The 115,343-nt window shown below is 40.4% G+C and carries 84 protein-coding genes and 1 pseudogene (1 of these 85 running past the window's edge); 42 read left to right on the forward strand and 43 right to left on the reverse strand.

Going from position 1 to position 115,343, the window contains the following annotated elements; translation table 11 throughout:
- Positions 1 to 75 precede the first annotated feature (75 nt).
- The 3 genes from H6G28_RS36985 to mnmE form a co-directional block, all read right to left on the reverse strand.
- Positions 76 to 306: an AraC family transcriptional regulator gene (locus tag H6G28_RS36985; RefSeq protein ID WP_242054641.1), complete on the reverse strand. Its 231-nt coding sequence runs from the start codon at positions 304 to 306 to the stop codon at positions 76 to 78.
- Positions 281 to 547, reverse strand: a complete 267-nt coding sequence (locus H6G28_RS36990) for an AraC family transcriptional regulator (RefSeq protein WP_313949987.1) — start codon at positions 545 to 547, stop codon at positions 281 to 283. Before H6G28_RS36990 ends, H6G28_RS36985 begins: the two co-directional genes overlap by 26 nt.
- 279 nt (positions 548 to 826) lie before the next feature.
- On the reverse strand, positions 827 to 2,221 hold the full coding sequence (gene mnmE, locus H6G28_RS25025; protein ID WP_190675108.1) for a tRNA uridine-5-carboxymethylaminomethyl(34) synthesis GTPase MnmE: 1,395 nt from the start codon (positions 2,219 to 2,221) through the stop codon (positions 827 to 829).
- A 301-nt stretch (positions 2,222 to 2,522) separates the two neighbouring features.
- On the opposite strand from mnmE, the gene H6G28_RS25030 reads away from it, so the two are divergent.
- The 3 genes from H6G28_RS25030 to H6G28_RS25040 all read left to right on the forward strand — a co-directional run bounded on the left by H6G28_RS25030 (position 2,523) and on the right by H6G28_RS25040 (position 6,049).
- A complete protein-coding gene (locus H6G28_RS25030; protein ID WP_190675111.1) occupies positions 2,523 to 4,997 on the forward strand; it encodes a hypothetical protein in 2,475 nt (824 codons plus the stop codon).
- 4 nt (positions 4,998 to 5,001) lie between these two features.
- A complete protein-coding gene (locus tag H6G28_RS25035; protein ID WP_190675114.1) occupies positions 5,002 to 5,265 on the forward strand; it encodes a hypothetical protein in 264 nt (87 codons plus the stop codon).
- A gap of 286 nt (positions 5,266 to 5,551) precedes the next feature.
- Entirely contained in the window at positions 5,552 to 6,049 is a 498-nt protein-coding gene (locus H6G28_RS25040; RefSeq protein ID WP_190675117.1) for a hypothetical protein, read from the forward strand.
- A 31-nt stretch (positions 6,050 to 6,080) separates the two neighbouring features.
- Here the strand turns inward: H6G28_RS25040 and H6G28_RS25045 are convergent, their stop codons facing one another.
- A complete protein-coding gene (locus H6G28_RS25045; RefSeq protein WP_190675119.1) occupies positions 6,081 to 7,457 on the reverse strand; it encodes a CHAT domain-containing protein in 1,377 nt (458 codons plus the stop codon).
- 110 nt (positions 7,458 to 7,567) lie between these two features.
- Complete coding sequence (locus H6G28_RS25050; protein ID WP_190675121.1) at positions 7,568 to 8,479, reverse strand: hypothetical protein; 912 nt, start codon at positions 8,477 to 8,479, stop codon at positions 7,568 to 7,570.
- 185 nt (positions 8,480 to 8,664) lie between these two features.
- Between H6G28_RS25050 and H6G28_RS25055 the strand changes: the two genes are divergently transcribed.
- The gene (locus H6G28_RS25055) at positions 8,665 to 9,129 is read left to right on the forward strand and encodes a hypothetical protein (protein WP_190675123.1); all 465 of its coding nucleotides are present in this window, start codon (positions 8,665 to 8,667) and stop codon (positions 9,127 to 9,129) included.
- A 214-nt stretch (positions 9,130 to 9,343) separates the two neighbouring features.
- Here H6G28_RS25055 and H6G28_RS25060 read toward each other — a convergent pair whose 3' ends face one another.
- On the reverse strand, positions 9,344 to 10,006 hold the full coding sequence (locus H6G28_RS25060) for a class I SAM-dependent methyltransferase (protein WP_190675126.1): 663 nt from the start codon (positions 10,004 to 10,006) through the stop codon (positions 9,344 to 9,346).
- Positions 10,007 to 10,511: 505 nt separating this feature from the next.
- Here H6G28_RS25060 and H6G28_RS25065 point away from each other — a divergent pair.
- On the forward strand, positions 10,512 to 11,378 hold the full coding sequence (locus tag H6G28_RS25065) for an SDR family oxidoreductase (protein WP_190593521.1): 867 nt from the start codon (positions 10,512 to 10,514) through the stop codon (positions 11,376 to 11,378).
- A gap of 249 nt (positions 11,379 to 11,627) precedes the next feature.
- Here the strand turns inward: H6G28_RS25065 and glmM are convergent, their stop codons facing one another.
- Entirely contained in the window at positions 11,628 to 13,097 is a 1,470-nt protein-coding gene (gene glmM / locus H6G28_RS25070; RefSeq protein ID WP_190675128.1) for a phosphoglucosamine mutase, read from the reverse strand.
- A gap of 539 nt (positions 13,098 to 13,636) precedes the next feature.
- Here glmM and H6G28_RS25075 point away from each other — a divergent pair.
- Entirely contained in the window at positions 13,637 to 14,353 is a 717-nt protein-coding gene (locus H6G28_RS25075) for a biliverdin-producing heme oxygenase (protein ID WP_190593517.1), read from the forward strand.
- A 309-nt stretch (positions 14,354 to 14,662) separates the two neighbouring features.
- Here H6G28_RS25075 and H6G28_RS25080 read toward each other — a convergent pair whose 3' ends face one another.
- The gene (locus H6G28_RS25080) at positions 14,663 to 17,986 is read right to left on the reverse strand and encodes a leucine-rich repeat domain-containing protein (protein WP_190675130.1); all 3,324 of its coding nucleotides are present in this window, start codon (positions 17,984 to 17,986) and stop codon (positions 14,663 to 14,665) included.
- A 192-nt stretch (positions 17,987 to 18,178) separates the two neighbouring features.
- Entirely contained in the window at positions 18,179 to 19,486 is a 1,308-nt protein-coding gene (locus H6G28_RS25085) for a serine hydrolase (RefSeq protein WP_190675132.1), read from the reverse strand.
- A gap of 378 nt (positions 19,487 to 19,864) precedes the next feature.
- Between H6G28_RS25085 and H6G28_RS25090 the strand changes: the two genes are divergently transcribed.
- Complete coding sequence (locus tag H6G28_RS25090) at positions 19,865 to 20,050, forward strand: hypothetical protein (protein WP_190593513.1); 186 nt, start codon at positions 19,865 to 19,867, stop codon at positions 20,048 to 20,050.
- Positions 20,051 to 20,057: 7 nt separating this feature from the next.
- Here the strand turns inward: H6G28_RS25090 and H6G28_RS25095 are convergent, their stop codons facing one another.
- The gene (locus tag H6G28_RS25095) at positions 20,058 to 20,645 is read right to left on the reverse strand and encodes a pyridoxamine 5'-phosphate oxidase family protein (RefSeq protein ID WP_190593512.1); all 588 of its coding nucleotides are present in this window, start codon (positions 20,643 to 20,645) and stop codon (positions 20,058 to 20,060) included.
- A gap of 552 nt (positions 20,646 to 21,197) precedes the next feature.
- Between H6G28_RS25095 and H6G28_RS25100 the strand changes: the two genes are divergently transcribed.
- Positions 21,198 to 21,845: a MotA/TolQ/ExbB proton channel family protein gene (locus H6G28_RS25100; RefSeq protein ID WP_396019820.1), complete on the forward strand. Its 648-nt coding sequence runs from the start codon at positions 21,198 to 21,200 to the stop codon at positions 21,843 to 21,845.
- On the forward strand, positions 21,829 to 22,233 hold the full coding sequence (locus tag H6G28_RS25105) for an ExbD/TolR family protein (RefSeq protein WP_190593510.1): 405 nt from the start codon (positions 21,829 to 21,831) through the stop codon (positions 22,231 to 22,233). The genes H6G28_RS25100 and H6G28_RS25105 overlap by 17 nt, the downstream gene beginning before the upstream one ends.
- 64 nt (positions 22,234 to 22,297) lie before the next feature.
- Here the strand turns inward: H6G28_RS25105 and H6G28_RS25110 are convergent, their stop codons facing one another.
- Positions 22,298 to 23,890: an MHYT domain-containing protein gene (locus H6G28_RS25110; protein WP_190675135.1), complete on the reverse strand. Its 1,593-nt coding sequence runs from the start codon at positions 23,888 to 23,890 to the stop codon at positions 22,298 to 22,300.
- Positions 23,891 to 24,458: 568 nt separating this feature from the next.
- On the opposite strand from H6G28_RS25110, the gene H6G28_RS25115 reads away from it, so the two are divergent.
- Positions 24,459 to 26,504, forward strand: a complete 2,046-nt coding sequence (locus H6G28_RS25115; RefSeq protein WP_190675137.1) for a WD40 repeat domain-containing serine/threonine-protein kinase — start codon at positions 24,459 to 24,461, stop codon at positions 26,502 to 26,504.
- A gap of 145 nt (positions 26,505 to 26,649) precedes the next feature.
- On the opposite strand, the gene H6G28_RS25120 is transcribed toward H6G28_RS25115, so the two are convergent.
- Complete coding sequence (locus tag H6G28_RS25120; protein ID WP_190675139.1) at positions 26,650 to 27,213, reverse strand: Uma2 family endonuclease; 564 nt, start codon at positions 27,211 to 27,213, stop codon at positions 26,650 to 26,652.
- A 208-nt stretch (positions 27,214 to 27,421) separates the two neighbouring features.
- Between H6G28_RS25120 and H6G28_RS25125 the strand changes: the two genes are divergently transcribed.
- Entirely contained in the window at positions 27,422 to 28,621 is a 1,200-nt protein-coding gene (locus tag H6G28_RS25125; RefSeq protein ID WP_190593506.1) for an argininosuccinate synthase, read from the forward strand.
- A 283-nt stretch (positions 28,622 to 28,904) separates the two neighbouring features.
- Here the strand turns inward: H6G28_RS25125 and H6G28_RS25130 are convergent, their stop codons facing one another.
- Positions 28,905 to 29,513: a YwqG family protein gene (locus H6G28_RS25130; protein ID WP_190675141.1), complete on the reverse strand. Its 609-nt coding sequence runs from the start codon at positions 29,511 to 29,513 to the stop codon at positions 28,905 to 28,907.
- A 407-nt stretch (positions 29,514 to 29,920) separates the two neighbouring features.
- On the opposite strand from H6G28_RS25130, the gene H6G28_RS25135 reads away from it, so the two are divergent.
- Positions 29,921 to 31,639, forward strand: a complete 1,719-nt coding sequence (locus tag H6G28_RS25135) for a diflavin flavoprotein (RefSeq protein ID WP_190675143.1) — start codon at positions 29,921 to 29,923, stop codon at positions 31,637 to 31,639.
- A gap of 245 nt (positions 31,640 to 31,884) precedes the next feature.
- A complete protein-coding gene (locus H6G28_RS25140; protein ID WP_190675145.1) occupies positions 31,885 to 33,597 on the forward strand; it encodes a diflavin flavoprotein in 1,713 nt (570 codons plus the stop codon).
- 196 nt (positions 33,598 to 33,793) lie between these two features.
- Here H6G28_RS25140 and H6G28_RS25145 read toward each other — a convergent pair whose 3' ends face one another.
- Together H6G28_RS25145 and H6G28_RS25150 are read right to left on the reverse strand one after the other, a co-directional pair.
- Positions 33,794 to 36,169, reverse strand: coding sequence for a WD40 repeat domain-containing protein (locus H6G28_RS25145; RefSeq protein ID WP_190675147.1), 2,376 nt, complete (start codon positions 36,167 to 36,169; stop codon positions 33,794 to 33,796).
- A 406-nt stretch (positions 36,170 to 36,575) separates the two neighbouring features.
- Positions 36,576 to 36,965, reverse strand: a complete 390-nt coding sequence (locus H6G28_RS25150) for a hypothetical protein (protein ID WP_190592835.1) — start codon at positions 36,963 to 36,965, stop codon at positions 36,576 to 36,578.
- Between the two features lie 1,025 nt (positions 36,966 to 37,990).
- Here H6G28_RS25150 and H6G28_RS25155 point away from each other — a divergent pair.
- Both H6G28_RS25155 and cobJ read left to right on the forward strand, forming a co-directional pair.
- The gene (locus H6G28_RS25155) at positions 37,991 to 41,551 is read left to right on the forward strand and encodes a Calx-beta domain-containing protein (protein WP_242054642.1); all 3,561 of its coding nucleotides are present in this window, start codon (positions 37,991 to 37,993) and stop codon (positions 41,549 to 41,551) included.
- A 282-nt stretch (positions 41,552 to 41,833) separates the two neighbouring features.
- Positions 41,834 to 43,528 carry a precorrin-3B C(17)-methyltransferase gene (gene cobJ, locus H6G28_RS25160; RefSeq protein ID WP_190675149.1) on the forward strand — a complete coding sequence of 565 codons (1,695 nt, stop codon included), beginning with the start codon at positions 41,834 to 41,836 and terminating at the stop codon, positions 43,526 to 43,528.
- Between the two features lie 223 nt (positions 43,529 to 43,751).
- Here the strand turns inward: cobJ and H6G28_RS25165 are convergent, their stop codons facing one another.
- Both H6G28_RS25165 and H6G28_RS25170 read right to left on the reverse strand, forming a co-directional pair.
- Entirely contained in the window at positions 43,752 to 44,138 is a 387-nt protein-coding gene (locus H6G28_RS25165; RefSeq protein ID WP_190675151.1) for a hypothetical protein, read from the reverse strand.
- A gap of 13 nt (positions 44,139 to 44,151) precedes the next feature.
- A complete protein-coding gene (locus H6G28_RS25170; protein ID WP_190675153.1) occupies positions 44,152 to 44,838 on the reverse strand; it encodes an FUSC family membrane protein in 687 nt (228 codons plus the stop codon).
- 353 nt (positions 44,839 to 45,191) lie between these two features.
- Here H6G28_RS25170 and tatC point away from each other — a divergent pair, with 353 nt between their 5' ends.
- Entirely contained in the window at positions 45,192 to 45,986 is a 795-nt protein-coding gene (tatC, locus tag H6G28_RS25175) for a twin-arginine translocase subunit TatC (RefSeq protein WP_190592838.1), read from the forward strand.
- Positions 45,987 to 46,151: 165 nt separating this feature from the next.
- On the opposite strand, the gene H6G28_RS25180 is transcribed toward tatC, so the two are convergent.
- A complete protein-coding gene (locus H6G28_RS25180) occupies positions 46,152 to 46,460 on the reverse strand; it encodes a DUF3067 family protein (RefSeq protein ID WP_062290766.1) in 309 nt (102 codons plus the stop codon).
- A gap of 229 nt (positions 46,461 to 46,689) precedes the next feature.
- Here H6G28_RS25180 and petC point away from each other — a divergent pair, with 229 nt between their 5' ends.
- The 3 genes from petC to H6G28_RS25195 all read left to right on the forward strand — a co-directional run bounded on the left by petC (position 46,690) and on the right by H6G28_RS25195 (position 49,410).
- Positions 46,690 to 47,229 (forward strand): cytochrome b6-f complex iron-sulfur subunit, encoded by a 540-nt coding sequence (gene petC, locus H6G28_RS25185; protein WP_015111832.1) that lies wholly within the window; start codon positions 46,690 to 46,692, stop codon positions 47,227 to 47,229.
- A 105-nt stretch (positions 47,230 to 47,334) separates the two neighbouring features.
- Positions 47,335 to 48,336: a cytochrome f gene (petA, locus tag H6G28_RS25190; RefSeq protein ID WP_190675155.1), complete on the forward strand. Its 1,002-nt coding sequence runs from the start codon at positions 47,335 to 47,337 to the stop codon at positions 48,334 to 48,336.
- Positions 48,337 to 48,465: 129 nt separating this feature from the next.
- Positions 48,466 to 49,410: a WD40 repeat domain-containing protein gene (locus H6G28_RS25195; RefSeq protein ID WP_190675157.1), complete on the forward strand. Its 945-nt coding sequence runs from the start codon at positions 48,466 to 48,468 to the stop codon at positions 49,408 to 49,410.
- Positions 49,411 to 49,646: 236 nt separating this feature from the next.
- On the opposite strand, the gene trxA is transcribed toward H6G28_RS25195, so the two are convergent.
- The 4 genes from trxA to H6G28_RS25215 form a co-directional block, all read right to left on the reverse strand.
- Positions 49,647 to 49,994, reverse strand: a complete 348-nt coding sequence (gene trxA, locus H6G28_RS25200; protein WP_277877322.1) for a thioredoxin — start codon at positions 49,992 to 49,994, stop codon at positions 49,647 to 49,649.
- Positions 49,995 to 50,304: 310 nt separating this feature from the next.
- Positions 50,305 to 51,468 carry a GuaB3 family IMP dehydrogenase-related protein gene (locus tag H6G28_RS25205; protein ID WP_190592842.1) on the reverse strand — a complete coding sequence of 388 codons (1,164 nt, stop codon included), beginning with the start codon at positions 51,466 to 51,468 and terminating at the stop codon, positions 50,305 to 50,307.
- A 333-nt stretch (positions 51,469 to 51,801) separates the two neighbouring features.
- Positions 51,802 to 53,412, reverse strand: a complete 1,611-nt coding sequence (locus H6G28_RS25210; protein ID WP_190675159.1) for a M48 family metallopeptidase — start codon at positions 53,410 to 53,412, stop codon at positions 51,802 to 51,804.
- Positions 53,413 to 53,800: 388 nt separating this feature from the next.
- Positions 53,801 to 56,194: an endonuclease MutS2 gene (locus tag H6G28_RS25215; RefSeq protein WP_190675161.1), complete on the reverse strand. Its 2,394-nt coding sequence runs from the start codon at positions 56,192 to 56,194 to the stop codon at positions 53,801 to 53,803.
- Positions 56,195 to 56,863: 669 nt separating this feature from the next.
- Between H6G28_RS25215 and H6G28_RS25220 the strand changes: the two genes are divergently transcribed.
- A complete protein-coding gene (locus tag H6G28_RS25220) occupies positions 56,864 to 57,274 on the forward strand; it encodes a slr1601 family putative cell division protein (RefSeq protein WP_190592845.1) in 411 nt (136 codons plus the stop codon).
- 527 nt (positions 57,275 to 57,801) lie between these two features.
- On the opposite strand, the gene H6G28_RS25225 is transcribed toward H6G28_RS25220, so the two are convergent.
- Entirely contained in the window at positions 57,802 to 59,718 is a 1,917-nt protein-coding gene (locus H6G28_RS25225; RefSeq protein ID WP_190675200.1) for an ArnT family glycosyltransferase, read from the reverse strand.
- A gap of 171 nt (positions 59,719 to 59,889) precedes the next feature.
- The gene (locus H6G28_RS25230; protein ID WP_190592846.1) at positions 59,890 to 60,516 is read right to left on the reverse strand and encodes a hypothetical protein; all 627 of its coding nucleotides are present in this window, start codon (positions 60,514 to 60,516) and stop codon (positions 59,890 to 59,892) included.
- A gap of 613 nt (positions 60,517 to 61,129) precedes the next feature.
- Here H6G28_RS25230 and H6G28_RS25235 point away from each other — a divergent pair.
- A complete protein-coding gene (locus H6G28_RS25235) occupies positions 61,130 to 61,462 on the forward strand; it encodes a DUF565 domain-containing protein (RefSeq protein WP_190592847.1) in 333 nt (110 codons plus the stop codon).
- A gap of 37 nt (positions 61,463 to 61,499) precedes the next feature.
- Complete coding sequence (locus H6G28_RS25240; RefSeq protein WP_190675163.1) at positions 61,500 to 62,543, forward strand: glycerate kinase; 1,044 nt, start codon at positions 61,500 to 61,502, stop codon at positions 62,541 to 62,543.
- A gap of 123 nt (positions 62,544 to 62,666) precedes the next feature.
- On the opposite strand, the gene H6G28_RS25245 is transcribed toward H6G28_RS25240, so the two are convergent.
- The 4 genes from H6G28_RS25245 to H6G28_RS25260 all read right to left on the reverse strand — a co-directional run bounded on the left by H6G28_RS25245 (position 62,667) and on the right by H6G28_RS25260 (position 71,891).
- The gene (locus tag H6G28_RS25245; protein WP_190675165.1) at positions 62,667 to 63,650 is read right to left on the reverse strand and encodes a diguanylate cyclase domain-containing protein; all 984 of its coding nucleotides are present in this window, start codon (positions 63,648 to 63,650) and stop codon (positions 62,667 to 62,669) included.
- The gene (locus tag H6G28_RS25250) at positions 63,647 to 68,344 is read right to left on the reverse strand and encodes a PAS domain S-box protein (RefSeq protein ID WP_190675167.1); all 4,698 of its coding nucleotides are present in this window, start codon (positions 68,342 to 68,344) and stop codon (positions 63,647 to 63,649) included. Before H6G28_RS25250 ends, H6G28_RS25245 begins: the two co-directional genes overlap by 4 nt.
- Positions 68,345 to 69,355: 1,011 nt before the next feature.
- Positions 69,356 to 70,813: a protein adenylyltransferase SelO gene (locus tag H6G28_RS25255; RefSeq protein WP_190675201.1), complete on the reverse strand. Its 1,458-nt coding sequence runs from the start codon at positions 70,811 to 70,813 to the stop codon at positions 69,356 to 69,358.
- A gap of 208 nt (positions 70,814 to 71,021) precedes the next feature.
- The gene (locus tag H6G28_RS25260) at positions 71,022 to 71,891 is read right to left on the reverse strand and encodes an endonuclease/exonuclease/phosphatase family protein (protein ID WP_190675169.1); all 870 of its coding nucleotides are present in this window, start codon (positions 71,889 to 71,891) and stop codon (positions 71,022 to 71,024) included.
- A 548-nt stretch (positions 71,892 to 72,439) separates the two neighbouring features.
- Here H6G28_RS25260 and H6G28_RS25265 point away from each other — a divergent pair.
- From H6G28_RS25265 to H6G28_RS25285, 5 genes are all read left to right on the forward strand, one after another.
- Entirely contained in the window at positions 72,440 to 73,819 is a 1,380-nt protein-coding gene (locus H6G28_RS25265; RefSeq protein WP_190592852.1) for a CmpA/NrtA family ABC transporter substrate-binding protein, read from the forward strand.
- A gap of 95 nt (positions 73,820 to 73,914) precedes the next feature.
- On the forward strand, positions 73,915 to 74,754 hold the full coding sequence (ntrB, locus tag H6G28_RS25270; protein ID WP_190592853.1) for a nitrate ABC transporter permease: 840 nt from the start codon (positions 73,915 to 73,917) through the stop codon (positions 74,752 to 74,754).
- 112 nt (positions 74,755 to 74,866) lie between these two features.
- Entirely contained in the window at positions 74,867 to 76,870 is a 2,004-nt protein-coding gene (locus H6G28_RS25275; protein WP_190675171.1) for an ABC transporter ATP-binding/substrate-binding protein, read from the forward strand.
- Between the two features lie 21 nt (positions 76,871 to 76,891).
- Entirely contained in the window at positions 76,892 to 77,212 is a 321-nt protein-coding gene (locus H6G28_RS25280) for a hypothetical protein (protein ID WP_190675173.1), read from the forward strand.
- A 98-nt stretch (positions 77,213 to 77,310) separates the two neighbouring features.
- Complete coding sequence (locus H6G28_RS25285) at positions 77,311 to 78,171, forward strand: nitrate ABC transporter ATP-binding protein (RefSeq protein WP_190592856.1); 861 nt, start codon at positions 77,311 to 77,313, stop codon at positions 78,169 to 78,171.
- A 177-nt stretch (positions 78,172 to 78,348) separates the two neighbouring features.
- Here the strand turns inward: H6G28_RS25285 and H6G28_RS25290 are convergent, their stop codons facing one another.
- The gene (locus H6G28_RS25290) at positions 78,349 to 78,591 is read right to left on the reverse strand and encodes an EF-hand domain-containing protein (RefSeq protein WP_190592857.1); all 243 of its coding nucleotides are present in this window, start codon (positions 78,589 to 78,591) and stop codon (positions 78,349 to 78,351) included.
- A gap of 553 nt (positions 78,592 to 79,144) precedes the next feature.
- Here H6G28_RS25290 and H6G28_RS25295 point away from each other — a divergent pair.
- Together H6G28_RS25295 and H6G28_RS25300 are read left to right on the forward strand one after the other, a co-directional pair.
- Positions 79,145 to 80,284: a hypothetical protein gene (locus tag H6G28_RS25295; RefSeq protein ID WP_190592858.1), complete on the forward strand. Its 1,140-nt coding sequence runs from the start codon at positions 79,145 to 79,147 to the stop codon at positions 80,282 to 80,284.
- A 735-nt stretch (positions 80,285 to 81,019) separates the two neighbouring features.
- Positions 81,020 to 81,934 carry an ion channel gene (locus tag H6G28_RS25300; RefSeq protein WP_190675175.1) on the forward strand — a complete coding sequence of 305 codons (915 nt, stop codon included), beginning with the start codon at positions 81,020 to 81,022 and terminating at the stop codon, positions 81,932 to 81,934.
- 73 nt (positions 81,935 to 82,007) lie between these two features.
- Here H6G28_RS25300 and H6G28_RS25305 read toward each other — a convergent pair whose 3' ends face one another.
- The gene (locus H6G28_RS25305; protein WP_190592860.1) at positions 82,008 to 82,286 is read right to left on the reverse strand and encodes a DUF7219 family protein; all 279 of its coding nucleotides are present in this window, start codon (positions 82,284 to 82,286) and stop codon (positions 82,008 to 82,010) included.
- Positions 82,287 to 82,996: 710 nt separating this feature from the next.
- Between H6G28_RS25305 and H6G28_RS25310 the strand changes: the two genes are divergently transcribed.
- Complete coding sequence (locus tag H6G28_RS25310) at positions 82,997 to 88,795, forward strand: ATP-binding sensor histidine kinase (RefSeq protein WP_190675177.1); 5,799 nt, start codon at positions 82,997 to 82,999, stop codon at positions 88,793 to 88,795.
- 102 nt (positions 88,796 to 88,897) lie between these two features.
- Here H6G28_RS25310 and H6G28_RS25315 read toward each other — a convergent pair whose 3' ends face one another.
- The 3 genes from H6G28_RS25315 to H6G28_RS25325 are packed head-to-tail and all read right to left on the reverse strand — an operon-like array spanning position 88,898 to position 90,437.
- Entirely contained in the window at positions 88,898 to 89,575 is a 678-nt protein-coding gene (locus H6G28_RS25315) for a rhomboid family intramembrane serine protease (protein WP_190675179.1), read from the reverse strand.
- An 11-nt stretch (positions 89,576 to 89,586) separates the two neighbouring features.
- The gene (locus tag H6G28_RS25320) at positions 89,587 to 89,730 is read right to left on the reverse strand and encodes a hypothetical protein (protein WP_190675181.1); all 144 of its coding nucleotides are present in this window, start codon (positions 89,728 to 89,730) and stop codon (positions 89,587 to 89,589) included.
- The gene (locus tag H6G28_RS25325) at positions 89,724 to 90,437 is read right to left on the reverse strand and encodes a rhomboid family intramembrane serine protease (protein ID WP_190675182.1); all 714 of its coding nucleotides are present in this window, start codon (positions 90,435 to 90,437) and stop codon (positions 89,724 to 89,726) included. The genes H6G28_RS25320 and H6G28_RS25325 overlap by 7 nt, the downstream gene beginning before the upstream one ends.
- Positions 90,438 to 90,831: 394 nt before the next feature.
- On the opposite strand from H6G28_RS25325, the gene H6G28_RS25330 reads away from it, so the two are divergent.
- From H6G28_RS25330 to H6G28_RS25340, 3 genes are all read left to right on the forward strand, one after another.
- The gene (locus tag H6G28_RS25330; RefSeq protein WP_190592864.1) at positions 90,832 to 91,452 is read left to right on the forward strand and encodes a tetratricopeptide repeat protein; all 621 of its coding nucleotides are present in this window, start codon (positions 90,832 to 90,834) and stop codon (positions 91,450 to 91,452) included.
- Between the two features lie 521 nt (positions 91,453 to 91,973).
- On the forward strand, positions 91,974 to 92,774 hold the full coding sequence (locus tag H6G28_RS25335) for an SDR family oxidoreductase (RefSeq protein ID WP_190592865.1): 801 nt from the start codon (positions 91,974 to 91,976) through the stop codon (positions 92,772 to 92,774).
- 85 nt (positions 92,775 to 92,859) lie between these two features.
- The gene (locus tag H6G28_RS25340; protein ID WP_190675184.1) at positions 92,860 to 93,774 is read left to right on the forward strand and encodes a TauD/TfdA dioxygenase family protein; all 915 of its coding nucleotides are present in this window, start codon (positions 92,860 to 92,862) and stop codon (positions 93,772 to 93,774) included.
- A 232-nt stretch (positions 93,775 to 94,006) separates the two neighbouring features.
- Here H6G28_RS25340 and H6G28_RS25345 read toward each other — a convergent pair whose 3' ends face one another.
- Positions 94,007 to 94,423 carry a GFA family protein gene (locus H6G28_RS25345; protein WP_190675186.1) on the reverse strand — a complete coding sequence of 139 codons (417 nt, stop codon included), beginning with the start codon at positions 94,421 to 94,423 and terminating at the stop codon, positions 94,007 to 94,009.
- 249 nt (positions 94,424 to 94,672) lie between these two features.
- On the opposite strand from H6G28_RS25345, the gene H6G28_RS25350 reads away from it, so the two are divergent.
- Complete coding sequence (locus tag H6G28_RS25350; protein WP_190592868.1) at positions 94,673 to 96,031, forward strand: AAA-like domain-containing protein; 1,359 nt, start codon at positions 94,673 to 94,675, stop codon at positions 96,029 to 96,031.
- 24 nt (positions 96,032 to 96,055) lie between these two features.
- Entirely contained in the window at positions 96,056 to 98,110 is a 2,055-nt protein-coding gene (locus H6G28_RS25355; protein WP_190675189.1) for a carotenoid oxygenase family protein, read from the forward strand.
- 240 nt (positions 98,111 to 98,350) lie between these two features.
- Here the strand turns inward: H6G28_RS25355 and H6G28_RS25360 are convergent, their stop codons facing one another.
- The 5 genes and pseudogenes from H6G28_RS25360 to H6G28_RS25380 all read right to left on the reverse strand — a co-directional run bounded on the left by H6G28_RS25360 (position 98,351) and on the right by H6G28_RS25380 (position 102,992).
- Entirely contained in the window at positions 98,351 to 98,797 is a 447-nt protein-coding gene (locus H6G28_RS25360; RefSeq protein WP_190675191.1) for an acyl-CoA thioesterase, read from the reverse strand.
- 58 nt (positions 98,798 to 98,855) lie between these two features.
- Entirely contained in the window at positions 98,856 to 99,947 is a 1,092-nt protein-coding gene (locus H6G28_RS25365) for a T3SS effector HopA1 family protein (RefSeq protein WP_190675193.1), read from the reverse strand.
- Positions 99,948 to 100,011: 64 nt separating this feature from the next.
- A complete protein-coding gene (locus H6G28_RS25370; protein ID WP_190675194.1) occupies positions 100,012 to 101,250 on the reverse strand; it encodes a phosphotransferase family protein in 1,239 nt (412 codons plus the stop codon).
- 994 nt (positions 101,251 to 102,244) lie between these two features.
- A pseudogene (locus tag H6G28_RS25375) lies at positions 102,245 to 102,565 on the reverse strand (DUF4351 domain-containing protein); the annotation flags it as partial.
- Positions 102,566 to 102,674: 109 nt separating this feature from the next.
- Positions 102,675 to 102,992 carry a TMEM14 family protein gene (locus H6G28_RS25380; RefSeq protein ID WP_190592874.1) on the reverse strand — a complete coding sequence of 106 codons (318 nt, stop codon included), beginning with the start codon at positions 102,990 to 102,992 and terminating at the stop codon, positions 102,675 to 102,677.
- Between the two features lie 87 nt (positions 102,993 to 103,079).
- Here H6G28_RS25380 and H6G28_RS25385 point away from each other — a divergent pair, with 87 nt between their 5' ends.
- From H6G28_RS25385 to H6G28_RS25395, 3 genes are all read left to right on the forward strand, one after another.
- Positions 103,080 to 104,444 (forward strand): ATP-binding protein, encoded by a 1,365-nt coding sequence (locus tag H6G28_RS25385; RefSeq protein ID WP_190592875.1) that lies wholly within the window; start codon positions 103,080 to 103,082, stop codon positions 104,442 to 104,444.
- Positions 104,445 to 104,598: 154 nt separating this feature from the next.
- Entirely contained in the window at positions 104,599 to 105,870 is a 1,272-nt protein-coding gene (locus H6G28_RS25390; RefSeq protein ID WP_190592876.1) for a tellurite resistance TerB C-terminal domain-containing protein, read from the forward strand.
- Between the two features lie 55 nt (positions 105,871 to 105,925).
- Entirely contained in the window at positions 105,926 to 107,254 is a 1,329-nt protein-coding gene (locus tag H6G28_RS25395; RefSeq protein ID WP_190675195.1) for an ATP-binding protein, read from the forward strand.
- A gap of 24 nt (positions 107,255 to 107,278) precedes the next feature.
- Here the strand turns inward: H6G28_RS25395 and H6G28_RS25400 are convergent, their stop codons facing one another.
- Together H6G28_RS25400 and H6G28_RS25405 are read right to left on the reverse strand one after the other, a co-directional pair.
- Positions 107,279 to 108,328: a WD40 repeat domain-containing protein gene (locus H6G28_RS25400; protein ID WP_190675196.1), complete on the reverse strand. Its 1,050-nt coding sequence runs from the start codon at positions 108,326 to 108,328 to the stop codon at positions 107,279 to 107,281.
- A gap of 55 nt (positions 108,329 to 108,383) precedes the next feature.
- Positions 108,384 to 109,610, reverse strand: coding sequence for an L-lactate MFS transporter (locus tag H6G28_RS25405; RefSeq protein ID WP_242054643.1), 1,227 nt, complete (start codon positions 109,608 to 109,610; stop codon positions 108,384 to 108,386).
- A gap of 204 nt (positions 109,611 to 109,814) precedes the next feature.
- Between H6G28_RS25405 and H6G28_RS25410 the strand changes: the two genes are divergently transcribed.
- Both H6G28_RS25410 and H6G28_RS25415 read left to right on the forward strand, forming a co-directional pair.
- Positions 109,815 to 110,726, forward strand: coding sequence for a cation diffusion facilitator family transporter (locus H6G28_RS25410; protein WP_190592880.1), 912 nt, complete (start codon positions 109,815 to 109,817; stop codon positions 110,724 to 110,726).
- A 302-nt stretch (positions 110,727 to 111,028) separates the two neighbouring features.
- Entirely contained in the window at positions 111,029 to 111,262 is a 234-nt protein-coding gene (locus H6G28_RS25415; protein WP_190592881.1) for a Nif11-like leader peptide family natural product precursor, read from the forward strand.
- A 71-nt stretch (positions 111,263 to 111,333) separates the two neighbouring features.
- Here H6G28_RS25415 and H6G28_RS25420 read toward each other — a convergent pair whose 3' ends face one another.
- Complete coding sequence (locus H6G28_RS25420; protein ID WP_190592882.1) at positions 111,334 to 111,567, reverse strand: hypothetical protein; 234 nt, start codon at positions 111,565 to 111,567, stop codon at positions 111,334 to 111,336.
- A gap of 475 nt (positions 111,568 to 112,042) precedes the next feature.
- Between H6G28_RS25420 and H6G28_RS25425 the strand changes: the two genes are divergently transcribed.
- On the forward strand, positions 112,043 to 113,176 hold the full coding sequence (locus H6G28_RS25425; protein ID WP_190675197.1) for a saccharopine dehydrogenase family protein: 1,134 nt from the start codon (positions 112,043 to 112,045) through the stop codon (positions 113,174 to 113,176).
- A 437-nt stretch (positions 113,177 to 113,613) separates the two neighbouring features.
- Here H6G28_RS25425 and H6G28_RS25430 read toward each other — a convergent pair whose 3' ends face one another.
- On the reverse strand, positions 113,614 to 114,912 hold the full coding sequence (locus H6G28_RS25430; protein ID WP_190595314.1) for a cation:proton antiporter: 1,299 nt from the start codon (positions 114,910 to 114,912) through the stop codon (positions 113,614 to 113,616).
- Positions 114,913 to 115,063: 151 nt separating this feature from the next.
- Here H6G28_RS25430 and H6G28_RS25435 point away from each other — a divergent pair, with 151 nt between their 5' ends.
- Positions 115,064 to 115,343 carry the start of a cytochrome P450 gene (locus tag H6G28_RS25435; protein ID WP_190675198.1) on the forward strand. The gene runs 1,088 nt beyond the window's last position, so only the first 280 of its 1,368 coding nucleotides appear in the window; it begins with the start codon at positions 115,064 to 115,066; the stop codon falls past the right edge of the window.

The following is a 115,343-nucleotide window of genomic DNA, read 5'->3' on the forward strand; positions in this document are numbered from 1 at the left end:
GTATCAACTATTTTTTGGCGAAAGTCGAGGGAATATGGTTTCATTTTTACCCTTGAGTAGATACACTGATTTATTTTAATTAGTGTACTTCATTAGACTGGTAAACGCTATAATTACCTCAGCAATGCGCTGCATATTACTACCAGATGTGGCTATTTGGCGTACAGCTTCTCCTTGTTCACCCATTAATAGCCTGTAATAAATTTCTCGCATCATCATGGGTGCGAGGATGGGAATATCTTGGGGTGTATCTAAAAGCTTTGTGAGTCTGATGGCGCAATCAAGTAAAGATAGATGCTGAAGCATTACTGATGAACAAACCTCTGACAGAGTGTTCTTTTTTCGTGGTATTTGGTTTAGTTTGGGTAATAATTTCACAGAGTTGAACTGGGTCTAAATTCAGCTTGAATCCTAAATAGGGTTTATCTGGTGTTGCTTCTACAACAAATCCATTAATAGGCAAATCAACGGAGACAACCAGATATTGACCTTCGCCATAAAAATAGCTTTCTTCACCCAGCAGCGCCTTTTTTTTACCTTGAAGCACGATCGCTAAAATTGGTTGATAAACAGTGCAGATTGCTGTATTGGGTGACGACAGGAATCAAATAATATCCGCGTCACGACAATTTCTCCTGGTGTAGTTGAGACTGAACTTGGTTCTGATATTACCCAAGAGTCAGGCAAAGATGCGTTAAAAGCATTCCGCAGAATTTCACTGCAACCAGATGCGATCGCTCAAGCAGTATTGTATGCCGTGTCTCAACCAGATTATGTGGATATTAATGAAGTAATTGTCCGACCAACAGCCAGCCCTGTGTAAAGTTTATTTCCCAATACAAAAGCGGCTAAAAATGCGATCTAAAACCGACTCGGTAACTTCTTCGCCAGTAATTTCTCCTAATGCTTGAATTGCACCACGCAAATCAATTGTCCAAAAGTCGAGGGGTAATTGTTGAGCAATTGTAGCTTGTACTTGTTCTAAAGAAATTTTAGCTTGGGTTAAAGCCGCCGCTTGTCTTTGATTAATAGCTAAATCCATATCAGCCGCTTGCAGTTTACCGAGTTGGACTTTTTCTAAAATCGCTGTTTCTAAATCATCAATTCCGCGATTTTGCGAAGCGGCTGTGAGAATTTTGGATTTTGGATTTTGGATTTTAGATTGTAGAAGTTGGCTTGTAGTTTCATCCACCAAATCAACTTTATTAATGACTAAAATTAGGGGACGGTCTTGTACTTGGGCGTAAATTTCTTGGTCGCCTTCTGTCCAACCGGTACTCGCATCAATGGTGAATAATACTAAATCGGCAGCACTAGCAGCACGGCGCGATCGCTCTACGCCGATTTTTTCCACTTCGTCGGCGGTTTCTCGAATGCCTGCGGTGTCTAGGACTTGTACGGGAATACCACCCACCACTAATTGGGATTCCACTACATCGCGGGTTGTGCCAGGTAAATCGGTGACAATGGCGCGATCGCTCCGACTCCAAGCATTCAACAAGCTGGATTTGCCCACATTCGGACGACCGACAATTGCCACTTTTAACCCTGTACGCAACAATTCCCCTTTATCTCTAGTTGTTAATAAATGAGTAATTTCTGCCGCAATTTTTTCTATTGCTGATATGATGCCTTTATCATCCAACGGGGGTAAATCTTCCTCAAAATCAATTCGCGCTTCAATTTCTGCCAAAATATCCAAACAGTTGGCGCGTAACTGGCGGATAGGATGAGCTAATTTTCCTTGTAAACCAGCTAAGGCAGTTTGGGCGGCTTGGGGAGATTTCGCCCCGACTAAATCCGCAATACTTTCGGCTTGGGTTAAATCGAGTCTGCCATTTAAAAATGCCCGTAAGGTAAATTCTCCCGGCTGTGCTAATCTCGCGCCATTTTCCAGACATAATTGCAAAACCTGTTGGACAGCAATAATTCCACCATGACAATGAAATTCCACCACATCTTCGCGGGTGTAGGAACGTGGTGCTTTCATTACTAGTAGTAAAGCTTCATCTACAAGTTTTTGCGTCTGGGGATGACGAATGTAACCGTAGAGAATGCGATGACTTTCCCAAACTTGCTTTCCTGGGGCGTGAAATAATGTTTGGGCAATGGCCATTGCTTGGGAACCAGATACGCGCACAATACTAACGCTACCTTGTTGAGGGACAACAGCAGTAGCGATCGCGGCGATGGTTCCAGTGGTGGCAAATATTTCGGACATGAAAGCACTTTTTGGCAAGACACTCCATATATTATGGATAGCGTAGCAAAAGTGCAATCAGCCAATATCTAAAATGATAATTTTGGCGTTGTATGCAGACTTCGTTACCGAAGATTAGATGGTACACACTCAATACTACCCAATATTTATACCTACTAGAGAAAAATAGCAAGAGCAGGAAGCAGGCTTATACCGGCGTAAAAAGAACTGTTCCTGTGAACTGATTTAAAAAATACCTGCCAAGCTCAAAAAATCTACTATAATTTCTCGGATGATACTCAAGACAATACGATAAAAGCTTGTGAATGCAGTTAAAAATCCAGTGATAAAAGTTCTATTTGATGAATTTCATGGGCAGTTGCCCTGCTCACAGGGAGATAATACTTCCAAAGAAGCATGGAGAATTCTGTGTGATCAGGTAAATCAGTTATTTGGAGATGATGCAATCTCCTTTAAAAATGAACCACTGACTCGTCAGCTACTCGAAGACTTTCAATTGCTAATTCTAGCTGCTCCTAAATCTAAATCTTCTTTAAGTGCGGATGAAGTCAAAGCAATAGTAAATTTTGTTAAGCAAGGAAACTCGCTTTTGATTACTAGTGATCAAGAATCCCTTGTTTTTAATAAATGTGACAGCATAAATGTACTATTAGAATCTTTAGGACTGCGTTTTGAAGAGTTATTAAATCATCCTCCAGAGCAAGTGTTCAACTTATTACCACACTATATTAGTTCTGAAGTATCTCAGTTAAAAATTAAAGAACCTGTTTATATTAAAACACTGCCTAATTCTCCTTATCCGAATGTTGATATAGTAGCCACTTTACCTGATACTGGCAAAACTTTCTTAACTGCTCTAGAAATTCCTAATGACAATAAATCAGGTCGAGTAGTAGTTTTAGGAAACGATTTAATCTTTAGTGATAAATATATTAATACTGGTGATAACAACAAATTAGCATCTAATATTCTTTGTTGGTTGGCTGGTAAAAATTCTTTGGACTGTCGTAATGCTGTGATTTTACCAGAAGTAATTTATAAACAAAGCACAGATTTTTCAATTGTGATCGCTAACCCAAAATCACAACGTTTAGAAAATATCACTTGTACTTTAGAGTCAGATACCAATGTTCTAATTCAAGAACCAATCAAAAAAATTCGTTTTCTGCCTAGAAATGGCAAGACTCAACTCCAATGGACTGTGATTCCTCAGCAATTAGGACAGCAATCTCTCAGATTAACTATAGATATTCCCACATCTGATAACTCAGAAAATAATAAACACTCATCTTTATTTTTCGCTCCAGTTGCTCAATTCCAGTGTGTACCAGATGCAGAATTTGACCTTGTATTTCTCAATCTCCAAGGGAAAACTCAAGAAATTATAGAAACAGGAGTTACTTTTGAAGTCAAAGCGATCGCTCGTTGGCAAAATCATACGAAAGCTGTTCCTTTAAAAATGCAGCTAGAGTGTTCCCTAACTCACATTAAACTAGAACAAATATCAACAGAACGATGGTATTTGACAGTTTTAGATCCAGGAGATTGGTTGATTACGTTGCATATTAGCGACATCAACCAAAAAATTACCCGTTTGGTTCATGCTTATCCATCTGCAAAGACCCAAATTGAAAAAATACAACGCAACGTAGTGACACCCCTAGCAGCAGAAATTCATTATCAGGTATCTCAAATACGCCAAGAGTTTGATAGTGAAGAAATCCGACAAATTCCCTTTGAATTGTTGACTCCTGAAGAACAAGTCAATCGCCTTTATAACTATAGTCTCAAAGAGCAACTTTTAGAAGCTCTACAAGCAGCTAGAAGTGAAAATAAACGTTTTTCACCCTTGGTCGAAAAATTACTACAGTGGATTGCACCCACTTATTCGCCCATACATGGATGTTTGATTCCCTACGACCCCAAATTAGCAGCCCATCTCGTCAAAGAACATCCATTCTTTGAGCAACAATTAGCATACAATTTTCAGAGTATAGAGGGAGATGAGCGTTACGGTCAAACATGGCTAGAAGGTAATATTGCAGCTTTACTTTTACATGAAAAGTATGGTCATGGATTTTTCTACAAGCATACAAGAGTAGGACAGCAACTAGCCATCTTATACCGTCATGGATTGCTCCGCAAAGTTGATCGAGAAGGCTTAAAATCCCCTTATCAGCAAATTTTTCTTCAGGATGAATACAGGTCAGCAATTGAAACTCTACATCACAGTAGTATCATCCTAAATGAAGGATTTGCTACATGGATGGAGTTCACTATATTACGCCGTCTCAAGGGTAGTGTCAGTCAAACAGTGTATCGACGTAAAGAATTCTTATTTAGCTACGACGAAAGTTTAACATTTCTTCAAAAAACTAGCGAATACTTTCAAAAGTTTGATCCTTTTTACCCTTCCAGATATCAGGAAGGATACGAATATTTAGAGGAAATCCAAAGCATCTTCGGTACAGAATGCGGCTCTAAGTGCGTAGTTCAGGCTGTTATTAAAGCAGCAGATGTAGATTTTGGTATTATTGAACACGATGGTAGGGTAGAATTTCTTCTATCTCCTGGTAAGATTAAGGAAGATTTGTTGAACGAAGATAACGATAATAATGTTACCTCACCTACCGAACGCCTAAAAAGTATTCTGGCGTTACTGAGGAAACAAGTTGATGAGATTCAGGCTGAACAACAACGCTTGCAATGCCATCGTCATTGTTTAGATCCTGAGTGTCCAGTCAATTTTGTGATTAACAAAGACTTGGAGTGTTAAAAATATGGATAATTATGATTATTTATTACGAGATAAGATAAAAAATTACGATAAAATACCTTCAGGCACAAGAAAAAATCTTAAACAATGTATAGAGCAAATCGAACGTGGCAATTACAGATATATGTCAGATAATCATGAGGCATACAGTGCTGCCATAAGTGAAGGAATTTGCAAAGACTGTCTAAATGACGAACACATTAACAATAAAATAAAAAAAGAAATAGCTAAATTTATTAGAGAATATATTGCTGAGAACCGAAGATAAGATTATTGCTTGTAGAGTGCGTTAATCAAAGAAAAACTTGCAGGTATAGCAAACTATTTTTACTGACGCAATCTAATGACTGACAATATAAGGGAATTTATTTTTTGCTAATCCATAATATTTGATTGAACATACCCCTAGTACAGGTCGGCGTAAATAAACAGACCACAAGAAATTGCTACAAGGCTTGTGGTATCGTTATTATTTCTTTTTACTTTTGCCTTGTTGTACTAGTTTGAATGCTGTAATTGATACATTATATTTGTAATTAATAGGTGCTGCAATTTTGAGTAGTAACCAAGAGTTTCTTATTAAAATTAACGATATTATTGGTAAAGCGTGGTTCGTAAGTTTAGACGACTCTGAAGCTGAGGTACTGCGTTTCAAGCTTATTGAACAGAATAGTTCATCATCTGTACTACTGGAAAAAGAAGAAGAAGCAAAATCCGCAGTTACAGAAAATCCAAATAAGGATAAAAAGCCGCGCAGAGATATTAATTCAGCAATATTAAGACAATTACGTCATGATTTAACAAGCTATTTTAAAGGAAAGCATCAGCAATTTCGTGATTTTGTAAAAGAAGTAAATACTTTTATTGAAAATAAAAAACTTGGTATAAAAGTCATAGAATATTTAGAATTGAGTGAAGAACATTCTAAAACAGGCAATAAAAGCGAAGTAATAGAGTATAAGATTGAAGCTCTAATTATGAAATTTGAGCATGAAACAAAACTCCCTTATTTGCAAGAGGTTTTCGATGACTTCAAGAAATCTTTTTTATGATGTTTATAAATTAATTAAACTAATACTTTAATTATCTATAGTCAGTAAAAGATTCAGGTTGACATTCTTTAATCTCTTCAACTAAGCTTTCAATGTCATTTTCTTTTATTAACTGATCAATTAATGATTTAACTTTTTCCTGTTGTGTTTCACCATTAATATCCTTGTAACTCAGCCTCAAACCAAATACAATATTGGCTAACTCTTCTGAATTAAAAAGAATATTAATAGCTTTCTCTAATTCGTCAGGCGAATTTCTTAAAACCTCAGCATCAAATTTGATAGCTTTAGGTCGTGGCATAATATAGCCATTTCTAGCACTCATGTACAAAACAGGAGTTCCAAAATCTCTGTTAGTATAAAATTCTGGGTTCCAGGGGTGATTACGTACTATTTTCATACGACTTTGCTGCATAGCAGTATCAACTGACTCACCCTTCGCTAATGCTAGATAAAATGATTCACTAAAAAATGAAGCTACTGCGTTGCATATTGGATATTGCATGGCAATAACAGCTGGAATTTCACGTCGAGTTAATTGGGGAGCTAAACCAGCATAGTTTGCAGTAAAATCGACTTCACCACCCTGACACGCTTGAAGTATAACTAGACGGGGCTGAAAATCCCTAAAAAAGTCTCCAAAAGTTCTATCAGAAACCCAATCAGCCTTTTTGGCACTATTAACAAGAGCAATTTCTCCTACTTGCTTTTGCGAATCAAATCTTCCATGTCCAATATAGTGCAAAATATGAGGTTTGGTATTATCTATTGTTTCCTGAAGTTCTTGTCTTTTTGGATTTTCTAATATTGTTAAATCAATTAAATAATTATTTTTCAGATTATTAATTACTTCTATAATCCGGTTTGGTAATACTTTACCCATACCTTCTTCTTCAGGCTGAGAGGCAACAACTAAAAATTTTAATAACTCTCCTCTGACATTAAGAGTATCTCTTCCTGAATCACTAGGAATGTAGCGGGATATAGCTAAATATGGTTCATCAACCAGGAAAAAACCATTTGTAGTGTGAGTATCAGGGTAATAAAGAAATTCCCAAGGTATACTAGCTAAATCATCTACTTCTTGACGGAAAGTTAGTTGAAGTCTGTACCATTTGTTATTTCCAGTTCTTTTAGATTCTCGAATTTCTTTAAGAAGTTCCCTAAAGGCATTATCAACGGCTCCATTGAATAAACATTGATATAAAAGTTTTCCAAATTCTTCAAAAGCTTCACGGCTTTTTAGTTGCTTTGCACGCAGTAAATTTTCAAATCTAGCAATTTTTCTACAAATAGGAGCTAGGTTTAAATGTCCTGAAGATTGAGCATCTGTCTTTCTGTTGCGAAAACGAACAATATCATAACTTTCTACTATTAGTTCATACTCAATATCTTTACCACTGCTCATTTTTAATCAATCCTATCAATTTTTGAAATTGCGTTATTTCTTATATTTTGAAGGTGGCTTATATCGTTTATCCTCAATAATCATAATTAGTTATTTAAAATAATAAGTCATCATAAACTATGACTAATATCCCATGTTTCAGAATGTTTAATAGGAGCGCCTTTTTCAAAGAAACTTCTAGCTTTATTAGAAAAAATACGCATTAAATCGTCTAAGTTCTCTATTTCAGCAGTCCAGAAATTTGCTCGATGGTAAGCTTGGAGTACAGCATCAATCTTAATTTGCTGAACTGATTTTGGTATCTGTAAAACTACTATTAAAGTCGGGTGGTTTTCTTGAAAGAATTCTGCACCATCTATACGCCATATCACTTGAGAATCCCCAGGATCATTATGCGTTATTTGGGCTGTCTTTAATGAATAAGTAAACGGCTCTAATGTTAGCCCAAAACTACTTTTAAGATTTGCGTTAGCACCAGCATTGATATCAATTTGTGCTTCCCCGGCTTGTAAGTTTAATTGTCCAGTTGTAGGTTCAAATTCTAGATTTTGTCCTATACATATTTCTACATTGCCATTAATTTTAAGTTGTTGTTGGAATTTACGATCAGGTAAGATCATGCGTGCTTTGGGTTGCAAGTGCGCTTCTGAAAATTCTGAATAAAATTCCAAAGCACACTCTAGTTTTTTGAAATACCAATTAGAAGGTAGAGATAAAGTAACAGGAAAGTGAATCCAATAAAATTTGTAATCTTGACTGAGTTCTTGGAATTTTGTGGGTACAGTTCTGCCAGAATTTGTAAAGTTGCTTTCGGAAAGCCTGTCAACTTCAGGATACTTAGCGAATTTCGCTACTTCTTGATTGAGTTGTGCGAAAAGACGTGAAGCTGGATTACTATCTGGAATTTGACTTTGACTGTCATCACCTAACTCGGAATATAAAGCATTCAGTTCCTTCAAAAACTGTGATCGCTCTATGCCATCAAAGTCAAAATCGAAGTCTATACTATTAGGAGTAGTCATAAAAATTTTCCTTTTAAGAAAAAAAATATTAAAAGTTACTAATATGGTAAAATATACAAAAATAATCTTAATTATTTTGTATATTTTATTTTTATTTAAGAAAGTTCCTAATAAAAGTTAAAATAAAGTAGAACCCACACCAATAGGTAGTTACTCAATAACTAAATGTAGGGGGAATATCAATTATGAGCATTGAAAACGGTGATAAAGTCATAACTCCGAACGGACAAGGCGAAGTAATTGACAATCAAATTTATAATGGAATATTTTCAATCTTCTTCGCTCCGCAAATTAGAGTCAAGTTAGATCCCTCTGGACAAGAAAAAGATTTTTGTCAAGAAGATTTAAAATTAGTGGCTAAAAAACCAAGCTCGCAAGAAGCGATTGAAGCAGTAAATAAAATAAAAGAACAACTTAAGACAATTCCTAACTTGCCAACTAGAGAAAAGGGGGAATTACCCAATCATCTAGAATATTTTAAAGAAGATATGTTAACCAAAAATGAGCTAAGAAAGCAGTTAGGTCTAACAAATTTAAACTATGTAGATAAAACACTTATCGCAATCAAAAATATAGACTCTACAGCCGATTATTGGCAAGAAATAGAATCTAACTTGAAGGTATTACACTGGTGGGTGAGAACGAAATAACTATATTTAACACGATGTGCGACTTATTCTTGAAACCCCTCTCCAAACCTCTCACGCCAGTCGCTACAACGGAGGGAACCTCCGCAACGCGCTGGCTCCCCGAAGCGGAGAGAGGCTTTGAGTCTTGCTCCCCTTCCCTCGTAGGGAAGGGGTTGGGGGTTAGGTTTGAGAGAAAGTTGCACACGGCGTTATTTATGCACCGCCAATGTTAAATTCAATTCTTAAGTGCCAAGGTTAAACCGTCGGCGATGGGAATTAAACTAAGGGTGATGCGGGAATCTTGGTGGAGTTTTTGATTGAAAGCGCGGATTTTTTTAGTGCGATTGTCTTGAACTTCGGGATCTGCAACTCTACCCGACCATAAAACATTATCAATGGCAATTAATCCACCCGGACGGACTAGTTGTAGCGATCGCTCATAATAATTATCATAGTTACTTTTATCGGCATCAATAAAAGCAAAATCAAAAGTTTCCGCTTCAGCATCGGCTAACAAACGATCTAAAGTTTCCAGTGCTGGGGCGAGATGTAAGTCTATTTTCTCGGCGACTCCGGCTTGTTGCCAATAACGACGAGCGATCGCGGTAGACTCTTCACTAATATCACAAGCTACGACTTTGCCTGTTTTTGGTAGTGCTAACGCCACAACCAAAGTACTATAGCCCGTAAACACGCCAATTTCTAAAGTTTTCCGCGCTCCCATTAACTTTACCAGCAAAGACATTAACTGCCCTTGTTCTGGTGCAATTTGCATTCTTCCCATTGGATGTTGGGCGGTTTCTTGGCGTAATTGCGTTAATACTTCTGGTTCCTGCACAGAAACAGATAGCAAATATTCATATAAATTTTCTGCTAAACCCAATGTTTTAGTAGTCATCAAGATAAAAGGTGTTGTACTTGAGAATACATAGCAATTTTAAATCACTGAGGAATAAGCTCCAAGATTGTCAGTTGAAACTGAATATAACTATCCTAAATCATTTACAAACATCTCTCCCTTGTCTCCCTTATCTCAAATATAACTGCGATCATTTCACTCTTCAGATTGAGTTAGCAGATAATCGCTTTCCATCTAGAGATTGATTAATACTCCTAACTTAATAGATACCTTAAAAACAGATAAAGAGACTTTAATTCTTTATCGATAAGTAGAGTTGTGTACTTTGTTTTCCGTGGTCAGAATAAGAGCATTTTTAGGGTGTGGGGAGAATTAATGTCAGTTGAATATATTTGGCTAATATCCGGGGTAAAAATGCACCAACTTACTATATGTAAGTGAAAGCAAAATCTATCAGTAAACCTTGGCTTGAGTTATCGACCCAAGGTTTATTCATAGGCATTTTTGATCGCAGAAACACAACAATAATATCAGGAAAAATTTCATGCCAGCATCAACACAAAAAGAAAAATTACAACCACCACAGCAGCAACAACCACCAGGTAAAGAATCTGAGATGCAGCCAAGACCGAAAGCTGAAGATGAACAGTATCGCGGTAGTGGGAAATTAAAAAATAAAGTTGCATTAATTACAGGTGGAGATAGTGGTATTGGTCGGGCTGTAGCGATCGCATTTGCTAAAGAAGGTGCAGATGTAGCGATTGTTTACCTGAATGAACATGGGGATGCGACAGAAACAAAAAACTTGGTAGAAAAACAAGGTAGACGCGCCTTAGCTATAGCGGGTGACATTACCGATGAAACTGTTTGCCAAAACGCTATTAAACAAACATTAGGTGAATTTGGTAAACTAGATATTTTGGTAAATAACGCTGCTGAACAACACCCGCAAAAAAGCATTGAAGATATTACCAAAGAACAGTTAGAAAGAACTTTTCGCACGAATATTTTTTCAATGTTTTACCTGATAAAAGCAGCATTAAAACATTTGAAACAAGGCAGTGTCATTATCAACACTACCTCAGTAACTGCTTATAAAGGTAGTCCCCAACTATTAGATTACTCTGCTACCAAAGGTGCGATCGTTGCTTTTACTCGTTCGTTATCTCAAAATTTGGTCGAGAAGAAAATTCGAGTCAATGCAGTAGCACCCGGCCCCATTTGGACACCATTAATTCCCTCAACTTTTCCTGAAGAAAAGGTCGAGACTTTTGGTAAACAAGTCCCCATGCAAAGACCAGGACAACCAGAAGAAGTTGCACCCAGTTATGTATTTTTAGCTTCTGATGATGCTTCTTACATATCTGGTCAAGTCATTCATGTAAATGGCGGAGAAGTGATTAATGGTTAATTTCAGTAGAACTTACGCATAAAAACGAAAAATCAAGGGTTTTGGGAAGGTTGTAGGGGTACACTGACAGGTGTAGGTTTTTTACGTTCTGCCCCAAAAACCTTGGTTCAGGGTGTCAGGGTTTTGAATACTTACACCCTTACACCTTCATACCCCTGTACCCTGTTCTAAAACCTTATTTTTTCGTTTTTTTGCATAAGTCCTACCGTAGATTCTTCACAGATAATCTTTTTCTGAACTCAGAATTACTTAGGCCAAGTGTTGTTGGACTTTGGCGACTAATTCATTTGTCCAATGTTGGGCGAGTTCCGCATCAGCCGCTTCCACCATGACTCTAATGACTGGTTCTGTACCGGAGGCGCGGACTAAGATTCTACCAGTATTACCCATTGCGGTTTCGGCGAGAGCGATCGCATCTTGAACAGGTTGACATTCTTGCCAAGCCAAACGGCGATCGCGGTCTACAACTCTGACATTCTTTAATAATTGGGGATAAGTCTGGAAGCTTTGGTCAACTAATTCACCCAAGGAAACACCAGTTTGTTTAACTAAGTTGGCTATATGCAAGGCGGTTAATAAACCATCGCCAGTCAAGCCATAGTGTCTACACAAAATATGACCAGATTGTTCGCCGCCTAGCATTCCACCAGTCCGCAACATTTCGGCTTGCACATATTGATCACCAACGGCGGTACGAATCAATTTACCACCTTGTTGTTGCCAAGCGCGTTCAAACCCTAAGTTCGCCATGACGGTGGAAACTATCAGGTTATCGGGGAGTTGTTGCTGTTGTTGCAAATGACGACCCCACAAATAAAGAATATAGTCGCCATTGACTTGTCTACCTGTATTATCTACAGCTAACACGCGATCGGCATCACCATCAAAGGCAAAACCTACATCAGCTTGATGTTCTTTGACTGCGGCTTGCAAAATATCCAGGTGAGTAGAACCACAATCAACGTTGATGCGATCGCCATCTGCGGCATTATGTAAGCAGATAATTTCTGCGCCCATTTCCCTAAATACTTGTGGTGCTAAACCAACGGCTGCACCCCAAGCCAAGTCTAAAACAATCTTCATTCCTTGCAGATTTCCCTCATGCTGCAATGGTTGTTTTAAAGCTTGGCTATAATCACTCACTAACTGCTGCCGAGAATAATGTCTACCGCAATTCATCCCGCCTGTAACTGGCAATTTACCACGCAATCCAGCTTCAATTTCTGCTTGTAATGCTTGTGGTAACTTCCCTCCATCAGCACCAAAAACTTTAATCCCGTTGTCTTCCGGTGGGTTGTGACTGGCAGAAATCATCACGCCGCCGATCGCTTCACTCATGCTGGTAAGATAGGAAACGCAAGGAGTAGGACATAAGCCCAAATACCAAACTTCAATGCCTGCGGCTGTTAACCCCGCACTCAAAGCCATTGCCAACATATCGCTAGAGTTGCGCGAATCTTGTCCCAGAATTACTGGTCTTGTTTCACCTGCATAATTCCGTAAAACTACACCTGTCCAGAAACCTATTTGTAAAGCCAAAGGCGCATTCAGTAATTCTCCTACCTTACCCCGAATCCCATCTGTCCCAAACAGGGGAGTCGCTGGTAATGGTATCAAACTAAACGCCAAATTTTTGTTCAGTTCCGTTTCTCCATGATTAGATTCTACAACCGCAAGACCTTGGATGTTGCCTTGAGTTCGAGTTATTGATGACACCATAATATTTAAACACCCCACACCATAACACTGGAAAATTTTACTTTACTTTTTAATTGAACAAGTTTAGGGAGAAGCTAGAGGTTAGTATTTTTACTCCAAACTCATTACTCAGCACTCAGCACTCATTACTCAGCACTCAGCACTCATTACTCAGCACTCAGCACTCAGCACTCAGCACTCATTACTCAGCACTCCAAACTCAGCACTTTAAATATATACTTGTTTTTCTTTTGAGAAATCTATTACCACTAGACCTATTTAAGTGAAAATCTCTAAAATTTTTCTGAGCTTTGTAAAGTTTTTATACAGAAATTTTAGCGATCGCCATACCTGATCATAGATTTTAACCTTGATGATGAATAGAGTGGTTACTATTTTGCGGTCTGGCAGAGTGTTACAAAAGTATACAATCTGTTTGCTTAAAAATTTTTAATATAAATTCTCATCAAATAGTTTTAATGTAACTTTTTAATGACCTTTCTTAGCCGTTCGTAAATCGGAACCTCGGTACATCCTTTTTCAAGGTGAGAAATTTTAATATGAGCAGCAATTTAGCCAGCAAGTTACGTGTCGGCACAAAAAAAGCCCACACGATGGCAGAAAATGTAGGTTTTGTCAAGTGCTTTTTAAAAGGAGTGGTAGAAAAAAGTTCCTACCGGAAATTAGTGGCTAACTTTTACTTCGTCTACTCGGCAATGGAAGAGGAGATGGAAAAGCATCGCCAACACCCCATCGTTTCTAAAATTAATTTCCCCCAACTGCACCGCAAGCGGACTTTAGAGCAAGACTTAAGCTACTATTACGGTGCCAACTGGCGCGAACAAATCAAACTATCGCCAGCCGGTGAAGCTTATGTGCAACGCATCCGCGAAATTTCCGCAACCGAACCAGAATTATTAATTGCTCATTCTTACACTCGTTACTTGGGTGACTTATCCGGGGGACAGATTCTCAAGAACATTGCCGTGACAGCAATGAACTTGAGTGATGGACAAGGAACCGCCTTTTATGAATTTGCTGAAATTCCTGATGAAAAGGGATTTAAAGCAAAGTATCGTCAAACATTAGACGAACTACCCATTGATGATGCCACAGGCGATCGCATCGTGGATGAAGCCAATGCAGCCTTTGGGACGAACATGAAAATGTTCCAAGAATTAGAAGGCAACTTAATCAAAGCGATCGGTATGATGTTGTACAACAGCCTCACCCGCCGCAAGACACGCGGTAGCACTGAACTAGCTACGGCTGAGTAAATTAGAGAGGCTAGTATTTTCCTCAGCACTCCAGACTCAGTAATCAAATTAAAAATAGGGACAATGTTCCTATGATTGCTTTCTAGATGAAAGTAACCACAGGAAGATTGTCCCTAAATTTTGTTTATTTGATACCAATAGACAATTAAGGTTCTCAAGAAAGGTGTATGTGTTTAAAACCCTTACACGCCTATACCCTTGGTTCCCTTGGTTACTATGGGAATCATATTTGATTTCTGCGAAGCTAGGTAAACCTTGTAGCGATCGCATTTTGTAAGATAATCGAGAAAGCGATCGCACTTCCTCTTATTAGCGTTTATATTCGGCTGCGTGGTGTTCGCACAGCCAAAGGTAATGTCCTTCTGGTGTTAATACTTTCTTGAGGCCGCCCCAATGTTGTTGGGGATCTTTTTCTTCTAACAATTGGCGCAAAGCACGCAAGGCTGCACCGTCGGCGCGTTCGGGATCTAAATCTTCACCTCTGGCAATTCTATCTGCTAATTCTAAATCTGCGGCATCTTGAATTTCTGGTAATTTCTCGGCTAGTTCTTTAAATAATTCCAAATCATTTTTATAAATTGCTTCGTATTCTTTGGGGTCTACCACACCCAGCCAAGGGCCAATTATGGGTGCGGCAAATCTCAAAACTTTAAATAATTTACCAATATAAGGTGCAGTTGCTCTCAGCCATTTGGCAGGTTCATCTATTTCATATAAACCACCTGTTTGGGTAGGATGCCAACAGCCAGGGGCTTGGCAATAAAGTTGTAAATCTATTTTTTGTCCGGCTAGGGCTTTTTGCCAAGATTTACCACCACGGGGACGCAGAACAAAAATATTTGGACAATGCGAATCGATTTTTGCTTGTTCGCGGCGGAATATATTAGTAAATTCTCGTTGAGAAAGTTCGCGCAGATTTTTGAGTTCATTGAGAATAGTTGCTTGTTTATCAATGACTTTTGTTTCTAATTCATCAATACGTTCTAAAACCGCATTTTGGGTATGAAAATTTAAGCCATACAAAAGTTCGGCAACTGATACATCTTCTATGGCTTCGGGACATTCAATGGTTGATTTCTTTTTTTCCCAACGTTTGGATAATTGGTGATAGTCAAATTCGTGGGTGCAGGGTTCGCCATCATGGCCAAGACAGGGGATAGTGCGTTGAATATCTAAGCCGGGAAATCTGGAGAGAGTTACTTCAATGCCATCTCGTAATAGCACGAAGAAATTTAACGGGTTAGCACCGCGTACTGTTAGTTTAATATAGCGATCGCCTTTCGCAGCTTCCACCAAAGCTAAATGTTCTTGTTCATAAGCCAACAATGCCCCGTTGCGCCAATGGGTATTAGTTGTAAAGCGGTGTTGACGCGCAATAAACCAAGTCGGAATCCCCGCCGGAATAGTATTGAGTTTGAATTTCATCGAAATTTCATGGCAATTTGCTTTAGCTTTGATTTGCTGCCATTGCTGTTCATAATTCGGCGGGTCAAAAGGCAACCGTTCCACAATTAAACTAATATCTCGGTTTTCTAAAGTGCGGTAGGAAAGGTCAAACCGTTCCATCAGGCGCAGAAAATGGTCACGCATTGATGGGGCTAAATCTTGCCAGAGTTTATCCATTTCCTGGCGGGTGAAGATGCCAAATTTGTTAATTACTTCTTCGCTTTCCAAAACTTTGCTGATATATTCTGTCACCCACTGCGGTTTGAGGATAACTGTATCGTTGAGTTCTTCATTGTCTTGGAAATAGAGAATTTCGCCTAATTCATGCAGCCATCGCGCCAGCACTTCTTGACTAATGTCCGCAACTCCAGACTCAGCCATGATTTTCCCCAATTGCTGCGGCGTGATGTATTTTTCTGGCTGGGAACGAATAGCGTTGGCAGCATTTAACCAAGTCGTAGGCCAGATTTCACCCATTAAGGGCAGTTTAGCAGATGTATCGGCAATTGCTTGGCGGAGTTCTTCAAGACCCAGGCTGATTTTAGAACTAATTTTGCAATGTTCAACAATTTGCGGGTATTTGTCGCGTAACTCTTTGAGGGGAAGGTCAGCGTCGCGTTCGTCGATGTGAGTGGCGACAAGTAAAATGGGTGATTCTGGGGCTAAGGCTTTGATAGTATCTAGCCAATAGTAAAGTTTACCTTGCTCAAATCCTAGTCGCGCATTCCAGGCGAGTAAGAACAGGGAACGGTTGGTGAGGAAGAATTGATGAGTAGCGTGATAAATTTCTTGTCCGCCAAAATCCCAGGTGTTCAGCTGCATGGTGACATCTGGTTTTGCAGGATGGGTTAATGGGAGAGATTTAATTTCAATACCGTGGGTGGTTGATTCTTGGGTGTCGAATTCTTCACCGCGTAACGCTCTTAATAAGGATGTTTTGCCTACACCACCTTCACCAACTACTAACAGTTTAGAAACCCATTGGCGTTGGCTATCTTCTAACTTTTCTTGCAGATAAGTCAAAATTGCCTGGGTTCCTTGTTCGATAATTTCGGGTGGTGGCGAAGTTATAGGGTTGTTACCGAGATATAACATTGTCAAGTTGGCAAGTTGGCCAATTTCTGGTGGTAGACTCCTGAGTTGATTGTGATCAAGGTATAACCGCGTTAAGTTGGAAAGTTGGCTAATTTCTGGTGGCAGACTCCTGAGTTGATTGTGATCAAGGTATAACCGCGTCAAGTTGGAGAGTTGGCAGATTTCTGACGGTAAAGTGCTGAGGTTATTGTCATGAACGTATAGCGTTATTAAGTTGGAAAGTTGGTAAACTTCTGACGGTAAAGTGCTGAGTTTATTGCCACCGAGGTATAGCGTTGTTAAGTTGAAAAGTTGGCAAACCTCTGACGGTAAAGTGCTGAGTTTATTGTCATTAAGGTATAGCGTTATTAAGTTGGAAAGTTTGCAGATTTCTGGCGGTAAAGTACTGAGTTGATTGTCACCGAGGTATAGCCTTGTTAAGTTGGAAATTTGGCAAACTTCTGACGGCAGGCTTTCCAGTTGATTGTTATCGAGGGATAACTCTGTTAAGTTGAGGAGTTGGCAGATTTCTGGTGGCAGGCTCCCCAGTTGATTGTTATGGAGGGATAGCTCTGTCAAATTGGCAAGTTGTCCAAATTCTGGTGGCAGGTTCCCCAGTTGATTGTTATGGAGGGATAGCTCTGTCAAATTGGCAAGTTGTCCGATTTCTGGTGGCAGGTTGCTCAGTTGATTGTTATGGAGGGATAGCTCTGTCAAATTGGCAAGTTGTCCAAATTCTGGTGGCAGGTTCCCCAGTTGATTGTTACCGAGGTATAGCCACGTCAAATTGGCGAGTTGTCCGATTTCTGGTGGCAGGCTCCCCAGTTGATTATTATCGAGGTATAGCCTTGTCAAATTAGCGAGTTGGCCGATTTCTGGCGGTAGGCTCTCCAGTTGATTGTTGTGGAGGGATAGCTCTGTCAAATTGGCGAGTTGTCCGATTTCTGGCGGTAGACTCCTCAGTTGATTGTTACCGAGGTATAGCCTTGTCAAATTAGCGAGTTGGCCGATTTCTAGTGGCAGGCTGCTGAGTTGTTTGTTAGATAGGTCTAGCTCTGTTACCTTTTCCTTCGCAGCTTTTTCAATAATTTGCAACAGTTCTTCGTTTGTCACCTGCAAACCTCACCAACTCTGTAGCGATATTTACCAGAATAGTTTACGGCAAGTTCACTTGTAAGCCTGTGTATATTAATCCTTAATTCGTAGTTCGTAATCAGGCTCATTCATAAACCAAAAGATCCCCGACTTCTTCAAGAAGTCGGGGATCTGAGCCTCTCGATTTTCACCAATCAAATACGATTGATATCACAATGATTCCGGCTTGTCGGTGGTGGCTACTCTGGGTTGGTCTAAATAGCCATAAACCATCCGAGAAACTTGATTGATAAAATCTCTCGCTTTCAAATCATTAAAAGGTCTTCTGACAAAAATTCCGGCTAAGTAACGCTTACCAGAGGGCATTTGAATAATTCCCGCATCACCTAGTACAATGCCTAAAGTTCCGGTTTTATGAGCAATCACCGCACCTTTCCCTAGACCAGCCGGTAATAATTTGGTGTTATGAACACGCTGCATAATATTTAAGACACGGCCACGACTCGAATCACTCAACAAGCGATTATTCGCAACCAACGCTGACAGCCTAACTAAATCTTTGGCGCTGGTTGTATTCGTACCCTTGAAGTCACCAAGTAAATTCCGTACAACAGTGTTTTGCAGTCCCCAACTCCGAAAACGCGGATTTAACTTAGCCTTACCACCCAAGCGGTCAATAATCATGTTGGTAGCAGTATTATCACTGATGGTAATCATCTTAGTTGCTGTTTCTAACAGACTAAAACGAGTTCCAGCACGCTTGTATTGAAATTCTCCTGAACCACCAGTGATTAAGTCACGCCGCATTACCAAGGTTTCATTTAGTTTGATTCTACCTGCATCAATTTCTTGAAATAAGGCAATCAAAATTGGAAACTTAATAGTACTAGCGGCGGGAAAAACTTTCTCACCATTGAAATCGAGATAGTTACCTGTATCTAAATCTAAAAAAAACAATCCTGGGTCAAGGGAACGATACCGAGATGCTAATGCTTGTACCCGCGATCGCAATTGTGGTATTTCCTTACCTAAAGGTACAACTCCTGCAAACAAAGAAACATCACTAACAGCAACAGGAATTTGTTCTTCGCTGCTAGAAGCAGAAACATTATCATCATTGGGATTTTGAACCCGTTCCACTGAGGGGAATTTTACTATCCAATGAGTTGAAGAATCACCTTGAACCAATAACTTAGCAGGGTCTACGGTGTATCCTGGTGCTAGTTCAACTACTAGTCTAGTTGTGTTATCGTCAACCTTACCAACACGGATTTCCCGGACTGTCGCACCATAGTTTTTCCGAATTGTATTTGTATTCAGTTTTGTACCCGGAAGATCAATAACTAACCTTGTGGGATTTTGTATTAAAAATGCTCTAGGCTTCACACCAGAGACAGTAGTAATGTTAAGTTGATTTTGGGCTGTATCAAAACTCCAAGATTCTAAGCGAGAGGCTTTTGCTGGAGAAGAAAGCAGGAAAATACTGACAACGCCAAGTAGAAATAAGCGTAATCTCATGCGTGTGATTATTTAGAGCGACAGTTGAATTTACTTGCACTAATTTTCGAGACCGTACCGGTTGATCCGGAATAAACTCGAATCATAATTCGTAGCAAATCATTACGTCAAGACACGCACACCATATAATAGTTCCTTCACCATAAATTTAATCATGAATATCAGCCAAAAAGGCAACTAATAGATAGAGATTTTTGCCGATATTTGGGATAAATCACCGCATTAGCTAACCCAAAATCATAAATTCTCTGGATAAAGGTTATTTTTGACAAAAGTCCACAGTAAATAGTTAAAAATCTAGCCTTTTAGACTCTGGATAATTGACAATAAATTTCTGATTGTGGATTTTTGGGCGCGGTTTAAATAGAAATCGATGCAATGCTAATTTTGCCTAAACATACAACAGATTCCCCGCGATTGGAATACAGCATTTATAAAGTCAAAACTCAGTATCTAGCACAACAAGGCAAAAGTAAAAAGGCAAAAGTAAAAGGAAATAATAACGATACCACAAGCCTTTTAGCAATTCCAGATAGTCGGTTTATTTACGCCGACCTGTACTAGCTTGTTTTTAGTCTGTATTCTGACTGCTGACTCCTGCATTCTGCTGTAATTGACTCAAAGGTGTGGGTAAACCATCAATGCTGATGCTGTTTTTTTGTTGTTGATATTCTCTCACTCCCTGTTCCCCTTTTTTAATTGCCCAATTAACTAGTGTTTGGCGTTGACCTTGATATTCATAAAGAGGAACACCAAAACCACAAGAACTTTGCACAATCTCAATATCAGCGACGATAATTTGTCTAGCCCCTGGTATCTGAGGAAACACCGAAGATAACGAGTCCCATTCAGCATAATTCGGTAAAACTACGTATCCTTTACCATAAAGTCGTAAAATTCTTGGTGGTTCGACAAAAGCGCAAAACATAAAGGTAATGCGACCATTTTCTTGCAGATGGGCGGAAGTTTCGTTACCGCTACCTGTCAGGTCGAGGTATGCTACTCGGTGAGGTGACAAGATTCGCAAGCAATCAAGACCTTTGGGGGATAAATTAACGTGACCCATAGAACTCAGAGGTGCAGTCCCTACAAAAAACAGGTTTTGGGCTGCAATGAACTCTTGCAGTTCTTCGGTTATCGAGTCAAATAGTTTAGCCATAGATGCACAAGAATAAACAGTACGTCAACAAATTTGATTTATAAACCACTTGTAGAAGTAGGTCATGAGGAGTGAGGAAGAGATTTATGGGTCAATACGGTTCAGTTAAGAGAATAGTAGGTTGGGTGTAGCGATAGCGTAACCCAACAAAGCCTTGAAAATGTTGGGTTCCGTTCCTCCACCCAACCTACACCAGTCTAAGTTGTTGCCTTAACTGAACTGTATTGATTTATGGGTAATCTCAGAATTTGTTGCAAGTTCTTATTAGTTATTGATCCCAGTTAAAACTAGCTGTCGTCAAAGTCAAGCAATTCATTACCAAAAAGCCTGAGTCCACTGTCATCTACAGCGTCCTTGAAAAATCCTTGATTTATAAGGTTTTTAGCTAATTCGCCTTGGCGGCGAGATGAATGATTATGTCAGCAAAAGAAAATTTAACTTGATGGAGCTTTTGATTTTTTTAGTTACTTATTGATAAGATATATCATTTATTGCTGTAAACTATTAATCTAACTGTAACGTTGTCCATTTAGTTCTTTAGAGATATTGCCCATGTATGAATTGTTTGTAGCAGGTGGCGTAGTGATGTGGCCACTGCTGGCGTTTAGTGTGGTGGGAATCGCATTAATTATCGAGCGAGTGCGCTTTTGGTATCGGGTTAATACTCGGCAAAATCGTGTAGTCCGCGAAGTTTTGAATCTCTACCGCCTGGATAATGTGGTTGGTGCGTTGGATAAGTTGCAAAAGAATGCAGACTTGCCAGTAGCCCGCATTTTTTTAGCTGCACTGCAACTAGAAGAACCCACCCCGGAAGAATTTCGTCTGGCTTTAGAAAGTGAAGCCCAAGCCGAAATTCCGGTTCTCAAACGCTTTCAAAATATGTTTGATACAATTATTGGATTAGCGCCACTTTTAGGTTTATTAGGTACTGTATTGGGTTTGATTGTGTCTTTTGCATCTTTAAACTTGGGTGATGTGGGGGGTACAAAAACCACTGGAGTGACCGCAGGTATTAGTGAGGCGCTGGTTTCCACAGCTTCAGGATTAATTGTAGCTATTTTTACACTCTTATTTGCTAACACCTTTCGGGGTTTATATCAACGCCAAATTGCCGCTATGCAAGAATATGGTGGACAATTAGAACTGCTCTATCGCCGCCGCTATGAACGAGGAGACAGAACCTATGCGTCTACAAGATGAGCCAGATTTACCACCGCAAATCAACATCGTACCGATGATTGATGTGATATTTGCGATTTTGACATTTTTTATTATGTCAACTTTATTTTTAACTCGCTCAGAAGGTTTGCCAGTTAACTTACCCAAAGCAGCAACAGCCAAACAGCAGCAAGTTCCTGCCAAAATTACTGTGACAGTTGATAAAGATGGAGTGGTGAGTGTCAACCGTCAACCCACCACCGTTGATGCTTTAGCCGGACAATTGCGGACTTTAGTTGGCGATAACCAAGAAGCATTAGTGGTTGTGAATGCGGATGAAACAGTCACACATGGTAAGGTGGTGGCGGTGATGGATCAAGTCAGACAAGTCCAAGGGGCAAAATTAGCGATCGCCACCCAAAAACCTTAGCCCACAAAACATTGATTATGCTTGTTAGGACTTACGCTGGATTTTTCATCTTATGGCGTAAGTCCTATTGTTGTTGAATTGGAATTTGAATGACAAATTCTGTGCCTTTACCGGGTGTGGAAAAACACTCTAGCTTACCGTGATGTTTTTCAGTCACAATTTGATGGCTAATTGACATTCCCAAGCCTGTACCTTTACTTACGGGTTTTGTGGTAAAAAATGGCTCAAAAATTTGTTTGAGAACATTGTCAGGAATCCCGGTACCATTATCAGCGATCGCAATTTGTACCCATTCAGAATTGATGACTGAAGTGCGAATGGTGATTTGGTAAAAACGCTCTGCAAAACTTTGCTCAGTTTGCTGAAGATTGAGTTCTTCAATGGCATCTATGGCGTTTGCCAAGATATTCATAAACATCTGATTCAGTTGTCCAGCGTAGCACTCCACCAAAGGTAATTGCTGATAATCTTTGACTATGTTAATGGCTGGACGTTCTGATGAAGCCTTTAAACGATGTTGCAAAATCAACAATGTACTATCAATCCCATCATGAATATCGACCAGGGAATATTCAGCTTGATCCACGCGGGAGAAATTACGCAGCGACAGTACAATTTCCATAATGCGACTAGTACCGATTTTCATCGATTCCATTATCTTGGGTAAATCTTCTTGTAAAAACGCCAAATCGATTTCCGGGTTTTGCTTGGGAATTTGCGCCCCGGAATTTTGGTAAAGCTGTACAACTTTCAGCAAATTGTGGCTATGTTCTTCTAAATATTGGAGGTTGCCATAAATAAAGTTAATGGGATTATTGATTTCGTGGGCGACTCCAGCCACCAGTTGACCGAGACTGGACATTTTCTCTGTTTGAATCAGTTGCAATTGTGATTCCTGGAGTTGCTTCAAAGCTAAAGAAAGCTCTCTAGTGCGGTCAATAACTTTTGTTTCCGAAGAAGTTACCAGTGCCAAACCTAAAATCGAAAAGATGACAGCACTAATCAACGAGGAAAGCCAAGTGGTGTTGAGTACTGGAAAATCCCCAGATAATGGTCTAATGCTATGAACATCGATCGCCGCCATACTTGTATAGTGCATCATCGGTACAGCTATGCCCATTAATGCTGCTGCGATGAGTTTCTGCCACCAGATAACGACTTCTTGATTATGCAAATAATGGGTTAACCACAAGGCAATGAGTGATACTGTGACTGCAATGATGATGGAAAGTACCACTAATCCGAGATTATAGTGAGCGATCGCAGGCGATCGCATTGCCGCCATCCCGGTATAGTGCATCATCGTAATACCCATCCCCATAATAAAACTCGCACCTAACAAGCTGGGAAGCGCCAGTATTTTGCGGCTAGAAATCCACAGGGCAAACCCTGATGAGAAAATTGCAGGCAAGACAGAAACTAAAACAATCAAAAAGTTATAACTGATAGGTACAGTTAGATTAAATGCCAACATCCCAACAAAGTGCATCGACCAAATGCCCAGTCCAAAGGAACTCGCACCACCAATTAACCAAGCAATCCAAGCACACCCTTTAGCCTTTGCAATTCTTTCTGTTAAATCTAGAGATGTATAAGCTGAGATAATCGCAATGATTATTGAGAGAACTACTAGATTTAAATCATAAGAAACAAGCATAGTTAGTTGATCAATCCTAAAATCTAAATTTGTGGGCAAGAGTTGGGAAATATAGCAGTTGCGGCATAGATGAGGACTATGTTAATGGCTGAAAATCCTGAAAATACTACGTTTATACTCAGTAATCAGCAATTTGCTATACTCTTTCTCTAGTAATCTACACTTAGTATTCCCTGACTTTCTGTTGATTTAACTATTAGCGTGACAAGTAATCGCACCTAAAATCTAGTTTTATTTGTTACTAACATGACTTCATCAATAACGAATGTCATTTGTTGGGAGAGCAAGTTAATATATAATCGATAAAATTCATCTCATGACTCTCGTAGTTTTCTAAAAGGGTGTTTGAAAAGTGGTTGGTTGTGATGGCTACCAACAATAAGACTTTTAAAACATCCTCTAAGCTTGAAGAAAACTGATGAGCATTTACCAAAATTGACTATATAATTAATTCCCCACTCCCCATCACCAGAGGGATCTACCATAAATTCGAGAGAGTCAATAGTAATTAAGGGAAATATCGGGGTTAACTTAGTAAAAATTTTTATGCAGTCGCGCCTGTCAGATAATGATCTGCTGCTTAAATCCCGATTGCCCAAATCCCCTAAATCCCAAAGGCAAGCAGTTATGCCAGACTTGTGGCACTTCCTTAGTACCACTGTTACGAAATCGCTTCCGGGTGATTCGGGTGCTTTCCGATGAAGGGGGATTTGGCAGAACTTATTTGTCAGAAGATACCGATAAACTCAATGAACTTTGTGTAATCAAGCAATTAGCACCAAAATTTCAAGGAACTTGGTCGCAGAAAAAAGCAATGGAGTTATTTGCAGAAGAAGCAAAACGGCTGCAAGAACTTGGCGAACATCCCCAAATTCCCACACTAATTGCTTACTTTGAGCAAGATAAATGCCTGTATTTAGTCCAACAATTTATAAATGGGCAGAACTTGTTAAAAGAATTACAACAACGCCGAGTTTATAAAGCCAATGAAATTCAAGCTATTTTACTTGATTTATTACCTGTACTTAAATTTATTCACGATCGCGGTGTAATTCACCGTGACATTAAACCAGAAAATTTAATTCGCTGTCGGTATGATGGGCGACTCAGTTTGATTGATTTTGGTTCTTCTAAACAATTAACCGAAAAAGTCAAAAATAAAAGTGGCACATCCATTGGTTCGCATGGTTATTCCCCACTAGAACAAATTCGAGACGGCAAAGCTTATCCAGCCAGTGATTTGTTTAGTTTGGGGGCTACTTGTTTTCATCTGCTAACAGGAACATCCCCGTTTCAATTGTGGATGGAACATGGTTATGGCTGGGCAAACAGTTGGCGACAATATTTGCGGAGTCCCTTGTCGCCAGAATTAGATAACGTCATGAATAAGTTGTTGCAAAAAGACTTAAGTCAACGTTATCAGTCAGCCGATGAAGTGATTAAAGATTTAATTCCCGCCTTACCACGCGCCCTACCAGCCGCAGGTCAATCATCAGGCAAATTTACCGTAACTCAACCAAAATCAACTTTTTCATTTCAATACGCTTTTGTAAAAATCTTAGTTTTAGCAGCAGCTTTTGTTTTATTATTTGGATTTAGTGATACTTGGTATCAACAATATCGCCAAATTCAAGCAATTTTGTTATCAAAACTCAAGCCAACCAATTATAGTCATTCTCAAAATGAAGTTGTTTTTGGTCAATCACCGAATATTCCAGTTAAAAATATTGCTTTAGCTAATACTCTCCAAGGTACAGCAAAATCTGTTGTCTCTGTTGCCATTAGTCCCGATGGCAAAACAATTGCCAGCAGTGGCGAAGGGGAGAAGATAATTAATATGTGGAATATTGCCACAGGAAAAGAAATTTTAACCCTGAATGGACATTCGCAAAAAGTTAATGCTGTGGCTATTAGTCCTAATGGCAAAACCTTAGTGAGTGGAAGTGATGATAAAACTATTAAAGTTTGGAATTTGACAACAGGTAAAATCGTTTACACCTTAGAAGGACATACCGATTCAATTCAGGCATTAGCTATTAGTCCTAATGGTAAAACTTTGGTCAGTGGTAGCGATGATAACACCCTCAAAGTTTGGAATTTAGGCACAGGAAAACTCATTCGCACCCTGAAAGGACATAAATTTTGGGTGCGTTCAGTTGCTATTAGTCCCGATGGGCGTAACTTAGCTAGTGGGAGTTTTGATAAAACCATTAAACTTTGGCATCTTTACCAAGATGACCCAGCCCGCACCCTCAAGGGTAATACGAATACAATCACATCAGTTGCCTTTAGTCCTGATAGTACCACCTTAGCCAGTACCAGCCGCGATCGCACCATTAAACTTTGGGATGTTGCATCCGGCGAAGTGCTTCGCAGCTTTACAGGCCATGCTAATACCGTTACCTGTGTGGCTTTTAGCCCAGATGGGATGATCTTAGCCAGTGCCAGCCGCGATCGTACCATCAAACTTTGGAATTTAGCCACAGGGGAAGTGATGAATACCTTGACAGGCCATGCAGATACCGTGACATCTGTTGGTTTTACAGCTGATGGTAAGACAATTGTCAGTGGTAGCGAGGATAATACCATCAAAATTTGGCGTGTAGCACAGTAATTAAAGGCAGGAGGCGGTGGTTCGGCTACGCTCACCAACCAGAGGCAGGAGGTAATTTATACTTGAAGCCTCAGCCTTTGAACATGAACATCCCTCTAACGCTCTTATTTGCGCCTTTGCGCGATACAAAAATAGAACCCGTGATTTATCTACCAAAGATTTCATTGACCGTAATTGTGACATCAGAAAACCCTGGAATTGATAAAGTTTCACCACCAGCAAACTTTTGTATATGCTCATATCCTGTAGCTGTTGGTTGTTGATAAACTTCAACAACTTGCTCATTAATATCTATTAACCAAACCGCAATTATATTAGCTTCTGCATATAAAGGAATTTTTTCTTCCCTGTCATAAATTATTGTCGAATCAGCCACTTCAATTAATAAGAAAATATCTTGAGGTTGGGGGTGTGCATCTGCATAAAAATCATCACGAGGTTTGAGTAATGCCACATCTGGCTGTGGTTGTGAATTATCATTTAGTTCCACAGGGTCTTGAATAGCAATGAGAACTCTATCCCTTAACTTAGTAGACAAGATTTTATTTAAACACTTTACACAAGCAGCGTGTTTTGTCCCAATAGGCGACATCTCAACAATTTCTCCTCGGATCAGTTGCACCCGGTCATCTTCTGTGAGAATACCCGACTCAATCATTTTATGATATTGCGGCACTGTAAATTTATGTCTTAATAACTGCATAGTCATGAGCGCCTCCACTGTCTCTTGTATTTTAATTATGGAATATCACTGACTGGGGCAAGCTGAAATACTCCTGAATCTATCAGCGTTGTATTTCTTTATGTCATCGAGAATTGATATAACCATTGGGGCGATCGCACAACACCAGCAAATCTACCTGTATTAGTCCGATATAATATTGTGTCATTCTTTGTTTTCCTAACTGGAGAAACCAATGGGTCGCGCCAAAAAGGTTGTCTTAGCATATTCAGGTGGTGTAGATACTTCTGTGTGCATTCCTTACCTCAAGCAAGAGTGGGGTGTGGAAGAGGTGATAACTCTCGCCGCAGATTTAGGCCAGGGAGATGAATTAGAGCCAATCAAAGAAAAGGCTCTCAAGTCGGGTGCTAGTGAGTCTCTGGTAATTGATGTCAAAGACAGCTTTGTTAAAGATTACGCTTTTCCCGCGATTCAAGCTAATGCACTTTACGAAAATCGCTATCCTTTGGGAACGGCGCTGGCTCGTCCCTTAATTGCCAAAATATTAGTAGAAGCAGCCGAGAAATATGGTGCTGATGCGATCGCACATGGTTGTACTGGTAAGGGTAATGATCAGGTACGCTTTGACGTTTCCTGTGCTGCCTTAAATCCCAGTCTCAAAATTTTAGCACCCGCGCGGGAATGGGGCATGAGCCGCGAAGAAACCATCGCCTACGGGGAAAAGTTCGGTATCCCCGCACCTGTGAAAAAGTCTTCACCTTACAGTATTGATAAAAACTTGCTCGGTCGCAGTATTGAAGCGGGTGTGTTGGAAGATCCAGCCGCCGAACCCCCAGAAGAAATTTATCAGATGACGAAAGCGATCACTGATACCCCCAATGAGCCAGAATATATTGAAATTGGTTTTACTAAGGGTATCCCTACCACTGTCAACGGTACAGCTAAAAACCCCGTTGAATTAATTGAAACACTCAACGAATTAGCAGGCAATCATGGCATCGGTCGCATTGACATGATTGAAAATCGCTTGGTAGGAATCAAATCACGGGAAATCTACGAATCACCAGCAATGTTGGTGTTAATTCACGCACACCGCGATTTAGAAAGCTTAACTTTAACCGCAGATGTCTCCCAATATAAGCGCGGTATTGAAGATACTTACACCAAATTGGTTTACAACGGTTTGTGGTACAGTCCCCTCAAAGCTGCTTTGGATGCGTTCATTCAAAAAACTCAAGAACGTGTCTCAGGAACTGTGCGGGTGAAGTTGTTCAAAGGTAACGCCACGATAGTTGGTCGTTGGAGTGACAACACCCTTTATACACCCGACTTAGCTACCTACGGCGCTGAAGACCAATTTGACCACAAAGCCGCCGAAGGCTTTATCTATGTTTGGGGTCTTCCCACCCGGATTTGGGCGCAACAAGATAGATAATTATTGTTATAACAGGATTTCGATCCCCCCTGACCCCCCTTAAAAAGCTACGGTGTACACACAAGTCTGATAAAGGTGCCTAGTAGCATTTCGATCCCCCCTGACCCCCCTTAAAAAGGGGGGAACTAGAATCAAAGTCCCCCTTGAAAAGGGGATTTAGGGGGATCTAATGACAGGATGATATTTCAAACATCCTGTCATTAAGTCTTTCACTTTACATCTTGCACCCAACGCTATTCATGTATACATATAAATACTTGGCTGTATTCAGAAAAATAGCTATTTAGTAGCATTGCCAAAGAAACTTCGCCTGTTGTTGGCATACTGAACACACAAAGCCATATCCAGAACCAGAATCACCAAAATTGAATGCGGTACTGGGTTCCAACTGAACTACAAACTTCATCCTAGCTCCACAACTACAAATCGGAGTTTCATCATCTTGAATCCACAGAGGTTCACCACCAATTTTGCCGCATATTTGATATTGAAATTGGTTCAAAATATCACAATAAGTGTCTGCCGAATCGTCGCACTCATCCAGTGTTAACAAAATTTCTTCTGAAAGAAACTCTTCTTGATCACAAGGTGGTTCAAGACTTGTCAGGTTAGTTTTAGAAACTAGTATTGCTGCATTACCTCCCAAATCAGCATCCCATTCATCACACATTCCAGGGTTATTACTACACATAAATAGAAGGAGTAGCTGTTTGCGATCGCAAATCCCTTTTATGATCGTTGCTTCTAAGTCAATCTGACCAAGAAACTGCATCCACGCACCACATACACGACAACTCACCCATTCAGTATTTAAAGGCGCAAAGGGTTTCCCACTGATCTTTGTCAACTGATGAAGGGGAGCTTGATTAGATTCCCGCATTAACAAAGCCATTATTTTCTCTGTCTCAAAGTTAGCTAGAAATTAAATATTAACAACCGAGAGTAAGTAGATGTTTTAAAAGTAAATCCGAAATGATCAGTACAGCATACTCTGATTTTAAACACATCGGTGTTGAAATCTATGCTTTTTGTTACGGAAATCTGGTCAAAAAAATAAGTTATGTATGATATGTTAGGGATTTTAAATTATGCCAATAAATATTAACATTTAAAACGTGATACCCTGACTGTGACTGATTTACAAGGAATATTCTGAGTTAAAAATAATGCTGAAAAACAGCAATAATTGATACAACTACCAAATTTTGAAAACTAGTCTTCATTACAACTTTAAAAATGATTTAGTCGCACAATGGGGGCAGAGAAAGATTATTAAAAACTTGCGCTCGGAGACGAATAATGGTAGCGGTCGCAGAAAATATTCAGCATCGGCTTACTGTCCAAACTGTAGAAATTGCCCCAAACACCACGGCGATTCGCTGTCTTGACTGGGATCGCGATCGCTTCGATATCGAATTCGGACTGCAAAACGGTACGACTTACAATTCCTATTTAATTCGGGGCGAACAAACAGTTTTAATTGACACTTCTCACCAGAAGTTTCGCCAACTTTATTTAGACACTCTCAAAAGTATCGTCAACCCCAAGACCATTGATTACATTATTGTTAGCCACACAGAGCCAGACCATAGCGGCTTAGTGGAAGATGTCTTACAATTAGCACCACGAGCGACTGTTTTAGCTTCTAAAATTGCATTGCAATTCTTGGAAGGTTTGGTGCATGATCCTTTTTCCAAGCGAATTGTCAAAAGTGGCGATCGCATTGATATTGGCAAAGGTCACGAAATAGAATTTGTGAGTGCGCCTAACTTGCATTGGCCTGACACCATTTTTAGTTTTGATCGCAAAACCCAAACTCTTTATACTTGCGATGCCTTTGGGATGCACTTTTGTGACGATCGCACCTTTGATGAAGATTTAGAAGCGATCGAAGCTGACTTTAGATTTTATTATGACTGTCTGATGGGGCCAAATGCGCGATCGCTGTTGAATGCGATGAAGCGGATGGGTGAACTCGGCAAGATTAAAATCATCGCAAACGGTCACGGGCCTTTACTTTATCATCATCTAGATATTCTCACCGAGTGTTACCAAAACTGGAGCCAAAGACAAGCCACAGCCCTCACCACTGTTGGTTTATTCTACACTTCTGAGTATGGTTATAGCGATCGCCTCGGTCAAGCCATTTCGGAAGGGATTCAAAAAACTGGTGTGGGTGTAGAAATGCTTGACCTCAGCACCGCCGAAGCCCAAGAAATTCAAGAACTCGCAGGTAGAGCAGCTGGTATTATCATTGGGATGCCTCCTTCTACCTCAGTTGCGGCGCAAGCTGGTATTAGTTCTTTAATTTCCGTTGCTAAAGACAAACAATTCTTTGGCTTATTTGAATGCTTTGGTGGGGATGATGAACCAATCGATACCCTCCGCCGGAAATTTCTCGACTCCGGTGTGAAAGAAGCCTTCCCAGCCATTCGGATTAAAGAAGCCCCCACCGCCTCTACCTATCAATTGTGTACAGAAGCCGGCACAGATTTAGGGCAAGCCGTCACCCGCGAACGTAACATCAAGCAAATCAAAGCTCTTGATGTGAACATGGAAAAAGCCCTAGGCAGAATTAGCAACGGACTGTATATCGTCACCGCCAAAAAAGGTGATGTTAGCAGTGCGATGTTAGCTTCTTGGGTTAGTCAAGCCAGCTTGCAACCATTAGGATTTACAATTGCCGTTGCCAAAGACCGCGCCATTGATGCTTTAATGCAGGTAGGCGATCGCTTCGTGCTGAACGTTTTAGAAGAAGGCAACTATCAAGAACTGAAAAAGCACTTCCTCAAGCGTCTACATCCCGGTGCTGATAGATTTGCAGGTGTGAAAACCCAAACCGCCAAAAACGGTTCACCCATTTTGACAGATGCCCTTGCATATATGGAATGTGAAGTGCAGAGTAGTATGGAGTGCAGCGACCACTGGATTTTATACTGCACAGTCCAAGACGGTCGTGTTTCTAAACCCGATGGCTTAACCGCAGTCCGCCATCGCAAAGTCGGGAACTATTACTAAATCAAGTCTGAAGTCTGAAAGAGGGAACAGGTAACAGGTGACAGGTTACAGGGAATAGACTTTTCTTCTGAAAAGTGGTATCTAATTCACCTCCAATCTGCTGTCTCAATAATGTTTCATATTTCAGACTTCACACTTCATACTTCATACTTCACACTTCATACTTCATCATGTCTTTTACAGATTTTATTCAATCCGTTAAAGCTCGGTTTTTGCCCTTTTTATCTCCACATCAACCAACACCTATGAGCGATTCCAAACCCCGTGACGTACAGGTTTCTTCCATTGCGACCAACATCAAAGTTCTCAGAGCGCGTAGTAAGTCACGTCTGCGGTTTGAAATTGAATACGCATTAGAACGAGGTACAACCTCTAATTGTTATCTGATTGAAGGTGATAAAACGGCGATTATTGACCCACCTGCTGATACTTTCACACCAATTTTTTTGGAAGCATTACAGCAGAACATTAATTTGAAAAAATTAGATTACGTCATCCTGGGACATTTTAGCCCCAACCGGGTGGGAACTTTAAAAACATTGCTGGAAGTAGCTCCACAAATTACCTTTGTTTGTTCTCTTCCTGGTGCTGCTAATTTAAAGGCAGCTTTCCCTGATGATAGTTTAAATATTTTGGTAATGCGGGGGAAAGAAACCCTCGATTTAGGTAAGGGTCATGTGTTGAAATCCTTCCCCACACCTAACCCTCGTTGGCCAGAACACCTCTGCACTTATGACCAGCAAACCCAAATTTTGTTCACTGATAAACTTTTCGGCGCACATATCTGCGGTGAGGATGTTTTTGATGACCATTGGGAACAAATCAAAGAAGACCAACGCTACTATTACAACTGTTTGATGGCTTCCCAAGCGAAGCATGTCGAATCGGCTTTGGAAAAAATTTCTGATTTCCAAGTGCGGATGTATGCAGTTGGTCACGGGCCGATTGTTCGCAGTAGTTTAATTGAACTGACCAAAGCATATAGCGACTGGAGCCGTTCGCAACGAAATCGAGAAATTTCGGTGGCTTTACTATACGCTTCAGCTTACGGTAATACTGCCACACTAGCACGAGCGATCGCCCTCGGATTAACCAAAGGCGGTGTAGAAGTTCAATCAATCAACTGCGAATTTGCTACCCCCGAAGAAATTCAAGCCGCAGTCGAAAAATCAGATGGTTTTATTATCGGTTCCCCTACTATCGGCGGTCATGCACCGACACCCATTCACACCGCTTTAGGTATTGTCTTGAAAGTTGGCGATAACAACAAAGTTGCGGGTGTCTTCGGTTCCTACGGCTGGAGTGGTGAAGCTGTCGAAATGATTGAAGGTAAATTGCGCGATGCTGGCTATCGCCTGGGTTTTGAAACTTTAAAAGTTAAGTTCAAACCCGACGATGTTACCCTCAAATTCTGCGAAGAACTCGGTACAGACTTCGCCCAAAACTTGAAAAAGGCGAAAAAAATCCGCGTACCCCAACAAGCTGCAACCCCTATAGAACAAGCCGTTGGGCGCATTGTGGGTTCAGTTTGCGTGATTACTGCCAAGCAAGGCGATGTTTCTACCGGAATGTTGGGTGCTTGGGTATCGCAAGCCACCTTTAACCCACCGGGTTTAACTGTAGCGATCGCCAAAGAACGCGCCATAGAATCTTTGATGTATCCTGGCGGTAAGTTTGCCTTAAATATCCTGGCGGAAGGCAATCAACAAGAATACATGAAGCATTTCCGCAAGAATTTCGCCCCCGGTGAAGATAGATTTGCCATTTTCGGCACTACTCCTGCTGATAATGGCTGTCCCGTTCTGACCGATGCTCTTGCTTACGTCGAATGTTCCGTTGAACAACGTATGGAATGCGGCGACCACTGGGTAGTTTACGCCACTGTTGACAACGGTAAATTAATCAAGCCAGATGCAGTCACAGCAATTAATCACCGCAAAACAGGTACTCATTACTAACAAATTTCCCTTTCCCTAACCGCCCTGCGGATATATACAACTAAAGCTGGTGCTGAAATTATTCTGGACAGCACTAGCTTTTTTTTATCTATACACACGCTTTGCACCTAGCCCCGACGAATGGAATTAGCACACCAGTTGCTTGGTGCTTTCTTCTCTCTGCGTCCTTGGCGTACTTGGCGGTTCGTTCAGTAACTTAGCCTTGCTTTATCCTGGCTGTCAGTTGCCAAATTTTGATGGTTTTATCAGAACTACCACTCACAAGCAACTTACCATCGGGACTGAGGGCGAGAGAATTGACTGTTCCTGAATGTCCGGTGAGGGTGTAGAGAATTTCATTTGTCGCAATCTGCCAGATTTTTATGGTGCGATCGCTACTACCACTAAATAACAGTTTACCATCATGACTCAAGGCAATTGATTTGACTTCATCTGAGTGACCGTTGAGAGTCTGCAACAGTTTACCTGTGAGTAAATGCCAAATTTTAATGGTTGTATCAGCACTCCCAGTAAACAGCAGTTGCCCATCCCGACTCATAGCTATTGATTTTACCTCGCCTGTATGACCTGTGAGGGTGCGGAGGGGATCACCTGTGTGGGGGTTCCACAGTCTGATTTTGCTATCGGAACTACCACTGGCGAGAATGCCACCATCAGGGCTGATGGCTACAGCATGAACGGATGAAGAATGCCAAAGTGTACAAATGCGATCGCCTTTGTGGAGATTCCAGATTTTAATTTTATTACTGCCACTAGCGAGAATCTGCCCATCTGGACTAATATCGACAACATTGACTGGTCTTTGATGTCCTAATAAGGTGTGAATTAACTGACCAGTTTGTAAATGCCAAACTGTGACGTTACTTTTGGGATGTTGACAACTCCCCACCGCCAAAAAATTGCCATCGGGACTAATAGCCACCGATGAAACTTCGCCTAAATTCCCGGAGATAGTTCTGATTTGTTTGCCGGTTTGTAAATTCCAGATATTAATTGTTTGATCTGCACAGCCACTCACTACAGTTTCGCCATCGGGACTAATAGCCACCGATGCAACTTTACCAGAATGATCAGTTAAGGTGTAGATAAGTTCAGGAGATTCGAGGTGGCGTTTGTGTTTGAGGGTGGCGATCGCTTGTAAAATTTTTTCTGTAGCGGCAACACTTTGGCGATCGCCCACTGCGATAAAATATTCTTGGAGTTTGTAGATATATTCCTCATCTTCGACGTTGATGGCAGATTGCATGGCTTCTAGAGCATTGGGAAATGCCTGAGTTGCCACTTGACGTAACTCCAACCAAGTATTAATCGAATAATCTACTTGTTCTGCTGCCCAGGTGCGATCGGGTAAATGTGATAAACTCTGCGCTAATTGCAAAGCTAATTCCGGAACCCAATATCGACGCTCCTTTGCTAGAGCTTGATAAACCTGCTGATAACCTGCGGCATATACCTGCAAAATATTATCTTCTGACATTGCCTGTACCGTCGGCAAGTCCAGCCTATCTTTAAGAAAACTAGGTAATAACTCTGGCAATAATGGCGGTACATCATGATGAACTAAGTGATAAGCATCTGCTACCCAAGCCGCAACTAAACAATGGCAGGTGATTAATACCTGACAAAATTTAGCAATATCCTCCTGATTTATCTGGTACTTCAACGACAGTTTACTAATATCAATTCCTTTGGCTTGCCATTTTTCAGTCTTTTCTAAAAGAGCTAAATTATGGACATTATCACCGCCTAGTTGATTGATTTCCTCTAAATCTTCCCCTAAATTAATTAATTCATCCCTAATTTTTTTCCACTCTAATGCCCGACTTTTAGCAAACTCTTGTAAAATCTCTTTATATGGTAAACGCGAGATAGTTTTATAAAAATAATTTTCCTGCCCTAAACCCCAATAAGCAATGCGAAAATTTAAATAATCTCCATCATGGTCTGATTCTAAAATCAAAATTGGCTCTGTTTTTAATAAACTAAACAAAGCTTTAATACTAGATTCACTATGAAAACGCTTACTATCCCAAGCACCTGCTAAAAATTCTGTTGGTCTTGTTGGATGATGGAGAGAATAATTAGTATTAATAAATTCTCGGATACCTTCGGCTAAAATTCTTTCTACTTCCGAAATTTCTTCAGGATAACAGTCAAATTGGTCAAACTTTATTTGGGGAGGAGCCAGAAAAATTTTCAGAGGAATATTTGTCTGTGTATTATGAGTCTCTAAAATTTGCGAAGGATATAATCTTAACGGCCAACTATCTAAAACTTTATTAACTTCGGGTAACTGAAGAGATGTATCTCTTTGCTGTTGGGCTATTTGTATTTGTGTTTCTCGTTGATAAACTGCTAATTGCTGTTGCAGCAGTTTTTCTTGCTGAAATCCATCTTCGGCACTTTTACCATTAGTTGTACTATTAACAAATTCGATAACCTCTTCGATAAATTGCGGTATTTGAGAATTTGTTGTTGTCAGACCTTCTGCTGTTCTTTTTTGTACTAGGTTGACAACTACAGGTGCAAACTCTAGCACGAGTTGGATAAGTAACCTTAACCCTTGTTCCATACAGGGATGCCTGTTAGATAAGTATAATCTTGAGAGAGTAAATATATGTTTGTAGCAGTTGATGATGAAGTATTGCTACAATTCATCACTTACAATCATCGCCCTAAGCCAGCCTACTACTGAGCAGGATCATATTTGCCCAGAAATTAAATTTCTAATTCCCGACCAATTACCGAGCATCATAGAAGAATTGCCAGGAAATGTTGTCTAGCGATCGCCACCTTAATTAAATTTTAAAATATTGAGAAACTTAAGTAAACTAATTCCTGGCTGAATCTTAGAAACCCTAATTAATTAAAGATTAATGTTATAATTAAAAGCTATAGCAATATTTTAGCAATAAATCCAAATTAAATAATCAAAACAGAGTATTTTACTAGAAAATACCCTATATTTTCCCAAACAATTAAAATCTAATTCCTAACTGCCCATTCACACCTCTCACAGAATTATAACCTGCCCCCACGAAAACATTTTTGGTTGCACCCACCTGAACACCACCAGAAACAGCCACGCCCTTATCTTGCGAATATAATCCCAAGCCAACATAAGGAGAAATCACGGGCAAATTAATGAACTTCAACACATCTACGCCCGTCGCACCATCAGGGCCATTTCCCACTTCCACACCCAAGTTTAAAGCTCTCGCGCCCACAGCATAAGTTACATCACCCTCTTTACTACCAACAGAAACCCAAGGCTGGGGTACTAGTTGAGCCGAGGCTTGGCTAGGTGCAAACAAAGCTAACAAACTAACAGATGTTATGAGTGTTTTAGTAATAATTGCGTTTTTCATTCTGGCCTCTTGATATTAATCATTAATCATGATTAATCGTGACGCATTTACTTTAACTAAGTGCCTGAATAAAACCATCACATATAGGCATAATGCAAGACTCATTTAAAGATATCTTGAGTTATAGCGTTTACTAGTCTACTGAGGTACAAATTTATCTGCGTCCATCTGTCTTGAAAAGTTTGCTCAAGTCGGCAGAGCCGCCCACGCAACTTTTCGCTGCGTTCATCTGCGGTTAATTATTCTTGCTTGTACTTCACTAGAATAAGAAACGCCATATAGCAATTCTAAATAATTTACAAACATATTTCTCCCTTGTCTACCCTGTCATCCTTGTCTCCCTTATCTCTGTTGTTCTAAACAATAATTTGTTTATCGGCGCTTCATTCTGTTTATCTGCACCAGACTTATTTTCGCAATCTTCCTGACTTTGATTCCACTTTCGCTAAAATTGACTAGCCAAACTGTATTTTTACCTAAGCTAGTGTTTTCTACTGACTGAATTACGCTAAAATCATACTCTTAATTTTAGACAATAACTCGTGGAAAGTAATTAAATAAATTAATTCATCTGCAAGTTTTTATATCAGTCTGAGTAAATTGCGTATATTTATTTAAATATTGCTGCAAATTCATAACATCATCATCTATTGAACAGCCGCAAAATAATAGTAGATAAACTCAGGCAAACAGGTTTTGGCAGGATTAGAATGTAGCCGAATACATCAGTATTTTGAAAATCTGTTTTGTAATTTCTTCATATTGAGTTTGCAACTGTCATGACAAGAATAGCTAATTCACATAGGAATCATATTTGATTTCTAAAAAAAATCAGTACACCCAGATCAGGCTTCTTTCCTACTCCCTACTCCCCATTCCCTACTCCCACACAACTAGATTCAGGAATCAAACCGTATTCCTATAGATGCTCTTAAACAGGTAGTTCCCGGCTCACGCAACTTTGACAAGCAATAGTCAAACCTCAATTACCTATCGCTTGTGATAGTTGCGTAGGTCTTAATTTTATGAATAATATTTTGAATTCTTCTCTTTCATTAACATACACTCAACTTAGCAATTTTTCTGATTTAAAGAGCTTCTGGAATTTATTTGAGACAGTTTTTGGCAATCAATACAACCGTACGACTGCCAATGATTTGCGTTCTCAATGGCAAGCTGGGGATTTTAGTCAATTTCCAGAAGTTGAAATTATTAGTAATAGTATTTTTGACGATACTCAGATAGGTTATGTCAGTAGTACTAACAAAATTTATTTGTCTGAAAGCTTTGTTAATACAGCGACACCAGCAGCAATCAAAGCTGTTTTATTAACAGAAATCGGCAATTTTATTCATGGTGCGGTTCAACCAACAGACTCCTCTGGCGACAAAGGGGCGATTTTTGCTGATTTAGTTCTTAATAATAGCTCAACCGACCTAGCACCTACATCTATCTTGCAACCTACACTGCTGCAAGCTCTTCAAGGCAGTAAGGCACATGCTCAAATTTGCAGGTGTTCTTCTTGTATGCTTGCGCCAGTCGATTTAAATTTAGTCAACGCGCAACAGTCAGCAGTAGCCCAACCTGCATCAGGTGTTTTAGATTTAACCAAGACTTTCTCCTTGAATAGTTTGGCGGGAGCTAACCAGACAATTTATTTAGATTTCAATGGACATACAACTACTGGAACTTATTGGAATACAGATTATCTAGGAGGGTCTAATATTGTCACTCCAGCTTTTGATTTTGATGGCAATACAGCATCTTTTAGCTCGGCGGAATTGGAACGAATTCAGTATATTTGGCAACGTGTAGCTGAGGATTTCAGCCCATTTAATGTCAACGTTACCACCCAAGCCCCAACAGATATTAATGACTTAATTAAGAGCGGTTCTACAGATACTCGCTGGGGCGTGCGGGTTGTGATTGGTGGTAGCAGTAATGATTGGTATGCTAGTGGGGCTGGAGGAGTAGCTTTTTTAGATTCATTTAATTGGAATAGTGATACTCCTGCCTTTATATTTAGTGACACCTTGTCTGATAACGAAAAATACGTTGCTGAAGCGATTTCCCATGAAGTAGGTCACACTCTGGGACTGGAACATGATGGCAGAATTAGCCCCGCAGAAGAATACTATCGGGGACAGGGTAGCGGTGTTACTGGCTGGGCTGCAATCATGGGCGCAGGGTATTACCAGAACTTAACCCAGTGGAGTAAAGGCCAATATGCTTCTGCTAACAATACTGAAGATGATTTACAAGTTATTACCACTTACAATGGTTTTAGCTATCGAGCCGACGATGCTGGTAATACAATTGCCACAGCAAAAGCATTGACTATTTCTGGTACATCTGTCAGTGGTAGTGGCATTATTGAACGCAACACAGATGTAGATTTTTATAGTTTCGTCACAGGTGCAGGTGCGATTAATTTGACAATTGATCCCTTTAGTCGCGGCCCTAACTTAGATATATTGGCAAAGTTATATAATTCTGCTGGGACTTTAATTGCCTCGTCTAATCCCACTGATTTATTATCTGCTGCGATCGCCACCACAGTTACTGCCGGAACTTATTATCTCGCTATTGATGGTGTCGGTAAAGGAGATCCACTTTCAACCGGCTACACTGATTACGGTAGTTTGGGACAGTACTTTATCAGTGGCAGTATTGTCAGTAGTAGTAATATTCTCAGTAATCCAACCGTCAGTCTTGCCTTATCATCTACTAGTGTCAACGAAGATGGCAGCAGCAATTTAATTTACACCTTCACCAGAAGCGGCAGCACCACCAATACATTAAAAGTTAACTATAGCGTTGGTGGCACAGCTACATTTAACAGCGACTACCGCCAATTAGGTGCTACCAGTTTTACCTCTACAACCGGCACAATTACCTTTGCGGCTGGTGCTACTACAGCCACACTCACCATTGACCCCACAGCAGACACCACTTTTGAAACTAATGAAAACGTGACTTTAACTCTGGCTGATGGTAGTGGTTACACAATTGCTACAACAACCGCCTTAACCGGAACTATCGTCAATGATGATTTGCCAAGCATCACCCTTTCCGTCTCATCAAGTAGCGTCAACGAAGATAGTAGCAACAATTTAATTTACACCTTTACCAGAAGCGGCAGCAATATCAACCCCTTAACAGTTAACTATAGTGTTGGTGGCACAGCGACATTTAATAGCGACTACCATCAATTAGGTGCTGCTAGTTTCACAGCTACAAATGGGACAATTACCTTTGCGGCTGGTGCAAGTACAGCCACACTCACCATTGACCCAATAGCAGACACCACTTTTGAAACTAATGAAAACGTGACTTTAACTCTAGCTGCTGGTAGCGAGTACAAAATTGGCACGACAACAGGTCTAACGAGAAGCATAGTTAATGATGATTTACGACCGACGATTAATCTCACTTCTAGTCAGACTATTATCGAAGGCAACACTAATCCTCAAAATGTGACTTATCTTGTCACTCTCACTAACCCTAGTAGCCAAACTATTACCGTTAATTATTCAACTGCTAATGCTTCAGCCACAGCAGGTTCAGACTATACAGCCACTACCGGAACTTTAACTTTTAGTCCAGGTGTCACTAGTCAAGTTATCAATATTCCAATTCTCAATGATTCTCTGAATGAAGTAGATGAGAGCTTTATTTTAAGGCTGACATCTCCGATAAATGCTACTCTTGGTACAACCACAAGCGTTACTACAACTATTACCGATACTCTCGTTACCTCCGTTACTACAACCCTACCCACTAACGTCGAAAACCTCACCCTCACAGGAACAGCAGCAATTAACGGTACAGGAAATGCAGGCAATAATATTCTCAGAGGTAATAGTGCTAATAATACCCTGACAGGTGGAAATGGCGATGATACCTATATATTTACAGCCACGACAGTTTTAGGTACTGATAAGATTGTCGAAACAACCACAGGTGGAACTGATACTATTGACCTCCGGGAAACTACCCTTGCGAGTACTCTCAATTTAGGAATCACTACAACACAAACAGTTAATAGCAACCTCAAACTCACACTCTCTGCCAATAACGTCATCGAAAACGCCGTTGGTAGTACAGGTAATGACCGTCTGACGGGGAATACACTGAATAACTTTTTGACTGGTGGTAATGGTAATGACCAACTGCAAGGTTTAGCGGGTGATGATACCCTTTGGGGAGGACTTGGTGATGATGTGCTTACCGGAGGTGTTGGTAAGGATAAATATTTATTCCAAGGCGATGGTGTTTTTACTGCCAGTTTAGGCATTGACCATATTAGCAGTTTTGAAGTGCTGCAAGATAAGATTGTGCTGAGTAAAAATACTTTCAAGGCTATTACTAATAGTGCGGGACAGAATTTAACTGACTTTGCAGTTGTTACAGATGATGAGTTGGTCAACGCTAGTAGTGCGCGGATTGTTTATAGCCAAAGTACCGGCAGCTTATTCTATAACCAAGATGGTAATGTCTTGGGTACAGGAACAGTTTTTGAGTTTGCTTATTTAGGCAATAGTGATATTACTCTGACTAGCAGCGATTTTAGTGTGATTGCCTAATACAGCTACGCTAAAGTCAAAAGTCATCCTTCGTGAATCAAAAGATCCCCGACTTCTTTAAGAAGTCGGGGATCTTTGCCTCTTGGTTTTCACAAATAAAATAGGATTGCTATATGTAATACCAATTTGAAAAATGATTGCGACAAATGGGTTACTGAAAAGCTCACCAGTAAGCAATTTCCCAATCCAAAATCCAAAATCTAAAATCCAAAATGGTATAACGTCTCTACAAGATTTGTATTATAAACTTTGCACAATATCTACTCAAATTCCAGAATTCTCATGATCAAGGTTGCACCTGCGGTTGTAGTGTTGGGTCAAAATAGTGTGGCAATAGCTCGTAAAATGATGAGTGTCTTGCCAGGAGCAAGATTATATGGTTTAGCAGGGCGAACTTCTGGAGTTGATGTTAGTTTTAGCAATTTTGGCGAGACTGTGCGTGAGTTGTTTGCTGCGGGAACACCGTTGATTGGCATTTGTGCGGCTGGTATTCTAATTAGAACTTTAGCTGCTTTAATTTCTGATAAGCGTCAAGAACCACCAGTATTAGCTGTGGCGGAAGATGGTAGTGCGGTAGTTCCCCTATTAGGTGGGTTAAGTGGAGTCAATGATTTAGCACGCCGTATTGCTGAGGTGTTGGATGTTCCAGCTGCAATTACAACTACTGGGGATATTCGGTTTCGCACGGCGTTGTTATCGCCTCCTGCTGGCTATCGTTTAGCTAACCCAGAGGATGCGAAAACTTTTATTTCTGATTTGTTGGCGGGGGCGCGGGTGAAATTAGAGGGAAATGCACCTTGGTTGAGTAATAGTCAATTGCCAATTGATGCTGAAGGCGAATTGACGATTAAGGTTACAGAACGGTTGGTAAATTCTACCGCCCATTGTCTGGTTTATCATCCCCAAACGGTAGCGATCGCCATTACTCAACCTCATGTTAATTTAGCTACAGTTAAACAACTACTGACCGATGCTGGAATTGCACCTGCTTCTATAGCTGGAATCTTTGCACATCTGGACATTGCTGCTCATCCAGCAATCCACAATATCGCTGATGCTTTTGGTGTATCTACGCGCTTTTTTACAGAAAATCAATGGGAAAACGCACAAGCAATGGCTTTGGCTGTCACAGGTGGTCAACTCATCCCGACGACAGCTGCTGATATAGCTCTGGCTATTGCACCCGCACCCATTGACCCCAATACCATCGGTCAGCCACGGGGTAAATTAGCTATTATTGGCACTGGCCCCGGTTCTGCACAGTGGATGTCTCCAGAAGTCAAAGAAATTCTCAGGTTGGCGACTGACCTTGTAGGTTACAAAACTTATCTTGATTTGGTTGGTGCTTTAGCTGATGGTAAGCAACGCCATGAGTCTGATAACCGCGAAGAAATAGCACGGGCTACAATGGCGCTAGATTTGGCAGCGACAGGTAAGTATGTGGCGGTGGTGTCCTCTGGTGATCCGGGGATTTATGCAATGGCGGCGGCGGTGTTTGAAGTCCTCGACCGTCATCCCAAACCAGAATGGGACAGTATCGAAATTCATGTTGCACCGGGAATCTCCGCAATGCAAGCAGCCGCAGCAGCAGTAGGCGCTCCTTTGGGGCATGACTTTTGCGCGATTTCACTGTCAGATATTTTAAAACCTTGGTCAATTATCGAACAACGAATTGCGGCGGCGGCTGGAGGAGATTTTGCGATCGCCTTTTACAACCCTGTCTCTAAAGACCGCACTTGGCAACTTGCAGCCACTAGAGATATATTGCTGCGATATCGCACACCCAATACACCCGTAGTATTAGGCAGAAATTTGGGCAGACCAGGACAAACAATTAAGGTAATTTCGCTTGAGCAATTAACACCAGATGTCGCCGATATGCGAACAGTGATTATTGTGGGTTCAAGCCAAACCAGGACTATTCAACGTTCTGATGGTAGTGTCTCAGTTTATACGCCACGTCGATATGCCCAGTAATTTCAGTCAGCAAGCCCTGATTAAGATTGTAGGGTGGGCATAATCATACCCGCCCTACAAAATCTGATTTATGCAAGAGGTCTAAGTAAGTCGGTGGGAAAAAACATAACTATATTAAGAAAAGTGAATTAAACTAAAACCCTCTTTCCTCCTGCCTTCTGCCTTCTGCCTCCTGCCTTTTCCCAACTACAAATATTTAAGTCGCTCTACTTATTAGTCCTATTCAACTTTGCCAACGAGAAATTACACAGTGAATTACTTTAATTTCATTAATAATGCGTTCTAGTTCTGTAGATAAGGTAGTTTGTTCTCTTACTGCTTTTAATGTAGGAGTTAAAGTGTGAGAATGTAGAGAAATTTCTGATAACCGAGCAGTGTGTAACTGTTCAATTTGATTGTGAATAACTTCGAGATAATTATCTAATGGTGGTAATGGTTGGGGTCGCTGTTTTTGTTGCAGACTATCTGCTAGATTTTCTAAAATCTGCACAATAATATCTGTCAGTTGCGGGAGTTCTGTAAATTGATACTGTCCACTAAATTCCCGCAGATGTTCGGCTAAGGTTGTCACTGAACTAAAAAAGCCACGAATGTATAAAATCAAAGTCATCACAGGTTCTATTTCACCTTGGACGTGACGTCTGAATTACAGCATCCTGCGCTGGCAAAAATTGTTCTGTCCACGCCTGACTATCTTGGTAATCAAAGACTCTCTCTTTCACTAAGCCCACAAATTGACTCAACGAGAGATAACAATTAGCCACAACTTCCCTGACAAGATCATGAGGTTGTACCGCCCAAATGCCCAATGACAGTAAAATTGTCCATGTTCCCCCAGCGAGACATAGCAGACAGTGTAAAATCAGAGTCGGAAAATTGGTAAATGTCGCAAATCTAGCCAAGGCAATCACAAACATGATGGAAGTCACCAAGCTAACAGATGCGGCAACATTGCCATATAAACCCGCTAAACCTGCGATAAACATCACAACAAACGTCGTCGGGATAGCTAACCAGAGATGACTGCTTACCAGACTAGCAATCAGAAATACTAGCGTCACTGCAAAAGTCGCAGCAATCATCGCCCTCAATTGCTGGCGGTAAGTACCATCAACATTTACCATCCCTACAAACCAAGCCGCCATAGTCGCAACCGCACTTGCAGCCGCATTCCCTGTCATAATTCCTAACCCAATGGGAACACCCAAAATCAACAGACTCCGAACACCAGAGAAAATCGCGGGTTTACCTGGCTTGAGTTGAAACTGCTGCAACAACCAACGAAAAGAACGTTTATTTGTGGATGGCATTATGATGCTGGCGACTAGAAAAATCCAGTTTGATTACTGATTTATTGTGCAGAAATCAGCGCCGCCAGGGAATATCTCTCAGGGATTAAAAGTTGAGCGCATCTATCAATTGATTTAGGGTGTATGGATGTAAGGGTGTGAGGGGGATAGAACTTTGATTAAATCGTGATTTTTAGAGTCGCTACTCAAAACCCACACTTGTGAGTTGCTCCCCGTTCCCTGCTCCTTTGCCTCTTCATTGAGGTGTATGTCTCCAAAACCCTTACACCCCATACCCTTTTACCCCTACACCCCTACATCCTTACACCCATGAGTAATAGAATAGTTAACAAATGTTGCCTAATAGCCTACTCATGACTCCTTCATCTGAAGCTGACACCATTATCAATCCCGATATCGACCTAGAAGGACAAGGCAACTCTGAGACCAATCCTCTTGATGAGTTGCCGGGTGAAGTCGAAATGTCTCTTTTCGACCACCTAGAAGAGTTAAGACAGCGCATATTTTATGCACTAATAGCTGTAGTCATTTTTGTGATTGGCTGTTTTGTTGCTGTCAAGCCAATTGTGCAATTACTAGAAGCACCAGCCGCCGGCGTGAAATTTCTCCAGCTTGCACCAGGGGAATATTTCTTTGTCTCTCTCAAAGTTGCTGGCTACAGTGGCGTAGTTCTTTCTAGCCCGTTTATTCTTTATCAAATTATCCAATTTGTCTTACCAGGCTTAACCCGCCGCGAACGTCGCCTAGTGGGGCCAATAGTTTTGGGGTCGAGCGTGTTATTTGTTGGTGGGTTAGTATTTGCCTATTTTGCGCTGATTCCCGCCGCATTAAGATTTTTTATTAGCTACGGCGCGGATGTAGTAGAACAACTCTGGTCAATTGATAAGTATTTTGAATTTGTATTGCTGTTGTTATTTAGCACTGGTTTAGCATTTCAAATTCCAATTATTCAATTGTTGCTAGGCAATTTAGGTATTGTTTCTTCTGAGCGAATGCTGGCTGGCTGGCGATATGTCATTATGGCAGCCGTAATTTTAGGTGCTGTCCTCACACCTTCTACCGACCCTTTAACCCAAGCTTTATTAGCCGGTGCAGTTTTAGGGCTTTATATGGGGGGAATTGGTTTAGTGAAACTCACAGGTAAGTAATAAAAATAACTGATAAATTAGAAATTTGTGGATGAAAAATCACCAAAGTTTTAGCATTTTCCCAAGCGGGTAAACTTTGGTAATTTAGGCATCAAAGAATCTCGCGCCCAAATTACTCAACTTTACCAACCAAAAGATTTAGTGTTAATTGTTGAATTTTAGCTGTTACACTATCCACTCAGAAGCGCGTTCCCCTAAATCGAGGGGGATACTGACAGCTTTGCCAAGGCGGGGGCGATCGCGTGTTTGAGCGATAAAATTTTTTACCTGTGCTGTACCATCTAAAGCATTAAGATAATTAGCGATGGTATCCAGATGTTCTTGGTACTCTGCCTCTGTTAAGGGGAAAGAAGCTTGCTCAAGATATTTCCACATCACTTGCAGGAATATCTTGCCTTGGGTACGGCGGAACTGGACATCGTAAGAATATCCCCATTTATCCAGCAACAGTTGGTGTAATTCCTTTCCTGTCATAGCTTCTCTCAATTAGATTTTACATTTAGTTATGATGTTAAGTTCCGTAACTCAAGTATGATAAGGATATAAAGAAATGTAATGCTAACAGAAAAGATGCTAAAAGTGTCTTGCAACAAAGAAGTTTAGCATTGTTAGTTAGCATTTCGACCCAGACAGGAGCTGCTCAAGTATTAGTACTCTTGTCAAAATGCTTAAACAAAATATACAAAGAGCGAGCGCGTAGGATATGGCTCAATTTTCGGAATCAATGGACGTTCCCGATATGGGTCGTCGTCAATTCATGAATTTGCTCACCTTTGGGACTGTCACTGGAGTAGCTCTGGGTGCATTGTATCCCGTTGTTAACTACTTTATTCCTCCGGCGGCTGGTGGTGCTGGTGGTGGAACAACAGCAAAAGACAGCCTCGGCAACGATGTGAGCGTTAGTCAATTTCTAGACAGCCATAACGTAGGCGATCGCACCCTCGTTCAAGGATTGAAGGGCGACCCAACCTACATTGTGGTCGAAAGCAAAGAGGCAATCACCGATTACGGCATTAACGCTGTTTGCACCCACTTGGGTTGTGTTGTTCCTTGGAACGCTGCGGAAAACAAATTTAAATGCCCTTGCCACGGTTCTCAATACGACGCAACTGGTAAAGTAGTTCGAGGCCCTGCACCCCGTTCTTTGGCTTTAAGCCACGCCAAAGCCGAAAACGACAAGATTGTTCTCACACCCTGGACTGAAACCGACTTCCGCACCGGCGAAGAACCTTGGTGGGCTTAATTTATCAGTGAACAGTGAACAGTTAACATGCTTGATAACTGATAACTGATAACTGATAACTGTGACTATTGACTACTTCATCCAAGAATCGTTGTCCTTATAGAGATGAGAAATGCCTTTACAACAGCGAGTTTGACTCGCAGTGCTAGAGCAATTACCAAAACATTGCTCATAGCGATCGCTACAGTAACATTCTTCTTGACTAGCGATATTGCTTTGCCTCAAAGTGCTGCCGCTTATCCTTTCTGGGCGCAGCAAACCTATCCTGAAACTCCCCGCGAACCGACAGGTAGAATCGTTTGCGCTAACTGTCACCTAGCAGCCAAGCCCACAGAAGTCGAAGTACCTCAATCTGTACTACCCGACACAGTATTTAAAGCTGTGGTGAAAATTCCCTACGATACCAGCGTGCAGCAAGTTGGTGCAGATGGTTCCAAAGTTGGCTTAAACGTTGGTGCAGTTTTGATGCTCCCCGAAGGCTTCAAACTTGCTCCTGAAGACCGCATTCCTGAAGAACTGAAAGAAGAAGTTGGTGATACCTACTTCCAAACCTACAAAGAAGGTTCCGACAATGTTGTGATTGTTGGCCCCTTACCCGGCGAACAATATCAGGAAATTGTCTTCCCTGTTCTATCTCCTAACCCTGGAACTGACAAAAATATCCACTTTGGTAAATACTCAGTTCACGTAGGTGGTAACAGAGGACGCGGACAAGTTTATCCTACTGGCGAAAAGAGCAACAACACTGTTTACAATGCTTCCGCTACTGGCACCATCAGCAAAATTTCCAAAGAAGACGATGGTGAAGGTAACGTGAAATATTTGGTGAACATCACAACCGAAGCTGGTGATGTGGTCACTGATACAATTCCTCTTGGCCCAGAACTGATTGTTTCTGAAGGACAAACAGTAAAATCTGGTGACGCTTTGACTAATAACCCCAACGTTGGTGGTTTCGGTCAAAAAGATACAGAAATTGTGTTACAAGACTCTAGCAGAGTTGGTTGGCTAATTGCCTTTATCAGTCTGGTAATGTTAGCTCAAGTAATGCTAGTTCTCAAGAAGAAACAGGTTGAAAAAGTTCAAGCTGCTGAAATGAATTTCTAAGATTCTCTGATAAATCCTTTTTTAAAAAAGACAGGTGTATCGCCTGTCTTTTTTAGTTTTTTGTGTCATAAAATAAGCTATAAAGTCAAAATCTACCTATCATCTCCTAATTACTATATACATTGGATAATGGAAACATTTAATCAAGAGAATTTACAAGATTTAGTATCAGTGCAAATTTTTAAAGGCCATACCAATAAAATTCTGTCCCTTGCATTTAGTTCTGATGGAGAGATGATGGCAAGTGCTAGTGAAGATAAAACTATAAGAATTTGGCATTTATTAACGAATAGAGAACCCCAAGTTCTTGAGGGACATGGAGGATCTTCATGGTTTGGAGGTGTTAATTCAATAGCTTTCAGCCCAAATAATAAAATTTTGGCCAGCGCAAGTGATGATAAAACTATTAAGTTATGGGATATCAATACCAGTCAAGAAATTTATACTTTGAACGGACATGAAGAAAAAGTTTACTCTGTAGCTTTTAGCCCAGATGGAAAAATTATAGCTAGTGGAAGCCAAGATAAAACTTTAAAGCTATGGTCAATAGCAACTGGTAGAGAAATATCTTCCTTTCATGGTTTATCAAATGATGTGATATCTGTGATTTTTAGCCCAGATGGTAAAATTTTAGCGAGTGCTATTAAGGATAAAACTATTAAACTTTGGCATTTAACTAAACAAAAAGTTCAAACTATCAATACAGATTCGGATTGGTTTTCCGATATTAAATCTATAGCTTTCAGTCCTGATGGTAAAACTTTAGCGAGTGCTAGTCAGAACAAGAAGATTAAGTTATGGGATATAGCAACTAGTAAAGAAATCTATTCACTTACAGGACATAATGATGAGGTTTGTTCTGTGGTTTTTAGCCCTAATGGACGACTTTTAGCTAGTGGTGGTAAAGATAAGACTGTTAAACTATGGTATGCAAAAACTGGTAAAGAAATTTGTACTTATCAAGGCTTTAACGAGACAGTGTATGCTGTGTCTTTTACTCCTGATGGTAAGAAGATAGCTGCGGCTGGTGGCGATAAAAAAATCATACTTTATCCTTCTGGAAATAAACCATAAAACAAATTTTCCTCAAACTAGTAGTCTGAGGAAATATAAGTTAAGTCTATGTTGGCTATTAAATATTTGAGAAGCAAAATTTAAGTTTCTCAGATATTTATATGCAAATTTTAAGACTGTTTGAGAAAGTTTAACTGAGACGCGGGGTTTCGCGCCTCATAAACTTATTGACAAATATTTACCTAAAACTTAAGCAAAAGAGCGTCTCAAAAGGATTGTATGACCGATTGAGTTGACTAAAGATACTTTTCCAAAGTAGTTGCTAATGTACTTTTAGGTACAGCACCAACGACCATATCAACTTTTGCTCCTTCTTTAAAAATCATTAATGTGGGAATGCTGCGAATGCCATACTGACTGGCAACTTGAGGATTCTCATCAGTATTAACTTTCACAACCTTGATTTGACCAACGTACTGAGCTGCAATTTCTTCGACAACAGGAGCTACCATCCGGCAAGGGCCACACCAGGGAGCCCAAAAATCAACCAAAACAGGTACTGAGCTGTCGAGTACTTCTTGCTTAAAAGTAGAATCTGTAACTTCTGCGGCTGCTGACATGCCTAAAAACCTTTGCCAATTCAATTTCTGAGTTTCGTGAAAATTCTACCATAGCAAAAACATCTGCTTTGAAGAGTAAGGATGTACATTTGCAAAGAAGCCCTGGAATTTATTCATATATCCATAAACATAAGGAACCGCCCGAACAGTAGTCCGGGCGGAGTGTGGTGTGAGGAGTGAACGGAAACATGCGTCTCCGCTTTCTCTATTGTAGGCGACAGAAGAGATTTTTCCAGTTGAATGTTTGGGAGTCTGGAAAAATTTCCTAAAGAATTTCAACTGAAGTTAGAAGTCTAAAATTTCATCCTCCAGTCTTTCAACCTTTATACTTTCTTTATTTGCCCATACCTAATTGTTGAGCTTTTTGATAAACTTTACCTTCCGTTAACAAGGAAGGAGCAATTACAACTTCAACTTGCTGCATTTCTTTGATATCTTTGGCTCCCAATGTACCCATACTTGTTTTTAAAGCTCCTAACAAGTTGTGAGTACCATCATCTAAGCCTGCTGGGCCAGTGAGAATTTGTTCTAGAGTGCCGGTTGTACCGACTTTAATTCGAGTTCCGCGTGGTAAAACTGGGCTGGGTGTTGCCATTCCCCAATGAAAACCGCGTCCTGGTGCTTCAGCAGCTCTAGCAAAGGGTGAACCAATCATTACGCCGTCAGCACCACAAGCAATACATTTACAAATATCTCCACCAGTAATTAGACCACCATCAGCGATTACAGGCACATATTTACCAGTTTGCTGATAATAATCATCGCGGGCGGCGGCACAATCGGCGATCGCTGTTGCTTGGGGTACACCCACACCCAACACACCACGAGAGGTACAAGCAGCCCCAGGGCCAATACCCACTAATACAGCCGCCGCACCAGCCTTGATTAAGTCCAAGGTGACATCGTAGGTAACACAGTTACCCAACACCACTGGTATGGGCATAGAACGGCAAAATTCTGCCAAATCCAGGGTAACTATCGACGCTGGTGATAAATGTGCTGTAGAGACGACTGTAGCTTGAATAAAGAATAAATCTGCCCCAGCCTTAGCAACAACTTCACCAAATTTACTCGCCCCTGCTGGTGTCGCACTTACAGCCGCAATACCGCCTTGTTCTTTAATTTCGTGAATGCGCTTTTCAATTAATTCGGGCTTGATAGGTTCGGCATAAAGTTCTTGCATTAAGGAGACAAATTCATCCTTGCCTACAGAAGCAATCCGATCAAGGATGGGATTTGGATCAACATAACGAGTTTGGATACCCTCTAAGTTAAGCACACCTAATGCACCTAACTGTGACAAACGCACAGCCATACCTACATCAACTACACCATCCATTGCACTAGCAATAATTGGTATATTTCGCTCGATATTGCCAATCCGCCAGCTAGTATCTGCCAAACTAGGATCTAATGTTCTTTTACCGGGGACTAGTGCAATTTCATCAATTCCGTAAGCCCTGCGAGCTGTTTTTCCCCGCCCAAGTTGAATGTCCACGCTGTTAACTTTTATCAAAACTGTTCTAGCTAGGGTATCAAATTATGAGGTGATTTGCAGCGATTTTTTGGCAAGTAACTACAAAGATGTTTCAGGTTATCGTTAGAGAAAAACACGATATGGAAAAGTGCGAACAGGGGAAGAAAGATTTTCTTGTGAATAACTGACTAGATGAGCCTGAGATAATCCAGCAGCAAGATAATTTTGAGGTGATATTCAGTAAGCGATCGCTATTTTTGCTTTCACAATCCCTGGTAATGGAAATTTACCCCAATTTATCTGCGTTTGATCTGTCTATTGTCCAGAACCTCATTCTTACTGTTAATGTTTCAACTAACGATATAATCCAGTATGAGAAAATAATTTTCTATAATAAAATTGCTCAATCTGATTTCGATAATGCTTAACTCTGTCTGTATCGCCCTGCTCATAATCTAAGAAATCAGAAATTAGTATATAACCTGAAATTGTCATTTCTATATCACAACTCACAGCATTTTCGATATAAGTAATTCCCTGACTATCCTGTTTTGACAATAAAATTTTTCCTAATAAAAAATTAGCTGGTGCATGATAAGACTGTTCATTTAAGAGATTTTGCAGTAAAGGAATAGCCGCATCGCCTCCTCTGATTTCTGCTGTCCAGTTACAGAGGTTCCATTTTTCCTCAAAAGTTAATTTATTAACTTCCGCTTTTTGCTCTAATTCCCATAATTTAGGTTGAATATCTTGGAGGAAAGTATGACGATTTTCCCAGAAGATAATATTAGCTTTTTGCCACTCTTGATTTTTTTGTGTTAAAAGGTTTTCTAAAAAATCTTTGCCAAATAGTTCCTCAGCAGCAGAAGTTGTAATTGCTATGTTTTCATAAGACTGTACATGATATCCTAAAGCATTTAGTCTTTCAGATAAGCAAGGATGAGTGTCACTGGTATCAGTCTTCTCGGCTAAAGCGGCTTTTAACCATCTTTGTTGGCTATCAGCAGGAATTTTGTGATGCAAAGCTTGGGATAACAAGTATATAGCATCAGGGGGTTGTGGAGTCCAATCTGCCTGTTGATATATTTCCTGCCAAAAAGACCTATTGATATATCTGTTTTTGACAGCCATGTTAATTAGTGCCTGAGCAAGATATTGTTCACCTACTAAATCTGCTGCATAGCTATCTGCTGCATATTCATTCATCCGTGAAAGGACAAATGAGTAAGCAGTAAATATAGAGACAAACCAATCAAAAAAGTACCCAAAGACAATAAATCCTAACCCATTCGCTATAAGTATTAAAAAATCAATAATCGCCACTCCAGACTGGGGCTGTTGTTGTTGCTTATACAATTGTTGTAATAATTGAAGCCAGATATAACGAATTCGATAAATCCAACCAGCAAAACGACTATGTTTGCCAGATAAATGTCCAAATTCATGAGCGATAACTGCACGCAATTCCTCTAACGTTAATGCTTGCATCAAGGGTAAACCGAGAATTAGATAATTCTCAAACCAGCCAAAAATACCTAAACGCGGTCTTTGCATAACGGCAGCATTGAACTCATTGACTAACAAAATATTGTGGAATTTTGGAGTTTCTAAAGTATCAGAGAGTTCATCTACTAATTTAAATAGTTGTGGTACATCACTACGCCGTAACTTTTTTCCTTTAGGTTTAGGAATTCTGACCCAAAGTGAGCGTAAAATATTTACTGATAGTACAATAGCTATGATGAAAGTACATCCTAAAAATAGAGAACCATACTCTTGAGAAGTTGGCTTGATTAAACCAACAGTGACTATGATCCATAACAGAAAAGACAAAATTATCAGAATGTATCCATAACCTATAAATACTAAAAAAACAACACGCTGTTTGAAGTGTTTTGGTTTTTGATAGGCATTACTCTCTAATTTTTGTACTAAGTTATCAAATTGCTCTTGTGTCAGAACCATCAGATTTACTCTAGTAGTTGGATGAAATGTAGCATACTACATAGATAATAAAATCTGAATAACGAAAAAAATATCTGCCAGAAAATGTAATTTGATGTTGGGAAAACTTAGCGATCGCTCAATTGTTTTTTATAGGACTTACAGGCAAAATTAAGGGTTTGGGTAAGGATGTAGGGGTAATGTATGCAAAACCCTTACACCCCTATCCCAGCCTCCACAGATAAACTTTGTGCATCAGTCCTGGGCTAATATAGGAATCCGGTTTGATTTCTGAATTTATTTGTGTAGGTAGGGAATAGGGAATGGGGAGTCGGGATTAGGAAAGAAGCCTGATCTGAATGTACTGATTTTTTTCCCAAATCAAATATGAGTCCTATATTGATCAAGCTTAAGAAACGTGAGCAATAGTAACACCACTACCACCATCAGCTTGTTCTGCTGGTTCGTAACTGCTGACTCGCGGATGTTGTTGCAAAAAGGCGTGAACACCTTGACGCAATTTCCCTGTGCCATGTCCGTGAATAATCCAGATGGGGCCATTCGCTTCGGAAATGGCTTTGTCTAATTCAATTTCGGCATCGGCTACTCGCTTACCCCGCAAATCTACTGTATTTTTCGAGGTACGAATGGCTGGTGCGGCTTGGGGAGGCGGAGTGGTTGGTGCTGGTGTTGGTTTGGGTTTGACAATCGGTTCGGCTTTTTGTCCATCGAGAGATTCGATGTCTTGCAATTTGACTGTCATTTTCATAATGCCGAAGCGGACGTTTAACTCGCCATCTTCATCGGGGGCGGTTAAAACCTCCGCAGTTTGTCCAAATTGGGAAATACGGATGCGATCGCCCACCTTGGGCATAAACCCAATTTTCGGCTTAGGTGCTGGTGCTGGCTGGTATTTCTGAGTAATTTGATTTAACGCATTGGTGGCTTGTTGGGCATCTTGGGCGGTGGGTGTACCTTGTTGCAAGCGGCGAATGACTTGGGCTATTTCACCTTTGGCTTGGGCGATCGCCTGTTGAACTGCCATTTCCTGAGAAACCCGCAATGATTTTTCCCGTTCTTCTAAGGATGCGGCTTTGTCGGAAACTTCTTTATATAACCGTTCCGCTTGTTGTAATAATTTTTGGGCTTCGGCGGCTTTGGTTTCTTGGCGACGGCGTTGGGCTTCTAACCCGGCAATTACTTGGTTAACTTCGTCCGAAGCTTCACCGACTTGGGTTTTGGCATTTTCTACTACTTCTGGTTTTAAGCCTAAACGCAGAGCGATCGCTAAAGCATTAGAACGTCCCGGAATCCCCCACAATAAACGATAGGTTGGTGATAAAGTCGCTTCATCAAATTCTACCGAGGCATTTTCAAACCGCGCATCTTCGTACTTCAGGGCTTTGAGTTCCCCGAAGTGAGTTGTGGCTATGGTTAACTGGGCGTGTTCCGCGAGATATTGCAGAAGTGCGATCGCTAAGGCGCTACCCTCGGCTGGATCTGTCCCTGCGCCTACTTCGTCGAGTAATACGAGGGAGTGGGGAGTTGGGAGTTGGGAGTCAATTTTTAAAGCATTTAAAATCCGGCTAATGCGGCGGATATGCCCGGAAAATGTTGATAAACTTTGCTGGAGAGATTGTTCATCACCGATATCTGCTAATATCTGGTCAAACCAAGGCATTTCCACAGGTTCGCGGGCGGGGATAAATAAACCCACCTTTGCCATTAAGGCTGCTAAACCGAGGGTTTTTAAGGTGACAGTTTTACCGCCAGTATTCGGCCCCGTAATAGTCACTACCTTAATATGGGGACTAACTAGTAAATCTACAGGAATTACGCCGTGTCCTTGTTCGTGCTGTTGTTGCCAAACTAACAAAGGGTGACGCAACTGGCGTAAGGTGATGATTTCTTTTTCGTCACGGTTAATAAATCTGGGGGGATTTGCTTTTAGCCAGTAACTATAACGCGATCGCGCCGCCGCTAAATCTAAGGTAGTCACAATTGCTAGTAGCCTTTCTAAATCTGGGGTGACGGCTGCGACTTGCTCAGTCAAAACACGACGTATCGCTTCTTCTTCTGCTTGCTCTCGCTTCAACGTTTGTCGCAACTGATTACCCATCGGCACGATAGAATTAGGTTCCACGTACAAAGTCACGCCACTGGTAGAAGTATCGTGAACAATACCGGGAATTACATCTTTGTGACTGGCTTTGACTGGGATCACAAAGCGATCGCCCCGTTGCGTAATTAATTGTTCTTGAACAGCGTTGGATTTTGCTTGTAAAATATTATGCAGTTTTTGGTTAATTTGACTGCGTAATCGCCGCAAATCTTCGCGGATTTCACTCAGCTTTTGACTAGCACGATCAGCTACAGTCCCCCGTTCATCAATACAACGATGGATTTCCTGTTCTAATTCTGGGTAAGTGCGTAAATCGGCAACTAACTCAGTTAATACTGGTATATCTTCTTGGTTATCAATTACACGCCGTAAATTTCTCGCACCAGCCAGGGTAGTTGCGATCGCCAGTAATTCATCGCCAGCCAAAATCCCTCGGAGTTCGGCGCGTTCGATAGAATCGCCAATATCTTGAATACCATCAAAAGATAAGCTTGTAGTCAGCCGACTTTCCAGTTGGTAAACTTCTTTAGTTTGTGCTAATAACTGCTCACTGACTGACTGTGATGTCGGAATTTGTAAATTAGTGGATGCGATCGCCCCTAGCTTAGTAGCCGCAAATGTCGCCAAATGCTGGCAGAGGCGATGCCATTCTAGTAGTTCTAAAGTTTCCGCTTGGATCAAGGCTGCAACATCTAAAAAAATCTTATATAAAATTATCGTAACAACAGAGTCGCCTTTACAGCCAATATCAGATGATGCACTTGCTGGGGTGGGATGGGATAGAGGCGATCGGCTTGAGATTATCAGTACAGCAGTAAAGTAATGTTTTATGCAACGCCATTTGCAAAAGTCAAGTCCAGAAAATTTTGATTAGTCTAATATTTTAGGCTGGAATTAACCTTGATTTTCAACAAGCGTTGATTCATACCTCCTGCGTTAAAGGTTCGCCAGTGAAAAAATTTTCCATTCTTGAATAATTTAATTTTTAGAAGTCCTCACAATCGCAACCAATTCCCGACAGTGTGAAGTAAACTGTTATTTTGAATTCTGTCTCCTGAATTCTGCTGGATTAGCTGTATGGGGTAATAACCATTAACATCTTGCCTGGGAATTGACATAAAATCACAAACAATGAATAATCCTGGGATACAAGGTGCAGTTTTTCAGAGTGATAGCTGAGTACAGCAAACTGTTTACCATCAATTACTTACGTATGCTAGATTGTTTTTTAACAAAAACATACGTGTAGCAATCTCAGAAAAATGAAGTAATATGACAGCTAACTTATGCTGTAACTAGCCGCAGTAGACTGTTGATCAACTTGTTCCAAGTAAAGTTATTTTTAGTATTATGAACGCCTTCCAACCATCAAGACAGCCGTTACAACCTATACAGCAGCCTCGAACTATTCCTCGACCAAAACGGCATCTTCGTCAACGTTCTCATCAAATAATGGCGATTGAAACTACATTCAAGGTAGGAGTGAATTTGGCAATTTTGGGAGCAACTGCATCCGCCCTCACACAACTTCTGCCTTATCATTGGTCACAGCAAGAAAGGTTGCGTGAAGTTCGCACGGAAGTCAAAATCATGGAAGGACGTGTGAGTACTTTACAGGCAGAATTTGTTCGCAACTTTGATCCCCGCCAAACTAAAGCGATCGCTGAACAGCAAGGATATAGATTTGCACCTAATCAGCGCCCAATTGTATTGGTAAATCAAGACGGCAAAGAAATCGATGTCATCAATTCTTTACCCTAAGCAAAGTTTTGCTGGATGTGAGGAATTAGGATGATTGCCATTCTTGGTAACTATTCAGAATCCAGAAGTCAAAAAGGCGAGAGATTATTAATAACCAGCACTATTAGACTGTAGCAATCCTATTTGATGTGTGAATACAAGAGACAAGGTATACAAGTTGATCATTCATTTAGGACTGCTATATGAAAATTTCTATCTAGATTCTGAATACTGAAATTTTGTAATTATTACTATAAATATTTGCCTATATAGATATATACAGAATATATAAATCCAAAATATTAGGAAAATTTAAATACGTAGGAGATATAGGAATCCGGTTTGATTTCTGAATTTATTTGTGTAGGTAGGGAATAGGGAATGGGGAGTCGGGAGTAGGAAAGAAGCCTGATCTGAATGTACTGATTTTTTTCCCAAATCAAATATGAGTCCTATATCAGCAACAGCGTAATACATCTGATATTACACCCTTTTCCTACGAGGAAAAGGGCTGATGGTGAGGTCAAAAGCACTCGTCGAATTCACGTTTATTGAATAATTCGGTGAGATTTTTGTTCAGGTAATATGGAAATATCTTGCTTTTGTGGCTGCATTTTTTTGAAAGAAATTCTAATCAATTGATAAGCACCTTTAGAAGCCAAATTTTCATAATCATCAGGCTGTAAATCAATTCTGACAAGGTTTCTGTGTTCTGCCAAAACCAATAATGAATGTGATTTAGGAGGCGTATTAATTTGATTTTTAATATAAACCACAGCCTCGCTAGTCAATTTGATAAAGTTAACTTGTTGATGACTGTAGAAAACAACACTGGGTTTTTTAAAGCCAACCATGACGATTTCTTCGTTTGCTTGTTTTACCTGAGACAAAACAGCAGAAATTTCTCTTAAAGGCATTTGTCGTTCTTGATCCATCAAAAACATTGCAGGCATCAAAACCACAATCAAAAATGCCACAAACCCCAACAAATTTACACCAATAATTCCTTGCCAACGTCGAGTAATTATTAAAAATGCCACACTGATGGCAGTTAATAACCAAATATAACCCCCTAGTTCTGTAACCCCAGAATTTTCCAAGGTCTGACGAAAGTTAGGCGCGGCTTGATCAGTACCTAGTAACTGGGTGATTTGAAACATCGCCACAGATAAGGCTGAAAACAACACAACATTTGCCCAGCCACTGAACCAGAATAATTTCTGCGGAGTGCGAGAACTAGAAGCAGATGTTGTGGGGAAGCAATCACTCCATAATAAAGCGATTAAAATCGCAGCTGCTGGCATCAGGGGTAAAACATAACTAGGTAGTTTGGTAACAGCAATTGTGAAAAAACCAAACACGCCCAAAAACCAAACCACAGCAAATAAACCTAATTGTTGAGAGCGTTCTTGGCTTTGCCATTGCGATCGCTGCCAAAATTTGAGTCGGACAAAGGCTGCGGGTAAATACACAGAATATGGTGCAAAACCTAACAACACTACCAAAAAATAAAAATACCAAGGGGCTGAATGACCATTGACTACTTCTGTAAAACGGTCGATGTTGTGGTAGCCAAAAAACGAATTAATATAATTCCAGCCATTGTGCCAAATTACCAAGGCATACCAAGGAACTGCTAAAGCAAAGATTATTAACACCCCCACAAACGCCCGCATTTCGCGCATAACTTCGCGGAACTTGCCCAAGTACAGCAAAAAAGCCACAATTACGATCCCCGGTAAGACGATACCCACCGGGCCTTTAGTTAAGATGGCCCCAGCAATGAGAACATAACAAGCTAAATACCATTTATTAGGGAGTAGGGAGTGGGAAGTAGGGAGTGGTGTAACTTCTCCTCCACTCCCGACTCCCGATTTCCGACTCCCAGTTTTACTTGCATAGCCCAGAAAGAAACATAACAAAGCGGAAGCTATGCAGCCAGTTAGTAACATATCTGAGACACCTGTTCTACCCCAGACAATCATCTCAGGATTGAGTGCCATGACAGCTGCTGCGATCGCGGCTGTGAGGTAACGACGGGTAGGACGCTGAATCTGTTCGGCTGCATCTTGCTTTGCCAGATGCCACTGTACAGTATAAAAAGCCAAACTAATAACCGCAATTGCGGCGATCGCCGAGGGGAGGCGCACCGCCCATTCATTGACACCTATGATTGAGTAGGCAAGTGCCTGACACCAGTAAATTAAAGCAGGTTTATCAAACCGAGTCACACCATTAAAAAAAGGTGTAATCCAATCACCAGTGACAAACATTTGTCGGGATGCTTCCGCAAACAGTGGTTCTGTTTCATCCACTAAGCCCACATTGCCTAAATTCCACCCATAGCCGATCCAACCAATCAGCATCAACCACAAAACCGATAAAGTCACTACTAGAGATGGACGCTGTGCTACCTTGTTGAACCATTGGTCAACAATGTGGAAATTACTCAATTTCATCCTCATTTGGTTATTAGTCAACAGTCAATAGTTATTAGTCGTTAAAAAGAGGGATTTTGTTCTTAACAGAGAGCAGTAAGTGTAGTCAGAACCCCAACTTTTTCAAGAAGTCGGGGTTCTAGCAACATCAAACAGTCATCAACTAAACACTATCATCTATAGACTATCGGCTTTTGACTATGGACTGAGTACCAACAGCCATTCTTTCGTTTCAGCATTCCAAGTTGGTAAGGAACTTTCCCCCACAACATAAGGCCCCCAGTAGCGCCGAGAACCATCTTGAGCAAACGCAACTAAAATATCGCCTTTTTCTAGCTTCAGGTTGCCATTGGGTAAAGAAAGCAGCAAACCTTTACTACTGCCTTCTTGTGGTGCAAAATCCCAATGGGCAGGAATATCGGTCTTACTAGTAGTTGGACTTTTACCTTTTAATTGCCTTGCCAACAAAGCTAGACGCACAGGCTGATCAGTTTGATTACTCATCCGCAAAGTACCTTGGTTTTTGGTATTACCAGCCCCATTCGGGCGATTGACCAAAATAGCCTGGACTTGACTAGTACTTGGTTCTACTTGGTTAATGGGAATCGTTGTATTATTAGAAACATTTGTCGAAGTAGTTGTAGCATCTAAAATCGGCAATTCTGCATCTTTGTTTGACTGCGGAGTATTAGTAGATGCTGTATCAGATGTATCAGGATTTGTAGTCTCAAATGACACACTTAAATCTAAACATCCCATCAGCAATCCAAGCAGCCCCAAGCAACAAGCCGTAACAGCAGCCTTACGATACACCTGAGATTTCATTTTGATATTGGTTAGAAATAATTATTTGTTTAGTCTTGGCCAAATCTTAGCCTATTCTCTACCTTGAGGAAGAAAGAAATTTGCTGACTTGTCTACAATAGATTCTCGTGAAATGACGTGATGCAATGTATCCTACTTATCATTTCTCTGAAATCACCATTGGCATGAATGATTACTTTAATTTTACTGAAAGACGCTGGCTATATGTGATTGTTCCGTGAGCTTTTCCCGTGGGTTCTCAATTTTAAGCAAATGATATTACATAAATCTAAATATGAAACAGTATAATTACAGATAAAAGTTTTTTGCTAGGGCGTAGTCTGAACAACAAGATATCTGTTGTCAAACCCTGAGAAATTTGGGAGGAAAAATATTTACATTTTTTAACAATTCTTGATTCAGGATGGCAGAGTCTTTCTGTTCAGCCTTTCTTCCCACTCCCCGACTATATTAATCGTATTTGATTGGTGAAAATCGAGAGGCTCAGATCCCCGACTTCTTCAAGAAGTCGGGGATCTTTTGGTTCAGTAATGATTTAGGACTGCTATATTAGGAAATCAAACCGGATTCAGATAATATTCAATTAATCTGAATAATTGAGAATATTTGATGAATGCAAAATACACGAATTAATAATTTACTAGATGCTATTGCTAGTAGTCTCAGCCAAATATTTCGGAATCCTTGGCGTAGATTGTCGCTACTAATTATTAGTTTTTTGTTTGGCTTTTTTCTAGGAACAGCTATTTCGACAATAGCAGGACAAAAAGCAGAATTAGATATTTTTGTTGCAGCGTTTCTAGTGATGTTAACCGAGGTTACTAGCAGAATATTTTACAGTCGGGGCTTGTTTAGCAGAAGGGCGCTTTGGGTAGATTCTCTAAATACTCTCAAGGTGGGTTTTACCTACAGTTTGTTTGTCGAAGCCTTCAAGTTAGGCTCATAGAAAAATTGGTCATTGCTGCTTTTGAGGAAAATTATCGATGTATTCTTGGTTGGGGGAAATTATAGCAGAGGAGGTCTCAGAATCAACTTGGCAGCAAGCAAAAGCCGCAGCACTAGCTGATATTTCAAGGGCGAAAGCATTTGGGATCACATCAGCAAATGTGGATGTGATGATCCAAGCCCGATCGCAGTTACTCAAATCTGTACTGCCAGATTTTCGGCAATTTTACCAAACTAACTTGCGTGCCGACTATGAAGCAATGTTAGCGGTGTTGTGGGATTTATGGCTACCTCTGGGAATGAAATTAGCTGCACACCGTCAAAGCCTCAACCGTCCTTTGATTCAAGGAATTTTAGGAGTCCAAGGTACAGGCAAAACTACTATGTGCCAAGTTTTATCCTTGATTCTCCAGCAGTTGGGATACCGCAGTTTAAGTTGGTCGTTAGATGACTTATATAAAACTTATAGCGATCGCCTAATTTTAGTACAACAAGACCCCCGCTTGATTTGGCGGGGGCCTCCAAGAACCCATGATGTAGATTTGGGGTTAAATGTTTTAGAACAAATTCGTCAAGGCGAAACTTCTGTTACGGTTCCCCGGTTTGATAAATCCCTTTATGCTGGTGCAGGCGATCGCACCACTCCCGAAATTGTTACCAATATAGATATCGTATTATTTGAAGGTTGGTTTGTTGGTGTCCGACCTATCGACCCCAAAGCCTTTGAAATTACGCCACCACCCATAATTACCGATGCAGACAAAGCATTTGCTCGTGACATGAATCAGCAACTGAGCAATTATCTGCCATTGTGGGATTGCTTAGATAGCTTGATTTTGTTGTATCCTACCGATTATCGCAGTTCCTTAGAATGGCGCAAACAAGCAGAACAACAGATGGTAGCGGCTGGTAAATCGGGAATGAGTGACTCACAAATTGAAGAATTTGTCAACTATTTTTGGCGATCGCTCCATCCAGAATTATTCCTCAAACCGATGCTGCGATCGCCTTCAGTTGCTGATGTGGTAATTGAAATTTGTCCAGATCGGACTTTTGGTGCAGTTTACCAAACTGAGTGCTGAGTGGGAGTAGACAAGGTAGAGGGGGGAGACAAGGTAGAAATCTTGCTTCCTTGTCCCCCTTGTCCCCCTTGTCCTCCTTGTCCCCCTGCCTCCTGCCTTCTGCCTCCTGCTTTCCCACAAATATCATGCACCCCAACGAGGCAGCGAAAAATTAGCAGATACTTGCTTGGTAGACTGGCGAAAGCGATCGCGTCCTTCAATTTTGGCTTGATATAAAGCGCGATCGGCGGCAGAAATTATCTCTTGAAAGTCAGAACCCGGTTGAGGGATATCCTCAGCGACACCAGCACTAATGGTTACATAAGCACTAACTTGGGAATTGCAATGGGGAATTGCCAACTGCCGCACCACCGAGCAAATTTTGTCTGCCAAAATTGCGGCTCCCTGCATCTCGGTTTTGGGTAGAATCACAGCAAATTCTTCCCCACCATAACGAGCGACTAAATCGGCGGGGCGTTTCACACTTTCTTTGATAGCTTGTGCTACTTTTTGTAGACAGCGATCGCCTGCCCGATGTCCATAGGTATCGTTGTAAGATTTAAAGTAATCCACATCACATAAAATCAAAGATAACGGTAATTGCTCCCGCGCCATTCGCTGCCACTCTTGGGAAAAATATTCTTCAAACTTTCTCCGACTGGCAACTTGAGTTAAACCGTCAATTGTGACTAGTCTTTGTAATTCTTGGTTAGCGGCTTCGAGTTGTTGTTGTAGCTGAGATTGTTTAATCAAGCGTTTGACTCGTTGGCGCAACACAGGCCAGTGAATTGGTTTAGTCACATAATCAATAGCACCTGCATCAAAGGCATGATCAACTGATTCTTGATCTTCCAATCCCGTAATCATTAATACTGGTGTATGCTTGCCTGGCTCGAAAGATTGCAACCGCAGACAACACTCAAATCCGTCCATACCGGGCATAATGGCATCTAGTAATACTATCTGGGGTTGCAGTTGCTCAAACAAGATTAATGCTTCTACACCATCACGGGCTTCGGCAATTTGATAGCCTTCTCGCTCTAAAGCTAGTCGTAGTTGGGTACGGATAAACGGTTCATCGTCAACAATCAAAACTAGAGATTGGTTTTTTTGAAAGATGGTTGTCACGATCCCGCCTCCAGTTCTAATTGCAATTCTGTTTTGACTTGCTCATACTCTTGCTGAAGTTGTGACAAGATGTCTGCACATCCTGAAAAATCATGACTTCTGCCTTTAGCTTCTAACTGCTTACACAGTCGGCTAAGATTGGTTGCGCCCACAGAAGCACTACTAGACTTGAGTTTATGAGCAGTTTTCCACAAAGTTTCGGCATCTTCAGCTACTACAGATGCTTGAATTTCTTGGATGAGTTTGGGGGCTTCGGAAAAATAACAGTGCAGAAGTTCCTGTAATGCCGCCTGATCTCCTGCTAACATCTGACGCAAAGACTGTAAAACTTTGTGATCAATTGCAGATATTACTAAATTTGGTGTTTTGGGTTGGCGGGGGCTGAAATTTTGGATTTGTTTTGGTGCTTTGATCAACGCGCTCGGCTGACATTTACTCAGGGCTTGGACTAACTCTGCCATTTGTATGGGCTTGCTGATGTAATCATTCATTCCCGCCGCCAAACAAGCTTCGCGATCGCCGCGCATCGCGTTGGCTGTGATTGCAATAATATAAGGACGAACACTCGCTGCCCATTGCTGAGAAATAATTTTACTGGTTTCTAGTCCATCCATTTCTGGCATGTGAATATCCATCAACACTACATCATAGGGTTGATGTTGTAAGGCTTGAATCACTTCGCGCCCATCTGCTACCACATCTGCTTGGTAGCCCATTTTTTGCAACATCAATATTGCTACTTTCTGGTTTACCAAGCTATCTTCCGCAACTAAAATCTTCAGAGGGACTTTTTTTGCTAAAGCATCACACCCGTAACTCTGAGAAGGTGCAGTATCAGCTGTTAGCAAGCGATCGCCACAAGTATGAGTCAAAATGTAGTGGAGTTGGGATTGTTTGATTGGTTTAGTCAAACACACTACTAACCCCAGATCATCAAATTCTGGACTAATTTCTGGTGAGCCTAAAGCAGTTAATAATATTAAGGGCAGATTTTCTCCCCCAGGCTGTTGCCGAATTGTTTGTGCTAATTGAAGCCCGTCAATATTGGGTATGGGTAGATCCAGAATGGCAACATCAAACTGAGTTCCCTGGGACAGCAAACTTAAAGCAGCCTCACCGGATTCGGCAATATATGTTTGCATTTGCCAAAACTGCACTTGCAAGCTGAGGATTTTACTGTTGGTAGGATGAGCATCTACAATTAACAGCCGCTTACCAGCCAACGGAGTCAAGGCTGTTGTGATTTCTCGTGATGCGTCATCGGTAATAATTTTGCTGGTAATGGTGAAGTAGAAGGTAGAACCATCATCAAAGGAAGTCGCAGAAACAGGCTTGTTACTCTGCCAGCCAGAATCGGGATGACCACCAATACAACCACGACTCTCCACCCACAAACTACCATTCATCATCTCACTTAGGCGCTGGCTAATCACCAGTCCCAGCCCTGTACCGCCATAAAGTCTCGTCATTGAGGGGTCAGCCTGGGTGAAGGGTTGAAACAGCCTTGCCATTTTTTCTGGGCTGATGCCAATACCTGTATCTTGGATGCTAAAGAGAATTGAGCAGCTAGTTTCTTGATTTTGAGTTTCTATGTGGTTGGCGTAAACCGAAAGTACAACTTCTCCTTGTTGGGTAAATTTAATGGCATTGTTGAGCAAGTTCATTAAAACTTGGCGCAAGCGGGTGATGTCGCCAATGATTTGTGTGGGAACCTGGGGATGGATGAGATAAATTAGCTCAATTTGTTTTTGGGCGGCTTTGGGCGCGAGAATGTCAATGACTTGTTCTACACAAGCTTTTAAGTCAAAGGGTTTTTCTTCGAGTTCTAGTCTGCCGGATTCAATTTTGGAGAAGTCAAGAATATCGTTGATGATGGTGAGTAACGCGTCTCCACTGGTATGCACTGTTTCAACAAAGTCGCGTTGTTGGGGATTTAAGTCTGTATCTAATAACAGTTCTGTCATCCCAATGACTGCATTCATGGGGGTGCGAATTTCATGACTCATCATGGCCAAGAATTCACTTTTGGCTCGGTTGGCGGCTTCGGCTTGACGTTTTGCTTGTTCTAGGGCAGAGTTTTTCAGGGAGAGTTCTTGGCGTTGGCGGGTTTCTTGTTCTAATAAATGGGCTTGGGCGAGGGCAATGCCGACTTGGGCGGCGACGGCTTCTAGTAATTCAATTTCTGCGGTTGTCCATTGGCGAAAATAGCTGCACTGATGTAAGCCGATCGCACCATTGGGTTCTCCTTGATATGATGTGCGGACTGCTAACATAGACTTTAAGTCCATTTCTCGACACATTGCTTGGGCAGTTTGGAGTAAAGGATCAGCGTACACATCATCAGAAGCGATCGCTTTATCCTCTCGCATCATCTGTTCAGTATGAGGATTACCAATGACAGCAATTTCCACTGTTTCCTGACAAGTGTAGGTGGGAAAATTATTATACTCTGCAACCAAGGGAACATGTGGTGTAGGTTCACTTATATAAGCGTGAATTAGGCAACGTTCCACTTGAAATGCTTGGCCAATCTGCACGGCGGCGGTGGCAAAAATGGCTTTACTATCGAGGCTTTGGCGGATTTGTTGGGTGATTTGTTTTAATAGCAGTGTTTGATGCAATTGTCGTTGCAAGGCTTGTTGGGCTAATACTCGTTCGGTGATGTCATGGTTAAAACTCACAATGGCAATGGGTTCGCTTTGCTCATCTTGTAAGAAAATGACTGTAGTTTCACAAATGCCTTGACTGCCATCTTTACGGATAAATTCGATTTCTCCAGACCAACGGCCATGTTGGTGAATATCTGGCAAAATCTGGGGTATGACTTTGGCAAAGGCGGCTGGTGTATACAAAATACTGGTGGTTTTGCCTAAAATTTCCGCTTTGCTATAGCCAAACATCCACTCAGCTGCACCGTTCCAGTCGATAATTTTGCCTGTTAAATCGGTGATGATTACGCCATCGTACATGTTCTCAAAGATCAGGGCTTGGCGCTGTAGGTTTAATTCGGCTTGTTTGCGATCGCTAATGTCGGTGTGAATCCCAATAAAATGAGTTAGCCTACCAGTCTCATCGTGAATTGGGGAAATACTCAATTCATTCCAAAATAAGCTGCCATCTTGGCGGTAGTTCCGTAACAAGACTTGGCAACTCTTACCTGTTTTCATCGATGCTTGCAGTTGTTGAATGGCTGGCTGTTGGGGGTCTGTACCAGGCAAAAAGGCACAGTTATAGCCAATAATTTCTGTCGCACTATAGCCTGTGATCATTTCAAAGGCCGGGTTGACGTAGATAATTGGTTGATTGGGCAGTCTCGCATCTGCAATTGTAATCCCATCACTGGCCGCCGCTAAAGCACGTTCCCGTAATCTTAAGGTTTCTTCTACAAGCTTTAAATCGGTAATCTCAAACATAAACCCCCTAAGTATCACGGGGGTTCCAATGTTCTTGACCACATTCACAATATTTCGCAACCACACAACTCGCCCATTGGCGGTTAACATTCGGTATTCAAATTCCCGATTTTCTCCCTTAGCTACAGTTTCTTGATAAATTCCCATCGCTTGTTCCCGGTCATGGGGATGCAAATGATTTAGCCAAAAATTTTCTTGGTACCATTCTTCTATGGGATAGCTTAATAAAGCTTCTACCTGTGGCCCTACATAGGTAAATCGCCAAGTTTTGATATCAAATTCCCAAGGAATAACTTTGACGGTTTCCAGCAATTCTCTGAGGTGGTTTTCACTGGCGCGTAAGGCAATTTCGGTTTTTTTCTGCTCACAAATGCGGTTGGCTAGTTCTTGATTGATGCTGGCTATGTGCTGATTGCGTCGTTCACTACTCTGAGCAAAATAAATCAATAATGTTAATGTGCCAGCAATTATTAGCCCAGAAACTAAGACAACTAATGGCAGTGGCGATCGCAAGTTAGTTAATAATTCTAAAGAAGGATAAACTATCAGTTGCCAGTTGATTCCATATAAGTCCAAATTAACTGTTTTTTGCCAATCTAATAGCTGTGTTGGTAAAAAATTCTGTCCGTAAATTAACTTGCTATTCTCGAAGATTTGAATTTGATAACCTTGGGGTAAATGCAATATTGCATCTATTAACGATTGCACTTGAAAAATCCCCACAATCAAGCCATCAAACTGCTCCCCAATCCACAAGGGTAAATATGCAAAAAATCCTGGCTTGTCTTCAAAAAGCTCAAATGTCGGTGTAAAAATCGTTTGGCGGCTGTTGCGTGCTGTTTCTAGTGCTATGCGGATTTGAGGTGTTGGGCTGGTTATTAAAGTCTTGGTAACTTGATGGCTGACTTCGGGTACAGTCCATTGCAGACGCAATAATGGATCAATCCATCCCAAGGTTTGATAGCCACCGAAGTCTTGTATGTAAGCTGCTGCTTCGGTTCGCCAATTTTGCCGATCTAAAGCCTCATGCAGTTGCCAGTGTTTTCCCATGCGCTCTAGTGCTAGAATCCGCATATTTACTTGGGCAGTTAATTCGGTTTTAATGGCGATCGCTTGTTGTTGAACCATCTGCTGAATATGGTATTGCTCTTCAACCACTAGCCTCTGCCAAAGCACAAATACTGCAATTGATACAACAATCCCCACTAGGAATGGCAGCAACTCTCGTTTGCTGAAAATTTCTCTTGCTGGAAATTGATGATATCTGTGCTGCCTAACCACTTATTCATCCTCTAGCACTTTCAGCATTTGTTTGAATGATTATTACTTTAAAATTTATGAATATTTATTTTACAATATCGACATTTTTTAAAATAGAATTTTATTGTATTTTTGTAATCCAATAATTAAATTTTGCTTACATTTTTCCGTCCGAAACAACCGAATTTTCCTCTGGTAAATAAAAAGATTTATTTTTAATAAAAAAATATTAACAAAATTTTATTGTTCGCAATTAGTATTTTTTATTTTTGTTAAACTCGGCATTTTCACAACAACACCTATCATGTTATTAACCATATATTTGCTCAGTTTGACTAATAAAACTGAGTGAATTGAGTTTATCGACTTGATAATTGCTGTTAAGTTAAAAGGTAAAACATGAAAAGCAAATTTAAGAGTTAAGACGCAAAATCCATGAAAAAATTGTCTTGATGTCTAGCATATTTACTACATAATTTACCAGACTATTCCGATTTATCATACCTAAATTCATATATTTTGAAGAAGAAAGCATAACAATAAATCTTTGTAGTGAGTTCTTAGCTTTCTACCTCATTACTTGGGAAAATACTGTAGCATTAATAACAATATACATATAGGACTAATATTTGATTTTTGAACAGATACGTAGGGTGTGTTAGCGATAGCGTAACGCACCTGCTACCAAGGCTTTTGGTGCGTTACGGCTTACGCCTAACACACCCTACATCTACTTAGATTTTTTCAGAAATCAAATCGGATTCCTATATAACATCCGGTGTGATTGCCAAATTTACTTGTGTATGTTTAAGAAGTCAGGAGTCAGAAGTTGGTAAATCAAGGTTTATCTAGACTATAAGTCATAACACTTTGACTACTTCTGACTTCTGTATCTGTGTAAGTATTCAGTACCCAGGAGTCAGAAGTCATAATTTAGAGGTATTTAGTAGATTAGTAAATTGATTCATCAAATAATTCACATCATTCTTCAACCCTTCTGGCTTCTGGATTCTGACTCCTGAATTCTTACTTCTATTGTTTAGTTTGAATTTGATCAATTAAATCTCTAAAAGATTGCCAGTCATCTGCCTCAACTATTGGTTGCCAAATCGATTCAATTACAGGTCTAAGTAGTACAGTTTGAGGATTGTGCTGAGATAGATTCTGGGCTATATTTACCATTTCATCTAAATCAAAATGATTTAAGATTTTATGGTAGAGGATGCACCAACTATCAAAAATACCTGAAGTATCTGCGGTGGGTACAATTTCTGAATTGTTAAGTACGCCTGCTGGGTCATCTCGCCATTTAGCAGAAAAAGTCCGAGCCATTTCAAAGAAAAATAGATGATAACCAACTTGACTTTCTTTTAAGAATTTTATTGTTAATTCTAAAAGCTCATCAGCTTCGGGATGATTCAACTCCTCAAAACCTAACTTTTTCAACATTAAACGGCGATATTCTGCACCATAATAATGATCAAAGCTGGCTAATCCCGCTTGCATATCAGCTATGTCAATAATTGCCTTTAATGGTTCTTGCAACATTTCTAAATTCCATTGACAAATACCTGGCTGATAACCGTAACAATAGCGTTTGTAATAGTCGAAATATGCCGCAGTAAAATAGGGGTCGTAGGTGGGAATAAAAGCATAAGGGCCATAGTCAAAACTTTCCCCAGTAATTGACATATTGTCAGTATTCAGCACACCATGACAAAAACCGGCAGCCATCCACTGCGCCACTAGTTCAGCAACTCGCTGGACTAACTCTGCATAAAATAAGGCGTATTTATCTGTTTGATTGACTAAGTGGCGATAGTAATATTCAATTACATGGTCTAAGAGCTTTTGAGTTAAATCAGGACGCTGTAAATAATGGAATCGCTCAAACGTACCAAAGCGAATGTGAGAACTACTCATTCTCACCATGACTGAGGAACGGGTGGGGGAAGGTTCATCACCACGCCACAAAGATAAACCAGTTTCAATCATACTGAGACAGCGTGAGGTACGAACTCCCATTTGATGTAAGGCTTCGGCTGCTAAAACTTCCCGCACCCCGCCTTTGAGTGTCAGCATTCCGTCGCCACCACGAGAGTAAGGTGTTCTACCAGAACCTTTAGTCCCGAAATCGTATAATTCACCATTGGTAGCGCGGACTTGACCGTAGAGAAAGCCTCTACCATCGCCTAGTTGCGGGTTATAGGTACCAAATTGATAACCGTGATAGCGTAGTGCTAATAAAGGTTTGCGTCCTTGAAATTTGCCAAAGGCGGTAATAAAATCCTCATCGGTCACGGCTGGAGGATTTAGCCCTAAATCAGATAACAGTGCATCATTCCGCCAACGCAAAATATGTTGGGGAAATTCCTCTGTTGCTACTTCGTCGTAGTAATCATCACCCAAAGATTCTAAGGCTGGTTCGTAGTTGAGGGTGAGCAAAGGATTAAGAGAATTTTCTTGGTTGGGAGTTTCAGCCAGAGTCATTACGCGCCAATTTAAAAGGATTATTCTCTTCATCCTACCTCTGACATCAGCAGAGGGTGTTATGAAACAGAATTCAGGAGTCAGGAGTCAGAATTCAGAATTGAATTCTGTTACCAAATTTTAAATTAGCTTGTATTCAACTAGTTGCAGGTCTTTTTTGCCCACAGACTGCATTCTGAGTCCTGAATTCTGACTTCTGAATTCTTCTTCAACTTGTTGCTTTGAGAACTGCACGCAGACCAAAATGATCGGATGGATAGATTTTCCCGGCTGTACCTGGGACTGGTTCACAAGCGAATAAGTCAATTGACTGTGGTTGCCAATCATGGTTTTGACTTCGCAGTAAAATGCGATCGAGCCTGGCGGGTATTCCCTGTAAACTCATCAACGCTGCTAAGGCGTTGCGTTGGGGATCAAATGTGTAACCCGGTGTCTGGGGGTTGAGTTGTTGCCAGATATCGATATATCCAGCATTTGTTATTATGTCTTCTTGTTCGTTACCGCGCGTATTAAAGTCACCAGCTATTAAGCTACTTCCGGGGAGGGTTTGGAGATATGCAAGTATGGTGGTTAGCTGATGTTGGCGTTTTTCTAGGGCATTTTGAGAGCGATCGCTTGTTAAATGCACAACGGCAATATGCAATAATTGGTCATTAATTTCACAACTCCCTACCAATACCCGCTTGCGTCCCCAAAATTGATGCTCAACCATTGTAAAAGGCAGACGCGATAATAATAAGTTACCGTAAGGTCGCACTGTTACGGCTGCACTGGATTCAGAAATGTAATAATTGCGTACCCAAGTTTGTGATAAAAGTAACTCTAATAAATTTGGTGTCGCTTCTTGAATAGCAATAATGTCAGCGTTACATTGACTTAACTCCTCAACAATTACTGGTAATCTTTTTTCGATAGCGATTTTATCTTTTTCGTAGAGGTCACAAAGAACGTTAAAACTGGCAATTGTCAAAGTTCCTAAATTGACGGCGGTGGCTTTTTGTGTATTTGGTTGCCAACCTGGAATATCGTATTTATAAACGGGTAGTGGCGTGAATATCTGCTTTGCTGGTTTTGACATCTGCGCTTTTTCCCCATTATCTATAGACAGAAAGCAATCATTAGCATCAATAATTATCAATTATTTCAAGTACATTTCATTGTGAAGCCAAAATATAAGATTTAGACAATAGTACGCATTATAAATTATTGATGGTTAATGACATAAATTAAGCTTTTCTAGGTTCATCATTGAATCAAGTGAATTGTTATCATCAATAACCTCCCATACATTGCCATTATTCGTTGACTTGGCCGCCCATAATAAATTTTTACTTATATGATCAATCTAATATTTATTTAAGAATCAGGGGTTAAGAGTTAACCAATTTGGTTTTAAAACCTGTAAACTAAGTTTCAACGAATCAAGTGATACCCAAATCACCCTCTGAAAACCAAGTAATTATTTCTAGTTAGTTATCTCAGCCTTTGATTAGAAATAGTCGGTATGAGTTAACTAGTTTGAATATAGCTCGAAATTATTTTGTAATTACCACAAGCGAGATTATCTTCGACTTGCGTTAATTGTCATGCCTAAAAAATTTTAAATTCACTTTTGAGGAGACATATATGACAGAATTTTTTAACCAAATTTCGCGGCGAAAATTTATCGTCACTGCTGGGGCTTCTGCAAGTGCGGTATTTCTCAAAGGCTGTTTAGGAAACCCCCCAGATAGCTTGACTGGTGGTAGTTCTCAGTCTGCGCCAACTGCTCAAACTGTGGCAAATATTAGCCCAGACCAAGCACCAGAAACTGATACTGTTAAGTTAGGATATGTGCCGATTGTCGAGGCTGCACCATTAATTATTGCCAAAGAGAAAGGCTTTTTTGCGAAGTATGGGATGACCAAAGTAGACCTTTCTAAACAAGCTTCTTGGGGTTCTGCGCGGGATAACGTTGAAATTGGTGCTGCGGGTGGTGGGATTGATGGTGGACAATGGCAAATGCCCATGCCACATTTAATTACCGAAGGTTTAATTACTAAGGGAAATCAAAAAATCCCGATGTATGTTTTGGCGCAGTTAATTACACATGGAAACGGGATTGCGATCGCCAGTAAACATGCTGGTAAAATTGGTCTGCAAGTTGCTCAAGCTAAGTCTTTATTTGCAGAACTCAAATCTTCTACACCATTCACGGCTGCATTCACCTTCCCCCACGTTAACCAAGATTTGTGGATTCGTTATTGGTTAGCGGCTGGTGGTTTAGACCCCGATGCAGATGTCAAACTCCTGACTGTACCTGCGGCGCAAACTGTCGCCAACATGAAAACCGGGACAATGGATGCGTTCAGCACCGGCGACCCCTGGCCTTATCGCATTGTCAGAGATAAAATCGGTTTCATGGCAGCGTTAACCGCAGAGATTTGGAAAAATCACCCAGAAGAATACCTAGCCATTCGGGCTGACTGGGTTGATAAAAATCCCAAAGCCACCAAAGCAATTTTAAAAGGCATTATGGAGGCGCAACAGTGGTTGGATAACTTTGACAACCGCAAAGAAGCCGCCGCAATTCTCGCAGGGAGAAATTATTTCAACTTACCCACACCGGAAATTTTAGCAGACCCATATCAAGGTAAATATGACATGGGTGATGGTCGGAAAATTGACGATAAATCAATGGCTGCTTATTACTGGAAAGATGAAAAAGGTAGTGTGTCTTATCCCTACAAGAGTCATGATTTGTGGTTCATAACTGAAAACGTGCGTTGGGGATTCTTACCCAAAGATTACCTCGCCAACAATGCAGCGAAGGCTAAAGAACTAATCAATAAAGTTAACCGCGAAGACATTTGGAAAGAAGCGGCAAAAGAAGCAGGTATCGCGGCGGCGGATATTCCCACAAGCACATCTCGCGGCGTAGAAGAATTTTTTGATGGGGTGAAATTTGATCCTGAAAATCCAGAAGCATACCTCAAGAGTCTCAAGATTAAAAAAGTAAGTGTTTAACAATTTTAGATTTTAGATTGAATAGTTCCTCAATCCAAAATCAAAAATTTAAAATCTAAAATTCGGAGAGTCATTAGTTAATTGAGAGAAAAATCATGACAATTGCACAGAAAAGACCAAGTAGCCCCAGATTAGATAATAGTTTTATCGCGCAACTGCAAAAACAATTGCCGAATATTGTACCGCCGACGATCGCAATATTAATCTTCCTCGGACTGTGGCAATTATTTGCTTGGACTCCTGGTGCCACATTGCCAGGGCCAATTCAGGTAGTGCAAGATACTTGGGTACTCATTTTCTGGCCTTTCTATGACAGAGGTGGTATTGATAAAGGTCTATTCTGGCAAATTTTAGCTAGTTTGCAACGGGTAGCTATTAGTTACACATTAGCGGCGATTGTTGGTATTGGTTTGGGCATTTTGATTGGTGTGAATCAAACCATGTCCAAAGCTTTAGACCCACTGTTTCAACTATTAAGAACTGTACCGCCTTTGGCTTGGGTTCCTATTTCTTTGGCTGCATTGCGCCAAAACGAACCAGCAGCATTATTCGTAATTTTCATCACTGCAATTTGGCCCATCTTAATTAACACTGCGGTTGGTGTAACTCAAATTCCCCAAGATTACAACAACGTTGCTAAAGTTCTGCAACTCAGCCGCAAAGAATACTTTATTAACATTTTGATTCCGGCAGCGTTACCTTACATCTTTACTGGCTTAAGAATTGCGATTGGTTTGGCTTGGTTAGCGATTATCGCGGCAGAAATCGTTATGTCTGGTATCGTCGGTATCGGTTTCTTTATCTGGGATGCTTACCAAAACAACGACGTGAGTGAAGTAATTTTGGCTCTGGTTTATATCGGTGTCGTTGGTTTATTACTCGACAAGTTCATGGCTTGGTTACAAAACCTGATTTTACCAGCAGAACAAAAGTAGGTTACAGGTTAGAGGTGACAGGTTACAGAGCAAGAATCTATAACCTGTCACCTGTCAACTGTCACCTTTCCCCATTTCACACTTCAGACTTTATACTTCAGACTTTAAAGCCATGTCAGTATTCGTTGCTGTTGATCAAATTGATAAGGTATTTAATTTAAGTGGCGGTGGTCAATATATTGCTTTAAAAGGTATTGACCTGCAAATTAAAAAAGGTGAGTTTGTTTCTTTAATTGGTCACTCTGGTTGCGGTAAATCCACATTATTAAATATGATTGCGGGTTTGGATTTGCCGACCGAAGGTATTGTGACACTGCAAGGACAAAAAATCACCAAGCCAGGGCCAGACCGGATGGTGGTATTCCAAAATTATTCGCTGTTACCTTGGCGGACAGTGAGAGAAAATATTGCCTTGGCGGTAGACTCGGTAATGAATGGTTTACCTGCGGCAGAACGTAAGGGAATTGTTGACAAACATATAGATATGGTGGGTTTGCGTCCCCACGCCGACAAACAGCCAGGAATGTTATCCGGGGGACAGAAGCAACGGGTAGCGATCGCACGCGCCTTGGCAATCCGTCCTAAACTATTACTGTTAGATGAACCCTTCGGTGCGTTAGATGCTCTAACACGGGGTAACTTACAAGAACAGTTAATGCAAATCTGCGAAGAAAATGAAGTCACTGCGGTAATGGTGACTCACGACGTAGACGAAGCTGTGCTGTTGTCTGACAGAATTGTGATGTTGACCAACGGCCCCGAATCGAAAATCGGCGACATCCTAGAAGTTGATATCCCCAGACCCCGCAAACGCATGGAAGTTGTGGAACACCCCAGCTACTACAGCTTGCGGAGTGAAATGATTTACTTCCTCAACCAGCAAAAACGCATTAAGAAACTCCGGGCGCGGAAAACAGCAGCCATTTCTCGCCACGGTTTAGAAAAAGTTAACTTAGAAATTGGCTTCCTACCCCTCACCGCCTGCGCCCCCCTCGCTGTCGCCAAAGAAAAAGGTTTCTTTACCAAGCATGGTTTAGATGAAGTTAACTTAGTCCGGGAAACTAGCTGGCGGGGTATCGTTGACGGGATCACAGGCGGTTATATAGATGCAGCCCAAATGCCTTCCGGGATGCCAATGTGGTTAACCTTGGGCGGGTATAAAAACCAACCCCTCCCCGTTGTTACCGCCCTCACCATGACCCGCAACGGTAACGCCATCACCTTAGCCAAACGCTTTTATGATGAAGGTGTCCGCACCTTATCAGACTTCAAAAATTACCTCCTCCGCACCCGCGAACAACGCCACACAATGGGCGTAGTCCATCCCGCCTCCATGCACAATATGTTGCTACGTTATTGGTTGGCGGCTGGTGGTATTGACCCGGATACGGATGTGGATATGCACATTATTCCACCCGCCCAGATGGTCGCTGACTTGCAAAACAAGAGTATTGACGGTTACTGCGTGGGTGAACCTTGGAACTATCGCGCCGCCGTGGAAAATGTCGGCTTTACCATCGCCACAGACTTAGAAGTTTGGTTAGGACACCCCGGTAAAGTTCTCGGTGTGCGGGAAGATTGGGCAGAAATGTATCCTAATACCCATATTGCTTTAACCAAAGCGTTGTTAGAAGCCTGCCAATACTGTGCAGATCCCCAAAATACCGAAGAAGTTAGAAGAATTGTGGCGGGGAGAGATTACGTCAGTACTGATTTAGACTACATCCAGCTAGAAGACCCGGATAACCTGACTTGTGACATAGATCATCCCCTACGAGACTACGCCCACCACCAGTTTTACTCTGATTCGGCTATTAACCGCCCCAGCCGTACAGAACAAATTTGGATTATGACTCAGTTGGCGCGTTGGGGTGATACTCCCTTCCCCAGAAACTGGGTAGAAGTTGTCGAACGAATTTGTCGGGTGCGCGTCTTCAGTACCGCCGCGCGGGAATTAGGTTTAGATATCAGCTACACTCGCCAACCAATTCAATTATTTGATGGTATGCCTTTTAATGCTGATGACCCCATTGCCTACCTCAACAGTTTAGACATTAAACGCGACTTTTCTATTGCTGAAGTCATCCTCGATGCGCCCATTAGAAGAATTGCGTAACTGAAATTTGAACCTCCGAGCTTGAACGATGAACCTCAGAACCTCATCGTTGAAGATAAAAGGTTCAACAATGAGCCTCAAAGATTGAACGATGAACCTTGGATCTTCATCGTTGAGGATAAAAGGTTGAACGATGAGCCTTGGAACTTCATCGTTGAAGATAAAAGGTTCATTCACCAAGCTCAGAACCTCATCGTCGAACCTCAAAGGTTAAACAATGAACCTCAAGACCTCATCGTTGAAGATAAAAGGTTCATTCACCAAGTTCTGAACTTCATCGTTGAAGATCCCCCCGCCTACGGCGACCCCCTTAAAAAGGGGGTAATCAAAAAAGATGATTAGCCCCCCTTTTTAAGGGGGGTTGGGGGGATCTAACAAAAATTAAAACGTTACGCTACATTCCCCCAGCCTACTTCACCCTTCACACCCCATTCCCCGCCATGCAAAACCGCAATTTGTCCACCGTCACCGGCACTTCCAGAAGACCATTACCAACTATCAGCGATAACAGCAGAGCTTTCCTCGAAATCAGAGATGTTAGCAAAGTTTACCCTACCAAGAAAGGCCCCTTCACTGTTCTTGATGGTGTTAACCTCAGCGTTAACCAAGGTGAATTTATTTGTGTGATTGGTCACTCTGGTTGTGGCAAATCTACACTGCTAAACATGGTGTCTGGGTTTAACTTTCCTACAACTGGACAAGTGTTACTGGAAGGTCAACCCATCACTAAGCCAGGCCCAGACCGGATGGTTGTGTTTCAAAACTACGCCCTGTTACCTTGGCGGACTGCATTTGAAAATATTTACTTAGCGGTGAATGCAGTTTACCCCAACAAAATAGAAGCGGAGAAAAGAGCAATTGTTCGTGATCATTTGGCAATGGTGGGACTGGCTGACGCAATGGAGAAAAAGCCAATGCAAATGTCCGGCGGTATGAGACAGCGCGTTTCTATTGCACGGGCGTTGGCAATTCGTCCCAAGGTGCTGATTTTAGATGAACCTTTCGGGGCGTTAGATGCGATTACTAAAGAAGAATTGCAAGAAGAACTGCTGAAAATTTGGAACGATAACCGTTGTACAGTGTTAATGATTACCCATGACATTGATGAAGCGTTATTTTTAGCAGACAAATTAGTGATGATGACCAATGGCCCTCACGCCAAAATTGGCGAAGTCATGGAAATTCCCTTTTCTCGTCCCCGCGATCGCGCCCGCATCATGGAAGATCCACAATATTACAAGCTGCGTAACTATGCCTTAGACTTCCTCTTCAACCGTTTTGCTCACGATGATGTAGGTTAAGAGTCAAGTTTTTTTGGGGTGGGTATATTATGCCCACCCTACTACTATCAGGTAATAAGCAAGATTTGGGGGATTCTCCCCCACACCCCCTGTTTTACCGTAGGTAAAACAGGGGGTGTGGGCGTTTCGTTTTTGACTCGCTTACATCCCCTCTCTGCTGATGCTGAGGAAGGGGAATTACGCGAAATCTGTTAAATTACTTGCTTCTTGGACTGCTTGCTTTAACTCTTCAAAGGTAATACTACCGTCTTTGTCTGAATCATACTGTACTATCAATTCTTGAGGACTAGTGGCATTTGTTTGTGATGAGATGACTGCACTTAAGCCAGGACTTAAAAAAAGCTCATTCAGGGATATTTTACCGTCTTGATCTCCATCTAGGGTATTAAAAAGAGATCGAAGTTCTTGCTCGGTTGTCATAAGTTTTTATCTGAATTAATCTTTTACTTTAATCTTTCAAAAATAAACAAACTTATATCAAAAGGCTGAGAAATGGGTATCGCTGGGGCTGATACTAATTCACAATTCGAGGCAGACGCTCCTTCTCCCAAAGAGAGACGCTACGCGAACGTCGCTAACGCTGCGAAGATCGCAATTAAAAAAATTAGATGCAGCAAAGCCTTCAGAGTTTACATCTGTATCGAACTTTTCGTGAAATGGTATTACGCACAAAAATTGTCTGTGGAGACTGGGTGTAAGGGTTAAGGGGTGTGGGGTGTAAGAGTTTTGGATACATACACCCCTATACCTCTGAACCCTGATACTCTTCCCAAAACCCCTAGTTTTTCGTCTCACTGCGTAAGTAGAGACTTTGTATACAACCTCTCTACAAATTTGGGATTAAAATTCAGCAGAAATTGTTTACATAAAAGTAAAAAGCCGGAATTCATCATAAATTTTATACAGTGGCAGGGTGAAATTACAACTCTGACTCCTGACTTCTTCTTTACCCAGTTATTACCGCCAAATACTTATGTTTTCAGCATTTGATCCATCTTTAGCGAGTGCCAGAATTGACAAGTTTTGGGAACTATCCGCCAGATTTGGACAAGAGGATAGTGCAAAAAATATCTACCTCAATGAAATTGTTAGCGATCGCTATACTCTGGTGAATGGTCTGCAAATACTCCGAGATGAATTACAATTTGCTGGGGCGAGTATTTCGGATTTAAAAGCTTGTGCGGCTGATTTGAGTTTACCGAGTGTTGTCACCACCTTGGCATATACTAACTGTGGCGATCGCATTCACCAAGGCGAGTCAACTAGAACGTATCGTGATGTGGTTGCTTCCCGGTTTGCCACTTTATCAGAAATTGGTGAGTTAAAAACAGAGACGTTTTTCCCCACAGGCGGCGGTACTGATGATGGCGCAACCTTAGCCCACGTTACCATCGCCCATCAATTAGATGAAACTTGGCGCACTCAAATTTATGCAGGTAATTCTCAATCTTTTATTCTCGCCGCCCTCGATTTAAAAACCCATGTCGGACGTTTAGATTTAGGTGAACAATTAATCTACGGCAAAACCCAAGAATCTTTGTGGCGCGAACCCCGTGCGGCTTGTGGGGCAATTGTTGGCGCACTAACACATTACAATCCCCGTAACATCGTCCATCAACGCCTACGCCGTGATATTGGCGAAGAAAATTACGAGTTTCTTTCATCCCAGAAGATTTTAGCTGATGATGGTACAGATATTACAATGGCTGTGGCAGCTGCGATCGTCGCTATTCGCGGACTAGAAAAAACTGCGATCGCTTTAGGCAAGGAAATGGACGAAAGAGGGATGGCGCATCTCACCGCTACAACTACCGTCAATGTCCCCTTTCGTGATGACCCAGTAATTTATTTAGCCAGGGCGACTGTATTTAATGGTTTAATTCGCATCCAAGGTTTAGGTGCAGATGCCAGTAAATACAGTGGTAAGATATTCCATCATCTGAATGAAAAGCATTTACAGCTAATTTACGATGACCTCGATAACGATAACTTGGCGATCGAGGAAATTCCTTACAGAGTCAGAAAACCCGTTGTAGAAACCCATGAACCACAGTTAGATATTACTGTTTTAGATTTGGGGAGTGGGGAATTGGCAGTTGAGCATGAGGTGTAAGTGATGAGTAATGAGTAAATACCCATGACTTATCAAGACCTACGCAAAATTATGAAAAAACTTGCGCTGTTTGGTTGCCCTGTTCACTTTTTTGGCGATTTTCAAGTAAAGTAGCAGTTTTATTTCTGAAAGCCTTGCAGGGCAAGGCTTTCAGAATCTACATAGCGACTAGTGACAAGCTCGCTACTTTTACTTGTATTACACGGAGAATTACGTCCATCTTCTCCATGTGATACACGGTAGATTCACTTAAATTTTATTGTTGGCGATATTTAGGACTTTTTATCAAACCGTTTTGTGGCAACCAAAGGGTGTCACAAAAAATTTTGTATTTGCAGGATTGAAACTCATGATATTTCTCCTAATTTAACGTGAGTAAAATTTACGCATTGACCAGCAGAACGAAAAGTGAACAATGCGAATATAGAAAAACGAGTGATTGGCAAGTCCTCTCCCACTCGCTGCTAATTATTCAGCGTTTTTGCCATTGCAATCAGCGTATTAGCTAATGTTTGTCTATGGCTGGAAGTGGCTTGCCACAATTCAAAGTATCCTTGACTTTTACAATCAATAATTCAGTTAAATTCAGGACTCTAAAAATTCAGTTAAATTCAGGTATGCAAAAACTTAAATTTAGAAAGAGACAAAAAAAGGGGGTCAAAAACTGCAAAGAACGTAAACCAGTGCTTGTCACCCTAGTGATCATCATGATTTGCCGTTATTTTAGCTACACCAATGAAATTTCCATTTAAAAAACCTGTACGCCAGCAACGACAGTGTTCACAACCCATTGTCCATCTCAAGTACCGCAATGGTAATGTTGAGATTATGGGTTTGGGTGTCTGGCACTCCTATTGGCGCGATCCCTATCATTTACTCTTAACAATTCCTTGGTCTGGATTTGTACTAGTAATTTTTGCGGTTTACGTAGCTATTAATACCCTATTTGCTTTGGCATATTTATTAGGCGGAGATTGCATTGCTAATGCCCGTCCTGGTTCTTTTTTAGATGTTTTTTTCTTTAGTGTGCAGACTCTGGCATCGATTGGTTACGGGGCAATGTATCCCAAGACAAATTACGCCAATATTATTGTGACGATTGAAGCGATCGCGGGTGTCATGGGAATTGCTATGATGACGGGGTTAGCCTTTGCCCGGTTTTCTCGGCCCACAGCCCGTGTCATTTTTAGCCGTGTGGCCGTCATTGTTCCCTATGAACAAGCCCCAACTCTCATGTTTCGCACCGCTAACCAGCGACGGAATTTAATTTTAGAAGCCCAGATGCGGGTTTATTTAATGCGTGATGAAATTACTGCCGAAGGTGAGTTTATGCGTCGTATTTATGATCTTAAACTTTTGCGACAGCAAACCCCAGGCTTTGCCTTAAGCTGGTCAGTTATGCACATCATTGATGAATCTAGTCCTTTATATGGTGTGACACCAGATTCTTTAATTCAAACCAATAGTGTATTGATGATCTCTTTAACAGGCATTGATGAAACCGTTGCACAAGTTGTTCATGCACGTCATAGCTATGGAACTAATGAGATTTTATGGAATCATCGATTTGTTGATATCCTGCATCACACCTCCGATGGTCATCGTTACATCGACTACAACCATTTCCATGATGTTTTGCCGTTGGAGTAAAGCCGAGTGCTATCAGTTTCAACGCAAAAGTTAGCGCCGAGGAACAAAAATCTTTTTTATTAAAAATGATTGACTATTGTTGAGGATTATTGCTACCAAATGCCTCTTTGGTAATTTCTAGTTGTTTTTTGGCATGTTTTAATTGTTTCCACAAAGTTCTGATTTGCTGGTAAGCTTCTTCTGGTGAAAGTTTACCGTTAGTTTGCAGGTTACTAATGTAGCTGACTCTTTGAGCAAATTCTTGTAGACTCGCGTTAAATACTAGGTATTCTGGTTTGAATTGACCATAATAGCAACTGCGAGGATAAAGAAAATCAGAGAGATTTGAGAGAAAATCTGATTGATCTGCCATAATTATTTAAATTTTGCGAATGTAATAAAAACCATTAGTTGAGAAACTCTAGCATACATTGTGTAAAGACAAAGTAAGCACAGATACAGGTATGCGGAATCTTCGGATGATGCTAACCCGGATTTCTCACCACACCTGTCAAAGCCTGCGCTTGTGCAGAGGAGCAGGGGAGCAGGGGAGAGTTCTTGTACAAGTTCTTTCCCCTCCGCCCCTCCGCCCCTCCGCCCCTCCGCCCCCCTGCTCCATCAAACGCCTGAAGCTTGTGAGAAATGCGGGCTAACTGTAGCGAAGTGCTGAGTGCTTTACACAGAGATACTTGTAGCAAATGAAGAGTGCTGAGTTAAAAGTGCTGAGTGCTGAGTTAAAAAGACCACCCACACTTCGACAAGCTCAGTGCATCGCCAGGGGTGGGGTATCAACCTTCTCTCGGTAATAGGATTCCGCTTAACATCGGGCGGGGCTTTGACCATAGTGCAGAAGTACTTCCTTCCTCTTTCTTCTTACTCAGCACTCAGCACTCAGGACTGAGCGTTGTAAATTCAAGGCCAACAGAATTTTAAGTACTGAGTAGAAATCCAGTATTCTCAGGTTGTTCAAAGATACGTAATCAGACTGAAAATTGTAAAATAGGTAGGTAATTTAAACTCGCCGGTAAAATATTGTCTGTATCTGGGAATACTAAAGCCAGAGATTTTAAGGCTTTAATAGGTATGATAACTACTCTGATCAGTATTCCTGGATATCAAATCACAGAAGAAATTTATAATGGTGCGAGAACATTGGTTTACCGGGGATACAGAGAAATTGACTCATTACCTGTAGTCATGAAAGTGCTGAAAAATCCTTATCCCAGTTTTAGCGAACTCTTATCATTTCGTAACCAATACACCATCACAAAGAATCTCAACTCACATTTAATTGTTCAAACTTATAGTTTAGAAGCATATCAAAATAGTTATGTCTTGATACTAGAAGACTTTGGCGGAATTTCTCTGAAACAGTGGCAAATGAGAGAACCCCGAATATCTCTCCAGCAATTTTTAGAAATAGCGATCGCACTCTGTAACATCCTAGACTTACTCTACCAAGAAAGGATAATTCATAAAGATATTAAACCCAGCAATATCTTAATTAACCCCCAAACCAAACAAGTTAAATTAATTGACTTTAGTATTGCATCTTTATTACCACGAGAAACCCAAACCTTAATTAAAACTAATGTCTTAGAAGGAACATTAGCCTACATTTCTCCAGAACAGACAGGGAGAATGAACCGAGTGATTGACTACCGTACAGACTTTTATTCCCTCGGTGTAACTTTTTATGAATTACTCACGGGAGAGTTACCATTCTCATCTAATGATGCGATGGAATTAGTACATTCTCATCTTGCTAAAACAGCACCATTAGTAAATGAAATTAATCCAGATATCCCTTCAGTTATCTCAGAAATTGTCAGGAAATTAATGGCGAAAAATTCTGAGGACAGATATCAGAGTGTGTTGGGATTGAAATTTGATTTAGAAAAATGTTTAATTCAACTCAAAGAAACTGCTGAAATTCAAAGCTTTGAGATTGGACAACGGGATGTGTGCGATCGCTTCATTATTCCTGATAAACTTTATGGCAGAGAAACCGAAGTCAACACCCTCCTAGCAGCATTTGAGAGAGTCAGTCAGGGTGCGACAGAAATGATGCTAGTAGCCGGCTTCTCTGGAATTGGGAAAACAGTCGTTGTCAACGAAGTACATAAACCTATTGTTAAACAACGCGGTTATTTTATTAAAGGGAAATACGACCAATTTAATCGCAATATTCCCCTCAGTGCATTTGTCCAAGCCTTCCGAGATTTAATGGCGCAACTATTAACCGAAAATGATGTCCAAATTCAGCAATGGAAACACAAAATCTTAGAAGCTGTGGGTGACAATGGCCAAGTAATCATTGACGTTATCCCAGAACTAGAAAACATTATTGGCGAACAACCCCCAGCCGTACAATTATCAGGAACAGCCGCCGAAAATCGCTTTAACTTATTATTTCAAAAATTTACCCAAGTATTTACCAGCAAAGAACATCCCTTAGTGATGTTTTTAGATGATTTGCAATGGGCAGACTCGGCATCATTAAAATTAATCCAGTTATTAATGGCTGATACCAGTCATCTGTTATTAATTGGCGCATACCGTGATAACGAAGTCCCAGCAGGACATCCATTAATGTTGACTTTGCTTGATCTGCACAAAAAACAAGCCAAACTCAATACAATTACTTTAAAACCACTAACTCAAAACACAGTCAATCAGTTAGTTGCCGATACACTCAAATCTCCAGAAAAATTAGCGGAGAATCTTTCTGAACTAATCTATCAAAAAACTCAAGGAAACCCATTTTTTGCTACGCAATTTCTCAAAGCACTGCATCAAGAAGGATTAATTACATTTAATTTTGAGTTAGGATGCTGGCAATGTGACATCACCCAAATAAAAACCCAAGCGGTGACAGATGATGTTGTTGCTTTTATGAGTTTGCAACTACAAAAACTCCCACAATCAACTCGATATGTGTTACAGTTCGCAGCTTGTATTGGTAACTCTTTTGATTTAAATACCTTGGCTATTGTTTCCCAACAATCTCAAATTGAAACAGCATCTGCATTGTGGAAAGCATTACAAGAGGGGTTGATTTTACCAATTAATGAAGTTTATAAGTTTTATGTTGGACAAGAAACCCAGTCACAGACATTAGAAAATCAAGAAACTGTCACCTACAAATTTTTACATGACAGAGTACAACAAGCAGCCTATTCGCTAATTGCTGACGAGCAGAAACAAACCACTCACCTGCAAATCGGTCGGCTATTATTACAAAATTCTCACCCCAGTGACAGGGAAGAACGATTATTTGATATTGTTAATCATTTAAATTTTGGTATTGCTCTTATCACAACGCCCCAAGATCGAGAAAATTTAGCTGAATTAAATCTCGCGGCTGGACGCAAAGCTAAAGTTGCTACCGCCTATAATGCAGCCATTAACTATCTAGGCACAGGGATAGAATTGTTGCCTGGTACTGCTTGGCAAAGTCATTATCCCCTGACTCTGGCACTCTATGAAGAAATTGCCGAAGCCAGCTATGTCAAGACTGACTTTGAGCAGATGGAACGCTGGGCGAGTGTAGTATTGCAACAAGCAAAAACCTTACTTGATACTATCAAAGTTCAACAAACTCGGTTTTTAGGTGCTAAAGCTCAGGGGCAATTCTTATACGCTGTTGAGATTGGATTACAGGTGCTACGCTCTCTAGGAATTGAATTTCCTGCACAACCCAATGAGGCAGATATTGGACAAGCTTTTGCTCTAACGCGATCGCTCTGGACAGATAAATCACCTCTAGAATTGCTCGATCTACCAACTATGAGCGATCCACATCTGTTAGCCGCGATGGAGCTTTTGACAGTTCTTGTCCCTGCTGCCTATATGGGTTCTCCTAACTTCATGCCATTAATGATTGGTAAGCAAATCGAATTATCTATCCAGTCTGGTAATTGCCCTAGTTCTATATTTTCTTATGTCGATTATGGCTTAGTGCTGTGTGGTATTGTTGGCGATATTGACAACGGTTATTTATTTGGTGAATTAGCTTTGAGCCTGTTAGAGAAAATTCAACTGACACGCTTTAAATCCAGAAGTTGGTATGTGGTTCATCACTTCATCAAACATTGGAAAACTCCCTTAGCAGAAGTTTTACTGCCATTACAAGAAGCCTACACCAGTGGGTTAGAAACTGGAGAGGTAGAGACGGCTTGTTTTAATGCGGCAGCATATTGTTATTACAGCTATCACGCAGGGCAGGAATTAACCGAACTTGCCCAAAAGATGAACACCTATCTTAATACTATTCATCAATACAAGCAAACAGGAACTGGCTATTGGCTAGAAATTTATCAACAAACTGTATTCAATTTATTGGGACGAGCAGAAGTACCATATCACCTGACTGGAACAATATTCGATGTCCACAAATCTCTTCCAGAACTGCAAGCGACTAATCAACGTAGTGCTTTGCTGATGTCCCATCTCAACCAAATGTTTCTCTATTATTTGTTTGGCAAGGAAGCAGAAGCTGTTCAGTTATCTGACCAAGCTGTCCAATATATAGACGGTGGGGTGGCGATGTTCGTCATTCCCCTTTATTCCTTTTATGATGCGCTGATTCAATTAACTCAGTATGCAGCCGCATCCACAAAAGACCGTCAGACAATCTTGCTACGAGTTCAACAACATCAAGATAAACTACAACATTGGGCAAATTTAGGGGCTTGTAATCATCTTCATCGCTGGGAATTAGTCGCAGCAGAACATCATCGGGTATTGGGTAACAAAATTGAGGCGATTGAATGTTACGATCGCGCTATTTCCCTAGCTAAAGACAACAAATTTATTCAAGATGAGGCTTTAGCTAACGAACTGGCTGCTAAATTCTACCTGGAATGGGGTAAAGAAAAAGTTGCCCAAGCATATATGCAAGAAGCATATTATTGTTATGCTCTTTGGGGGGCAAAAGCAAAAGCAGAGAATTTAGAAAAACGCTATCCTCAACTACTCAAACTGATCATCGAACAAAAACAGATCAAACTAAATTCCTGGGAAACTATTACTTCCCTTCCCCTTCCTTTAAAATCTATATTGACTCCAGATGATATTACTAGCAATAACACGGCTATTTCCGATGTCCTGGACTTTACCAGCGTACTCAAAGCAGCGCAAACTATTTCTAGCAACATCGAATTAGATGAGTTAATTACCAACCTCACCCAAATTATCCTGCAAAACTCTGGTGCTGATAAATCTGCGTTAATTCTCAATCAGGATGATGTTTTACAAATTCGTGCCATTACCTCAATTAATGCGGAAATTAATTCTCTACAAACAATAATTTCCGCAGAGTCACTTGATGAGTATCAAGATATCCCTGTCAAAATTATCAATTACGTCAAAAATACACAACAAACAATTGTCATAGATAATTGCCAAACAGATATTCCTGGGCTGATTGGAGAATATATGCTCACATATCAACCCCAGAGTGTTTTGTGTACACCGATTCTTAACCAAGGCAATTTGGTAGGCATAGTATATCTAGAAAGTCGTGCCGCAGCAGGAGTATTTACTCAAGAACGTCTACAAACTATTCAGATACTTTCTGCTCAAGCTGCCATAGCTTTAGAAAATGCGCGACTTTACCAACAAATGCAACAAGCAATGGAAAAAGCATTGCTCAATCAAATTTCCATTGATCAAACAAATGTTTCTGTCTGGTGGATTGAGCCAGATGGGCGGATTTTTTATGTCAATGATGCTACTTGTAAAGGTTTGGGATATCGTAAAGAAGAGATGATTAGTAAATACATTTTTGACTTCGATCCGGTTTTTCCGAAAGAATCATGGCCAGAGCATTGGCAAGATATTTGTGAACAAGGTTCATTCACTCTTGAAAGCTGTCATCGGCATAAATCTGGCAAGATTTATCCTGTTGAAGTCAATGTTAACTATGTAAAATTCAAGGATAAAGAATACAATTTCGTGTTTACTAAAGATATTAGCGATCGCAAGCAAGCTGAAGCCAAAATTCAACAAAAATCCCAAGAATTAGCCACAGCCTTACAAGAATTACAACAGGCAAACTTACAAATTGTCCAAAGCGAGAAAATGTCTGCCTTGGGTAATCTTGTGGCTGGTGTTGCCCATGAAATGAATAATCCTCTTGGGTTTATTTATGCCACACTACAACAAACTAAACCCGCCTTTGCAGATATTATCCAACATCTGGAACTATATCAAGCAACGCTCCCAAATCCCGGCGATGACATCAGACACCATGCTAAAGAAGTTGATTTAGATTATACCTTAGAAGATTTACCACAAATGCTGGATGCAATGGTCATGGCTTGCGATCGCCTGAAAAATATCAGCACTAGTCTGCGTACTTTCTCACGAGCAGATAAAGATTACAAAGTACCATTTAATATTCATGAAGGCATTGACAGCACAATTTTAATCCTCAAACATCGCCTCAAAGCTAACGAACAACGTCCAGCAATTGAAGTTGTGACCAATTATGGTGATTTACCCCAAATAGAATGTTTTCCTGGACAGTTAAATCAGGTATTTATGAATATTCTTGCCAATGCTATTGATGCTTTAGATGAATCAAATACTGGTAAGAGTTTTGCAGAAATTCAAGCTCATCCTAACCGCATTACAATTACAACATTGATAGCAGATAAATACGTCAAAATCTCAATTGCTGATAATGGTAAAGGAATGAGTGAGTCAGTGAAGCAAAAAATATTCGACCATTTATTTACTACTAAAGGAGTCGGTAAAGGGACGGGATTAGGATTGGCTATAGCTCGACAAATAGTCGAAGATACTCATGGTGGTAAGTTAAGTTGCAATTCTGTTTTAGGCGAAGGTACAGAATTTATGATTGAAATTCCAGCGTGAGCTAGAAAAAGGGTGTAAGGATTTTGAATACCTAGGGCTTGCTGAAGTTCACGGCGAAGCCCTTACACCCTCTATACTCAGCAATCAGTACTCTTGATAGTCCTATTCATAGTCACGTTTAAATAAACCAAACAAGGGCGCAAGTATAATTCCAAACACAAAGCCACCGATATGCGCCCAATAAGCAACGCCCCCAGTTTGGACACTCATATTAGCAGCAGCTTGCAGGCTGGCGAGACCAGAGATGACATTTTGTATAAAGAAAATGCCAATGACTACCAGTGCGGGAACGCTAATTGTAGTGACAAAAAAACCTAAAAATACTAAGGTTGTAATTCTGGCATGAGGAAAGCGAATTAAATATGCACCTAAAACTCCAGAAATTGCACCACTAGCCCCCAAAGAAGGAATAGGAGACTCAATTCCTATCGCCCACTGGGACAAAGCGGCTAAAGCACCGCAAGCCAAATAAAAAATCAGATATTTGAAATGACCCAAACGGTCTTCGATGTTGTTGCCAAAGACCCACAGGAAGACCATATTGGATATCAAATGCCACCAACCACCGTGGAGAAACTGTGATGTAATTAAAGTTATCCACTCACCAGAAAAGTTATAGGTTAATTCTCTGGGTACTACAGCATACTCACTGAAAAAGAGATTCAACTGGGCATTAGATAAACTCACTTCATGAAGAAAAACTAAAACGTTCATGCCAATCAAACCGTAAGTGAAATACGGTTTGATTCGCGTTGGATTTTCGTCATAGAGTGGAAACACAGGTGTTTTTCCTAATTATCAATTAACTGCAATATAGCTTGTGTAGCTGGCAGTTGAACAATTTTGATAATTGCACCTGTGAGAAAGTGGGGAGTAGGGAGTGGGGAATATTGCTTGCTAAAATCAATAATCCAAACTTGTCTTAGCTTTACCACGATTCTTCGGGGGATTTGTCGCTAAATAAACCCAAAACTGGGCCGAGAATAGCCCCAAAGATAAAGCCGCCTGCGTGCGCCCAGTAAGCGATACCGCCGCTTTCCATCCCTATATTAGTAGGTGCTTCTAAACTAGCAAGTCCGTAGAAAGATTGTTGGAGAAACCAAAATCCTAAAAAGAAATAGGCGGGAACTCGGAAAGTTGGGAAGAAAATGCCTAAAGGTACAACACCCAGAATTTCGGCTTTGGGGAACCGGAGAATATATGCGCCCATAACTCCGGCGATCGCACCACTAGCCCCCAAAGATGGAATGTTAGAATCTTGGGAGAAGTACCACTGGGTCAAAGACGCTAACACACCACAAGCTAAATAAAACAATAAGTATTTGGCATGACCTAATTTATCTTCAACGTTGTTACCGAATATCCACAGAAACAACATATTGCCAGCCAAGTGCAGTAAGCCACCATGCAAAAACTGTGAGGTGATTAAAGTTGCCCATTCTGGTACTGTTTGATGCAAAGACACTCCAGCAAAGCTTAAACTCAGTTCACGGGGAACTACAGCCGCCAGATGGAAAAAACTATCTAATGCTTGGGGCGGAAGGCTACTTTCATAAATAAAAGCCAGAACATTAGCAGCAATTAAGCCATAAGTTACATAAGGGGTAATTTCTGTAGGATTATTATCTCTAATGGGAACCACGGGCGCTTTTCCTAATTTTTGATAAACTAGCCCCAAATTACCGAATATTGCTGGTTATTTCTTCTACCTCTTGGCTGGGATATTAATCAGGACTTACGCAAAAAGAGTTATGAGTTATGAGTTATGAGTTATGAGTTATGAGTTATGAGTTATGAGTTATGAGTTATGAGTTATGAGTTATGAGTATAGGGCTTACGTAGAAACTCCCTCAAACTCTTTAACTTCGTATCCTAGCCGTTCTTGTAAAATTAGCCCCTATTACTTCTATGCGTCCTTTGCGGTACTCTGTGGTAAGTCATGTGCAAGTCTACGTTTTTTCCTAATTCTGTGTAAGTCCTATTAACTCATAACTCATAACTCATTACTCATCGCTCATTACTTAAAATAACTATCCATGTTTTTCAGCAACTCTTTAGAAAATCAACTTCAAGATTGGGATGATCTAATTCGCCGTCAACCAAATAATCCCAAAGCTTATATTCGGCGGGGTATGGTGAAATTTCAATTAGCTAACATTGCTGAATCAATTCAAGATTTCGACACGGCTGAAAATATCGAACCTCGGCTTAAACCATATCTCTGGCAACGAGGCTTATCTTACTATTATGCAGAAAGATTTGCTGAAGGCGCTCAACAGTTTGAAATTGATTTAACGGTGAATGCTAATGATGTTGAAGAAACTGTGTGGCGCTATTTATGTATAGCTCGTTGGCAAGGTAAAGAAGCCGCAAGTAATTCTCTATTAAAAGTCAAAAATGACCCCAGAAGAGTTATGCGATTTGTTTATAATTTATTTGCTGGTGATTGTACTCCTGATGAAGTTTTAAAGATTGGTGAATCAGAAGGAATTAAGGGTAAATTTTATAGTCATCTTTATTTAGGATTATTGTATGAATCAGAAAATAATTTGAATTTAGCACAAGAATATATAGTCAAAGCTGCTACTCAATATCAAATTGATGATTATATGTGGTACTTAGCGCAGGTACATCAAAAACTACGCGATTGGTTGTAAGTTCATCAGTATTATCACTTTCTTGATTCTGCTGAGATAAAACTTGTAATTTATCACCTATTATCAAATACATAAAGGGGTAGATGACATTCGCTTGTGACGAAGCACCTACCCCCTGATAGCTGCCCAGATGACTAACCTGGAACCCTATAATTTGGTATCTTATTTACCCAGTATCAACTGATAGATAGGGAATGTCATTGGGAGACATACTGATATTGCCAATATTTGTGAAAACATTGTAAAGATTTTGGATGTCTACACCTCTTCACCCTGTCCCCCACTGTTAATTTTTCATTTTCATCTGTAAGTCCTAGTCAGGTTAAATCCGAAATCTCTAGGGGTCTTGCTTCTGGAGGTTGTCTTATGATAACTTTTTCTACATTAAATACGGTAAATCGATAGATTTATAGTACTTAATAAATTTAGTGCATTTAAAAATCAACAACAATCAGTGCTGAATCAGCAATATGAAGAGTTGTTGGAAATTTGATGTTTCCCCAATTGGAGTATTAATTCTTATGAGCTTAGAGTTACACCTAGCAGGGAAAACAGCGATCGTCACTGGTGGTAGTGCGGGGATTGGGTTAGCCGTTGCGAAAGCTCTTTATAGTGAGGGTGTGAATGTTGCGATCGCAGCTCGCAACCAAGAACGACTAGAGAACGCCGTCAGCGCCATTCAATCTCTACCCACTCCAGGCGCGAAAGTAATTGCTATCAGTGCTGATCTGACTCAAGCAGCCAGTGTAGATACAGTTGTTTCTACAACCTTGGCGCAGTTTGGTCAAATTGATATTTTAATTAACAACGCTGGTTCAGCCCGTGCAGGTTCCTTTCTCGACCTCAACGATGATGTCTTTCTCGATGCTTGGAACTTAAAGTTATTGGGCTACATTCGTTTAGTGAGAGCTGTTGTCCCCCATCAAAAAAATCGCCGTGATGGTCGAATTGTCAACATCATCGGTGGTGCAGGTAGAACACCCCGCCCTGGTTTTCTGCCCGGTGGTACAACTAACGCCGCCTTACTCAACTTCACACGGGGAATTTCCAAAGAATTAGCTCAACACAACATTCGGATCAACGCAATTTCACCCGGTGCAACAGCCACCGAACGCGCCGAACGTTTAGCCGAACAGAATGCCCAAGCACGGGGAATTAGTGTAGAACAAGCCAAGGAAGAAACATTGCAAGGAATTCCTCTAGGCAGAATCGTACCACCAGAAGAAATTGCTGCACTCACATTATTTTTAGTATCTGACTTAGCCGCTTCTATTACAGGCACAGAAATTCTGGTGGATGGCGGTTCTACCCCTGGCGTTTAGAACTAAATCTGCTCATTAGGAATCCTCAGACATCAATCTGAGAGCAAGTTTTAACTTACGAATTTTTCTGGAGTCTAGAATCATCATGAGTTCTCAATATTTTGATATCAAACCAGTTGCTGGACGCATCGGTGCAGAAATCATTGGCATTGATTTGAGTGCAAACCTCAGCAATGAGTTAATCAGCGATATTCGCCAAACCCTCGTCCAATACAAAGTAATTTTCTTTCGTGGTCAACAACTTGATGCTAATGGACAAGTAGCTTTTGCGCGGCGGTTTGGTGAAATCACCACAGCTCATCCCACCGTTCCTTCTTTAGAAGGACACCCAGAAGTTCTTGACCTTGATTACAGCCGCACTTCCAGCCGTGCTAACAACTGGCATACTGATGTGACATTTGTAGACCGTCCACCACTCGGCTCTGTTTTGCGGGCGTTGGTGATTCCTCCAAATGGTGGCGATACCATTTGGGCAAACTCAGTAACTGCATATCAAGATTTACCAACTCCACTACGTGACCTGGCTGATCAACTTTGGGCTGTACACAGTAACGCCTACGACTATGCCGCAGCTGTGATTGATTTACCAGAAGATGTATTAGCCCATCGGGCGGTGTTCACTTCCACCGTATATGAAACTTTACATCCAGTTGTACGTGTCCATCCTGAATCGGGAGAACGCGGCTTGTTCATTGGTGGTTTTGTGCGCCGCATTCGTGGTTTATCACAGAATGAATCTGATGAAATTATCAAATTATTGCAAGCATACATAACTCGCCCCGAAAATACAGTGCGTTGGCGTTGGCAAGTTGGCGATGTTGCTTTTTGGGATAACCGCGCTACACAACATTATGCAATTGCTGACTACGGCAATCAACCCCGTCACGTTCAGCGAGTCACGATTGTGGGTGATGTTCCTGTTGGGATTGATGGTAAGCACAGCGAAGCCATTAAGGGAGATGCTTCTGTATACAATCGACGCGAACCTGCTCTTGCTTAATTGAGCTTTTGAGTCGGAAACAGTCAGTTTTTACACCTCTCATCTCTGTATTTCCTGAAGTAGTCAATATTTTTGTGGCAGTCTGCAAACTATATATGCAGCTGCCTTTATCTATTTGTAAACTATGAAACTCTTCTACACACCTAACTCTCCCTACGCACGTATAGCAAGGGTGGCTGTATTGGAACTAGGATTTAGCGATCGCATCGAAATACAAAAATTACAAAAATCATTAAACATCACGATTCCGGGGAAAACTAGGCAGATCAACAGCAATATAAGCCCAAGGAACTGCTGAATCAGTCCAGATTTGATGCACTGGTTTAATAGAGATATGATTGTCAAGACTTCCAGCTTTAATCCAAACAAACTGAGGCTTGGCTGGCGATCTGGTAAATAGTGGCGAACCGCACTCTGGACAAAACTCCCGAATAATTGTGCCGCCACTGTCACCAGTTTTTGTATAACTTTTCACTTTGCCTGAGACAATATGCAAGCCCATTGATTGTACACGCACACCAACATTGAAAGCACTACCTGTGGACTTTCGACAATCTTGGCAATGGCAGTAATTTGCTGATTCTAGCTCGCCATTATACTCGTATCGCACATAGCCGCAGAGACACCCTCCGCTTACAAGTTCAGCCATATCATTTCTCCACCAACGTTGACAGAATATGTTAGGTAGGCAATATTTGTAACTCAAGGATTTGCCCTACTCAAATTTCAGCACTATAAAAGAGCTAATGCAGAATTTAACGAATAATTGTCAGCCGATTTTCTCATGAACACAGAAACGAATAAAGAACTAAACATAACAAATCATGCTGAATTTGCGAAAATATTGAACAGAACTTTTAGTTCTTTTTGATTGTGCTGATCAGGCTTGATAATAACAATGTACGCAAATAAAGCTCGACGCAGACGAGGTGTACTTCTAACACCTCAAGGATTAAAGAAACTTCAAACAGCTAAGTCTGAAGCAGAGATTCGGGAAAATAATGGTCATCGGTATACTCTGGAAGCATTGAGCGATCGCACAGGTTTATCAGTCGATTCAATTATGAAGATATTTGCTTGTGAAGTAGGAGTAGACAAGCAAACTTTAAAGTACTGTTTTCAAGGGTTTAATCTAGTTTTAGAGCAGAGTGACTATTGTCTTCCAGAATTACCACAGCGAAATCAAGCTTTAAGTACTAACTTGTCAGCAGCAGAACCAGAACCAGAAATACCAGAAGGTCAAGTACCGCTTGATTCTCGATTTTATGTAGAACGCCCTCCCGTTGAAGCTAATTGTTATAAAGCTATTTTGCAACCAGGAGCATTAATCCGAATTAAAGCCCCAAGACGGATGGGGAAAACTTCATTGATGTCCCGAATTCTTCAGTCTGCCAATAATGAGGGTTATCATACTGTATCTTTAAGTTTTCAACTGGCTGATACAGCCATATTTCAAGATTTAGATAAATTCTTACGTTGGTTTTGTGCAAGTATCAGTCTGGGTTTGGATTTACAAAACCAACTAGCAGACTATTGGGATGAGCTATTTGGAAGCAAAATTAGCGCCAAAATTTATTTTGAACATTATATTTTAGCTAAAATAATTAACCCAATTGTTTTGGGTTTGGATGATGTCGATCGCTTATTTCAATATCCAGATTTAGCTGATGATTTTTTTGGGTTGTTACGCGCTTGGCATGAAGAAGCTAAAAATCGAGAAATTTGGAAAAAATTACGGCTAGTTGTAGCCCACGCTACAGAAGTATATATTCCCTTGAGTGTGAATAAGTCACCTTTTAATGTGGGTTTACCAGTTGAATTACATAACTTCAACAAAGAGCAAGTTCAGACTTTAGGCGATCGCTATGGGTTGAATTTTGGAGAGCAATCATTAGAAAAACTTTTCGATTTGGTCGGTGGTCAACCCTACCTTGTGAGATTAGCTTGTTATTATTTATGGCAACACCGTATCAGTGTAGAAGAGTTGTTATCAACTGCTCTGAGTTCGGATGGCATTTATCGTGAACATCTGCAACAACAGTGGTGGAATCTCCAACAAAATCCAGAACTAGTGGACACATTTGCACAGGTGATTAAATCCCCTCAACCAGTGGAATTACATCTACAGCAAGCGTTCAAGTTGCAAAGTATGGGGTTGGTTAATCTCTACGGAAATCAAGCTACACCTAGCTGTAGGTTGTATGCCGAATATTTCTGCGATCGCCTGCATTACCAGCCAGAATCAATTGTTTCCTAAAATCATCAGGTGTAATAAATATCTATGTCTACCAGTAATTTCCAAGACTCTCCACCAGTTCCACCATCAATAAGAAATGCTAATCAATATGAATATAACCAGCTACCCTTGCAAGTCCTCGAAGGAACTCTCCCCACGGATGTGCAGGGGCATGTTTTTATGGTTACTTCCATAGGAACTGTTAATTCTGGCGGCTTACCCTATCCTGATGGAGATTCTTTATTGTGCGGCGACGGGATGATTTATCGGCTAGATTTTGATACCGAAAATCAAGTGAAATTAACTACGCGCATAGCCAAACCACCTGATTATTATGCTGACAAAGCAACTGATTCTGTCTCTCAGTATCAAAAATTTCGTTTTAGTAATCATGGACTGACGAGATTTTCCTTTCCATTGGGTATTCGTAACCAGCTAAACACAGCTTTTCTCCCGATGAAGTTTTCCGAAGATGCACCAGCAAGGTTACTAGTTACCTACGATGCTGGCCGTCCTTATGAAATTGATACTGAAAGTCTCGATGTTGTTACCCCAGTAGGATCTAATCAAGAATGGCAATCAGAAGTACAAGGATATAATGCACCTTTTCAACCATTTTTGAGTACTGCCCATCCTGCTTTTGACCCTCATAGCAAAGAGATGTTTACAGTTAATTATGGCAGATCATTATTTAATTTTTTAGACTCAATTGCTGTTATTCACTTGATTGACCAATGGCTACATAATATCTGTAACTTGTGGCAACCGAAACTGCTTAAAAGTAGTTTAAATGCTGTATCTCAATCTTTATTATCAATATTTGGCTATCTTTATGGCAATTACTTCAAATGGTTCAATAAATCACCAATAAAAATCAAAGACTTTGTTTCTGTTATGTGTTGGGATGGGGCAACATCTTTAAAACAGTGGCAATTAGTTTTACCTGATAGTTCTCCCGTAAAAATTGAACAAACTATACACCAAATCGGGGTCACGAAAGACTATATCGTGATTATGGATACATCTTTTACGATGGGGGTAGAACAAGTCTTAAATAATCCTTTACCCCATTATAAACGCCTGGAAAACATACTCAGAGATATATTAGAAGAACCGCCTTTGCCATACTCGGCAGTTTATATTGTGCCACGGAATCAGTTGCAACCAAATACTAAAACAGTAACAGTCAAAAAAGTTATCTTGCCATTAGAAGCAGCACATTTTTTAGTAGATTACGAAAATCCTGAAGGAAATATTACACTGAATGCCGCGCATATTGCTGGTATGGATGTCTCGGAATGGGTAAGACAATATGATGTTTCTGCTTATCCTCAATATAAACCAGAAGATTTGTGTGGAATGGTACCTGGTCAAGTTGATCTTGGGCGAATGGGACGTTATGTAATTCATGGAGAAAGCGGAAATATTCTCCAGTCGCACATTATTTCTGATGCTAAATGTACCTGGGGTACAGACCTTTATACTTATCCTGACCAAGATTCTCAAGGACAACCTTTAAAATATCTAGATGATATTTATTGGTGTTCTTTTGGGCTATGGAAAGACTTAATGACCAAATTTGTTGTCACTCAGTATCAAAATTACAAAAATCGCTTAATTCCTCTTGAAAAAGTCTTAGACATGGCACGTAGTGGCGTACCAGCATACTTGTTTAGACTTCATGCTTCATCCACAGAATCACCAGCAATTGTTGATAGCTACGAACTACCACCAGGATATGTAGTGCTTTCGCCTCAGTTTATGCCATATCGTGGTGCAGAAAAACCCACAGATGGTTATATTGTTTGCACAGTTTGGCATGGACAAGAAAATGAATATTGGATTTTTGATGCCAATCATTTATCTAAAGGCCCTGTATGTAGATTATCCAGTCCCCCATCTCAACAGCCACTTCATTTTGCGATGACTTTGCATACTGCTTGGCTACCAAAAATTGGCAAACGCCAAGCAAATTATTATCTTGATGTCCGCCAAGATTACCAAGAATTAGTAGCAAAAGCAGCCAAAAAACATCCGAAGATTGAGCAATTATTTGAAGATTATGTTTACCCTAATTTTGAACAAGCGATTAAACCGTAATCACATATAGTAACAGAGACAAGGAAGACAAGGAGGATGGGATAGATAAGGGAGAGAGATGTTTGTAAACCATTTAGATTGCTAAGTAGAAGGACTAAATTAAAACTAACTTGAGATGACAGGGTTTCGACTTCGCTCAACCCTCTTCTAGTCAGTTTATCGAGCATTGAGCGTTCGCGTAGCGTCTCCCTTGGGGAGAAGTCGAAATGCGTCTTCTAAATAATTGTGTCCACATACTTATCACATTACCTCCCGTGATTTCCTCCTCTCCGCGCCCTCTGCGTCTCTGCGGTTCGTTTCCAACCACTGCATAATTTCCGCAGATAATTCTTGCTTAGTTCTACTATTCACATCAATACAAACATGGCGAGTGATAGCTTTAGCGACTAACACATCTGCAATTGTAATTTCGTAAGCAATTTCAAATTTATCAGCACTTAATTTCTGGGGAATTAAACTAATATTCAACTCATCTCCGCAATACATCGGTCGGAAAAAATCGACATTGGCGTGAACAATTGGAAAAGCTACTGAAGGTTTAGTAAAAAAAGCTTTGAGATTCATTCCCGATGCGTTGAGAGATGCTTCATAAGCTTCATGACAAATGCTCAAAACATTAGCAAAATAAACTACACCCGCCGCATCAGTATCTGCAAAGCGCACAGTACGATGATAAATAAAAGACATTTTTGTCTAATTAAAAATTAAAAAACAAAGTAGCAAGCGAATAACTTGCCATATCAAATTATCTCACTGTTAAGGGGTAATATATATCTTCAGAACTAGGGTTTAAGTAAGGGCGTTGTAAGTCAACTGAGTGGAGGGCAAAGTGTTTTTCAATTGAGTTCATTCTTTCTTCTATGGCATCTTTACCTTTTTGCCATACTTCTAGTAAAGCATGAGCAACAATTTGGCAACGGTTCATCCCAAAAGTTTCTTGAATGGCGAATTTTTGAATTGGTTCTTCGGCTAAACTTAGACCTGGGGCTAAAAACTTGGTAAATAAAGGTATTTCTGGCTGAAAATGCGATTGATGTTCTTTATATACAGCCTGGAGAATTGGGTGAATGGCTGGGTAGTCTTCCCGTTCAAAGTACAGTAAGCCGGAGTCGTAGCGTCCGTAGGCTCTAGGATTGTAAAGCACTTGAAAGGTAAAAGGAAGAGACGCTTGGTTGAGGTGTTGCGTCAGACTATCCATCAGTGCGATCGCTCCATCTGCCGTAATATTAAAATAAATTCTGCCTATTCCCAATTCTGCATCTACACTCTGCTGTTCTTGTCCTACATCACTTACCGCCACGTAACAGCCATTTTGCAAATGATTTTTTGGCATCCAAATAGACACTGACTCACCCGGTTTAGCAGATTTGCTGTGAGGTTTGAGATGACAATCTGGTTCAATATATAATGTCAAACCAGATTTTGTTACTGCCATACTTCCATCAGGTTCCTGACGTAACACTTGCCAACTAGAGTCAAAATATCCTTTACCGTGGTTATTCGCGTGCAGTTGGGCGTAAAATTCCCAATCAATACCCAAATGAGAATTGTTCGCTAAATTTTGCTGTGGTAAGCAATGAGGCGTATTAGCATTCACCGCTAACGCATTTTGCAAAGAACCGTTGTAATAAATTCCATAAAGAAAATTACGCAGTAGCAAAGTCAGATATTTTTGCTGTAACGCCGCAGAATTTTGCCGAAATCTTTCTGCTACCTTCGCGGGTAAGGCAAAAGTTTGATACTCAGGGTGATGAATGGAAAAGTTAGATTCTATCTGGATATTTTTCGCAATATCAAACAGAGAATTTAACAGAGGGTTGGTAGAGGTATCTAGCATTTTGAGTGGGGAGTAGGTAGATAAGGGAGACAAGGGAAGGGAGATGAAGAGAAAGGACAAATTTTTAACAGCCGCGTAAACGGGTTTTTTCGTAATATAAGGGAATTAATTTTTGTGATTTTTGCGGTTGGGTAAGCTGGTGCTGTGTAGCCATCGGTTGGATAATTTCTGCTTGAGTAACACCGAAAACTGTGTTTACAGATTTTTCTGGCATGGTTAGCAAATTCTGTGCTACTTGTAGGGTACACATATCAGTATTACAAAATTGCTGCTGATAGTTAATTTTTGCTTGAATGTGGTGAATCAGTCCTAACCCGGCAAACTGGATGACACGCTCTACAAAGTCTGGGCGGTGTTCTAAAATAGCGGGAAAGGTATTGAGATAAGCTTGAATTAAAGTTAATAACGAAGGTTGAATCGCTTCTAGTGGGATAATCGCTAACTGTAGGGATTCTTCTAATTCCAGTGCGACATCGACAACTAAACTAGAAAGCCAAATATTTAAATAGCTGGCGATTAAAGTACCTAAATCAAATGCGGGATCTCCCCAAGCGCAGGCTTCCCAGTCGATGAGGCGCACTAAGCAGTTATCTAATTTATCCCAACGGGAATGTAGCAAAATATTATTTAACGTCAAATCGTTGTGAGTTAAACAGCAAGGTTTCCACTCATAAGCTAAATCTGCGATCGCAGATTCTAAACTCTCATCACGCTGATAAACAGTATAAAATTGCCATGCTGATTTCGGCACTGCACCAAAAATCTCTGGTGTTAGTGATTCTATACCCTGCGCTGGGTTGTAAAAGTTATAGCGATACTGTCCTTGTGGCGCTGTAGCCATAAAATCACGATATTCGCGGCGTTGAAAAGTGGCGCGATGCAAAGCTGCTATTGTCGTCCCAATAGCAGTGGCTATCTCTGTCGGAAAGCTATGGTGATGTTGATAAAAGCCACCTAATTCCAGATATTCACTTAAATAATTGCGGACAAGGAGGGAATTTTCCTCATCGTAATGTACTACTAATGATGCGATCGCTGCAATATTACCTAATACTGGAAACTGCTTGAGTAATTGATGAAATAGCCATTCATTAAAAAATTCATGCAGGTTTCCCGCATTTTCCTGGTGCTGTTCTTGTTTAATTAGCAGTTGCTGATTATTTCCCAGAGTCACTAGTAAATTGAAATTCTTTTTGCTACTTCCTGGCAACTTAGATAAGTCTAAATTGCTATCTTCTAAACTACACAGCCCTGCTGCGTGCAGATATTGGGTAACATTTTGAGAAGATAATGGTAATAACATATTTTATTTCCTATTTCGTAAAAGTGCTGAGATAATCAATTACTTATTTTCAGGATTATTGTTACTTGAGAAATTTAAGTAGATAACTATAAGTATCTAAATATCGATTATTCTTTCTTCTCCACTAATATCTTATTTCTGATATTTAGAACTGCCAAAATGGCATTAATAACTTTATTTTTACTTTAAAAATTACCATTATTTGCTATCGAATCTTTAAAATCATAATATACAATTGTGGAAATTACTAGCCTTATTTGTTGCAGTGACATTTTCTGATTTAACAAAAAAACAAAAAGTAATTTAAATTACTGATTGCTATTTTTTTTAATAGCAGCGTTAAAATCATTAAATATAACAATACATAAATCAGTCATAAGTACTGCTATATCAGGCATCTGGCGTTTATTGATACCTGATGAATATATCACTTTTGAGTTAATTTAAATATCAGCATAAATATTCAGTAACACCAAAAATATGATTTCTTAGTTAGCTCACGATCATGAGGTAACTAAACCTGATGACTGGAATAACTCATCCATCCACAGCAATAATTTAAGACTTATCTATAAATAACTGTCTCAAGATGGATATTACTGAAAAATTAGGATGACAAACTGATTCAGGATGTTAATTATTCCTGAAAGGAGGTTAAAATAATATATGCAGAATTTATCAAAGTGATATGTAAAAATTCACGAGTCAGAATTCAGGAATCAGAATTTTGTGCTGAATAATTATTTCTGACTTCTGACTCTTGGATGCTGAATTTTTACTTGAACATGAACGCATAAACCCCGGTTGCTGAATGGGTAAACTCTCGACTGTACCCAAAAATATCAAAATTACATGCAATCTTATTTTTATTTATCACTGGTGAATCAGCAAAACCGGATACTTTGGCAAAAGGATGATGACTTTTTTTCCAGTCAAATATTAGTCATTATTTATGACATTCAGCAACAAGCTAAGTTTTTAATAATACTTACTTTTACTTTGAGGTGGCTGCTAACCAAGAGAGTAAATCAGCCATACTGGTAAAATCTAACAATGCTACGCCCAAGTTTTCTAATTGGTCTAGGGAGAGAGTTTCCACTTGTTCGCGCACATCTTGAGATAATTCTCCCACACGACGAGTTAGTTGACGCAGAACAAGCGATCGCTCTCCTGCGGTTCTTCCTCTTTGTTCTCCCTCTTGCAGTCCTTCCTCTTTGATTTCTCGGTAAACTCGTGTTTCCTTGAGTGTAATTCCTAGCATTGCTTCTACCTCTGTGCGACTTAGTTACTCAAACTTGTACACATTGAGTCTCGTCGCATTTAGACATTCAAATAAATAGATTTTTCCTGATCAAAGTATTTGTAGCGATCGCCACAGCTATACAATAATATAAATGTACTACAACAGGAGACTCATCTATATGTTATTTAACCACCAACTGATGCACCATCAACACCAGTGCCAGCGCCCCTAAAACAATCATTAGTCCCGCAGGCATAAACTTGCGTGTCTTGGCAAACCTCAAAGCAAACACAACCACTAAAACCCCAGCTACAAAAGCAGCTAGAGTTAAACCCCAAGGTTGTCCTTGCAAGTACCAGTAAGCAAATAAAATCAGTAACAAACCACTAACACCACCACTCAGAAGTGAAACCAGACTACGCGCTTGCACGTAGCCAATAATTCCACCAACAATTGCGAAGATACCGTAGGCAAAAGCAGCAATTATACCTAAATTCATTGTTAAAACCTATGTAGATTTTGACTTTACAGCCAAGGTCGGCAGACAATTTACCATAGCTATTTAGCTATTTCACCTAGTTGATTGATGGATATTCCCGCAATGCCAACGGCAAGTACTTCGTCCTATGTCCAGGTGCAATTCCTCCAGCGTCAAGCAGCATCTCTTTTACTTTATCAATCTGTCCTCCAAAGCGAAGCCGCGATCGCCTTTCTGGAACTGTTGCAAGCAATACGTTACACTGATGCCGATGGCAGGAGTTGTCTGCAAGCCTATGGCAATTACTTCCACGCCTTAGCCGCAAGCCGTCAAAATTGGGAAGACCATTTAATTTCCCAAATACTCCTGGCGGAAAACCCCTTTAGCCGACTGGCGCAGCAACAAGATTTTCGGGAATTACCCCCGGCTTTAATTGCAGCCGCTCAACATGATTTACACATCTTACAAAGCCTTTACGAATGCAGCACAGCATCTCTCAGCGAGTGGGTACAAGCTGTAACTCATTTGCCAGTTTCGCCTGTTGTTTGGTATCAAGAACACAATCCTACCACCAATCAAACCCTGCATTTGCCAGATTGGGATAATTGGGCTGATGCTGTGGAAGAATTAGCCGCTTATTATCAAAAATTTGGTGTAGGTTTATTTGCCGAGTATCGCGCCTTGCGTTGGCAAGATGGGCAGTTTGTTGGTATTCCTTATCCTGACCCCATTAAGTTAAGTACACTGGTGGGTTACGAATGGCAGCGAGATGCTTTGCTGAAAAATACAGAGTTTTTACTAGCGGGTGAAACAGCATTGCATGTATTACTTTATGGTAGTCGCGGTTCGGGGAAATCTTCTTTAGTCAAATCTTTGTTGAATGAGTATAGCGATCGCAACCTGCGTCTACTAGAAGTTGGCAAATCTGATTTACATGATTTACCAAAAATTGTCGAACAGTTACGCGGGTTGCCACAAAAATTTATCATTTTTGTCGATGACCTCTCCTTTGAGGAAGATGACGACGCTTTTAAAGCTCTTAAAGTAGTTTTAGAAGGTAACTTAACAGCACGACCACAAAATGTAGTTGTCTATGCTACCTCCAACCGCCGTCACCTAATTCGAGAGTATTTCGCTGATAGACCCACCCCCAAGGATAATGAAGAAATCCATGCTTGGGATACGATGCAAGAGAAGTTATCATTTAGCGATCGCTTTGGTTTGACATTAACCTTTGAGCCAGCAAATCAAAATACTTATTTAACAATTATTCGTCATTTAGCCACACAAGCCAAAATTAATCTCAGCCCAGAAGATTTAGAATATCAAGCATTACAGTGGGCAACCCGTCATAATGGCCGTTCTGGACGCACAGCACGACAATTTATTGACTTTTTAAAAGCAGATTTATCTCTCTTTGGTACAACTAATAATGAAAGAATCCAGAATCCAGAATCCACAAGTCAGAATTGAACACAGTATAATGACTCATACTTCTCAATTATTAGACTCCCTACCTAGAACAATATTGATTAATCATTCTGCATTCTGAATTCTGACTCCTGAATTCTTACCTTATAAATCTGATCCTCAGCCCCAATCTTAATTACGAATTCACACCAGCAATATGCAAGCAGTAATGGTCAGTAATCGATTTCTTCTAGGTGTAGTTGCCTTTAGTGTAAGTTTTGGGCTTAGTCTGGTTCCGAATTGGAATTTTGGTCAAGCTTTCCTAACAGGCATAATTACTGTCCTGGCTACATATACTGCCGCATTATTTGTTGATAAACGCCGGAGACATCATGAAATGCTGGTGTTAACAACCTTACGCAAACGCATTAAAGAGCAAGAATCTTTAAAAAATCGCATTTACAGAGAAATCAAACAAATTGAAGAACATCACAATTTGTTATATGCTGAAAACCAAAAACTGCAAAATCAAATTGCCGAATCTCGCAATCAAAGAGATAGTCTGCATCGAGAATTAAGTAATTTTGCCGGACAAAAAAAGCAATTAGAAGCTGAAACAAATAACCTTAAAAATACCATTCAAACTCTAGAGCAAACTAATACAGAACTTAGTAATATTTGTGCTAACCTCACAGCCGAAAAACGCCGTTTAGAGTTACATAGTAATGTTTCTCATGCTGAAATTGCCCAGTTACAAACTCAACTTCATGAACTACGCCAAGACAAGCAAGAAATTGAGAGTAACTTAACCTTACTAGGTAGACTCAAACCGCAGCTAGAAGAAAAAATGTATGAACTCAGGGTAGAAATTCAAGAGTTAGAAACTGTTGTTCATCAGCAAAATAAATTATTGGCAGATATCACTACAGAAAAGAATAACATCACCAATAGTTTAACTGAATTGCATCAGCAAATAAATGATAAACAATCAGACATCCAACAGTTAAATAGTCAAATTTTAATCTTACAAGGAGAACGAGATTTATTACAAAGTCAAATTTGGGACTTACTGCAACAAACAGAAACGCTCAATTTAGAACCTATACCAATAAATCTTTCCCTAGAAGATGAACCCGAATTATTTCCGTTTGCTGATTTAATTGCACCTTCAGAAGATCCCAGTGAAGACTTACCAGAAGAATGGACTAATTTGTTAGAAAAATTGCCAGGTCATGAAATTGAAGTATTAAAAGCAATATTACAAGCAGATAACCCCAAAGCAAGCATTAAACAAATTGCCGAAGCTAATATTACCATGCCTAATCTCTTGATTGATTCTATTAACGACCGGGCAAATGATACCATTGGGGAATTAATCATCGAACCAGGAGAAGACACTCCCTCAGTGTATCCAGAACATCAGCACAATGTCCGCAAAATGATTGCTATGTACGAAGACTTGATGAGCAGGCAAGCATCATCAAATTAAATTACTTGTTATCGTAAAATTATTATTGCGCGAAATCTAAAATCTAGTGAAGTACATGGCAAAGCTCAAAATCTCGAAGAAAGTTTCCACTGCTTTAATTAATTCCCTGGGTGCGGGAGTAGTACCAAGACTAGGAGTTGAACACATAGCAGTTGGTCGAGAACAAGAACTTAAAAGCCTGATACAAAATCTAGATGACATTACCGAAGGTGTCGCCGCATTTCGCTTTATTATTGGTAATTATGGTTCCGGTAAAAGCTTTCTCCTCCAAATGATTCGCAACCGTGCGATGGAACAAGGCTTTGTCGTAGCTGATGCTGATTTATCATCCGAACGCCGCCTCGCGGGAAGTAATAATGAAGGTTTGGCGACTTATCGAGAATTAATGAGTCACCTTTCCACCAAAACCCGTCCTGATGGCGGTGCTTTAGTTTCAATTTTAGAAGGTTGGATTAATAAAATCCAACAAGAAGTTGCCAAAGAAACTAATATGCGTCCCAACGACGAAGGTTTTGATGACCAAGTAGAAGCCAAAATCAGAGAAGTTGTGCAGTATATTGAAGACTTAGTTCATGGTTTTGATTTTGGCAATGTGATTATTGCTTATTGGCGTGGTTATCGATTAGATGATGATAATTTAAAAAATGCGGCTTTGCGGTGGTTGCGGGGTGAATTTAGCACCAAAATTGAAGCTAGGTCGGCTTTGGGTGTGCGGGTAATTATTGATGATGAAAGTTGGTACGACTACATTAAATTGTTAGCTAAGTTTGTAGCTGAAATTGGTTATAAAGGTTTGTTAATTTTGTTAGATGAAGCGGTAAATTTATACCAAATATCTACTACTGTTACCCGCGAGAAGAACTATAACAGACTGCTGGCGATGTTTAACGATACCATGCAATGTAAAGCCGAACATCTGGGGATTTTTATTGGTGGTACAACCAAATTTTTAGAAGACCAAAACCGGGGACTATTTGCTGACCAAGCTTGGCGCAGACGTACCAAAGAAAGTCGCTTTGCTACCCAAGCGAATGTTCAGGAATTTTTAGGGCCAGTTATTCGGTTAAACCCCTTGAGTGAGGCTGAAATTTTCACGCTTCTACAACGCCTGAAAGAAATTCATGTAACCCACTATGGCTATGATAAAACGTTGAGCGATCGCAACTTACAAGAATTCTTACAAGAAATCGTTAGCCGCTTAGGTGCAGAAGCCTTACTCACACCCAGCGAAATCATCCGCGACTTTATTAGTGTACTGAATATCTTACATCAAAATCCAAAAATGACATTCAGCGAATTAATTCATGGTTCTCAATTCAAACCTACAGCCGTTGGTAAAAATTCAGCTATTGATGAAGATGACGCAGCAGAATTTAGTTTGTAATCAAAGATAGAAATATACTAAAAACTAAATTGTTGCTATAGCTGTAGAATTCTTCCAAACCTCAACTGTGTTATTAGATTGTGCATGACCTACTAAAGTTTGTCCGTCAAAGCTAAGTGCGATTGAGCTAAATCTTAGCTCACTTGGAAAAGTATAGATATTTTTACCAGTTTGCACATTCCATACCTGAATTGAGCCATCACTACCACTACTAAATAGCATATTTTCATCAGGACTAAACACAAGACTATTGATGAAATCAAGATGAGAATGAAATTGTATATTCTTAAATTTATCTATTGTTTGAACTTGCTTTCCTGTTGCAATTTCCCAAATTTTTATTCCATCGTAACCACCTCCTGCTAAAGTTTCACCATTAGGACTGATAGCAAGTTTATGAACTCGGATATCGCCTTTATTTTCCATTTCTTTTATTATACTGCCTGTATTCAAATTCCAAATAGTTACATTATTAGTAGTTCCATTTCCTCCAATAAAAATTTTACTATCTGGACTAATGACAAAAGATAAAATACAGTCATATTGACCAGTGCGCTGATAAATTTTTCTACCCTTATGCAAATCCCAGATAATAGTTGTGGGACTTCTTCCACTTCCATGAGTTATTAGTTTTGTCATATCAGGACTAATGACGCTACAAATAGCACCTCTGCTTTTTAAAGTGCGAATCTTATTTCCAGTTTCTAAATTCCATATCTGAATTAACCTACCACCACTTACTAAAATTTTATTATCTGTGGATATAGCAACAGATTCGACTGTGTTTGACAGTCCATGTAGAAGCTCATCAGGTGCAAACATCCAAGTTCTAATTAATTTACCTGTGTTGGTATCCCAGACACTTATTTTTTGGTCATCAGCTCCACCTGTTACTAGAGTATTTCCATCTGTGCTAAGTGCGATCGCATTTTGGCTTTGATTAAATTTTATTGTTAATTGGTGTCTAAAAGCTTCATACATATTAATCATTTTTAATTCGACCGGACTAAAATATTGCATTAGATTTAGATCAAAAACCGTAGATAAACGCAGATGAAACAGATTTGTAATCATCAATCTTTTTATCGTTGTTCATCGACGGTTTTTCCGCCAAATCTAATGCGCTACTTTAGCCTGCCACGCTAGTAGAAGTAGAAAAGCTACGTTTGAGCATAAACACAGCTAACACAATTCCTAAAATTGCCAGTGCTGTCGTTGGGTAAAAGAAAATTGTATAACTGCCAAAAATATCTCTAATTCTGCCAGCTAACAAAGTTCCACCTAATGCACCTGCGCCGTAAGCCGTGAAAACTAGACCGTAATTTTTGGCATAGTCGGCGGATGAGAACAAAATTAAGGTGGTAGTAGGAGCGATCGCTAACCAGCCACCAAAGGAAAAATAAAATAGGGAAAATGCTACTAAATAAGTAGCGACAGTTCCTTGTCCAGCTTTTAGCATCATCAGCGATGCAATTAATACTAAAGTAAAAGAAACAATTGCTGCTAACTTCGGGCTAAAACGATCAGTAAACCAGCCAAAAAATATTCTTCCTAAAGCATTAAACACAGCAAATAAAGAAACTGTACTTGCGGCTGTGGTTGCATCTAGTTTAATGATTTCTTGAGCTAAAGGGCTAGAAATACCAATGGCCGCCAATCCTGAAAATGTACCGATGGTGTAGCACAGCCACAAACCGTAAAATGCTGGTGTTTGCAACATTGTCTCAGAATTGGTGAGTGCTGTACTTCCCGAAACTGCAACATTGGGATTCCAATCGGCTGGTTTCCAATCTGGAGGCGGTGTTTTTAAAACAGTGGCGATCGCTAAAATAATCAGTGTAAAAATTATACCTAAAATCACAAAAGTTTGCCGCACTCCATAAGCATCAATTAGTGATTTTGCTAAAGGTGCGGTAATTAACGGTGATAACCCAAAACCAATCACAGTTAAACCCACTGCAATACCTTTTTTATCAGGAAACCACTTAGCAATTACAGCTAACGGTACACCATAAACTATACCGACACCCGCACCAGCGATCGCACCATAAGTCACAGTTAATAATTGTAAATTGCCATCCAGACTCGACAAAATATAACCCAGTCCCATAATTACACCACCAACTGCGGTAATCGTCCGAGAACCGAAGCGGTTAATGTAAAAGCCAGTAATGGGCATCAATATGGCAAACATGATCAGCAAAACCGTAAATGGCAACAAACTTTCTGTTGCATTAATATTCAGTAATTTTTCGAGAGGTTTTCTAAAAATACTCCACGAATAAACAGTGCCAAGACAAAGTAAAACAATTGCACCAAGAGGAATTAGCAACCATCTGCCTTTGTCTACGGGCATACCAAAAAGCCGCATATATTACATCTATCCTGTGAAATTATTTTTTCAACAGTATCTCACTTTTTGGTATGGAAAATAATGTGAACCAATACTTCTCAAACTACTTCCTTGCCTGTGCTTAAAAAAACCTAAAAGTCTGGAGATAGATAAAACTAACAGCTAAATTTGTTACAGTTACCTAGCAATCACAGTTAAGTAGTTTGAATGAGTAGCCAAACAGCCCGCACCTACGCTTTTTTATCAATTGCAGCCGCAGTTGTAACTATTGGTTTAAAGTTTGGAGCTTACTTATTAACAGGTTCAGTGGGGCTACTTTCTGATGCTATTGAATCATGTGTAAATTTGCTGGCGGCACTAGTAGCATTATGGGCGTTGACTTATGCAGCTAAACCCGCCGATGCCGAACATACCTTTGGACATTCTAAAGCTGAGTATTTTTCGAGTGGTGCTGAAGGTGCATTGATTATTGTGGCAGCTATTAGCATTGCCCTAGAAGCTTGGGGACGCTTGCAACATCCCGAACCACTGACTCAACTGGGCTTAGGGCTAGTGTTGTCATTATTAGCTACAGTAGTCAATGGTGTGGTGGCTGTTGTCTTACTCAAAGCCGGCAAACGCTTACGTTCTATTACCTTGCGAGCAGATGCTCACCATCTACTAACTGATGTGTGGACTTCTGGTGGTGTGATACTCGGAATTGTTCTGGTGCAGGTAACAGGTTGGTTGGTACTTGACCCCATCATTGCCCTATTGGTAGCAGTTAATATTATTTGGGCAGGATTTAATTTACTGCGGGAAACCTTTTCTGGGCTACTAGACACGGCTTTACCAAAAGAAGAACAAGAAATTATCCGGCAGATATTTAGTGAATACGAACATCAAAATATTCAGTTTCATGCTATGCGCTCTCGGTTAGCAGGAACCCGTCGTTTTATTTCCTTTCACGTATTAGTACCAGGAACTTGGACAGTACGCCAAGGACATGATTTATGTGAAGAGATTGAATTGAAGATTATTCAAGCATTACCAGGAAGTAGCATTATTACTCACCTTGAGCCTGTAGAAGATCCTGCATCTTGGAATGATTTGGAATTAGAGCGTCTGAGTCAGCAGTAATATTCGCCGTGAGCGTCAGCCGAACGGTGTAGGAGTATCAGGGTTTTGGTGCTTGTAATCAGGCAATCAGCCATAAGTAGTATGAAAAAACTGAAATGTCGTTAATTTTTCTATCTTACGGTACAAGACATCTCAACAAAAAATAATGCACATTAAAAGTAGTGCGAAAATTCTCAACTGACGATTAATATTTGATTTCTGGAAAAAAGTATAACCGAAAAATACTTTTGCCTACCCTCTACTCTCCACTGACACAGATAATTTCACGAAACAAAATAGATTACTGTAGGAGATGAATTATTATGGCACTACAAAATGCTGCAAGATTTTTTAAGGCAGTCAAAGCAGATCAAGCATTCCAACAAAAACTCAGAGCTACAGCCAATCCTGAAGCATTTGTCAAAATGGCTCAAGAACGTGGCTATGATTTCACAGTCGCAGAATTAGAGGCTGAGATTGATAATTTATCACCAGAAGACTTAGCTGCTATTGTGAATCCAGGCTGGGGGCCAAGACGGCACATCAATCCCAGATAATTCTGGAAATAATGGGCAAAAAGCCTATACAAAGACATAAAGATAGATCACATAGGCTTTTTGTCTTTGATTTATGATGCTAAACGTGCCTGTGCTAAATCACGTATCAACAAAGTCTTAGAATTAATGTAATCTGTCAAATTCAGAGTTTCTTCGTAATTCAGGACTTTGTTGCTTTCAATCTGTCCTAACAACAACTTAACCAAGTCTTTGTCATTAAGCCCAAGAAGAGTACTGCTTTGGGTTTGTTCCACTACAGCCCAAAACTGACGTAATATTTTGGAGTTGACAACGCACATCTTCATTACCATCGCTCCTGGCTGAAATGAACTCAAATCAGTGCTGACACAATCTAAAGAAAATCTTAAATTATGGGGGTTGATAGAATCTCATATATTACAAAAACTTATTAATTATATTTAGATTTACATATTAAACAAAATTTATTCATTAAAACCTTCCTCTTTCGTGAGTACAAGTTACCAATGACTCATGACACCGGGTGAACGAAATTTTGTGTGGGATTTCTAGCTAAGTATCCAAAAAATTACCCTCCATACCCCCCACACTCCCCACACCTCCCACACCTCCCACACCTCCCACACCTTTTTTCTCTCACCCCATTACACCCCTAAGCCCTTACACCCAGTTTTCACAGACATATTTGTGCGTCAGTGCTGGATTTATCCTCCTATATTGGTAGACGAGTCATACTTGTAACCGATGGCAAAGACTCCCAAAAACTGGTCAAATACAAGTAGTGTGACCCATACCGGAGTAATGACAGACCGCGTTTTAATTCTTGGAGGCAGGGGGCGAATTGGTAGCAGTGTCGCGCAGGACATTGCTAACCATACGCAAGCTAAAATTACCATCACTGGGCGTACTCCAGAGAAGGGAAGCTTGCCTTTGGCACAACGACAGCAGTATTTAGCTTTAGACTTGGCAGAAGTTGATAAACTACGAGAAGCGATCGCTAATTCTGATTTAGTTATTCACTGTGCTGGCCCGTTTCACTACCGCGATGCCAATGTTCTGAAACTTTGTATTGAACAAGGCGTTAACTATATAGATGTGAGTGACCACCGTTCTTTTACCAGCAAAGCTTTAAGTTATCACGAAGATGCTGTTGCGGCTGGGGTGACAGCAGTAATTAATACAGGCATATTCCCTGGTATGTCTAACAGTTTGGTGCGTCAGGGAGTAGAACAATTTGATGAAGCAGAAACAATCAAGCTCTATTATTTAGTTGCAGGTTCTGGTGGTGCTGGTATCACAGTTATGCGAACAACTTTTTTAGGCTTGCAGCATCCTTTTGAAGCGTGGATAGATGGTAAATGGCAGCAAGTCAACCCTTATAGTGAAAGAGAAATTATTAACTTTCCTCGCTATCAACGTAATGGAGTTTACTGGTTTGATATGCCAGAAACTTTCACATTGCCCTATGCCTTTCCTACTGTTAAAAATGTAATTACTAAGTTTGGCTCATTTCCAGATTACTATAATCATCTGACCTGGATAGCAGCACATATTTTTCCTCAGTGGTTAATGCAGCGTCATGGCATGATTGAATTTTTATCTCATGTCAGCCATAAAATGACAGATTTTACTAATCGTTTTAGCGGTATTGGTGTAGCAGTCAAATCAGAAGTTACAGGCAAAAAAAATGGTTCAACAGGTGTTTACACTTCTACTGTGCTACACGATAATGCTACGGTAGCAACTGGCTGTGGTACAGGTACGGTTGCTCAATTAATTCTTGAAGGTAAACTGAATAAACCAGGAGTTTTACCTGTAGAAAATGCCTTACCAACAGATTTATTTGCTCAAGTCATGGACAGTCGAGGCATTAAAATTGAACATACCTTTTTCAACTCCTCTGAACAGGTTAGCAGTTCTCGCGGTCAAGATTAAGACATATTAACAGGATAAAAGCTTGTAACCCTATCACCTGTCCCCTGTAACCTATCCCTAATATCTTCAATGGAAAAACCCCACGGGTGCTGTGCTTTCAAGGGCAGGCTTTTTTTATTAGACAAATTTTTGGGCTTTTAAAACCAAAATTATTGTCTGAACAGTTAAAACTACGTTTCATAATTGAGAATATTCTCAACTATTTATCGAAGGTTTAAAAACCTGCCCTTGAAAGCGGGTGCTGTGGGGTTATTTGATTAGGGTCTCTTGTTATAGTACTAAAGTACTATACGTAAGTAAAATTTGCAAATACTTTCTTTTTCTTATACCATTTCGTCGAAATCTTGATATTGTTTACACAGTCTGCTTGTCTAGAAATTTATCACATAGCAAGTGAAACCATGTAATTTACCAAGCAAACTATGTGATGTCCTTCTTTACTCAAATTCATCAATGGTAGAAGCAGGTAGCGGTTTTGTCTGTTTAGCAATATGAGCCTCATACCAATTCATTAAAGGAGTTGCACTAATGCCATGTAGAATCACTGATACCACGATAGTTGTATAGGTTATCCAGGCAATTTGTTCAGCAACTTCTCCCTTTAGACCATTGCCAAAAGCATAAGCCAGATAATAGAGGGAACCAACTCCACGAATTCCAAACCAACCAAACAGCCAACGAGTTCCAGGATGTAGATAATAGCGATGGGAACTCAATGGATGTTTACTAATTGTGCTGATCCACGCACCTAAAGGTCGGATCAAGAAGAACAAGAAAATAATTACAACTAAAGATTGCCAAGCATAATCAACCATAGGCTTGAATAGTAGAATTGAGCCTAATAATAAAATTGTGCCAACTTCTAACAGCTTTTCTAATTGCTCGATAAATTCTAATTGAGCTAATGGTTTTTCTGGATTGTGATAACTGCGTTGTACTACTAAGCCAGCAACAAATACTGCCAGAAAACCATAGCCATTAACAAATTCTGTTAAAGAATAAGTCAGCAAAATGATACTAATGCCAACAAAATCTTCCATTAATTTGTCAGCCGAACGACGCTTTTGAATATGTTGATCGAACCAGACTATAATTTTAGGAACTAAAATCCCCATGAATATTGCTGCTGCGATCGCCCAAAATATATCTATCACTATCCATTGTTTAAACCAATTGTTCCAGTTATCATCTTTTAAAGCATAAATACCAAAATAAACAAAGGGAAAAGCTAAGGCATCATTTAAACCACCTTCGGAAGTTAAACCAAAACGTAACTCATCTCTATCATTAGTATCAGTAAGTTGTACTTCTGAAGCTAATACAGGGTCAGTAGGTGCTAAAATAGCTCCTAGTAAGATAGCTTCTCCCCAATTCATCCCTAAAAATAATTTGCCCACAGCCGCCAAGCTAAAAATTGAAATTGGCATTAATATTCCAATCAGGCGAGATGTAATTCCCCAAACTCGCAAATTTAGTGGACTAATGATTTTTAATCCACAACTAAACACCGAAATAATCACAACAAATTCTGTCAACCTTTCTAGTAATTCCGCGTTGAATACATCATCTCGACGTAATTGAATTAAACCTAAACCATAAGGGCCAAGAAAAATCCCAACCAATAGATAGATAAGTGCAAAAGATAAAGGTAAGCGGGTAATCCAACCAGATGCTAATGTAACTACCAGTAAAACTAGTCCAATCAAAAACAAGTCGATAATATAAATATCAAACATGGAAATTAGTATAAAAAATCATATCAACTTGCTAGTTTAGTTGTATTATTTCTAGCAATAAATCACCTATAGATAGATTTCAGGAAGAAATAGTCCGGTAATTAATACCGTTCTTAAGTTAGTGAAAATAGCAGTACCAGGAATATTAGTGATGCAACTCCCTGACAGTCCCAAAATCCCCAAATTCATGCAGTTATTACAATGGATTTATCAGCCATTGCAATTAATGGAAAATTCTGCCAAAGTACATGGTGACTGTTTTACATTATGGCTAACCAACAAACAGCCAATGGTGTTTTTAAGTCATCCACAAGCAATTCAACAATTATTTACAGAAAACCTCAGTAATTTAGATTCTAGAGGTTCTGCTCAAGTTTTGCAGCCTTTGTTGGGCGAAAATTCTTTAATATTACTATCTGGTACATCTCACC

This window comes from Nostoc sp. FACHB-190, from assembly GCF_014696905.1.
Lineage (GTDB): Bacteria > Cyanobacteriota > Cyanobacteriia > Cyanobacteriales > Nostocaceae > Nostoc_B.

Bases quoted from the DNA above. Each gene is read 5' to 3' on its own strand.
- H6G28_RS36985 (WP_242054641.1), bottom strand. From the start codon at position 306: ATGCTTCAGCATCTATCTTTACTTGATTGCGCCATCAGACTCACAAAG.
- mnmE (WP_190675108.1), bottom strand. From the start codon at position 2,221: ATGTCCGAAATATTTGCCACCACTGGAACCATCGCCGCGATCGCTACT.
- H6G28_RS25035 (WP_190675114.1), top strand. From the start codon at position 5,002: ATGGATAATTATGATTATTTATTACGAGATAAGATAAAAAATTACGAT.
- H6G28_RS25045 (WP_190675119.1), bottom strand. From the start codon at position 7,457: ATGAGCAGTGGTAAAGATATTGAGTATGAACTAATAGTAGAAAGTTAT.
- H6G28_RS25050 (WP_190675121.1), bottom strand. From the start codon at position 8,479: ATGACTACTCCTAATAGTATAGACTTCGATTTTGACTTTGATGGCATA.
- H6G28_RS25055 (WP_190675123.1), top strand. From the start codon at position 8,665: ATGAGCATTGAAAACGGTGATAAAGTCATAACTCCGAACGGACAAGGC.
- H6G28_RS25060 (WP_190675126.1), bottom strand. From the start codon at position 10,006: ATGACTACTAAAACATTGGGTTTAGCAGAAAATTTATATGAATATTTG.
- H6G28_RS25065 (WP_190593521.1), top strand. From the start codon at position 10,512: ATGCCAGCATCAACACAAAAAGAAAAATTACAACCACCACAGCAGCAA.
- glmM (WP_190675128.1), bottom strand. From the start codon at position 13,097: ATGGTGTCATCAATAACTCGAACTCAAGGCAACATCCAAGGTCTTGCG.
- H6G28_RS25075 (WP_190593517.1), top strand. From the start codon at position 13,637: ATGAGCAGCAATTTAGCCAGCAAGTTACGTGTCGGCACAAAAAAAGCC.
- H6G28_RS25085 (WP_190675132.1), bottom strand. From the start codon at position 19,486: ATGAGATTACGCTTATTTCTACTTGGCGTTGTCAGTATTTTCCTGCTT.
- H6G28_RS25090 (WP_190593513.1), top strand. From the start codon at position 19,865: ATGCTAATTTTGCCTAAACATACAACAGATTCCCCGCGATTGGAATAC.
- H6G28_RS25095 (WP_190593512.1), bottom strand. From the start codon at position 20,645: ATGGCTAAACTATTTGACTCGATAACCGAAGAACTGCAAGAGTTCATT.
- H6G28_RS25100 (WP_396019820.1), top strand. From the start codon at position 21,198: ATGTATGAATTGTTTGTAGCAGGTGGCGTAGTGATGTGGCCACTGCTG.
- H6G28_RS25105 (WP_190593510.1), top strand. From the start codon at position 21,829: ATGCGTCTACAAGATGAGCCAGATTTACCACCGCAAATCAACATCGTA.
- H6G28_RS25110 (WP_190675135.1), bottom strand. From the start codon at position 23,890: ATGCTTGTTTCTTATGATTTAAATCTAGTAGTTCTCTCAATAATCATT.
- H6G28_RS25115 (WP_190675137.1), top strand. From the start codon at position 24,459: ATGATCTGCTGCTTAAATCCCGATTGCCCAAATCCCCTAAATCCCAAA.
- H6G28_RS25120 (WP_190675139.1), bottom strand. From the start codon at position 27,213: ATGACTATGCAGTTATTAAGACATAAATTTACAGTGCCGCAATATCAT.
- H6G28_RS25125 (WP_190593506.1), top strand. From the start codon at position 27,422: ATGGGTCGCGCCAAAAAGGTTGTCTTAGCATATTCAGGTGGTGTAGAT.
- H6G28_RS25130 (WP_190675141.1), bottom strand. From the start codon at position 29,513: ATGGCTTTGTTAATGCGGGAATCTAATCAAGCTCCCCTTCATCAGTTG.
- H6G28_RS25135 (WP_190675143.1), top strand. From the start codon at position 29,921: ATGGTAGCGGTCGCAGAAAATATTCAGCATCGGCTTACTGTCCAAACT.
- H6G28_RS25140 (WP_190675145.1), top strand. From the start codon at position 31,885: ATGAGCGATTCCAAACCCCGTGACGTACAGGTTTCTTCCATTGCGACC.
- H6G28_RS25145 (WP_190675147.1), bottom strand. From the start codon at position 36,169: ATGGAACAAGGGTTAAGGTTACTTATCCAACTCGTGCTAGAGTTTGCA.
- H6G28_RS25150 (WP_190592835.1), bottom strand. From the start codon at position 36,965: ATGAAAAACGCAATTATTACTAAAACACTCATAACATCTGTTAGTTTG.
- H6G28_RS25155 (WP_242054642.1), top strand. From the start codon at position 37,991: ATGAATAATATTTTGAATTCTTCTCTTTCATTAACATACACTCAACTT.
- cobJ (WP_190675149.1), top strand. From the start codon at position 41,834: ATGATCAAGGTTGCACCTGCGGTTGTAGTGTTGGGTCAAAATAGTGTG.
- H6G28_RS25165 (WP_190675151.1), bottom strand. From the start codon at position 44,138: ATGACTTTGATTTTATACATTCGTGGCTTTTTTAGTTCAGTGACAACC.
- H6G28_RS25170 (WP_190675153.1), bottom strand. From the start codon at position 44,838: ATGCCATCCACAAATAAACGTTCTTTTCGTTGGTTGTTGCAGCAGTTT.
- tatC (WP_190592838.1), top strand. From the start codon at position 45,192: ATGACTCCTTCATCTGAAGCTGACACCATTATCAATCCCGATATCGAC.
- H6G28_RS25180 (WP_062290766.1), bottom strand. From the start codon at position 46,460: ATGACAGGAAAGGAATTACACCAACTGTTGCTGGATAAATGGGGATAT.
- petC (WP_015111832.1), top strand. From the start codon at position 46,690: ATGGCTCAATTTTCGGAATCAATGGACGTTCCCGATATGGGTCGTCGT.
- petA (WP_190675155.1), top strand. From the start codon at position 47,335: ATGAGAAATGCCTTTACAACAGCGAGTTTGACTCGCAGTGCTAGAGCA.
- H6G28_RS25195 (WP_190675157.1), top strand. From the start codon at position 48,466: ATGGAAACATTTAATCAAGAGAATTTACAAGATTTAGTATCAGTGCAA.
- H6G28_RS25210 (WP_190675159.1), bottom strand. From the start codon at position 53,412: ATGGTTCTGACACAAGAGCAATTTGATAACTTAGTACAAAAATTAGAG.
- H6G28_RS25220 (WP_190592845.1), top strand. From the start codon at position 56,864: ATGAACGCCTTCCAACCATCAAGACAGCCGTTACAACCTATACAGCAG.
- H6G28_RS25225 (WP_190675200.1), bottom strand. From the start codon at position 59,718: ATGAGGATGAAATTGAGTAATTTCCACATTGTTGACCAATGGTTCAAC.
- H6G28_RS25230 (WP_190592846.1), bottom strand. From the start codon at position 60,516: ATGAAATCTCAGGTGTATCGTAAGGCTGCTGTTACGGCTTGTTGCTTG.
- H6G28_RS25235 (WP_190592847.1), top strand. From the start codon at position 61,130: ATGCAAAATACACGAATTAATAATTTACTAGATGCTATTGCTAGTAGT.
- H6G28_RS25240 (WP_190675163.1), top strand. From the start codon at position 61,500: ATGTATTCTTGGTTGGGGGAAATTATAGCAGAGGAGGTCTCAGAATCA.
- H6G28_RS25255 (WP_190675201.1), bottom strand. From the start codon at position 70,813: ATGACTCTGGCTGAAACTCCCAACCAAGAAAATTCTCTTAATCCTTTG.
- H6G28_RS25260 (WP_190675169.1), bottom strand. From the start codon at position 71,891: ATGTCAAAACCAGCAAAGCAGATATTCACGCCACTACCCGTTTATAAA.
- H6G28_RS25265 (WP_190592852.1), top strand. From the start codon at position 72,440: ATGACAGAATTTTTTAACCAAATTTCGCGGCGAAAATTTATCGTCACT.
- ntrB (WP_190592853.1), top strand. From the start codon at position 73,915: ATGACAATTGCACAGAAAAGACCAAGTAGCCCCAGATTAGATAATAGT.
- H6G28_RS25275 (WP_190675171.1), top strand. From the start codon at position 74,867: ATGTCAGTATTCGTTGCTGTTGATCAAATTGATAAGGTATTTAATTTA.
- H6G28_RS25285 (WP_190592856.1), top strand. From the start codon at position 77,311: ATGCAAAACCGCAATTTGTCCACCGTCACCGGCACTTCCAGAAGACCA.
- H6G28_RS25290 (WP_190592857.1), bottom strand. From the start codon at position 78,591: ATGACAACCGAGCAAGAACTTCGATCTCTTTTTAATACCCTAGATGGA.
- H6G28_RS25295 (WP_190592858.1), top strand. From the start codon at position 79,145: ATGTTTTCAGCATTTGATCCATCTTTAGCGAGTGCCAGAATTGACAAG.
- H6G28_RS25300 (WP_190675175.1), top strand. From the start codon at position 81,020: ATGAAATTTCCATTTAAAAAACCTGTACGCCAGCAACGACAGTGTTCA.
- H6G28_RS25305 (WP_190592860.1), bottom strand. From the start codon at position 82,286: ATGGCAGATCAATCAGATTTTCTCTCAAATCTCTCTGATTTTCTTTAT.
- H6G28_RS25310 (WP_190675177.1), top strand. From the start codon at position 82,997: ATGATAACTACTCTGATCAGTATTCCTGGATATCAAATCACAGAAGAA.
- H6G28_RS25330 (WP_190592864.1), top strand. From the start codon at position 90,832: ATGTTTTTCAGCAACTCTTTAGAAAATCAACTTCAAGATTGGGATGAT.
- H6G28_RS25335 (WP_190592865.1), top strand. From the start codon at position 91,974: ATGAGCTTAGAGTTACACCTAGCAGGGAAAACAGCGATCGTCACTGGT.
- H6G28_RS25340 (WP_190675184.1), top strand. From the start codon at position 92,860: ATGAGTTCTCAATATTTTGATATCAAACCAGTTGCTGGACGCATCGGT.
- H6G28_RS25345 (WP_190675186.1), bottom strand. From the start codon at position 94,423: ATGGCTGAACTTGTAAGCGGAGGGTGTCTCTGCGGCTATGTGCGATAC.
- H6G28_RS25350 (WP_190592868.1), top strand. From the start codon at position 94,673: ATGTACGCAAATAAAGCTCGACGCAGACGAGGTGTACTTCTAACACCT.
- H6G28_RS25355 (WP_190675189.1), top strand. From the start codon at position 96,056: ATGTCTACCAGTAATTTCCAAGACTCTCCACCAGTTCCACCATCAATA.
- H6G28_RS25360 (WP_190675191.1), bottom strand. From the start codon at position 98,797: ATGTCTTTTATTTATCATCGTACTGTGCGCTTTGCAGATACTGATGCG.
- H6G28_RS25365 (WP_190675193.1), bottom strand. From the start codon at position 99,947: ATGCTAGATACCTCTACCAACCCTCTGTTAAATTCTCTGTTTGATATT.
- H6G28_RS25370 (WP_190675194.1), bottom strand. From the start codon at position 101,250: ATGTTATTACCATTATCTTCTCAAAATGTTACCCAATATCTGCACGCA.
- H6G28_RS25380 (WP_190592874.1), bottom strand. From the start codon at position 102,992: ATGAATTTAGGTATAATTGCTGCTTTTGCCTACGGTATCTTCGCAATT.
- H6G28_RS25385 (WP_190592875.1), top strand. From the start codon at position 103,080: ATGGATATTCCCGCAATGCCAACGGCAAGTACTTCGTCCTATGTCCAG.
- H6G28_RS25390 (WP_190592876.1), top strand. From the start codon at position 104,599: ATGCAAGCAGTAATGGTCAGTAATCGATTTCTTCTAGGTGTAGTTGCC.
- H6G28_RS25395 (WP_190675195.1), top strand. From the start codon at position 105,926: ATGGCAAAGCTCAAAATCTCGAAGAAAGTTTCCACTGCTTTAATTAAT.
- H6G28_RS25400 (WP_190675196.1), bottom strand. From the start codon at position 108,328: ATGATTACAAATCTGTTTCATCTGCGTTTATCTACGGTTTTTGATCTA.
- H6G28_RS25405 (WP_242054643.1), bottom strand. From the start codon at position 109,610: ATGCCCGTAGACAAAGGCAGATGGTTGCTAATTCCTCTTGGTGCAATT.
- H6G28_RS25410 (WP_190592880.1), top strand. From the start codon at position 109,815: ATGAGTAGCCAAACAGCCCGCACCTACGCTTTTTTATCAATTGCAGCC.
- H6G28_RS25415 (WP_190592881.1), top strand. From the start codon at position 111,029: ATGGCACTACAAAATGCTGCAAGATTTTTTAAGGCAGTCAAAGCAGAT.
- H6G28_RS25420 (WP_190592882.1), bottom strand. From the start codon at position 111,567: ATGAAGATGTGCGTTGTCAACTCCAAAATATTACGTCAGTTTTGGGCT.
- H6G28_RS25425 (WP_190675197.1), top strand. From the start codon at position 112,043: ATGACAGACCGCGTTTTAATTCTTGGAGGCAGGGGGCGAATTGGTAGC.
- H6G28_RS25430 (WP_190595314.1), bottom strand. From the start codon at position 114,912: ATGTTTGATATTTATATTATCGACTTGTTTTTGATTGGACTAGTTTTA.